Annotated in this window: 109 protein-coding genes, 3 tRNA genes, 1 pseudogene and 1 riboswitch (2 of these 114 only partly in view); of the genes and pseudogenes, 63 read left to right on the forward strand and 50 right to left on the reverse strand. The window is 70.2% G+C overall.

Going from position 1 to position 111,373, the window contains the following annotated elements:
* From E6A26_RS06475 to E6A26_RS06485, 4 genes are all read right to left on the reverse strand, one after another.
* Positions 1–285: the 5' portion of a methylated-DNA--[protein]-cysteine S-methyltransferase gene (locus E6A26_RS06475; protein WP_234865144.1), read on the reverse strand. It extends 216 nt beyond the left edge of the window; only the first 285 of its 501 coding nucleotides appear in the window; it begins with the start codon at positions 283–285; its stop codon lies off the left edge, out of view.
* Between the two features lie 88 nt (positions 286–373).
* Positions 374–856 carry a nucleoside deaminase gene (locus E6A26_RS06480; RefSeq protein ID WP_136610374.1) on the reverse strand — a complete coding sequence of 161 codons (483 nt, stop codon included), beginning with the start codon at positions 854–856 and terminating at the stop codon, positions 374–376.
* A gap of 62 nt (positions 857–918) precedes the next feature.
* Entirely contained in the window at positions 919–1,083 is a 165-nt protein-coding gene (locus E6A26_RS17565; protein ID WP_168928689.1) for a hypothetical protein, read from the reverse strand.
* A gap of 51 nt (positions 1,084–1,134) precedes the next feature.
* A complete protein-coding gene (locus tag E6A26_RS06485) occupies positions 1,135–3,711 on the reverse strand; it encodes a helix-turn-helix transcriptional regulator (RefSeq protein ID WP_136610375.1) in 2,577 nt (858 codons plus the stop codon).
* Between the two features lie 149 nt (positions 3,712–3,860).
* Between E6A26_RS06485 and upp the strand changes: the two genes are divergently transcribed.
* Positions 3,861–4,496, forward strand: a complete 636-nt coding sequence (gene upp, locus E6A26_RS06490; protein ID WP_136610376.1) for a uracil phosphoribosyltransferase — start codon at positions 3,861–3,863, stop codon at positions 4,494–4,496.
* Between the two features lie 109 nt (positions 4,497–4,605).
* On the opposite strand, the gene E6A26_RS06495 is transcribed toward upp, so the two are convergent.
* The 3 genes from E6A26_RS06495 to E6A26_RS06505 all read right to left on the reverse strand — a co-directional run bounded on the left by E6A26_RS06495 (position 4,606) and on the right by E6A26_RS06505 (position 6,678).
* Positions 4,606–5,337: a hypothetical protein gene (locus tag E6A26_RS06495; RefSeq protein ID WP_136610377.1), complete on the reverse strand. Its 732-nt coding sequence runs from the start codon at positions 5,335–5,337 to the stop codon at positions 4,606–4,608.
* Entirely contained in the window at positions 5,334–5,906 is a 573-nt protein-coding gene (locus E6A26_RS06500) for an RNA polymerase sigma factor (RefSeq protein ID WP_136610378.1), read from the reverse strand. Before E6A26_RS06500 ends, E6A26_RS06495 begins: the two co-directional genes overlap by 4 nt.
* A gap of 145 nt (positions 5,907–6,051) precedes the next feature.
* Positions 6,052–6,678, reverse strand: coding sequence for a hypothetical protein (locus E6A26_RS06505; protein ID WP_136610379.1), 627 nt, complete (start codon positions 6,676–6,678; stop codon positions 6,052–6,054).
* Positions 6,679–6,876: 198 nt separating this feature from the next.
* On the opposite strand from E6A26_RS06505, the gene E6A26_RS06510 reads away from it, so the two are divergent.
* Positions 6,877–7,299, forward strand: coding sequence for a glyoxalase superfamily protein (locus E6A26_RS06510; RefSeq protein WP_136610380.1), 423 nt, complete (start codon positions 6,877–6,879; stop codon positions 7,297–7,299).
* 66 nt (positions 7,300–7,365) lie between these two features.
* Here E6A26_RS06510 and E6A26_RS06515 read toward each other — a convergent pair whose 3' ends face one another.
* The 4 genes from E6A26_RS06515 to E6A26_RS06530 form a co-directional block, all read right to left on the reverse strand.
* A complete protein-coding gene (locus E6A26_RS06515) occupies positions 7,366–8,379 on the reverse strand; it encodes a YihY/virulence factor BrkB family protein (RefSeq protein ID WP_136610381.1) in 1,014 nt (337 codons plus the stop codon).
* A gap of 235 nt (positions 8,380–8,614) precedes the next feature.
* Entirely contained in the window at positions 8,615–10,846 is a 2,232-nt protein-coding gene (locus E6A26_RS06520; protein WP_136610509.1) for an ArnT family glycosyltransferase, read from the reverse strand.
* Positions 10,846–13,083, reverse strand: a complete 2,238-nt coding sequence (locus tag E6A26_RS18025) for an ArnT family glycosyltransferase (RefSeq protein ID WP_136610382.1) — start codon at positions 13,081–13,083, stop codon at positions 10,846–10,848. Before E6A26_RS18025 ends, E6A26_RS06520 begins: the two co-directional genes overlap by 1 nt.
* Positions 13,084–13,133: 50 nt before the next feature.
* A complete protein-coding gene (locus E6A26_RS06530) occupies positions 13,134–14,534 on the reverse strand; it encodes a bifunctional glycosyltransferase family 2/GtrA family protein (protein ID WP_136610383.1) in 1,401 nt (466 codons plus the stop codon).
* A 170-nt stretch (positions 14,535–14,704) separates the two neighbouring features.
* Here E6A26_RS06530 and E6A26_RS06535 point away from each other — a divergent pair, with 170 nt between their 5' ends.
* The 3 genes from E6A26_RS06535 (at position 14,705) to E6A26_RS06545 (ending at position 17,657) form a co-directional block, all read left to right on the forward strand.
* Positions 14,705–15,292, forward strand: coding sequence for a TetR/AcrR family transcriptional regulator (locus tag E6A26_RS06535; RefSeq protein ID WP_136610384.1), 588 nt, complete (start codon positions 14,705–14,707; stop codon positions 15,290–15,292).
* A 985-nt stretch (positions 15,293–16,277) separates the two neighbouring features.
* Positions 16,278–16,607, forward strand: coding sequence for a hypothetical protein (locus tag E6A26_RS06540; protein WP_136610385.1), 330 nt, complete (start codon positions 16,278–16,280; stop codon positions 16,605–16,607).
* A gap of 141 nt (positions 16,608–16,748) precedes the next feature.
* Positions 16,749–17,657, forward strand: a complete 909-nt coding sequence (locus E6A26_RS06545; protein ID WP_136610386.1) for a DMT family transporter — start codon at positions 16,749–16,751, stop codon at positions 17,655–17,657.
* Between the two features lie 80 nt (positions 17,658–17,737).
* On the opposite strand, the gene E6A26_RS17570 is transcribed toward E6A26_RS06545, so the two are convergent.
* Genes E6A26_RS17570 through E6A26_RS06580 form a run of 7 tightly spaced genes read right to left on the reverse strand, consistent with a single transcriptional unit; the run spans position 17,738 to position 26,621 of the window.
* Positions 17,738–18,091, reverse strand: coding sequence for a hypothetical protein (locus E6A26_RS17570; RefSeq protein ID WP_168928690.1), 354 nt, complete (start codon positions 18,089–18,091; stop codon positions 17,738–17,740).
* Positions 18,081–22,103: a type VII secretion protein EccCa gene (eccCa, locus tag E6A26_RS06555; RefSeq protein WP_136610387.1), complete on the reverse strand. Its 4,023-nt coding sequence runs from the start codon at positions 22,101–22,103 to the stop codon at positions 18,081–18,083. The genes E6A26_RS17570 and eccCa overlap by 11 nt, the downstream gene beginning before the upstream one ends.
* On the reverse strand, positions 22,100–22,999 hold the full coding sequence (locus tag E6A26_RS06560; protein WP_136610388.1) for a hypothetical protein: 900 nt from the start codon (positions 22,997–22,999) through the stop codon (positions 22,100–22,102). Before E6A26_RS06560 ends, eccCa begins: the two co-directional genes overlap by 4 nt.
* Entirely contained in the window at positions 22,999–24,318 is a 1,320-nt protein-coding gene (locus E6A26_RS06565; RefSeq protein ID WP_136610389.1) for an EsaB/YukD family protein, read from the reverse strand. The genes E6A26_RS06560 and E6A26_RS06565 overlap by 1 nt, the downstream gene beginning before the upstream one ends.
* Entirely contained in the window at positions 24,315–24,710 is a 396-nt protein-coding gene (locus E6A26_RS06570) for a hypothetical protein (RefSeq protein WP_136610390.1), read from the reverse strand. Before E6A26_RS06570 ends, E6A26_RS06565 begins: the two co-directional genes overlap by 4 nt.
* A complete protein-coding gene (locus E6A26_RS06575; RefSeq protein ID WP_136610391.1) occupies positions 24,694–25,809 on the reverse strand; it encodes a DUF6177 family protein in 1,116 nt (371 codons plus the stop codon). Before E6A26_RS06575 ends, E6A26_RS06570 begins: the two co-directional genes overlap by 17 nt.
* A complete protein-coding gene (locus E6A26_RS06580) occupies positions 25,806–26,621 on the reverse strand; it encodes an FHA domain-containing protein (protein ID WP_234865146.1) in 816 nt (271 codons plus the stop codon). Before E6A26_RS06580 ends, E6A26_RS06575 begins: the two co-directional genes overlap by 4 nt.
* A 121-nt stretch (positions 26,622–26,742) precedes the next feature.
* Here E6A26_RS06580 and E6A26_RS18090 point away from each other — a divergent pair, with 121 nt between their 5' ends.
* The 11 genes from E6A26_RS18090 to E6A26_RS06635 all read left to right on the forward strand — a co-directional run bounded on the left by E6A26_RS18090 (position 26,743) and on the right by E6A26_RS06635 (position 33,465).
* The gene (locus E6A26_RS18090) at positions 26,743–27,357 is read left to right on the forward strand and encodes a WXG100 family type VII secretion target (RefSeq protein WP_327407439.1); all 615 of its coding nucleotides are present in this window, start codon (positions 26,743–26,745) and stop codon (positions 27,355–27,357) included.
* 43 nt (positions 27,358–27,400) lie between these two features.
* The gene (locus E6A26_RS06590; RefSeq protein ID WP_136610394.1) at positions 27,401–27,721 is read left to right on the forward strand and encodes a pore-forming ESAT-6 family protein; all 321 of its coding nucleotides are present in this window, start codon (positions 27,401–27,403) and stop codon (positions 27,719–27,721) included.
* A 3-nt stretch (positions 27,722–27,724) separates the two neighbouring features.
* The gene (locus E6A26_RS06595; protein WP_136610395.1) at positions 27,725–28,093 is read left to right on the forward strand and encodes a DUF6507 family protein; all 369 of its coding nucleotides are present in this window, start codon (positions 27,725–27,727) and stop codon (positions 28,091–28,093) included.
* Position 28,094: 1 nt separating this feature from the next.
* A complete protein-coding gene (locus E6A26_RS06600) occupies positions 28,095–30,302 on the forward strand; it encodes a DNA/RNA non-specific endonuclease (protein WP_136610396.1) in 2,208 nt (735 codons plus the stop codon).
* Positions 30,295–30,756, forward strand: coding sequence for an immunity protein YezG family protein (locus tag E6A26_RS06605; RefSeq protein ID WP_136610397.1), 462 nt, complete (start codon positions 30,295–30,297; stop codon positions 30,754–30,756). Before E6A26_RS06600 ends, E6A26_RS06605 begins: the two co-directional genes overlap by 8 nt.
* Positions 30,753–31,214, forward strand: coding sequence for a hypothetical protein (locus tag E6A26_RS06610; protein ID WP_136610398.1), 462 nt, complete (start codon positions 30,753–30,755; stop codon positions 31,212–31,214). Before E6A26_RS06605 ends, E6A26_RS06610 begins: the two co-directional genes overlap by 4 nt.
* 44 nt (positions 31,215–31,258) lie before the next feature.
* The gene (locus tag E6A26_RS06615; protein WP_136610399.1) at positions 31,259–31,519 is read left to right on the forward strand and encodes a hypothetical protein; all 261 of its coding nucleotides are present in this window, start codon (positions 31,259–31,261) and stop codon (positions 31,517–31,519) included.
* A gap of 15 nt (positions 31,520–31,534) precedes the next feature.
* Positions 31,535–32,065 carry an Imm61 family immunity protein gene (locus E6A26_RS06620; RefSeq protein WP_136610400.1) on the forward strand — a complete coding sequence of 177 codons (531 nt, stop codon included), beginning with the start codon at positions 31,535–31,537 and terminating at the stop codon, positions 32,063–32,065.
* A gap of 64 nt (positions 32,066–32,129) precedes the next feature.
* Positions 32,130–32,579: a hypothetical protein gene (locus E6A26_RS06625; protein WP_136610401.1), complete on the forward strand. Its 450-nt coding sequence runs from the start codon at positions 32,130–32,132 to the stop codon at positions 32,577–32,579.
* Positions 32,557–33,021 (forward strand): antitoxin YezG family protein, encoded by a 465-nt coding sequence (locus tag E6A26_RS06630; protein ID WP_136610402.1) that lies wholly within the window; start codon positions 32,557–32,559, stop codon positions 33,019–33,021. The genes E6A26_RS06625 and E6A26_RS06630 overlap by 23 nt, the downstream gene beginning before the upstream one ends.
* 12 nt (positions 33,022–33,033) lie before the next feature.
* Positions 33,034–33,465, forward strand: coding sequence for a hypothetical protein (locus E6A26_RS06635; RefSeq protein WP_136610403.1), 432 nt, complete (start codon positions 33,034–33,036; stop codon positions 33,463–33,465).
* Between the two features lie 106 nt (positions 33,466–33,571).
* Here the strand turns inward: E6A26_RS06635 and E6A26_RS06640 are convergent, their stop codons facing one another.
* Both E6A26_RS06640 and E6A26_RS06645 read right to left on the reverse strand, forming a co-directional pair.
* Positions 33,572–35,131 (reverse strand): sensor histidine kinase, encoded by a 1,560-nt coding sequence (locus E6A26_RS06640; RefSeq protein WP_136610404.1) that lies wholly within the window; start codon positions 35,129–35,131, stop codon positions 33,572–33,574.
* On the reverse strand, positions 35,128–35,868 hold the full coding sequence (locus tag E6A26_RS06645) for a response regulator transcription factor (protein WP_136610405.1): 741 nt from the start codon (positions 35,866–35,868) through the stop codon (positions 35,128–35,130). The genes E6A26_RS06640 and E6A26_RS06645 overlap by 4 nt, the downstream gene beginning before the upstream one ends.
* Positions 35,869–36,071: 203 nt before the next feature.
* Here E6A26_RS06645 and E6A26_RS06650 point away from each other — a divergent pair, with 203 nt between their 5' ends.
* The gene (locus E6A26_RS06650; protein WP_136610406.1) at positions 36,072–37,163 is read left to right on the forward strand and encodes a hypothetical protein; all 1,092 of its coding nucleotides are present in this window, start codon (positions 36,072–36,074) and stop codon (positions 37,161–37,163) included.
* A gap of 162 nt (positions 37,164–37,325) precedes the next feature.
* Here the strand turns inward: E6A26_RS06650 and E6A26_RS06655 are convergent, their stop codons facing one another.
* The gene (locus tag E6A26_RS06655; protein ID WP_234865148.1) at positions 37,326–38,006 is read right to left on the reverse strand and encodes an aggregation-promoting factor C-terminal-like domain-containing protein; all 681 of its coding nucleotides are present in this window, start codon (positions 38,004–38,006) and stop codon (positions 37,326–37,328) included.
* 4 nt (positions 38,007–38,010) lie between these two features.
* Positions 38,011–38,199, reverse strand: a riboswitch (cyclic di-AMP (ydaO/yuaA leader).
* A 581-nt stretch (positions 38,200–38,780) separates the two neighbouring features.
* Between E6A26_RS06655 and E6A26_RS06660 the strand changes: the two genes are divergently transcribed.
* Together E6A26_RS06660 and E6A26_RS06665 are read left to right on the forward strand one after the other, a co-directional pair.
* Positions 38,781–39,590: a winged helix-turn-helix domain-containing protein gene (locus tag E6A26_RS06660; protein ID WP_136610407.1), complete on the forward strand. Its 810-nt coding sequence runs from the start codon at positions 38,781–38,783 to the stop codon at positions 39,588–39,590.
* A gap of 54 nt (positions 39,591–39,644) precedes the next feature.
* On the forward strand, positions 39,645–40,196 hold the full coding sequence (locus E6A26_RS06665; RefSeq protein WP_136610408.1) for a SixA phosphatase family protein: 552 nt from the start codon (positions 39,645–39,647) through the stop codon (positions 40,194–40,196).
* Here the strand turns inward: E6A26_RS06665 and E6A26_RS06670 are convergent.
* The 6 genes from E6A26_RS06670 to ykgO all read right to left on the reverse strand — a co-directional run bounded on the left by E6A26_RS06670 (position 40,141) and on the right by ykgO (position 45,983).
* On the reverse strand, positions 40,141–40,695 hold the full coding sequence (locus E6A26_RS06670) for a hypothetical protein (protein WP_136610409.1): 555 nt from the start codon (positions 40,693–40,695) through the stop codon (positions 40,141–40,143). The two genes, E6A26_RS06665 and E6A26_RS06670, sit on opposite strands and share 56 nt — an antisense overlap.
* Positions 40,696–40,749: 54 nt before the next feature.
* A complete protein-coding gene (locus tag E6A26_RS06675; protein ID WP_234865151.1) occupies positions 40,750–41,412 on the reverse strand; it encodes a TetR/AcrR family transcriptional regulator in 663 nt (220 codons plus the stop codon).
* A complete protein-coding gene (locus tag E6A26_RS06680; RefSeq protein WP_136610410.1) occupies positions 41,409–43,445 on the reverse strand; it encodes a YhgE/Pip domain-containing protein in 2,037 nt (678 codons plus the stop codon). Before E6A26_RS06680 ends, E6A26_RS06675 begins: the two co-directional genes overlap by 4 nt.
* The gene (locus E6A26_RS06685; protein WP_211128986.1) at positions 43,442–44,173 is read right to left on the reverse strand and encodes an ABC transporter ATP-binding protein; all 732 of its coding nucleotides are present in this window, start codon (positions 44,171–44,173) and stop codon (positions 43,442–43,444) included. Before E6A26_RS06685 ends, E6A26_RS06680 begins: the two co-directional genes overlap by 4 nt.
* Before the next feature lie 158 nt (positions 44,174–44,331).
* Complete coding sequence (locus E6A26_RS06690) at positions 44,332–45,744, reverse strand: dihydrolipoyl dehydrogenase family protein (RefSeq protein WP_234865153.1); 1,413 nt, start codon at positions 45,742–45,744, stop codon at positions 44,332–44,334.
* Between the two features lie 116 nt (positions 45,745–45,860).
* Complete coding sequence (gene ykgO, locus E6A26_RS06695) at positions 45,861–45,983, reverse strand: type B 50S ribosomal protein L36 (RefSeq protein ID WP_136610411.1); 123 nt, start codon at positions 45,981–45,983, stop codon at positions 45,861–45,863.
* 82 nt (positions 45,984–46,065) lie between these two features.
* Here ykgO and E6A26_RS06700 point away from each other — a divergent pair, with 82 nt between their 5' ends.
* Positions 46,066–47,091: a GTP-binding protein gene (locus tag E6A26_RS06700; protein WP_136610412.1), complete on the forward strand. Its 1,026-nt coding sequence runs from the start codon at positions 46,066–46,068 to the stop codon at positions 47,089–47,091.
* A gap of 117 nt (positions 47,092–47,208) precedes the next feature.
* Here E6A26_RS06700 and E6A26_RS06705 read toward each other — a convergent pair.
* Positions 47,209–47,282 (reverse strand) — tRNA-Arg (locus E6A26_RS06705).
* A gap of 290 nt (positions 47,283–47,572) precedes the next feature.
* On the opposite strand from E6A26_RS06705, the gene E6A26_RS06710 reads away from it, so the two are divergent.
* The 3 genes from E6A26_RS06710 (at position 47,573) to lhgO (ending at position 53,234) form a co-directional block, all read left to right on the forward strand.
* The gene (locus E6A26_RS06710) at positions 47,573–49,411 is read left to right on the forward strand and encodes a phosphoenolpyruvate carboxykinase (GTP) (RefSeq protein WP_136610413.1); all 1,839 of its coding nucleotides are present in this window, start codon (positions 47,573–47,575) and stop codon (positions 49,409–49,411) included.
* A 194-nt stretch (positions 49,412–49,605) separates the two neighbouring features.
* Complete coding sequence (locus E6A26_RS06715; RefSeq protein WP_234865155.1) at positions 49,606–52,014, forward strand: PEP/pyruvate-binding domain-containing protein; 2,409 nt, start codon at positions 49,606–49,608, stop codon at positions 52,012–52,014.
* Complete coding sequence (gene lhgO / locus E6A26_RS06720; RefSeq protein ID WP_136610415.1) at positions 52,011–53,234, forward strand: L-2-hydroxyglutarate oxidase; 1,224 nt, start codon at positions 52,011–52,013, stop codon at positions 53,232–53,234. Before E6A26_RS06715 ends, lhgO begins: the two co-directional genes overlap by 4 nt.
* 93 nt (positions 53,235–53,327) lie before the next feature.
* Here the strand turns inward: lhgO and E6A26_RS06725 are convergent, their stop codons facing one another.
* On the reverse strand, positions 53,328–55,970 hold the full coding sequence (locus E6A26_RS06725) for an ATP-dependent Clp protease ATP-binding subunit (protein WP_136610416.1): 2,643 nt from the start codon (positions 55,968–55,970) through the stop codon (positions 53,328–53,330).
* Positions 55,971–56,075: 105 nt separating this feature from the next.
* Here E6A26_RS06725 and poxB point away from each other — a divergent pair, with 105 nt between their 5' ends.
* Positions 56,076–57,800 carry a ubiquinone-dependent pyruvate dehydrogenase gene (gene poxB / locus E6A26_RS06730; RefSeq protein ID WP_136610417.1) on the forward strand — a complete coding sequence of 575 codons (1,725 nt, stop codon included), beginning with the start codon at positions 56,076–56,078 and terminating at the stop codon, positions 57,798–57,800.
* Between the two features lie 13 nt (positions 57,801–57,813).
* Here poxB and E6A26_RS06735 read toward each other — a convergent pair whose 3' ends face one another.
* Entirely contained in the window at positions 57,814–58,158 is a 345-nt protein-coding gene (locus E6A26_RS06735) for a winged helix-turn-helix transcriptional regulator (protein ID WP_234865178.1), read from the reverse strand.
* Positions 58,159–58,298: 140 nt separating this feature from the next.
* Here E6A26_RS06735 and E6A26_RS06740 point away from each other — a divergent pair, with 140 nt between their 5' ends.
* On the forward strand, positions 58,299–58,910 hold the full coding sequence (locus E6A26_RS06740; protein WP_136610418.1) for an NAD(P)-dependent oxidoreductase: 612 nt from the start codon (positions 58,299–58,301) through the stop codon (positions 58,908–58,910).
* Between the two features lie 20 nt (positions 58,911–58,930).
* Here E6A26_RS06740 and E6A26_RS06745 read toward each other — a convergent pair whose 3' ends face one another.
* The 3 genes from E6A26_RS06745 to E6A26_RS06755 all read right to left on the reverse strand — a co-directional run bounded on the left by E6A26_RS06745 (position 58,931) and on the right by E6A26_RS06755 (position 61,951).
* The gene (locus E6A26_RS06745) at positions 58,931–60,439 is read right to left on the reverse strand and encodes an alkaline phosphatase family protein (protein ID WP_234865157.1); all 1,509 of its coding nucleotides are present in this window, start codon (positions 60,437–60,439) and stop codon (positions 58,931–58,933) included.
* Positions 60,440–60,560: 121 nt separating this feature from the next.
* A complete protein-coding gene (locus tag E6A26_RS06750; RefSeq protein ID WP_136610419.1) occupies positions 60,561–61,019 on the reverse strand; it encodes an RrF2 family transcriptional regulator in 459 nt (152 codons plus the stop codon).
* 35 nt (positions 61,020–61,054) lie between these two features.
* Positions 61,055–61,951 carry a LysR family transcriptional regulator gene (locus E6A26_RS06755; RefSeq protein ID WP_136610420.1) on the reverse strand — a complete coding sequence of 299 codons (897 nt, stop codon included), beginning with the start codon at positions 61,949–61,951 and terminating at the stop codon, positions 61,055–61,057.
* A gap of 72 nt (positions 61,952–62,023) precedes the next feature.
* On the opposite strand from E6A26_RS06755, the gene E6A26_RS06760 reads away from it, so the two are divergent.
* A complete protein-coding gene (locus E6A26_RS06760; protein ID WP_136610421.1) occupies positions 62,024–62,932 on the forward strand; it encodes an EamA family transporter in 909 nt (302 codons plus the stop codon).
* On the opposite strand, the gene E6A26_RS06765 is transcribed toward E6A26_RS06760, so the two are convergent.
* The 3 genes from E6A26_RS06765 to E6A26_RS06775 are packed head-to-tail and all read right to left on the reverse strand — an operon-like array spanning position 62,922 to position 66,568.
* Complete coding sequence (locus tag E6A26_RS06765) at positions 62,922–63,404, reverse strand: hypothetical protein (RefSeq protein WP_211128988.1); 483 nt, start codon at positions 63,402–63,404, stop codon at positions 62,922–62,924. The genes E6A26_RS06760 and E6A26_RS06765 overlap by 11 nt on opposite strands.
* On the reverse strand, positions 63,401–64,837 hold the full coding sequence (locus tag E6A26_RS06770) for a phosphomannomutase/phosphoglucomutase (protein ID WP_234865159.1): 1,437 nt from the start codon (positions 64,835–64,837) through the stop codon (positions 63,401–63,403). The genes E6A26_RS06765 and E6A26_RS06770 overlap by 4 nt, the downstream gene beginning before the upstream one ends.
* 36 nt (positions 64,838–64,873) lie before the next feature.
* Entirely contained in the window at positions 64,874–66,568 is a 1,695-nt protein-coding gene (locus E6A26_RS06775) for a thiamine pyrophosphate-dependent enzyme (protein ID WP_136610422.1), read from the reverse strand.
* 160 nt (positions 66,569–66,728) lie between these two features.
* Between E6A26_RS06775 and E6A26_RS06780 the strand changes: the two genes are divergently transcribed.
* Together E6A26_RS06780 and E6A26_RS06785 are read left to right on the forward strand one after the other, a co-directional pair.
* Positions 66,729–68,891: a RecQ family ATP-dependent DNA helicase gene (locus E6A26_RS06780; RefSeq protein ID WP_136610423.1), complete on the forward strand. Its 2,163-nt coding sequence runs from the start codon at positions 66,729–66,731 to the stop codon at positions 68,889–68,891.
* 132 nt (positions 68,892–69,023) lie between these two features.
* Positions 69,024–69,112: transfer RNA gene (locus tag E6A26_RS06785), tRNA-Ser, on the forward strand.
* A gap of 142 nt (positions 69,113–69,254) precedes the next feature.
* Here E6A26_RS06785 and E6A26_RS06790 read toward each other — a convergent pair.
* The gene (locus E6A26_RS06790) at positions 69,255–69,668 is read right to left on the reverse strand and encodes a hypothetical protein (protein ID WP_136610424.1); all 414 of its coding nucleotides are present in this window, start codon (positions 69,666–69,668) and stop codon (positions 69,255–69,257) included.
* 227 nt (positions 69,669–69,895) lie between these two features.
* Between E6A26_RS06790 and E6A26_RS06795 the strand changes: the two genes are divergently transcribed.
* A complete protein-coding gene (locus E6A26_RS06795) occupies positions 69,896–70,330 on the forward strand; it encodes an MmcQ/YjbR family DNA-binding protein (protein WP_136610425.1) in 435 nt (144 codons plus the stop codon).
* 71 nt (positions 70,331–70,401) lie between these two features.
* Here the strand turns inward: E6A26_RS06795 and E6A26_RS06800 are convergent, their stop codons facing one another.
* A complete protein-coding gene (locus E6A26_RS06800; RefSeq protein ID WP_234865160.1) occupies positions 70,402–72,513 on the reverse strand; it encodes a prolyl oligopeptidase family serine peptidase in 2,112 nt (703 codons plus the stop codon).
* Between the two features lie 94 nt (positions 72,514–72,607).
* Here E6A26_RS06800 and E6A26_RS06805 point away from each other — a divergent pair, with 94 nt between their 5' ends.
* Positions 72,608–74,665 carry an FAD/NAD(P)-binding protein gene (locus tag E6A26_RS06805; protein ID WP_136610427.1) on the forward strand — a complete coding sequence of 686 codons (2,058 nt, stop codon included), beginning with the start codon at positions 72,608–72,610 and terminating at the stop codon, positions 74,663–74,665.
* Positions 74,666–74,867: 202 nt separating this feature from the next.
* Here E6A26_RS06805 and E6A26_RS06810 read toward each other — a convergent pair whose 3' ends face one another.
* Complete coding sequence (locus E6A26_RS06810) at positions 74,868–75,668, reverse strand: VOC family protein (protein WP_136610428.1); 801 nt, start codon at positions 75,666–75,668, stop codon at positions 74,868–74,870.
* A gap of 281 nt (positions 75,669–75,949) precedes the next feature.
* Here E6A26_RS06810 and E6A26_RS06815 point away from each other — a divergent pair, with 281 nt between their 5' ends.
* On the forward strand, positions 75,950–76,165 hold the full coding sequence (locus E6A26_RS06815) for a hypothetical protein (protein WP_136610429.1): 216 nt from the start codon (positions 75,950–75,952) through the stop codon (positions 76,163–76,165).
* Between the two features lie 97 nt (positions 76,166–76,262).
* On the opposite strand, the gene E6A26_RS06820 is transcribed toward E6A26_RS06815, so the two are convergent.
* Positions 76,263–76,350 (reverse strand) — tRNA-Ser (locus tag E6A26_RS06820).
* Positions 76,351–76,423: 73 nt separating this feature from the next.
* Here E6A26_RS06820 and E6A26_RS06825 point away from each other — a divergent pair.
* From E6A26_RS06825 to E6A26_RS06840, 4 genes are all read left to right on the forward strand, one after another.
* Complete coding sequence (locus tag E6A26_RS06825) at positions 76,424–77,407, forward strand: NAD(P)H-quinone oxidoreductase (protein ID WP_136610430.1); 984 nt, start codon at positions 76,424–76,426, stop codon at positions 77,405–77,407.
* A gap of 62 nt (positions 77,408–77,469) precedes the next feature.
* The gene (locus E6A26_RS06830; RefSeq protein ID WP_234865162.1) at positions 77,470–78,117 is read left to right on the forward strand and encodes a bacterial proteasome activator family protein; all 648 of its coding nucleotides are present in this window, start codon (positions 77,470–77,472) and stop codon (positions 78,115–78,117) included.
* An 8-nt stretch (positions 78,118–78,125) separates the two neighbouring features.
* Complete coding sequence (locus tag E6A26_RS06835; RefSeq protein ID WP_136610431.1) at positions 78,126–78,566, forward strand: hypothetical protein; 441 nt, start codon at positions 78,126–78,128, stop codon at positions 78,564–78,566.
* Positions 78,567–78,737: 171 nt separating this feature from the next.
* Positions 78,738–79,592, forward strand: coding sequence for an aldo/keto reductase (locus E6A26_RS06840; protein ID WP_136610432.1), 855 nt, complete (start codon positions 78,738–78,740; stop codon positions 79,590–79,592).
* A gap of 208 nt (positions 79,593–79,800) precedes the next feature.
* Here the strand turns inward: E6A26_RS06840 and E6A26_RS06845 are convergent, their stop codons facing one another.
* The gene (locus E6A26_RS06845; RefSeq protein ID WP_136610433.1) at positions 79,801–81,594 is read right to left on the reverse strand and encodes a glycoside hydrolase family 15 protein; all 1,794 of its coding nucleotides are present in this window, start codon (positions 81,592–81,594) and stop codon (positions 79,801–79,803) included.
* A 41-nt stretch (positions 81,595–81,635) separates the two neighbouring features.
* Between E6A26_RS06845 and E6A26_RS06850 the strand changes: the two genes are divergently transcribed.
* Positions 81,636–82,079 carry a very short patch repair endonuclease gene (locus tag E6A26_RS06850; protein ID WP_136610434.1) on the forward strand — a complete coding sequence of 148 codons (444 nt, stop codon included), beginning with the start codon at positions 81,636–81,638 and terminating at the stop codon, positions 82,077–82,079.
* Positions 82,080–82,183: 104 nt separating this feature from the next.
* Positions 82,184–82,852 carry an SDR family oxidoreductase gene (locus E6A26_RS06855; RefSeq protein ID WP_136610435.1) on the forward strand — a complete coding sequence of 223 codons (669 nt, stop codon included), beginning with the start codon at positions 82,184–82,186 and terminating at the stop codon, positions 82,850–82,852.
* Here E6A26_RS06855 and E6A26_RS06860 read toward each other — a convergent pair.
* From E6A26_RS06860 to E6A26_RS06870, 3 genes are read right to left on the reverse strand one after another with little or no spacing between them, the layout of a single operon-like run.
* Entirely contained in the window at positions 82,849–83,949 is a 1,101-nt protein-coding gene (locus E6A26_RS06860; RefSeq protein ID WP_234865164.1) for a glycosyltransferase family 4 protein, read from the reverse strand. The two genes, E6A26_RS06855 and E6A26_RS06860, sit on opposite strands and share 4 nt — an antisense overlap.
* Positions 83,946–84,335 (reverse strand): 6-pyruvoyl trahydropterin synthase family protein, encoded by a 390-nt coding sequence (locus tag E6A26_RS06865; RefSeq protein WP_136610436.1) that lies wholly within the window; start codon positions 84,333–84,335, stop codon positions 83,946–83,948. Before E6A26_RS06865 ends, E6A26_RS06860 begins: the two co-directional genes overlap by 4 nt.
* Positions 84,313–85,338, reverse strand: coding sequence for a zinc-dependent alcohol dehydrogenase (locus E6A26_RS06870; RefSeq protein ID WP_136610437.1), 1,026 nt, complete (start codon positions 85,336–85,338; stop codon positions 84,313–84,315). Before E6A26_RS06870 ends, E6A26_RS06865 begins: the two co-directional genes overlap by 23 nt.
* 415 nt (positions 85,339–85,753) lie before the next feature.
* Here E6A26_RS06870 and E6A26_RS06875 point away from each other — a divergent pair, with 415 nt between their 5' ends.
* The 4 genes from E6A26_RS06875 (at position 85,754) to E6A26_RS06890 (ending at position 88,400) form a co-directional block, all read left to right on the forward strand.
* Positions 85,754–86,584: a sigma-70 family RNA polymerase sigma factor gene (locus tag E6A26_RS06875; RefSeq protein ID WP_136610438.1), complete on the forward strand. Its 831-nt coding sequence runs from the start codon at positions 85,754–85,756 to the stop codon at positions 86,582–86,584.
* A gap of 385 nt (positions 86,585–86,969) precedes the next feature.
* Positions 86,970–87,239, forward strand: coding sequence for a Rho termination factor N-terminal domain-containing protein (locus E6A26_RS06880; protein WP_136610439.1), 270 nt, complete (start codon positions 86,970–86,972; stop codon positions 87,237–87,239).
* Positions 87,220–87,786 (forward strand): DUF6328 family protein, encoded by a 567-nt coding sequence (locus tag E6A26_RS06885; RefSeq protein WP_211128991.1) that lies wholly within the window; start codon positions 87,220–87,222, stop codon positions 87,784–87,786. The genes E6A26_RS06880 and E6A26_RS06885 overlap by 20 nt, the downstream gene beginning before the upstream one ends.
* A gap of 257 nt (positions 87,787–88,043) precedes the next feature.
* Positions 88,044–88,400: an SPW repeat protein gene (locus tag E6A26_RS06890; RefSeq protein ID WP_136610440.1), complete on the forward strand. Its 357-nt coding sequence runs from the start codon at positions 88,044–88,046 to the stop codon at positions 88,398–88,400.
* Between the two features lie 79 nt (positions 88,401–88,479).
* Here the strand turns inward: E6A26_RS06890 and E6A26_RS06895 are convergent, their stop codons facing one another.
* Positions 88,480–90,387, reverse strand: coding sequence for an amylosucrase (locus tag E6A26_RS06895; RefSeq protein ID WP_136610519.1), 1,908 nt, complete (start codon positions 90,385–90,387; stop codon positions 88,480–88,482).
* A 365-nt stretch (positions 90,388–90,752) separates the two neighbouring features.
* Between E6A26_RS06895 and E6A26_RS06900 the strand changes: the two genes are divergently transcribed.
* From E6A26_RS06900 to E6A26_RS06955, 12 genes are all read left to right on the forward strand, one after another.
* Positions 90,753–93,284: a M12 family metallo-peptidase gene (locus E6A26_RS06900; protein WP_168928692.1), complete on the forward strand. Its 2,532-nt coding sequence runs from the start codon at positions 90,753–90,755 to the stop codon at positions 93,282–93,284.
* A gap of 314 nt (positions 93,285–93,598) precedes the next feature.
* On the forward strand, positions 93,599–94,276 hold the full coding sequence (locus E6A26_RS06905) for a hypothetical protein (RefSeq protein WP_136610442.1): 678 nt from the start codon (positions 93,599–93,601) through the stop codon (positions 94,274–94,276).
* A 24-nt stretch (positions 94,277–94,300) separates the two neighbouring features.
* Positions 94,301–95,518, forward strand: coding sequence for an SRPBCC family protein (locus E6A26_RS06910; RefSeq protein ID WP_136610443.1), 1,218 nt, complete (start codon positions 94,301–94,303; stop codon positions 95,516–95,518).
* Complete coding sequence (gvpJ, locus tag E6A26_RS06915; protein WP_136610444.1) at positions 95,515–95,922, forward strand: gas vesicle protein GvpJ; 408 nt, start codon at positions 95,515–95,517, stop codon at positions 95,920–95,922. The genes E6A26_RS06910 and gvpJ (E6A26_RS06915) overlap by 4 nt, the downstream gene beginning before the upstream one ends.
* Before the next feature lie 15 nt (positions 95,923–95,937).
* The gene (locus E6A26_RS06920; protein WP_136610445.1) at positions 95,938–96,663 is read left to right on the forward strand and encodes a GvpL/GvpF family gas vesicle protein; all 726 of its coding nucleotides are present in this window, start codon (positions 95,938–95,940) and stop codon (positions 96,661–96,663) included.
* Positions 96,663–96,902, forward strand: coding sequence for a gas vesicle protein GvpG (locus tag E6A26_RS06925; protein ID WP_136610446.1), 240 nt, complete (start codon positions 96,663–96,665; stop codon positions 96,900–96,902). The genes E6A26_RS06920 and E6A26_RS06925 overlap by 1 nt, the downstream gene beginning before the upstream one ends.
* A 14-nt stretch (positions 96,903–96,916) precedes the next feature.
* A complete protein-coding gene (gene gvpO, locus E6A26_RS06930) occupies positions 96,917–97,411 on the forward strand; it encodes a gas vesicle protein GvpO (RefSeq protein ID WP_136610447.1) in 495 nt (164 codons plus the stop codon).
* The gene (gene gvpJ / locus E6A26_RS18095; RefSeq protein ID WP_327407440.1) at positions 97,408–97,947 is read left to right on the forward strand and encodes a gas vesicle protein GvpJ; all 540 of its coding nucleotides are present in this window, start codon (positions 97,408–97,410) and stop codon (positions 97,945–97,947) included. The genes gvpO and gvpJ (E6A26_RS18095) overlap by 4 nt, the downstream gene beginning before the upstream one ends.
* Positions 97,947–98,663 (forward strand): gas vesicle protein, encoded by a 717-nt coding sequence (locus tag E6A26_RS06940; protein WP_136610521.1) that lies wholly within the window; start codon positions 97,947–97,949, stop codon positions 98,661–98,663. The genes gvpJ (E6A26_RS18095) and E6A26_RS06940 overlap by 1 nt, the downstream gene beginning before the upstream one ends.
* Positions 98,644–98,970, forward strand: a complete 327-nt coding sequence (locus tag E6A26_RS06945; protein WP_136610448.1) for a gas vesicle protein K — start codon at positions 98,644–98,646, stop codon at positions 98,968–98,970. Before E6A26_RS06940 ends, E6A26_RS06945 begins: the two co-directional genes overlap by 20 nt.
* Positions 98,967–99,794 (forward strand): GvpL/GvpF family gas vesicle protein, encoded by an 828-nt coding sequence (locus tag E6A26_RS06950; protein WP_136610449.1) that lies wholly within the window; start codon positions 98,967–98,969, stop codon positions 99,792–99,794. Before E6A26_RS06945 ends, E6A26_RS06950 begins: the two co-directional genes overlap by 4 nt.
* A gap of 169 nt (positions 99,795–99,963) precedes the next feature.
* Positions 99,964–100,245, forward strand: coding sequence for a TM2 domain-containing protein (locus E6A26_RS06955; RefSeq protein ID WP_136610450.1), 282 nt, complete (start codon positions 99,964–99,966; stop codon positions 100,243–100,245).
* 141 nt (positions 100,246–100,386) lie between these two features.
* Here the strand turns inward: E6A26_RS06955 and E6A26_RS06960 are convergent, their stop codons facing one another.
* Positions 100,387–100,602 carry a hypothetical protein gene (locus E6A26_RS06960; RefSeq protein WP_136610451.1) on the reverse strand — a complete coding sequence of 72 codons (216 nt, stop codon included), beginning with the start codon at positions 100,600–100,602 and terminating at the stop codon, positions 100,387–100,389.
* 148 nt (positions 100,603–100,750) lie between these two features.
* A complete protein-coding gene (locus E6A26_RS06965; RefSeq protein WP_136610452.1) occupies positions 100,751–102,004 on the reverse strand; it encodes an MFS transporter in 1,254 nt (417 codons plus the stop codon).
* A 167-nt stretch (positions 102,005–102,171) separates the two neighbouring features.
* On the opposite strand from E6A26_RS06965, the gene E6A26_RS06970 reads away from it, so the two are divergent.
* On the forward strand, positions 102,172–102,462 hold the full coding sequence (locus tag E6A26_RS06970; RefSeq protein WP_136610453.1) for a DUF2795 domain-containing protein: 291 nt from the start codon (positions 102,172–102,174) through the stop codon (positions 102,460–102,462).
* Between the two features lie 160 nt (positions 102,463–102,622).
* On the opposite strand, the gene E6A26_RS06975 is transcribed toward E6A26_RS06970, so the two are convergent.
* On the reverse strand, positions 102,623–104,413 hold the full coding sequence (locus E6A26_RS06975; RefSeq protein ID WP_136610454.1) for a thiamine pyrophosphate-requiring protein: 1,791 nt from the start codon (positions 104,411–104,413) through the stop codon (positions 102,623–102,625).
* Between the two features lie 285 nt (positions 104,414–104,698).
* Between E6A26_RS06975 and E6A26_RS06980 the strand changes: the two genes are divergently transcribed.
* Positions 104,699–105,652 carry a DNA topoisomerase IB gene (locus E6A26_RS06980; RefSeq protein WP_136610455.1) on the forward strand — a complete coding sequence of 318 codons (954 nt, stop codon included), beginning with the start codon at positions 104,699–104,701 and terminating at the stop codon, positions 105,650–105,652.
* A gap of 46 nt (positions 105,653–105,698) precedes the next feature.
* Here E6A26_RS06980 and E6A26_RS06985 read toward each other — a convergent pair whose 3' ends face one another.
* Together E6A26_RS06985 and E6A26_RS06990 are read right to left on the reverse strand one after the other, a co-directional pair.
* A complete protein-coding gene (locus E6A26_RS06985; RefSeq protein ID WP_136610456.1) occupies positions 105,699–106,019 on the reverse strand; it encodes a hypothetical protein in 321 nt (106 codons plus the stop codon).
* Between the two features lie 172 nt (positions 106,020–106,191).
* A complete protein-coding gene (locus E6A26_RS06990) occupies positions 106,192–107,415 on the reverse strand; it encodes a cytochrome P450 (protein WP_136610457.1) in 1,224 nt (407 codons plus the stop codon).
* A gap of 160 nt (positions 107,416–107,575) precedes the next feature.
* On the opposite strand from E6A26_RS06990, the pseudogene E6A26_RS17880 reads away from it, so the two are divergent.
* From E6A26_RS17880 to E6A26_RS07025, 8 genes and pseudogenes are all read left to right on the forward strand, one after another.
* A pseudogene (locus tag E6A26_RS17880) lies at positions 107,576–108,499 on the forward strand (aminotransferase class I/II-fold pyridoxal phosphate-dependent enzyme); the annotation flags it as partial.
* A 300-nt stretch (positions 108,500–108,799) separates the two neighbouring features.
* Positions 108,800–109,066, forward strand: coding sequence for an Orn/Lys/Arg family decarboxylase (locus E6A26_RS18030; RefSeq protein ID WP_327407441.1), 267 nt, complete (start codon positions 108,800–108,802; stop codon positions 109,064–109,066).
* A 47-nt stretch (positions 109,067–109,113) separates the two neighbouring features.
* Positions 109,114–109,656 carry a hypothetical protein gene (locus E6A26_RS07000; protein WP_136610458.1) on the forward strand — a complete coding sequence of 181 codons (543 nt, stop codon included), beginning with the start codon at positions 109,114–109,116 and terminating at the stop codon, positions 109,654–109,656.
* 6 nt (positions 109,657–109,662) lie between these two features.
* Positions 109,663–109,959 (forward strand): monovalent cation/H+ antiporter complex subunit F, encoded by a 297-nt coding sequence (locus E6A26_RS07005; protein WP_136610459.1) that lies wholly within the window; start codon positions 109,663–109,665, stop codon positions 109,957–109,959.
* Positions 109,956–110,270: a monovalent cation/H(+) antiporter subunit G gene (locus E6A26_RS07010; RefSeq protein ID WP_136610460.1), complete on the forward strand. Its 315-nt coding sequence runs from the start codon at positions 109,956–109,958 to the stop codon at positions 110,268–110,270. The genes E6A26_RS07005 and E6A26_RS07010 overlap by 4 nt, the downstream gene beginning before the upstream one ends.
* On the forward strand, positions 110,267–110,572 hold the full coding sequence (locus tag E6A26_RS07015; protein ID WP_136610461.1) for a Na(+)/H(+) antiporter subunit B: 306 nt from the start codon (positions 110,267–110,269) through the stop codon (positions 110,570–110,572). The genes E6A26_RS07010 and E6A26_RS07015 overlap by 4 nt, the downstream gene beginning before the upstream one ends.
* Entirely contained in the window at positions 110,569–111,345 is a 777-nt protein-coding gene (locus tag E6A26_RS07020) for an MnhB domain-containing protein (RefSeq protein WP_136610462.1), read from the forward strand. The genes E6A26_RS07015 and E6A26_RS07020 overlap by 4 nt, the downstream gene beginning before the upstream one ends.
* Positions 111,342–111,373 carry the start of a sodium:proton antiporter gene (locus tag E6A26_RS07025; RefSeq protein ID WP_136610463.1) on the forward strand. The gene runs 316 nt beyond the window's last position, so 32 of the gene's 348 nt are visible here — the first part of the coding sequence; it begins with the start codon at positions 111,342–111,344; its stop codon lies off the right edge, out of view. Before E6A26_RS07020 ends, E6A26_RS07025 begins: the two co-directional genes overlap by 4 nt.

Raw genomic sequence — 111,373 nt, forward strand, 5'->3', positions numbered from 1 at the left:
CGTCGTTTCCCCATACGGGATCTCGGCGAGCATGCGCCAGACGGCGAGCTGGAAGTCGTTGCCGCGCGGCGCCGTCGTCAGCTCAAAGGCGCGGCGCTCGCCGGCGAGGTATTCGCGGAGTTGGCGAGCGGCGTCGTCGAACGTTGAATCGCTCTCGACGCGCTCGCCAAAGGACTCCTGCTTGGGGAGCGTCCAGTGGCCCGGGAAGTAGATCGCCGTGAGCGCATCGCCCTCCGCGACGAGCGTGAGCGGGCCCAGGACAGTGTCCGCCTCGGTGTGGCGCATGCCTACCATTCCATCACGCGGAAGCTTGCACGCGGGCCGGTTGTCACCACGCCCGTGGGGCCACGATTGCCCGGCCGACAACGCGAACTCAGCGGTGGGCGGCGAAGAATTCCCGCAGCAGTTCGCCGGATGCGTCCGCGAGGACCCCGCCGTACACCTCCGCGCGATGGTTGAGCCGCCGCTCCCGCAGGACGTCGAAGACGCTGCCGGCCGCGCCGGCCTTCTCATCCCACGCGCCGAACACCACACGCGGGATGCGCGCCAGCACGATGGCCCCGGCACACATCGCGCAGGGTTCGAGCGTCACCACGAGCGTGCAGTCCTCGAGCCGCCAACCGTCACCGCGTTCGTTCGCCTGCAGCGCCGCGGCAGCCGCGCGGATGGCGACCATCTCAGCGTGTGCAGTCGGGTCGCCCAGCGCCTCACGCTCGTTGCGGCCGACGGCGATGACCTCGCCACCGGGACCCGCGACAAGCGCTCCGATGGGGACGTCACCGGTGCCCAGGGCATCCCGTGCCTCCGCGAGAGCGCGGAGCATCCACGCCTCATGCTGCGGATCCGGGGCGGTCATGGCTCCATGATAGGTTCGCGGCCGGCCCAGCCCGGGCGCGAACCATCGACGGGTCACCCCTGTCAGATCACCTGTGCCCACACCGCTACGGTCGCCAGGATCACCCCCGACGACACGAGGAACGAACTCCACCGCGGGTTGGGCCATTTCGCGGCCAACCAGGTACCCAACAGCGCCCCAGTCGCTGCGGTGGAGTATGCGAGCAAGGAGACCATGAGCGTCTTCATGACGCGCCACCTCCTTACCGAGGATGCGGCTCAGTCTACGTCTCTAGGGGCTTACGTCTCTAGCCTTGCACGCGGAGGGGCCGCGGGCGGAGGAGCGCCGCCCGCGCGGCGGGCCATCTCGGCGAGCTGCTGGCGCGTGGAGGCCCCGGTCTTCCGGAGCCCGTTGGAGATGTGGCTTTCGACCGTCCGGACGCTGAGCCCGAGCTGGGCGGCGATGTCCTGATTGGAGCGCTGTTCGGCGAGGAGCGCGATCTCGGCCTCGCGGGCCGTGAGTATGGGCGCCGCGCCGCTCGGCCCGAAGGAGATGAACTGGCCCTCCGTGGGGAAGCGGACCACGAAGGATCTGATCGCGCGTTCGAGGGCCGCCACGGTGTGCCCGCCCTCTCCGCTCAGCCGGTATCGCTTCGCGGCGCCGTGGAGGAGCATCGTGATCTGGTACGTGTCGTCGTCCGGGAAGTAGCCCTCCAGAAGCTGCACGAGGTGCGGAAGGTCCACGCCGATCACGGCATCGGCGATCGCGAGGAGCTGGCGGTGCTGCGTCGAGCCGCGCTCGTCGAGGATGCCCTGAAGACGTGCCTTGACTCTGGGTCCGGGGAGCAGGCATAGGGTGAAGAGTCCCGTGTACGTCGCCTCGAGGACGTAGCCGTGGAGGAGCTGCTCGTCGATGAGCCGGCTCGCCTCGTCGTCGAACCTCGCCGCGCTCGCCGGCTGCTGCCGCACCAGGTCGTAGACGCCCTTGCCGGTGCCCGGCAGGGCGCCGACGTCCCGTGCGGGCGTCCCCAGCTGTGCCGCTGGCGACGACGGGTGCCGTACCGAGGAGAGGCGCACCATCGCGTTGTACAGCGACTCGACGAGGAAGCCCGGGCGGCCGAGCGCGAACGTGGTGGCCATGACATACTCGGCCTCGACGAACAGCCCGCGGGAGAAGAGGGCGACGGCGGCGACGTAGCTCTGGGTGACGAGGCTGAACTGGTCGACGGCGTGCTGGGCGTCGCGGCGCCGCTCGAGCGAGTACACGATCGCCTCGTCGATGCGGCCGGCCGCGAACAGCGCGAACGCGCGGATGAGGGAATCGAACCGGGGGAGGCCGTCGAAGCCCACCGCCTTGTCCGCCATGAGGAGCGCCTCCTCGGGGCGGAACCGGAACAGCTCGAGGAGACCCCGCACCGCGGGCACCACGCCGCTCGTCGGATTCCGGTGGGTCCAGCGGGCGAACGCCTCGTCGAGGTCCGCGGGAACGCGGTCGTAAGAGGCTTCCAGGAGGAGCGACCAGGCCTCGGCCTCCGCAGCCCAGCCCGGCTCGGCCTCGGCGAACCGGGCCATGAGGGCCGTCGCTTCCTCGAGATCTTCGCCGTTGAGGGCGACCCACAGCGAGTGGGTCATGGTGAAGAACAGGCGGTCCTCCGGGTTGCTGTTCGTGGGGTCAGTGTGCGCGAAGACCTCCTCCACGCGAGCGCGGTCGATCGGCGCGCCCCAGTACACGCGCAGGAAGGCGACGGCGTTGGACATGCTCCGGTCGGCGTCCCACGCGCTGTAGTAGAGGCGCCCCAGATCGTCGAGCCGATTGTGGAAGTACTGGGACGCAGAGTGGCTCCCGTTCATCTCCTCGCGGAGCGCCGCGATGGCCGCGGAAGCGTCCGCCGCGCTCGGCTGGGCGAGGTCAAGGTGCGAGGAGGCGAAAGCCTCGGTGATCGCGCTCCGGAGGATCTTCCGCGACGTGCCGATGTGGCCCTTGAGATAGTCCTCGACGACCGGCGGGAACACCGAGACGAAGAGCGCGCCGTCCTGGCCCGGCACCACGGAGACGAGGCCGCGGTGCTCGAGCCGGTCGAGCAGGTCGGGGCCGACCGTGGCGAGCAGCCGCTCGAGCGGGCCCGGGCCAACGAGCGCCATCGTGTTGAGAGCGCGGGACTCTTCGTCGCTGAGGCCGTGGAGCAGAGCCTCGACCGTGCTGTGGAGATGCACGTTCATGAGGGTGCCGCCGTTGAGGCACCACCGGCCGTCCCTGAGCACGAGGCGCTCGCCGAGCGCCGCCGTCTCGACGATGCGGACGGCGAGCCGCAGATTGCCGCCGGAGGAGGCGAGCACGCGCGCCGCGACGTCGACGTCCGCGGGGGCGCCCAGCATCTCCGCGATGAGGGCGTTGACCTGCTCGTAGCGCAGCGACGGGATGGCAACCGTGGCCTGCGGCCAGCGGCCCAGCGCCGCCGTGGCGGGGGTTGAGGTTCGGAAGGGCACGTCCCCGGTGGTCACGACCACCGGGACGCCGGTGCGGTTCTGCACGATGTCGATGACGGAGAGCGACTCGCGGTCCAGGTTGTCCACGTCGTCGAGCACGATCACGCGGCTGCCGGATCGCGAGAGGTGCTCGGCGAGGAGGTCGGCGACGCCGAGGACCCCCACCGCGCGGGAGCGGAGGTCGAGGCCGAGCGATAGGACGCCGGCGAACTGTACGGATTGCAGCGCGGGGCCCGCGAAGATGCAGTAGACCGCGGTTCCGCGTTGCTCGAGCTCCTCGACGAGGCGTTTGGCGACCGCGGTCCGCCCGCTTCCGGGCGCGCCGACGATCCGCACGCCGAGGCCGCGTGCGAGGTAGCGCAGGGCGCTGCTGAGTTCCTGTTCGAACAAGCCGGGGCCTTTCTCACGTGTGTGGCCCCCCGACACTGAGCAAGAGGCGATCGCGGCCCGGGCATGACGCGGGTTTCCCGAGGTTTTCGGAGTCCGGGCGGCTGCCCCGGACGGCCCTGCCGTCACCGCCGGATGATAATTTGGCAGCCATGCGCACTCTCGTCGTCGACCACCCGCTCGTCGCCCACAAACTGACGGTCCTGCGGGACAAGAACACGCCCAGCCCCGTGTTCCGGCAGCTGACGGAGGAGCTTGTGACGCTCCTCGCCTACGAGGCGACCCGGGAGGTCCGCACCCAGCCGGTCACGATCGAGACCCCCATCGCCACGACCATCGGGACGGCCTTCACGAAGCCGACTCCGCTCGTCGTCCCGATCCTGCGCGCCGGTCTCGGCATGCTCGAGGGCATGACGAAGCTCGTCCCGACGGCGGAGGTCGGCTTCCTGGGCATGGCGCGCGACGAGGAGACGCTCGACATCGTCACGTACGCCGAGCGGCTTCCCGAGGACCTCACCGGCCGGCAGGTGTTCGTGCTCGACCCCATGCTCGCGACCGGCGGGACGCTGAGCGAGGCCATCAAGTTCCTGTTCCGCCGCGGCGCGAGCGACGTGACGTGCATCTGCCTCCTCGCCGCGCCCGAGGGGCTCGCGCGGCTCGAGGCCGGTCTCGGCGACGCCAACGTCAAGATCGTGCTCGCCTCGATTGACGAGCGCCTCAACGAGAAGGCGTACATCGTCCCCGGCCTCGGGGACGCGGGCGATCGCCTCTACGGGCTCGCGAAGTAGCGCGCCCCAACCCACGACAACGGCGACGCTCCCCGGAAGGGGGGCGTCGCCGTCGTCGTTGATGTGGGGCGAACCGTCGATTCGTGGTGAACCGCCCGAAACGGCAGGCCTAGTGCAGCGGCGCGAGGGGATTGAGCGGCTCCTGCGGGAGGCTCGACGGGATCGGCGGAAGCGGCACGGGCAGCGACGGAGGGGCGAGGCTCGGCAGGCCGGGGAGGGCCTTCTGCGAGGGGCTCGGCTCCGGTGCGGCCGGGACGGGGGCCTGCTGGGTCGGAGCGGCCGGGCTAGGCGTCGCGGCGTGGCTGGGCTCCACGGGCGCTTGGACGTTCGACGGCGCCGCGGGCTGCGCGGGCTCGGTCGGGACATCGGAGGTGTGCTCGGCCGGTGCGGGGGCATGGCCCGTCAGGACACCCAGAACCGTCGAGACGCTCTGGTTGAGCGACGAACGGAAGCCCTCGTCCGCGGCCGCAGCGGCGGCCGTACCGCCGCCGATCGCGGCGGTGAGGGCCAGCGCGACGGCGAGCGGGCGCCGTCGTCCGCGCCGCTTGGGAGGCACTGCGGCGCGGCGGGCACCTTGGGAAGCGCGCGACGCGCGGAACGCATCGAGCGAGATCGTCTTCGTCTCGGGCTCCGCGGACTGGGTCGCGGAGATTTCGCGGACAGGAGCCGCGGAGTCGACAAGGAGGGCCGCGACGGCGGCGCTCGGCTCGACAGGACCGACGTGCGCGAGCGAGCGGAGGTCCTCGAGGAGAGGCCGCAGATCCTCGGCGCCCTCGGCCTCGGCGTCCGCGAGGAACTGCTCGATCACCAGGAGATCTTCAGGATCGGGTGTCGGGTTCATGAGTGGCTCTGTTCTGTGATGAGAGCTTGACTTCTGAGCGCGTCCAAGGCGCGCCGCTGAAGCTGTTTGATGGCGCCGGTGGTCCGGCCCATGACGGCGGCGGACTGTTCGATCGACAGATCCGCCACAACCCGCAGGAGCAGGACTTCGCGGTGGTCTTCTGTGAGCCCGTCGAGCAGGCTCATGACGCCGGTTCCAGCGAGGGCCGCCTCTTCCGCCGTGAGCGACGTGGTCCGGGGATCGTTCTCCGGATCGTGGGGGATGAGCGTGGGGGTGCGCTCGCGCCGGCGATAGTGATCGACCGTTCGGGAATGGGCGATCGTGAAGAGGAGGGCCTTCGCGCCGTCGAGGCCGCCTTTGAGGCCGGGCCCGGTGCCTTGGGGGTTGAGGCGCGAATAGAGCGAGAGGAAAACGTCCTGGGTGACGGCCTCGGGGTCGTCGACACCCCGGGCGCGCAGGTAGCCGAGCACGGAGGATGAGAACGCTCGGTAGGCGGCCGTGAAGAGTTCGGCCTGGTCGCCAGAATCCACCGAGGGGTTCTCGCGGCAGGTCTCCTCTTGCTGCTCCAAGCGGCTTACCTTTCTCCGTTCTGGCCGGCGCCGCTGCCCCCGTCGGGGCACGCGGACGCTGGTCTCTGGGCTGTCGGGTGGGGGCCCGGAACGGGCCGGGCCCCCGAAACGACTTGCCAGCCTACCTCAGTCGGCAGGGGAGGTGTTACGGCTGCACCGCGTTGGTGGCCTGGCTCGCGAGGCCCGAAGCCGCACCCGGGAGGGCCGGAGCTGAGGGGAGCGACGGGGTCGACGGCAGGGCCGGGACAGCCGGGACGGCGGGCGTCGACGGGAGCGTGACGGAGCCGTCCGCGTTGGCCGAGACGTTCGCGCCGCCCTGGGCCGAACCGGCAGCCGCGCCGGACTGCAGCTCGGTGGCGCAGTACGACGAGACGTTGGCGTCACCGTGCGCGAGGACCGAGAGGTTCTTGAGGTCCGTCGAGCCGGAGGTCAGGCCGCCGTGGACGAACGTCTGGCAGAGGTCCGTGATGTTGGCGGCGCTCAGGTTCGGCGTGCTCGGGAGACCGGCAGCCGGAGCCGAGGGGAGGGCCGGGGCGGACGGAGCCGCCGAGGCCGCCTGGCCCGCAGCCTTCTGAGCCGTTGCGGCGCCGTTGGCGGCCGTGGAGCTCACGTTGGGGGACGGCGCACCGATGAGGTCGTGCGCAGCCTGCTGGGCCGGGGTGGGAAGCGCGTTGGCGAAGGCCGCGGTGCCCGCACCGCCGAGGGTGATGGCGCTGACAGCGATGGCGCTGGCGGCAAGCTTGCTCGAAGCGATGACACTGAAGAAGGACATGAAAGGCTCCTCAGGAAGGGTTGAAGTGGATGGGAGGACCGCCGCGGTCGGTCCTACGCTCGGTTAACCGCCCGGTCTCCGAAGAAGGTCACGCGGGGAGAAGAATTTTTTTCGCGCTTCTTTCCTGCGGACGCGATCTGTCCGCAGCGGGTCCGCGAGACCTGTCCCCCGCGCCCCTCGGCGCCTAGCGTTGTGGGCATGGAATGGAAGCTTGAACTGGTGTTCGTGCCGGTCTCCGACGTGGACCGAGCCAAGGATTTCTACGTCAATAAGGTGGGCTTCAACGCCGACTACGACGAGCGCGTCAACGAGAACCTGCGCTTCGTCCAGCTCACCCCGCCGGGCTCCGGATGCTCGATCGCGATCGGGGAGGGGATCAACGACGCCCCTCCCGGCACCGCGCCCAGCCTCCAGCTCGTGGTGAGCGACATCCAGGCCGCCTACGACCAGCTCAAGGGCAACGGCGTGGACTGCAGCGAGATCGACGTCCAGGACTGGGGACACTTCGTGTACTTCCAGGACCCCGACGGGAACAAGTGGGCCGTCCAGTACATCCCCTGGAAGAACGCGCAGGCGGCCGTGGACGCTCAGGTGTCCGAGACCGCTCAGCTCGCCGAGTAGCCGGGGCCACCTCGTCGCGGGGAGCTCATCGTGCTCCTCGCGAGGGGGCGACCCGGTTCGCCAGCCTCACGCCATGTCCGGACCCTTCCCGTTGCCCCGCCGATCCCGGGACTTCCGGCTCGGGGGCTCGTCAAACGTCACGTCGATGTGCTCGAAGCCCTTGATCCGCTGAGCCTCGGCCTGACGCGAGTAGGCCTTCTGGTCCTCGGGGGTGAGCTCCGCCTTGTCGGTGAACGGCGTGAGCAGGGAGCGCGGATGGAGCCCGTCGACCCGGACCACGTTGATCTCGACGCACAGGACCACGGCGACGGCGGCCAGGTAGAGGAACGCGAGCAGGCCGAGGACCACCGCGAAGACGCCGTTGATCGCGCTGGCCCGCCGTACCACGTTCTGGATGTATTCCGGGCTGAGCGACTGCAGCAGCTGCCACGCCACGGCCGCGCCGAGCGCTCCCGGGAGGACTTGGCGGATGGTGAGCCTTCGCGAGGTGCCGATGCGGAAGGCGAGGATGAATGCGCCCGCGTTCACGGCGACTGAGGCGGCCAGGAGCGCCACGCGTCCGGCAAGGCCGAGGGTGTCCGCGAAGCCGCCAAGGCCGGAGAGCACCGTCGATCCCACGAGCGCCAGGCCGACCGTCCCCACGAGCAGCGCGCTCCGCCCGCGCGCCTTGAACGGGTCCGGGCGGCGATTGCGCGGCACGGCCCACGCCGTGTTCATCGCATGTTGAATCGCCTGGCCCACGCCGAGGCACCCGTAGACCGCGCCGAGGATGCCGATCACCACGCCCGCGGTCCCGCCGCCGAGCCCCTTCGGCTCCGCGAGCTGCGATCCGATGACCGGGAACTCGCCGAGCGCGGAGCGCATGACCTCCGCGCGCAGATCGGGGCTGCCGGAGAGCACGACGCTGAGGCCAGTCGAGAGGAGGAGCAGCAGCGGGAACAGCGAGACGAAGGCGTAGTAGGTGATGAGGGCGGCGAGGAAGGGCCCGTGGTCGTCCATGTACTTGTAGATCACCGCAAGCGGGTACCCGGCCCACGGGTGCTTTCGCTGGAGGGCGTCCCAGCGCTCCACTGATCCCATTGCACCCTCCGTCCGGCTCCCGTTCCGGATGCCGGAAGCCTGCTCGCGCAATCCATCCTGCCCTCTTCAGCAGGGTCTGCGACACGTGGCGGCGGTGCGTCGGCGCTTTTCTGAGGCTTCGCTACTCTTTTCGGCCTCCTGGCGCAGGGCCCCACACGCACGAAGGCCCTGGCCCTCTCCGGCTCGGAGAGGGCCACGGCTTTTGCTGACGGCGCGTTATCGGAGCCCGGGGCGGTCAGCTCCCGAGCGCGTAGACCGTCGTGTTGCCGATGGTCTGCGCCTGGAAGTTGGCCTGGACCCACTGCCCGATCAGCTGCGCATCGTTCGATCCGGTGCCTCCCTGCATGAGGCTGGCTGCGATGAAGTAGTGGATCTTGCCTTCGTTGACGAGCTGCTGGAACTGGGCGAGCGTCGGGGCCGGGTCTGTGCCGTTGAACCCGCCGATAGCCATGACGGGGAGCTGCGAGGCGAGCTGATACCCCGCGGCATTGTTCGAACCGACGACGGCGGCCGCCCACGTGTACTTCGACGCGTTCGTCTGCAGGGCGGTCACCAGGGCGGACGACGGCGTGGGGGCACCCAGGAGGCCACCCGCGCCTCCGCGCCCGCCGCCGAAGCCGCCGGGCTGTCCGCCCGCGCCGCCGGCGCCACTCGCGAACGGGGTGCCAGTGCCGCCCTGTGTGCCTGTGCCGTTCTGTGTGCCTGTGCCGCCCTGAGTGCCCGTGCCGCCCTGAGTTCCGGTGCCGCCTTGGCCGAAGCCGGGGGACGTGCCCTGGGCGCCGTTCTGCGAGAATCCGAGGAAGCCCTGGCCGTTGCGCTGGCCGCCGAATCCGCCACGGCCGCCGAAGCCACCGAAGCCGGACGATGGCCCGGCCGTGACGATCGCGCCCGAGTGGGCGGTTGAAACCGTGTCGAGCGTGAACGCGAACGGGCCGGCGAGGGCCGCGACGAGGGCGAGCGCCGCCGTCGTCGGTCCTGCGGGCTTCGGGAGCCGCGCGCCGAAGCCGCCTGCGGCGATCGCCGCGGCCGCCACGAGCGCAGCAAGCGCCACGGCCCACGCGAGCCACGGGACGAACCCGGACGCGCGGTTGAGCAGGACCACGCCCATGATGCCCGCGGCGGCGACGCCCGCGGCGAGCGCGGAGGCCTCGACCGGGTACCTTCGCCGATGCCACAGGATCCCGCCGCCAAGCCCGGCGAGGGCCGAGATGCCGGGAGCGAGCGCCACGGAGTAGTACTCGTGGATGATGCCGTGCATGAGGCTGAAGGTCAGCCCCGTGACGAGCACCCACCCGCCCCACGCCACCACGGAGGCCCGCACGGCGTCCGTGCGCGGCGCGCGCCGCCCCACCCAGAGAAGGGCGGCGCCGAGGATGAGCGAGGCGGGCAGGAGCCACGCGATCTGGCCCCCGAACGTCGACGAGAACAGCCGGAGAAGCCCCGGCTGGCCCCAGCCGTTGCCGCCGCCCACGGAGCCGACCTCGTCCCCGCTCAGCCGGCCGAAGCCGTTGTAGCCGAACGTGAGCTCGAGGATCGAGTTGGTCTGCGAGCCGCCGATGAACGGCCGGGCGCTCGCGGGGATGAGCATGACGGCCACGATCCACCAGCCCGCGGAGACGACCATCGCGCCGAGGGCGCCCAAGAGGTGCAGGAGCCGCCGGACCATGCGGTGCGGCGCGGCCCAGAGGTACGCCGCCGCGAAGCCCGGTACGACGAGGAAGACCTGGAGCTGCTTCGTGAGGAAGCCGAAGCCGAGGAGCACGCCCGCGATGACGATCCAGCGCGCCCGGCCGCTCTGGACCGAGCGGATGGTCGCGTAGCCCGCAGCCGTCATGAGGAGCACGAGCAGTGCGTCAGGGTTGTTGAAGCGGAACATGAGCGCCGCGACGGGCGTGAGCGCGAGCGCCGCGGCCGCGACAAGGCCCGCGCCGTGGGCGGCGCGGTCGTTCCCGGTCGCGGGGCGGGCGGCGCGCCGGACCGCGAGGTACAGGATCCACGCCGTGCCGACGCCCATGAGGGCCTCGGGGACGAGGACCGACCACGAGCTGAGGCGGAAGATCCGGACGGAGAGGTCCATGACCCAGAGCGACGCCGGGGGCTTGTCCACCGTGATGGCGTTCGCGGCGTCGGACGAGCCGAAGAAGAACGCCTCCCAGTTCTGGCTGCCGGCCTGGGCTGCGGCGCTGTAGAACGCGTTGGCCCAGCCGCTCGCGGCGAGGTTCCAGAGATACAGAACCCCCACGCCCAGCAGAAGCAGGGCCAGCTCAACCCGGTGACGGAGTGACCCCACCGTCGCACCGATGCCGCGGCCCGTGAGACGGCGGAGCAGCGGACGGTGGGGAGCCGCGTCGGAGGGCGATGAGGGAACCCAGCGACCGGGGTCGCTCGCGGTGGAGCCGCCGGTGGTGGCCCCGGCCCCCGAGGGGGAGCCGGGGACCACTACCGGGTGAGACTCGGTCTGCGTCATCACTTGACCAGCTTGTAGACGGTCGTGTTGCCGACCGTGGTGGCCTGGAAGTTCTGCTGGACCCACGTGGCGATCGACGAGGTGTCGCTCGCTCCGCCGCGGCCGCCGAAGCCACCGCCGCCGCCCATGCCGCCGCCGGCGATGTAGTACGTGATCTGGCCGCTGGACACGAGCGCCTTGAACTCGTCGAGGCTCGGGTACGGGTCGCTGCCAGTGAAGCCGCCCATCGCGATGACGTTCGTGTTCGAGGCGAGCTCGAGGCTTGCCGCGGAATTGGATCCGTTGGTCGCCGCGGACCACTTGGTGGTGGTCTGCTTGAGGAGCGCGACGAGCTCGCTTGAGGCGCTCGCTTCGCCGCCGGGGCCGCCGAAGCCGCCGGCCTGGGCGCCCTGACTGGTGCTGCCCTGACCCGTGCCGCTCTGGGCGCCCTGTGAGGACCCCGAAGTGCCGTTGCCGGTCGCGCCGCCGTCGGCAGCGCCGCCGAAGCCCTCGGCCGAGGAGCCCGTGCGGTCACGGAACCCGCTGAAGCCGGCACGGTTGCCGGACGCGCCGAAGCCGTCCTGGCCGTTCGGCCCCGAGGTCGGGATCGCGCCGGTGTGGCCCTGGGCCGCAGTGGCGATGGTGAACGCCGTCGTGCCGAGCCCGCCGGCGAGCAGCGCCGTGACGGCCACCGCGACGGCCCCGAAGCGCAGCCGGTCGAAGCGGACCACGAGGCCCAGCGCGGCCAGCACACCCAGGATCACGATGACGACCTTGAGCCACGGGAGCCATGAGGCGTCCCGGCCCAGAAGGACGGCCGACCAGATGCTCGCCGCGAGGACGGTGACCGCGAGCACGATGCGCGACGGCCAGTACGCCCGGCCGCGCCACAGCTCGGCGCCGCCGATGCCGATCACGCCGGCGATCCCCGGGGCGAGGGCGATCGTGTAGTACGGATGAACGGTGCCGGTCATGAAGCTGAGGACCGCCGCCGTGACGAGCGTCCAGCCGCCCCACACGATGAGGGAGGCCCGGACGCGATCCGTGCGGATGGCGCGGCGCGTGAACCAGAAGCCGGCCACGAGGAGGATGAGCGCCGCGGGGAGCAGCCACGAGACCTCGGTGCCGAAGCTCGAGCCGAACATGCGGAGGATGCCGGCCTGCCCGCCGAACATCGTCCCGCCGGGGCCGCCGTTGCCGCCGCCTCCCGGGAATCCGCCGAGTCCATTAGACCCGCCCAGCCCAGCCGCGCCCGCGGCAGCACCGACGTCGGCCGCGCCGCCGGGGGCGCCGCCCAGGCGATCGCCGCCGGCGCCCCCGCCACGGTTGCCGAAGATGCGGGCGAAGCCGTTGTAGCCGAATGTGAGCTCGAGGAAGCTGTTGGTCTGCGAACCCGCCATGTAGGGGCGGACGCTCGTGGGCGTGAGCGTGAACGCGAGGAGGTACGCGCCGGCCACCACGACGATGCCGCCCAGCGCGCCGAGCAGGTGCATGAGGCGCCGGCGCAGCGTGGTCGGCGCCGCCCACAGGTAGGCCAGGCCGAGAGCAGGGACGATGATGACGCCCTGGAGCATCTTGGTGAGGAACGCGAGGCCGATCACGGCGCCCGCCGCGGCGAGCCACTTCCAGCCCGCCTTCTCGATCGCGCGAACCGTGAGGTAGGCCGCGAGGACTAGGCAGAACGTGAGCATCGCGTCCGGGTTGTTGAACCGGAACATGAGCGCGGCAACCGGCGTCGCGGCAAGCGCGGCGCCCGCAAGGAGGCCTGCGACCGGTCCGCTCACGCGCTTGACCGCGGCGTACATGAGCGCGACGGCCGCGACGCCCATGAGCGCCTCGGGCAGGAGCATCGTGAACGAGTTGAAGCCGAAGATCCGGCCCAGGAGGCCCGGGATCCAGAACGCGGCCGGCGGCTTGTCCACCGTGATGGCGTTGCCCGCGTCGAGCGAGCCGAAGAACCATGCGACCCAGTTCTTGCTGCCTGCCTGGATCGCCGCGGCATAGAACGAGTTCGCGTACCCCGAGTTCGTGAGGTTCCAGAGGTACAGGAACGCGCTTGCGACGACGAGCCCGAGCGCTGACGGGCGGACCCAGCGGGGCTGGTCCGTGCCGAACGCGAGGCGCCCCCAGCGGCTTCCGGAGGAATCACGGCCGGAGAGCGGACGACGGCGGGAGGCGCGGTCGGCGCCGGGCTCGCCGGCGACGGCGGGCGAGGACGATGGGTCGTCCGTGAGATCTGGGGCGAGGGACGTGGTCATGGGAGTGGTGGCCTTTCGGTCGGGAGTCTACGGGTCGACGCGCGGGGGAGTCACGCCCTGCGGCGGAACACCCACAGGCGGAATAGGAGGAACTTGAGGGCGGTCGCCGCGAGGTTCGCGATGGTCAGAACGCTCAGTTCGATCCACTGGCCCGGGTTCGGGATCGAATTCATCCACAGGAGCGCACCGGCCGTGAGGGCCCAGCCGATCCCGAAGACGATGAGCCCTTCGAGGTGGTGCCTCGTGAGGCGCTCGCGGCCCAGGACGCCGAACGTGAAGCGTCGGTTCGCGGCGGTGTTGGCGATCGCCGTGATGAGGAGCGCCACGAAGTTGGACGTCTGGGCGTCCATGAACGTGCGGCCCAGGATGAACAGGGCGGCGTACGCGAGCGTGGACGCCACGCCGATCGCGCCGAAACGCACGAGCTGGCCGAACAGGCTCTGTTTCCGGCCGGCCTCCTCGGCACGCAGGCCTGCGGGGAGCGGGCCGCGCGCGAGCGCCGCCTGGAGCTGCACGAGGGGGATCCGGCCGCGGGCCATGTCCGTGGTCAGGCGGTACATGCCGCGCAGGTCCTCGAGTGCGGTCCGCGCGACGTCGACCTTCGAGTTCGGATCGTCCGTCCAGTCCACGGGAATCTCGGCGCAGCGCAGGCCGCAGCGCTCGGCGAGCACGAGGAGTTCGGTGTCGAAGAACCACGCCTTGTCGATCGTGTGGGGGAGGAGCTGCTGGGCCACGTCGGAGCGGATGGCCTTGAAGCCGCACTGGGCGTCGCTGAACCGCGCCCCCATGAGCGACTGGAGGAGGAAATTGTAGGAGCGGGACACGAACTCCCGCTTGGGCCCGCGCACCACGCGGGAGGAGCGGGAGAGCCGCGTTCCGATCGCAAGGTCCGAATGGCCCGAGACGAGCGGCGCGACGAGCGGGGCCAGGGCGTTGAGATCGGTCGAGAGGTCCACGTCCATGTACGCGAGGACGGGCGAATCGGACGCGAGCCACACGCGGCGCAGTGCATTGCCGCGGCCCTTCTCCTCGAGGTGGACGGCGCGCACGGTCTCGAGCTCACGTGCGAGGCGCTCGGCGACGCGCAGGGTCGAATCGGTCGAGGCGTTGTCCGCGATGGTGATCCGGTACGAGTGCGGGAACTGGGTCTCGAGGTAGGCGTAGAGCCGGCGAACGCAGGGCTCGAGGTCCTTCTCCTCGTTGTACACGGGGACCGTGACATCGAGGACGGGGATCCCGGCCTTGCGGAACGCCGCCAGGTCGAGGGCGATTCCGGGGCGGTGGACGGGGGCTGGGTCGGCGGAGGAGGGATGCTCAGGGGCGTGAGTCGGGCTGGGGCCGGCCGAAAGGACGACGGCGCCAACCGCCTGAGCGGACGGCTCGCCGGGTTCGAGAGTGTCGGCCTCGAAGGCTGGGTCCGGGTAGGTGCCGGTGCGGTCGGTGAGCGTCATGGGTACGACTTTCCCGGCCCGGCTTGTGCTCGGCGTAGAGCCAACCTGTGCTGCCCCTGTGACGTGGGGTGATGCCTGCCCCCATGCGCGCCTCACGGCCGCGGGCCCTTCAGCGGTGTACATGTTCGATAGGTCGGATTCAGCTTCGGGAGATCGGGTAGTGGGGCGGTATGAGGTCATCGCAGGCGAATCCGGCGCCCACTGCACGCGAACGCATCCTCGACACCTCGTTCGAGTTGTTCGCCCAACGGGGGATCCGTGATGTCGGCGTCGATGAGCTCATCGAGAAATCTGGCGTGGCGAAGGCGACCTTCTACAAGCACTTCCGCACCAAGGACGAGCTCGCGCTCGCATACCTCCAACGGTGGTACGAGGAGCGGAGCGCAGCGATCGACGCCGCCGTCAAGCGCCACGAGGACAGTGAAACTCCGGCCCTCCTCGCCGTGTTCGACGTCTTCGACGAGTGGTTCCGCCAAGGCACGGCCGAGGTGAGCTCGTTCCTGCACGTCATGATGGAGATGGGACCAAACCATCCGCTCGGCCGGGCGAGCATGGATTACCTCGCCCGGACCCGAGCTCAGCTGGCCGATCTGGCCCGGGCCGCCGACCTGGACGATCCGGAGAGCTTCGCTTGGTCGGTCCATATCCTGCTGAAGGGGTCGATTGTGGCCGCAGCCGAGGGCGATCCGCATGCGGCAGAGCGCGCCCGCCGGATGGCCACACTCCTCATCGAAGACGGCCGCGACGGCCAGAGGTGACCTGTCTCGGGTACAGATAATCGGCGGCTGGGTCGTTTCGGGTACAGATAATCGGCGGCTGGGTCGTTTCGGGTACAGATAATCGGCGGCTGGGTTGTGTGACTCTCAGGACGTTGTGGGCACTTCGGTTTCTGGGCTCGGGCGGCGGAGGCCGCTGCGAGGGACGAAGCTGGTGGGTTCGCGGCGACCGGAGTGCGTGCCCATGCCTGGGCCGGGGGCAGCCCGAGGCTTCCGTGCCTCTGGTGGACGCGCTCGGTGTTGTAGTACCCGTCGAAGGCATCCACCATCACCGCGAGCTCGGCGATCTCGGCCGGGGTCTGGGACGGGCTGGTGCGCGGGCGGCTCGAGCCGACCTCCGTCGCGGCCAGGCTGCCCTCTGCCAGCGCCTTGGCCCGGACTCTGTAGAACCACGCCCGCGAGACCCCGTGCCGGCGGCAGAACTCGGCCACCGCCCCACGGGGTGCGTTCTCCGGCCACGTGGCGACCTTCAGTCGGACCCGCAGATCAGGTTTGCGAACACTCATGCACCCGATCAGACGGCTCGTAAGTGTCTACAACGTCCTGAGACACACCGTCTACGAGGTCCCGAGACAGAAGAGTCAATTAGAGGTCCCGTCCCGAGACTTCACACCGCGGCTGGGTTGTCTCGGGTACAGATCATCTGTACCCGAAACGGATTTAAACCGGGATATCTGTACCCGAAACGGGTTTAAGCCGGGATATCTGTACCCGAAACGCCCATGAGTCAGGGCGTGGACTCCCGCAGCACGAGCTGCATCGGGAGGACTTCAGTTAGGGGCAGACGCGGCTCCCGGCGGAGACCTGCAGATAGGGCCGTCTGGCGGTCCCCGTTGCGGGGTAATAAGCGTCTGGTAGGGCTACGACGCCGAAGTTCCGCGTCCGATGCGCCCGTTGCGGCGGCCACGGGCGCATGATGGTTCCGACGTTGACAAATACACAGGCCCGGGCGCGAGCTGGAGGTTCGATGGCGATCCGCAGGTACCACCCGCGGTGGCATTCGTGGGTGGGGTTCGGTCTCGTGGCGGCCGGCGTGGCGCTCGGCTTCGCCCTTCCGCTGGGCCGCGGCTGCGGTTCGGCCTTCCTCACGCTCTACGGCCCTGTGGCGGCGGGCCAGGTGAGCCCGCCGGCCTCTGACGTGGCGGCTGCGTGCCACTCCGTGGCGCTGGACACTTCCCGTCTCTTCGGCGGCATGATCGCGCTCGGCATCGCGTTCATTGTGCTTGGCGCGATCCTCCGGCTCTTCGGGACTCTGTTGAGCGGCCGGCGGGGCAGGGGCGGCGCCAAAGCCGAATGATCTGGCCGCGGGCAATCTGACTTCCCGGATTCGGGCGCGACGATTCGGGCACCGCCGAATGGTTAGGACTGTCGGCCCCCGGCCCTACAGTGAGTGGGTGAACGATCTCACCCTGCTTTCGGAACACCGCGGAGCGCGCTCATGACGCGCCGCAAGTGGGTCCTCTTCGCCGCGATGTGCCTCATCTGGGGCGTCCCGTACCTGCTCATCAGCGCGTCCGTCGCCGAGGTGAGTCCCGCGATGGTCGTGTTCTCACGCACGGCGATCGGCGCCGTCGTCCTTCTGCCGTTCGCGTGGCGCCAGTTGCGCGCGGTGTGGGCCCATCGCTGGCCCGTGCTCGCGTTCGCCCTCCTCGAGATGGTGGGCCCGTGGTTCCTGCTGAGCGACGCCGAGCGGCACTTGTCGAGCTCGCTCGCAGGCCTCCTCATCGCCTTCGCGCCGGTGCTCGCGCTCGTCGTGGCACGCGTCATCGGGCTCGAGCGCCGCATCGGCCGTCTCCGCGTGCTCGGCCTCGTCGTCGCCGTGGGCGGCGTGGCCGCCCTGGGTGGCGGCGGCATGGAGGCCTCCGGCGCGTGGCCCGTGATCGAGATGCTCCTCGTGGCCGTCGGCTATGCGATCGCGCCGCAGGTCGCCGCCGTCAAGCTGCGGGAGGTGCCGGCCCTGCCGATGACGGCGGTGTGCCTCACCATTGCGGCCCTCATCTCGGCACCGTTCGCGGCCGCGACGTGGCCTACCACGACACCCTCCGCCACGGCGCTGGGATCGCTCGTCCTCCTCGGCCTCCTGTGCACGGCACTCGCGTTCCTGCTGTTCTTCCGGCTCATCGCGGAGGCGGGTCCCGCCCGGGCCACCGCCATCGCGTACGTGAACCCCGTCGTCGCCCTCGCGCTCGGCGTGAGCCTCCGCGGCGATCCGCTCACTCCGCTCATCGTCGCGGGTGCGATCCTAGTCCTCGCCGGCACGTTCCTCGCGACGCGTCGCACGCGGAACGAGTCCCCGACGCCGAGTGCGCCCACGCCCGCGGAGCACGAGGGCGCTCCGGCGGCCTGACTGTTTCCCGGGACGCCGCGGTTCCCGGGACGCCGCGTTTACTACGCGGCGGTTACGGCGCCGTGGTTAAGACACCGCCGTTAAGAGGCGTCCTCGACGACGCAGAAGCCGCCGAGCTCGGCCGCGAGGTCTAGCGCGATCGCGACCCCGGGATCGCCCGGCGCTCCCCATGGCGCCCACGCCTCGATCCACCACACGGGAACGCCTACGCGACCCACTGCGCTCGGCACGAGCCGCTCGATCTCCGAGGCGTTCTCCATCCACTCGGGCCGGCCGATGCTGAGCACAGCGTTGCCGTCGTCGTCGCACACTTCGGTGACGGCGCCGTCGTCGATGGTCCGCACGCGGAGCTCGCCGTTGACGCGGTTCCCCGCATGCACGAGCGCTGCGATGTCCGGCTCGTTGTTCGTCAGGATGAGAATGTCACGGGGCATGGACGGCTCCTCTCGTCGAGGTGAAGTTCGCGACTTGGACGATGCGCGGCGGCGCCCCACGGCGGACCAGCCGCCCGCGCCCTGGCGGGAACTGCTCGGCGTAGACGCGGGGGAAGATCTGCCCCTCCGACCGCTCGCCGCTCATCACGAACCCGGTCCCGCCACTGTCCCGGAGCGACTGCAGCGAGAGGTCGTAGAGCGCGCGCGAGGCGCCGCCCACCGGGCGCGTCACCACGACGTTGAGGCCGAGGTCGCGGGCCGACGGCAGGTACGGCAGGAGCGGGCTGAGGGGCTCGGTCCCGGACGAGGCAAGGATGTCGAAGTCGTCCACGAGGACCACGATGCGGGGGCGCGAGCCCTCGTTCGTCGCGGCACTGCGCTTCTCAAGCTCGACGGCGATGGCCTCGGCAAGGCCGCGGGCGTCGCGCCCGTTCGTCGCGTGGCCGCCGAGGTAGTCCTCGGGGATTTCCGATGCGGTTCCGCCGCGGACGTCCATGACGGCGATCGCGAGCTCGTCGGGGCTCGACCGGTCGATGAGGCCCGCCGCGATGCCGCGCAGGAGGGTCGTCTTGCCGGAGCCGGCGTCGCCGAACACGATGAGGTGCTGATCGAGCAGCGGGTCGAACGCGACGTACTCCATCGTGTCCTGCCTGAGCCCGAACGGGACCCGCTCGGGCACCTGGAGGGGGTCGGGCAGTTCGGCGGGCTCGAACGATTCGGGCAGGAGCCGGATCGGCGCGGCAGCGGGGCCGGACCAGTCGGCCGTGAGCCGCGCCGCGAGTGCCTCGAGCTCGTCGCCGAGCTGGGCGTCGTCGACGTCGTCCAGCACTGGGAGCGCGACCTGGCCGTAGAGCGACGCGCCCGTGAGGACGCGGCCGGGCTCGGCGCCGAGCAGCACGGCCGCGGCCGCGCGGCTCACGTTTGAATCCGCGGGATCGTTGAGCCGCAGCTCGAAGCGCTGGCCGATGAGCGGTTGGCTCGCCATGCGGAGCTCGTTCCAGCGGGTGAGGGCCACAATCACGTGGATCCCGAAGCTCCCGCCGCGCTGCACGAGCTCCGTGAACGGGTCCTCGAGCTCCTCGAATTCCGTGCGGATCGCGCCGAAGCCGTCCACGAGCAGCACGACGTCGGGAGAGACCAGCTCGGGGACCTCGCCGGCCGCGTGCCGCGCGCGGAGCATCGCGACCGAATCGATGTCGTGGTCGCGGAACACCGTTTCGCGGTGCCGGCTCATCGCCTGGAGCTCCTCGATGAGCCGGAGGAGCTTCGTGCGGTCGGAGCGCGTGGCCACGCCGCCCACGTGCGGGAAGCCCTCGATCCTCGAGAGCCCGCCGCCCGCGAGGTCCATGCCGTAGACGCTCACCTCGCGTGGCGTGTGGGTGAGCGCGAGCGAGGCCGCGATGGTCCGCAGGACGGTCGTGCGGCCGGAGCCTGGGGCGCCGATCACCGCGATGTGGCCGCCGCCGATCGTGAAGTCGAGAAGCCACGGTGCCTGGCGCTGGCGCGCGGGGTCGTCGAGGAGTCCGATCGGCGTCCGCAACCCGGCCTCCGCCCCGGCGGTTCCCGCGTCGACGACGCTCCCGAGCGCCACGCGCGTGGGCAGCGGCGGGAGCCACACGGGTTCCGTCTGGCGGCCGGACGCCGCGAGGTGCCCCACCGCGACGTCGACGAGAGAGGGCCCGGTGTCCGGCCGGACGAGCCGCGCCTCAGGCTGCCGCCGCGTTTCCGAGCCGATCCCGTCCGAGCCTGCCTCCGATCCGATGCCGTTGTGCACGGGAAGCACGAACACGTCCCGAGCGGCACCGTCGGCCGGGGCGGGCTCGGGCTCATCGAGAGGGCCCGAGACGTACCCGGCGCGGAACTCGCTGTAGATGCTCGTGTCGACCTTGAGGAAGCCGAAACCCGGCACAGCCGGCAGGTGGAACGCGTCCGGTGTGCCGAGGATCGTCTGGCTCTCGGCCTCGGAGAACGTGCGCAGGCCGATCCGATACGAGAGGTACGTGTCGAGGCCGCGCAGCTTGCCGCTTTCGATCCGCTGGCTCGAGAGCAGGAGGTGCACGCCGATCGAGCGGCCGATCCGTCCGATCGTCAGGAGCAGGTCCACGAAGTCGGGCTCCGCCGTGAGCAGCTCGCCGAATTCGTCGATGACGAGGAGCAGGTGCGGCATGGGCGGCAGCTCGGGCCGCGCCCGCCGCAGCTCGCGGTAATGCGTGATGCTCGGCGATGCGCCGGCGTCGCGGAGCAGCTTCTGCCGCCGGAGCACCTCGCCCGCGATGCTCTCCCGCGCGCGCCGCGTGAGCTGCGGATCGTCCTGGAGGTTGTCCATGAGGCCCGCGACGTGCCCGAGCCGCGCGAACGGTGCAAACGCCGCGCCGCCCTTGTAGTCCACGAGGATCATCGAGAGGTCGTCGGGGGAGTGCGAGGCCGCGAGCGCGAGCACGAGCGTGCGCAGGAGCTCGCTCTTGCCCGATCCGGTCGCGCCGATGCAGATCCCGTGTGGCCCCATGCCGAGCTGCGCCGACTCCTTGAGATCGAGGTGCAGGGGCATGCCGTGCCGATCCACGCCGATGGCCACACGCAGGAAATCGCGCGGCGCGCGGGCGCGCCAGGCTTCCTCGGGGTCGAGGGCGGACGGGTCCTCGAGACCCAGCAGCTCGGGCATGCTGATCGGCTCGCCCCCATCCGCGCGCTCCGCGGCGTCGAGCGAGAGGCGCAGCGGCGCGAGGAGGCGGGCGACGGCGGTGAGCAGCGGCGCGGATACGGCATCGATGCTTCCGCGCAGCTCGGCGACGGGCCCAGCGTCGGCCGTGCCCCGCGCGTCGTCCGGCTGGCGAGCGTCTCCCAGCCCCCGCGCGTCGCCCGCGATCCTCGCATCCGTCACGGTGAGCTCGCCGCCGGACACCGTCACACGGAGTGATACCTCGGACGGCTCGTCGAGCCTGTCCTCGACGAGGTGCACGAGCGTGATGCCGAGTTCACCGAGATCGCCCCGGCCCTCGAGGAACGGGAACGACTGCGCGAGCCCGCCGTGTTCGTCGAGGAAGACGACGAGGCGCGGCTGCTCGGCCCGGCCCGCCGAGACCATGGAGCGGCGGCGCTGCTCCGCCGCGGCCACCCGCTCGGAGAGCTCGTCCGCGAGGATCTGCGCGAGCGTCGCGAGGTCGGGGGCCACGCGGCGCGCCCTGACAGGCCCGTCGAACGTGCGGCTTATCACGAGGTGGGGAAGCAGGTCGAGGCCCGCCCAATCGGCGGCCCGGTCCGGGGCGAACACCGCGGCGAGCTGGACGTCGTCGGGCGCGTGGAGGGCCGCGAGCTGGGCCGCCATGGCCCGCGCGACGCCGAGCACCTCCTCGCGCTCGCCGACCACGGCGACGTCGCCCGCGCCGTCGAGCCGCACAGTCACCGGCATGCCGGGCACGGTCGCGGTCCTCGCGGCGAAGAGGCCGAGCTCCTCGGCCATGAGGGAATCGGACGGCTGGAGCGGGTTCGACGCCGCGGGCACGGCGAGCCGGAACCACGGAACATCCCCGAGCCCCACCCGCACGCGGAGGAACTCCACGTGGCTTCGGCGCCGCTCCCACACGCGGGAGGGGTCGCTGACCAGCAGCGGAAGCGCCGCGGGCGCGGGGTCCAGCACGAGCGCGTCGCGCCGCACGTCCTCGGACCGCTCCCGCATGGTGGAGCGCAGCTCCTCGAGGTAGTCGAGGTACCGCTCGCGCTGTGTCCGGCGCGTGCGGGCGGCCTGCGCCCGGTGCGTGAACGCGAGCCCGAGGCCGCTCACGATCGCGACCACGAAGACGAGCGCCGCCACGACCATGAACACCGGATTGGTGCCGCGCAGCACGATCATCATGACCACGGAGGAGACCGCGCCGAGCACGGGCAGGAGCGACTGCAGCGGGAGCCCGCCCGAGCTCCCCTCGGGGAGCTGCGGCGGCGGGGAAAGCTCCTCCGGCTCTGGCGGGACCAGCGGCTCGGTGATGCGGCCCGGGCGGTGGATCACGGTGATCATGCGGGGGCCTCGGCCTTCTCCGCGGGGGCCACCGACGACGGCGGGAGCGACGCCTCGATGAGGGCGGCGGCCAGGCGGATGTGGGCTTCGCGGACGGCCTGGGCCGCCGGCCGCCCGGCCCCGGCTCCCGCCCCGGTCCCGTATCGCGAGTCGAACGGGACGAAGTGGATGGGCGCGAGTCCCCACGAGCCGGCGGCGCGGCTCGCCGCCGGACCCACGTCGTCGACGTCGACTGCCACGACAAGCGGGGCCCGCCCCGAGCGGGCGTGGATCGCCCCGACGTGCGCAAGCGCCTCCTCGAGCGCGAACCGGTCCGCGCGCGCCACGAGCGCGAGCGCGTGGGCGTCGTCGACGGCGGCGCTGAGGTCCACGGACGGGGCTCGCCGGCCCCAATCGCCCACGGCGACGTCGAAGAAGCGGGTGATCGGCTCAACAGCCGTTCGCCACTCGGCGGGTGAGGCCTGCCGCGCCGCCCCCGTCGGCTCGGGCGCGACGACGCGCAGCCCGATGGGCGAGGCGGGCAGGGCGCTCGTCGCCTCCCATGACGTCGCCGCCGCCGGTCGTCGCTCGGGCAGCGTCCTGCGGCGCGACGGGGCGGCCTCCTCCAGCGGTTGGGGCACGGCGTCCGCGCCCGTGAGGAGGGTCACCGCTCGGGAGGCCCCGCCGTCGACCGCCAACACCCGCCTCGGGCGGCGCTGGGCGAGGATCGTCGCGACGGACGCCGCCGTGGTGGACACGCCTACCCCTCCGCGCAGTCCCACGAAGTTGACCCGCCGACAGGTCGGGACGCCCCGCCGGATCGCGGCGTCGGCGTCGGCGAGCTCGCGGGTGCCCCGGACGATGCTGCCGAGGAGCGCGCGCCGCGCCGCCGTGGCGAGCTCGTTGGCCGCCAGCATCAGAACGTCCCCAAGAGGTGCTCGTACAGGTCGAAGCTCCCGAGCAAGAGCGGCAGCATCGCGACGACCGCCACGGCCTCGACCGCGTTCCCGAAGGCGCGGAGGCGCGCCCGCTGGTGCGGCGCGGGCCGCACCCCCACGAGCAGCGCGATGACGAGCGCGAGCCCGGAAAGTGCCGCCGCGCCCCATCCCTGAGCTGCGTGCGCGCCGATCCCCACGATCGCTGGGACGCCGGCGGCGCCCCAGAGGAGCACGCCTTGGGTCGCGCCGGGGAACGCGCGCGTGCGGAGCGCGCAGACGACGACGGCGGCCGCTCCGAGCGCGGCCGACCAACCGTCCGCGCCCGCGAGCAGGACGGTCGCGCAGGCCGCGAGCGTGAGCGCAATCGCGCCGACGGTCCAGTCGAGCGTTGCGTACGTCTCGCCGAGTGTGGCCCGGACGCGGGTCCTCGGCGCCGAGGTGCCGCGCGCCACGGCGTCGTCGAGGCCCGTGAGGCCGGACGCTGACATCGCCCAGGCGGGGAGCACGCCGCACGATACGGTCGCGAGGACTGCCACGACGCCGCACGTTCCGAGCAGCGGGGCGCCGATCGCCAGGAGGGCGGCGGCGATGAGTGCGTGTGCGCCCCCGACCGCCGCGGCCGTAAGGAGCGGCCGGTGGCGGAGGCCGATCCCGACGCCTACCCCGGCCGCAATCCATGCCCACAGCACCGCAAGGGCTACGGCGAGCGGCGCGGAGGGTGCCGCATGCGGCGAGAACAGGGCCGAAGCGGCCGCCCCCACGTCGGCCGAGAGGCCGAGCGCGGCTGCCGTGACGGCCAGCGCCGGCCAGCGCCACCTGCGGCCGAGCGCCGCCCCGAGCGCCGCGAGGACTGCAGCGGCTACGAGAGGCACCGCGACCGCGGCCGCTGGCGGGAGCCGCAGCTCTCCGAGCAGCAGGCCTGCCGCGAGGGTCGCGCCGGCGATGCCGGCCATGCCGACGCCCTGCCGCGCCACCGCGTTCCACGGCCTGGCGGAGGTCGCGAACTCGTCCGCGACGGCGTCGGTGACATCGGAGACCTCGGGTGGCGGCGGCGCGTCCGCGCGGCGAAGCAGGCGCAGCACCTCTCCGTCGAGCACGGACTGGGCCCGTGAGTCCGCTGCGAGGTCGATCTCCTGGCCAGTAGCGCGCACGAGCGCGGGCGCTCGGCTTGCGTCCGGCTCCTCGCCGAGGAGGTCGAGGAAGCGGGGCACGAGGCCCGCGAACGGCTCGTCCGAGGCCACGACGATCTCAGCTCGGCGGCGCTCGCCGACCACTGTCACTCGGGTGAAGTCCGTCATGGCGCCCCCTTGGTCGAGTGCGGTGCGGGATTGGATGGTGCCGGGCTCTGCGGGGCCGGGCTCTGCGGGGCCACGCTGGGAGGTCCTGTCGACGCGGTCGTGCCGGCCGCCGTCGTGCGTTGCGGCGGCGCGCTGCTCTGCGCCGTGTCGGTGCTCTGGGGCACCGAGGTGCCAAGCATGCCCGTGCCGTGGGCCGTGGCGGCCGTGACGAACGAGAAGCCCAGGCAGCCCACGCCGACGACGGCGGCGAGGATGATCCCGCCGATGAAGCGCCGCACGTTGTCGGTCACCTGACGGCGGTCGTCGAGCCTGCCGAACAGGAGGGCCTGCCTGAGCCGTTTCCGATGGGTGCCCACGCTCTCCAGGAGCAGCGCGTCATTGTTGCGTGGCACGCTCGACCTCCTCGACCTGCGCCCGGGTGGCCCCCGTGGCGGCGCGGATACGGTCGATCCCGATGTCCTCGACGATCGCCGCGAGCCGCTCGACGCCGCGTCCGTCGTGGTCCGGGTCGAGGGGGAACACGAGCGCGGGGATGCGCGGTCGCCCCGCGATCTGCGCCCGGTGGCGGCGCCGCATCTCCTCTGGATCGAGGCCCAGCTCCCTGACTCCGGGCGCGCCGATGAGCATCGCGAGCGGTGCGGGCGGCGCCTCGAGGACGGGTGGATGTGTGAGGTTGGCGCTCCCGGGCCGCGCGAGCACGAGGCCGAATAGCGGGAGCTGGCGCGCGGCGAGCGTGGCGAGGACCTCGGGCACGAGCCGGACCCGATCGGAAGTGTGCGGATCACCCAGAAGTCCAGCGCCGACCAGTCCGGTGACGAGCTCCTCGACGCCATGATGCGTGCGCTGAACCGTGAGCGTCGCAGAGACGGGAACCTCGCGGGTCCCGCTTACCACGATCCGGCTCGGCTCCGGCATGCGCGACCGGGCGAAGTCGGTCAGCGCGTGGCGGTCCCACGGCTGGCCGGCGGGTTCGTGCGTTCCCCAGCCAGACGGGGTCTCGTGCCCGAGCGCGGCGGTGAACAGCTCGATCCCGCCGCCGAGCAGGGTCTCCTCGGCGGCGCGGTGCCGGATCGAGAGCGAGACCACAAGCTGCATCGCCTCGGGAGGTCTGGGCTGGAGGAATGCGAGCGCGATCTCGTCGACGCTCTGCGGCGGCGGGACGTGGATCGCGTCCTGGAAGCGCTCGAGCCGGCGCCCATTGCGTCCGTCGCGCAGCACGCCGTCGCCGCCGCGCACCACCCACTTTCCACCGAATTCTTCGAGCAGGTCGCGCATCGGCTCGGTCAGGGAGGAGAGCCCGTCGGTCACGAGGATCGACCGGCCACCCGCCGCCGCAACCTTGCGGAGCAAGTCGAGGCGGCCGAAGTTGAGCGAGACGATGGGCAGTCGCGACTCGGTGCGGACCGATCCCTCGCCCTCGCTGTCGGCGAGCGGGTGTTTGACGGAGATCGTTTCGCGTTCGAGGGCCGCTTGGTCTTCGCTGTCGGTCATGCGCCGTCCTTGCCGATCGAGTCGAGTCGGAACGAGTGGTCGCCCATGCGCACGGTCGTGCCGACCGCTAGCCGGACGTCCGTCTGGGGGGTCAGGGCCACGGGGCGCTGGCCGGGGGCCTCAATCACGGTCCCGTTGGCCGAGTTGAGGTCCCGGGCGTAGACGGCGCCGTCACGCCGCTCGAGCCACAGGTGGGTCTGGGACAGGGTGCGGGAGAGGTCCGGCACCGCGATCGAGGTCACGCCTGGCTGGCGCGCGGGGTTCCGCCCGATCGCGCACGCGTCGATGAACCAGTGGGCGGAGTTCGCGGCGCTGAACGAGATGACGACCGCTTGGGGCGGCGCGTCCGTGAGCGCCGCACGAGGTGTCGCTCCCTCGCCAGGCGCGGCTGAGGCGGGGTCCGTCCAAGCGGGCGCGGTGAGCGGGCGGGCGTCTGCAGCGAACGACGGCGAGAGCGGGTCGCGTCCTCGGCTCAGGTCAGCGTTCACTCGCCCGGTGGCGCGCTGCCAGGGGCCAGGCTCGCCGGGGAACATCGCCTTCGGCGGACGCTTCGCGGGCCGGGCAACCCGCGTGATCGCCGTCGCCCAAGGGACAGGGAGTCCTGTTATCGCGTCGACTGTCCGGGTCTTGGTGAGCAGACCGCCGAGCGAGCGGCCCCGCCGGGCCTGCACCGCCCCGTGGGCGATAGCCGCGGCGGCCAGGCCGAGTGCGGCACCCACGAGCGCCGCGAACCAAGGAAAGCCGGTCCGGATCCCCGTCGGTGCCGACGCCGCCGCGAGCGCAGCCACCGCGGAGGCCGCGACGAGAGTCACCAGCGTGTCGATCGCCCGCGCAGCGGTGGTGCGCCACGCGGAAGCGAGATGAACTCTTGCGAACGGCGAGGTGACGTCGCGCTGGTGGCCTGGCGTCGCCGTCGTCAGCGGGGCACCGCAGGTGGAGCAGTTGGGCTGCGCCGATGAGACTTCGCTGCTGCAGTTTCCGCAGGTGGGCGAAGGAATGGGCGCGGCGGCCAATGGTGACACGGTCTACCTCCCCTCCGGTGACCATTATGACCGTCCAGTTGTCGGGCCACAGTCCCAGTGTCACGCGTTGTACAGGTATTTTGTCATTTCGACGGATTTAGTTACTCTGGTGGGGCTTACGGCTCGTTCGGAGCGGACCACAGTTCACCGGCGGCATGGTGCCGCGGAAGAAGAGGAACCGAGGAACAGCATGAAGTTTGCCATGGGGGCGCAGACCCTCTCCACGCTGACCAAGCAGACGTCTTCGTCGTCGAGCGATCTGGGGGCTTTGGTCCGTCAGCTCGCCGCATCGGCCGAGCCGCTGCAGGGCAAGTTCAATGGGGCGGGGCGCGCAGCGTTCGACGCCTTCCACTCTCACACGGATGAGATCGCCACTGAGCTGAACCAGGCGCTGGCCTCAGTGCTGCGCGGCATCTCGGGGATGGATCATTCCTTCCAGACCGGCGATTCGGAGATGGCCGAGAGCACGCGTTCGCTCACGAGCAGCTCGAACTTCGACGCGGCGCGCTTCAGCGGCCGCGGCTGACGGATTCTACGGACCAGGATTCAGGACCAGGCGGGGAGTGAACATGGGAACGGGAGCAAACCAGGCCGATCGTCGTGACTTCGACACGGCCGCGTCGCAGAACGCGCAGGAGAACTTCAACCGGGTGGCTGCACAGCTCGAGGCGCTCATCACGCAGCGCGACGGTGATGTGAAGGCCGCGATGGCGGACTACCAGGCGGACGGCGTCTCCGAGGAGTATGCGGCCAAGGAGCGCCGCTGGAACGCGGTGGCCGGCGAGGTCCGCACCATCATCAGCACGCTGCGTTCGTCGCTGCAGCAGAACGACGAGACGGCGACCAGCACGATGAGCCGGGCGAAGAGCGCGGTCGACAACATCGGATAGCCCATGTCCGGGTGGAACGTAGACCCGGCAGGGGTCGAAAAGGTGCTCACCGACGTAGCGCACCAGGGCACGGTGATCTCGGACGCGTTGGGCGGTTCGGCGGACGGGCGAAGCCAGGGGATCGACAAGATCTCATCGGCGGCGGTCACGGCCGCGCAATCCCAGGTCATCGGGGACGCGATCGTGGCGTTCTTCGACCACGAGAAGCCCGTGTTGGCGGGCATCACCAACCGAATCAAGGCCTCGCTCATGGGGGCGTCGCAGGCCACGCAGGAGATCGTGGCCGGCGACGAGGCCATGGCGGCCAGTACCCAGGCAAAGGCAGTCTCGGCCGCGACGTCCGGGGACTTCTCCGGGCTCGGGGGTCGGTGACGTGGGCACTTTGGTCGATGCGGGGGCGATCCCGTATACGAGCGTCGATGTGGAGGCGATCCGTTCGGGTGCTTCGTCGCTGCAGTCTGCGGCGGGTGAGGTGCGCTCGGGTGGGGCCGCGGTGGTCTCGGCGTGGCGGCCGATCTCGGGGGTGTACCGGGGGCCGGGGGATGCGCAGCTGTTCGCGGCGATGGACCCGGTGGGTTCGTCTTCGACGGCGTTCGGGGACGATCTGGACAAGGTCGCCGGGGCGCTGCGTTCGTTCGCGGATCAGGTCGAGCCGATCGTGGCGAAGCTGAAGGCCCTGCACGCGGATGCGCTGGCCCTCGGGGGCAGGGTCGCCGCGTTCAAGCCGCACCAGACGTGGAGCTGGATGGCGCTGGGCGATGTCTCGGTGGACAGCTGGGACCAGGACGAGTCGCTCAACAATGAGAACAACAGGATCATCAACGGTGTGGCCGATCAGATGGTGGAGTATGAGGCGGCGGAGCGGGCGTGCGCGAACGCGATCCGCTCCATCGCGGGGTTGCCGCCGCTGCATGCTCTGACCGGGGCGAAGGACGATCCGCTGGGGTATGGGTACTCGGCGATCCCGGCGGGGACGAAGCTGCCGTGGGGCCAGTCCGCGGACCGGGAGGAGTCCTGCTCGGAGAAGACCGCCACGTTCGTGCCGAGCCTGTTCAAGGGCATTGTGGTCGACGGCGTGGGCGGGACGCTCGCGGGGCTGGGCCAGATGGTCGGGATCACGGTGCACGACTGGAACTTCTCGTGGTCGTGGGACACCGTCACCACCACGTGGGGTGCCATGGGCTCGCTCATTTCGTACAACCCGCAGACCGGTCAGTGGGGCGACTGGTCCGGGGCTGGGGACGCGTGGACCAATCTGTTCAAGGGCACGATCGCGTGGGACGAGTGGGCCAAGGACCCTGGAGCTGCAGCGGGGGCGACGATCTTCAACGTCGGCTCGCTCCTGATCCCGGTCGTCGGTGAGGTCGGCAAGGTCGGCGCGGTTGGCCGTGTGGGTGAGGCCGCGGGCGACGCCTCCAAGCTGTCCAAGCTTGCGGCGATCGGGGATCTGACGGACCCCGTCTCGCTCGTGGCCAAGGGTGTGCACCTTGCCCTGCCGAAGCTCTCGGACCTTGCCTCGGCCCTGGGCAGCAAGTTCGACGATCTCAAGGGTCTCGTCTCAGATCACATGCCGAACTTCAAGGACGGCACGTTCCACTTCGGGGGCGCCCACGCGGAACCCGAGATCCCGGCCGGGCGCCCCGAGCCCGCGGCGCCGCACGTCCACCAGCAGGTCGCAGAGCCGGTTTCGGCTGGGGGCGTGCACGGAGAGACGGTTCATGTCGGCGAAGGATCCGGTGCCCACTCTGGTGGCTCGGGGGGCCACGGCGGCGGCGAACTCGGCTCGGGCGGCGGGCGCGGCGCTGGCTCGGGCGGTGCGGACAGCCACGCTCCCCACCCCGGTGACACGCCCGGTGAGCCCGCTCGCGCCCCGGACCAACGGCCAGCCCTCCCGCAGGACTACCCGCGGCCAGCGGCCCATCACGAAGTGACGGTGACCGGTCGTGATGTGCCTGGGTCGCGCACGCCGTTCGCCCAGCGGACCGACCTCGAGCCGAACACCATGTACCACGTCGAGGGACGCGGCGACTTCTACACAGACGCGCACGGACATGTGACGTACGTGGAGACCACGTACGGCGGCAAGGGCAACCTCAACGCGGACCTCATGAAGCCGCAGCCCGATACGACGTACGTGGTGCATCCCGATGTGACGAACCCAGTTGACGGCGCGAGCCACGCGCACGTCTTCCACACGGACTCCGAAGGGCGCACCGATCTGGCCCACACGGATCGGCTCGCCCTCGGCGAGGCAGATCGGTCGGAATCCGTTCAATCGCGCGTCGGTGACGAGGGCGGCACGGGGTACGACGGCGGCCATCTCTTCGGCAACGACTACGGTGGCGGCGGGGAGTACGCCAACATGACCGCGATGCTTCGAGACCTTAACCGCGGCGCCGGGGACAGCTTCTACAACCTCGAGAACAGCTGGCGGACCATCCTCAGGGACGACCCGGCGGCTAGGATCGACGTCGACATCAGACCCCACTACGTTGGGGACAGCAAGGTGCCGGACAAGTTCTTCATCGATTACAGCGTCAATGACGGCGACATAGTGAGCAAGGAATTCAGTAATGTCTGATCACGGTCTCATCGAACAAAAGGAAGCTCAGGAGGCTGCCGGCCGGGAGCTGTTTCGGATGCTGCCCGATGGGGCTGAGAGCGTTGTCCTCCGGATGGGCGTTCTGGCAGTGGCGAAGAGCGGCTCTACCAAGGCGTACTTCCCGGATGGCAGTTCCAAGGGACTGAAGATGGGCGGGCGATTCGACACGGCGCTGTTGGATCGCATGCGCGAAACGATGTATCGAGACGATTCTGGCACCTGGTTTTCCTTCGAAATGACAGTGACGGCAAAAGGTGAGATGACTGTTCGTTTCAACTACGACGACGAACCGGACTTCGGTCCCGAGGGCCTTGACCCGGTGGCCTACGTGAATGACGCGAAGAAGTTCCCGCGAGACGAGGCCCATCAGCCCGAGTGGCTCAAGCAGCGTCTGGCTGAGGGGCGCGCACGCCTATCGGCTCGTGGCGAATGATGTCTGAGCAGGGCGATTTTGAATCACTCAGGGTTGCGCTGCTCGCCATGATTGAACGCGGAGACGAGCGCATCGAATATTGCGCAAGTCTCCTGGCTCCGGTGACGCACGAGCGGGTTCGCGCGTTCAACGCTTCAGGAACGCTAGAGGCGCCCGAAGGCAGGTTCAATTCAGTTGATTTTCCTTATGAGCTTTCGGTGGCGCTGCGGAAGCTGAGGGCAGCCTCGTACCGTGATGGAAAGGGCACGTGGTTCAGCGCGCGCATTGTCGCGACGCCGAATGGCGGGGCGACCGCGGAGTACAACTACGATGATGAGCCCGATTTCGGGCCCGAGGGCGTCGATCCGGTGGCCTATGTGAATGACGCGAAGAATTTCCCGCGAGACGAGAAGCACCAGCCGGAGTGGCTCAAGCAGCGTCTCGCTGAGGGACAGGATCGGATTTCGGGCCAGGGCTAACGCTCCGTCGGCTTCGCCGTCGCACCTTAATTGGGGGGGAATGAATGGGATCGTTGGTCGATGCGGGGGCGATCCCGTATACGAGCGTCGATGTGGAGGCGATCCGTTCGGGTGCTTCGTCGCTGCAGTCTGCGGCGGGCGAGGTGCGCTCGGGTGGGGCCGCGGTGGTCTCGGCGTGGCGGCCGATCTCGGGGGTGTACCGGGGGCCGGGGGATGCGCAGCTGTTCGCGGCGATGGACCCGGTGGGTTCGTCTTCGACGGCGTTCGGGGACGATCTGGACAAGGTCGCCGGGGTTGATCGATGAAGGGTGGCTTGACTAATGGGCCCGGATGTTTTTGAACCAGATGTTGCCGCATGGGTGGGTCGCGACGGATTGTCCGTGGACCGTGATGCAAGCTCCGGACGTGTAGTAGTCCAAGACTCGGGAGGGGAGATACGCTTCTTCCTTAATTCGCTGCCGGGCGGGTCGATCACGGTGACTAAATCCGAACGATCGGGAACTGAGCAATGGGAATGTGACTTGGCCTCGACCGATGCGCTGAATCACTACTTCGTGGAGCTGTGCGGAAACTCGGTCCGCTTGCGCGAGGGGCTCCCCGGGCGCCTAACATTTTCGATTCGGATGGCAGATATTGCCCCTCATGCGTCATTAAGAGTTGTTCCGGGCTTTGAAAATGAAGAATTGCGTCGTGAGGAATTGACGCTGAATGGGAGTGTGGTGGGGGTCTTCAAAGCGTGGGGTTCGGACTCTCATTGGGGCGTGAAGGCGTCACAGTATTGCTCGGTGTCGGTAAAAGTGCTAATGGATGCGTATCTTTCAGGGGATGGAGCCCCCTTCGGCCTTCGCTGATCGGAAACCAACAAAATAAGACTCGCCGAGAGCAAGGATTTCAGGGAAGGGTTGACGTATCTTCGTGAACGAGAAGTCGGGCTTCGAGGATGTTCTTTCCGACGCCCAGTCCGAGATGATAGCGGCTTCGTTGGAGTACGCAGGTGATGGAGTCAGTGACGTTTACGTGTACGCGTCCACGGAGAACGGGGCTATGTTCTTCGATCCGTTCTTCGTTGTGGGAGGGGAAGTCGTTGGAAGGGGGGAGTTATTGAATGCTGATACTTCAATCCCACGCCAGCGTTCTTTGGTGAAGTTTGGAAACGCCCAACTTTTGAGACTCTGGGAGGCGGGGGCTGAGTATGGCCGGCCGGTGCCAAGTCAGCTCAAGTTGCACTATGTCGTCGCGAGTGGATCTCTCGATGCCGAATATGAGTACGGTCCGCAGTATTCCAATCACCGAACTCTGGCAGTTCATGATATTTCTGGTCGCTGGCAGGACGAGATTCGAGGTGAAGCTGACGGCCGGGTATAGCTTCCGTTGCGCTGATGTGAAAGAGGCTCAGGATGCCGTCGGTCGCGCGCTTTTAGGCGTTCTGCCCCACGGCGCCGAAAGTGTTGTGCTCCGGATGGGCGTTCTGACAGTGGCGAAGAGCGGCTCTACCAAGGCGTACTTCCCGGATGGCAGTTCCAAGGGACTGAAGATGGGCGGGCGATTCGACACGGCGCTGTTGGATCGCATGCGCGAAACGATGTATCGAGACGATTCTGGCACCTGGTTTTCCTTCGAAATGACAGTGACGGCCACGGGTGGGATGACTGTTCGTTTCAACTACGACGACGAACCGGACTTCGGTCCCGAGGGCCTTGACCCGGTGGCCTACGTGAATGACGCGAAGAATTTTCCGCGAGACGAGGCCCATCAGCCCGAGTGGCTCAAGCAGCGCCTGGCCGAGGGCCCGGCTCGACTCACGTAAAAGGAGGATTCTGTGGCGCACCTTGAGACCGGCGTTCCCGGCACGAACTGGAGCAACCCCGAAAATCGTCGCAACAGCATTTGGAACGGCCGCGACGTGACCGCGCTCCAGAACGAATACAGCGACTGGCACGCCATGCACGTTTCGCAGGAACACGTGGCCGAGGCGATGGGCCACCAGATCGGCCAGGCCGACGCCGAGCGCCGGAGCGAGCTGGAGCGCGCCCAAGAACTGGTCACCGACGCACTCAACGCCCTCATCGCCGAATGCGAGTCCGAGATCAAGAGGCTGCTCGCAGAGGCCTTGGGAGCAAGCCTTGACGACGTCGGGGAGCTGGCCATCTCACTCGACCGCTGCTCCGAATCACCGATGTTGGGGTGCGTCTACCCGGAGCGGGTCGAGTCCGGCGCGAAGTGCCTCTTCTGCCACCTCACCCGCAGATAGCCTGAGCCGCTAGGCGACGGCAGGACGATCGAAGCGCTGCCCGCCCGGGCTTGGAGGCAGGAGCGGCGACGCGCAATAGCGCATGGGCGGCCGCCGCGCCTGTCAATTACGCCGGCAGGTAGACCGCGAACTCTGTCCGGCCCGGGCGCGAGCTCAGCTCCACCGACCCGCCGTGCGCCTCGACGATCGCCTGGACGATTGAGAGCCCCAGCCCGGTCGAGCCCTCGGTCCCGGTGCGCGCCTTGTCCGCGCGCGTGAAGCGGGAGAAGACCTTGGTCTGCAGTTCGGCAGGAACGCCGGGGCCGTCATCGGTGACCGTGATGACGGCGTCACCCGTCGCCGAGCGCGCCACGCCCGCGGTGACCACAGTCCCCGCCTCGGTGTGCTTCCGCGCATTGGAGAGCAGGTTGACCATGACCTGGTGGAGCCGCGCGCCGTCGGCCTTGACCTCGATCGGCTCGTCCGGGAGATCGAGGCGCCACCGATGATCGGGCGCGATGACCTTCTGATCCGTCACCGTCTCCACGACGAGCTGGGTCAGGTCGACGGGCCCCAGCTTGAGCGGCTGGCCCTCATCGAGCCGGGCGAGCGTCAGCAGGTCCTCGACGAGGCGGCTCATGCGCAGCGACTGGCTCTCGACGCGCCCGAGCGACTCGGTGCCCTGCGGCGAGAGCGACTCGGTCATCTTGAGCATGTCCGTGTACCCGCGGATCGCGGCGAGCGGCGTGCGGAGCTCGTGCGACGCGTCGGCCACGAACTGCCGCACCTTCATCTCGGACTCCTGCCGCGCCTGGAGCGCGCCGGAGACGTTGTCGAGCATGCGGTTGAGCGCGTGCCCCACGTTGCCCACCTCGGTGCCCGGATGAGCGGCCGACGGCGGCACCCGGACCGCGAGGGCGACCTCACCGGCGTCGAGGGGCAGCTGGGCGACCCGCGCGGCGACCGCCGAAACCTGGCCCAGGGGCTTGAGGGTCTTGCGGATGATGTAGGTGCCGAGAAGTCCGATGAGGACGAGCCCGCCAAGGGAGACGATCACCGTAGTGAGCACAAGCGAGGCGAGCGTGCTGTCCTGGGCCGCGAGCGGAAGACCGGTGACGATCGTGTCCCCAGCGGCAGTCTGAATGGCGACCAAGCGGTAATGGCCAGCGCTCAGCGACTTGTCGACGGGAACCGGGTGGTCGCCGCTCCCGGCGGGCTGGGCCGTCCGGGCGACGGCCGCTAGGACCGCGGTGTCCGACGGGCTGACAGCCAGACGCTGGCCGTCCGGGCCGATGAAGCCGCCCGTCATGAGGGCGCCGCCCCCGTAGAGGCGGATGTTGAGCGTCCCCGCACCCTGCCCGCGCGTGTCTCGGGGGTCCGGCGGGTTCTGGGTGGTCCCGTTCCCCGACTGGCCGGTTCCCGGACTCGGGGCGGGCGCGGATCCCTGCGGCGACAGCGAGTTCGCACCGCCGAATCGGGCAGCGCGGTCGCTCGCCTGGAAGAGCTGGGTGTCGAGCTGCTGGGTCAGGAAGCGGTCCATCGACGCGTACAGGACAGAGCCGACGATAGAGCAGATCGCCACCAGGAGGAGCGTCATCGCTAGGACGATCTTGGTGCGGAGCTGCCACGAGTTCGGATCAGTCCAGCGCCGGCGTGGACGCGGAGCGGCACCGGACAAGGTGCTCATCCGTCAGCGGGCTTGATCACGTAGCCCGCGCCGCGGACGGTGTGGATCATCGGCGTCCGGTTGGCGTCGATCTTCTTGCGCAGATAGGAGATGTAGAGCTCCACGATGTTGGCCTGGCCCCCGAAGTCGTACTGCCACACGCGGTCAAGGATCTGCGACTTGCTGATCACACGCTTCGGGTTCTCCATGAGGTAGCGGAGAAGCTCGAACTGGGTCGCCGTGAGCTGGATGTCCTCGCCGTTCCGGGTCACCTCACGCGTGTCCGTGTTGAGCACGAGGTCGCCGACCACGAGCTCGGCGTCGTCCTGCGCCGCGACGCCCGAACGCTGCACGAGGCGGTGCAGGCGGAGCATGACCTCCTCCATGCTGAACGGCTTTGTGACGTAGTCGTCCCCGCCCGCGGCGAGACCCACAATCCGGTCTTCGATTGCGTCCTTTGCCGTGAGGAAGAGCACCGGGACCTCGGGGAGGAACTGGCGGACGCGCTTGAGCACCTCGACGCCGTCGAACCCGGGGATCATGACATCGAGGACCAGCACGTCGGGACGGAAGTCGCGGGCGGCCTTGACCGCGGCGGGACCGTCAGCAGCGACCTGAACGCTCCACCCCGTCATGCGCAGCCCCATGCTCATGAGCTCGGAGAGGCTCGGCTCGTCATCGACGACGAGCGCGCGGATGGGAGAGCCATCCGGATGGGTCAGCGCAGGGAGGTTGTTGGTCGTATAAGGGCTTGCCATGTCTCCAGCCTCCTGTGGATCGGTAATCCAAGCCTGAGTTCGCCCTGTGAGGAGCCTGTGGAGCCCAGCCTAGACCCGGGCTTCTGTTCCGAGGCGGATCGAGGCCCCGAAGCACAGCCAGTCCAGCCGGTGGGCACAGCGACGGCACAGGATCTCTCCGGAGTCTGGTGTGCAGGACAAGGACCACTTTGGAGGAGAACACCATGTCGCTCGGACCGCAGACCCCGAACCCGCAGAACCGCGACCAGCAGCAGGCCCCGACCCAGCAGACCCCGACCCAGCAGGGGCCGGATTCCCAGGCGCCCGTCAACCCCCACGCGCAGCCGACCGAGACCCTCTACCCGAACCGGCCGCAGCCCACCGAGACCCTCTATCCGAACCAAGCGCAGACGGCTCAGGCTCCCGCTCAGGCCGCGCAGGGCTGGGGCGCCCCGGCCCAGGGCCAGTACGCGCCGGGCTCCTACGGCCAGAGCCCCGCGCAGGGTTCCTACGGTCAGGACGCAACGGGGGTACGCGCTCCCGGTGCACCGACTCAGGGAGCCCCCGCGCAGGGGTGGGGCGCGCCGTCGAACGCCCCAACGCCGGGTCAGGGCTGGGGTGCTCCCGGAGCCCCCGCGTCGGGCCAGGGGTGGGGCCAGGCCCCGGGCGCTCCGGCGAAGGGCCGGATCGCACGCCTCACGCCGGTGCAGAAGGGTCTCGCCGCGGCGGGCATCGTGGTTATCGCGGCGGGCGGCACTGGCGCGGCCGTCTACGCGGCGAACAATGCCAACTCGACCACTTCGAACGCCTCAGGGCAGGGTCTTGGCAACGGCGGTCCGGGCCAGGGCGGCACCGGCCAGAACGGCACGGGCCAGAACGGGACCGGCCAGAACGGGACGGGCCAGAACGGGACGGGCCAGGGCGGCTTCGGCGGCCCGGGCAACCTCGGCGCGGGCGCGGTAGGCCAGGCGGTGCACGGCGAGTACGTGGTGCAGCGCAACGGCCAGTACGTCACGGAGCTCGAGCAGACGGGCACCGTCACGGCCGTCACGAGCAGCCAGATCACGGTCAAGAGCGCCGACGGCTACAGCCAGACGTACGCGATCTCCTCGGACACGACCGTTGCGAGCTTCTCCGGCCGCGGGAGCCGCTCGCAGGGAGGCTCGCAGAGCCAGGGCGGTTCAGGCTCGTCATCGTCCTCGTCGACGACCCTTGCGACCGGCCAGACCGTCCGCGTCACCGCCCTCAAGGACGGCAATGCCGCCCTGAGCATCCTCGTCACGCCGACGTCGGGTACTTCGGGTCAGAGCAACTGACGCGGATCTGCTGGCCAACGCGGCTTCCCCGCGGCGCATCACGGGACATTCGTAGCCTACCCACAACGAACGACGGCGCCGCTCCCCACTGCGGGGAGCGGCGCCTTCGTCAGTCGTCGCCGGGAGCCGGGAAGCGGCACGTGCCGATCAGTACGAGCCCGATCAGTACCAGCCCACCGAGTAGTGGAAGGCGAGGGCGTTCGAGGGGGAGCCGTAGCGGTCCTTGATGTAGCCCAGACCCCAGTCGATCTGCGTCCGGTAGTTGGTCTGCCAGTCGTCGCCGGCGGAATTCATCTTGTTCCCGGGCAGGGCCTGGGCGATGCCGTACGCGCCGCTGCTCGAGTTGGTGGCCGTGGTGGTCCAGTCGGACTCGAGGTTCCAGAGCTTGACGAGGGCCTGCATCTGGTCCTGGCCCCAGCCGAACTTCGCGAGCTGGCTCGAGGCATACGCCTGCGCGCCGGACGGGTCGTTGACGGGCTGCGTCTTGAGGAGCTCTGCCTTGGCGGCGGCCGCCGCGTCCTTGGCCTGCTGGTCGAGCTGGGCCTTGGAGATCGAGGTGACGCTCGGCCGAACGAAGTCGACCGTCGCATCGCTCGTGGCGCTGATCTGCGGCCCCGAGGCGGAGACCGGGTCGGAGGACACCGCAGGCGCCACGCCGCCCGCACTTGCAGCGGCGCCGCTGCTCAAGGCTGCGACGATCCCGAGGGAGGCGGCGACGACCGCGTTGCGGTAGCGGCCGCCGGACGTGGTTCCGGCATTGATGCGGGCAAGTCGGCGGGGGGTTTCCGCACGATGGCGGCCGCGCACACGCACAGGCGTGCCCGAGGGCATGGTTCTGCTCACGCAAAAGACCTCTCGCTAGCGCCTGCGAAGTTAGCTGCCGGGTTCGGATGCGAGCCATCCGGCCCCGCCTCATGGCGTGGGCTTCACCCCGGGCCGCGGCCCGCGTCGCGCGGGCCACAGGGCGGCCGATTGGGTCCTCCGTCTCTGCCTTCAAGTCCCTCTGGGCGCTGGCAGAGCTCGGCGAGCGGCACCAAAGGGCGCGCGGGGTGTCCCGCGCACTCGACCAACCGTACGGGACTCTCGGTTAGTTGTCACATTTGGGTAACGGCCGATCGCGCCCGGCGGGGCCCAAAGCTCGGTAGGGTGCGACGTGGGTTCCCGTCGCCGGAGGCTGATGCGAGCGCTCGCGAGCGTTCGGCCGTCCACATCGTGAGACGCGTGGTAGGACAGTTGATCGGACCCCGGGCTTGTGCCTTCCTCCGAACAATGTTCGGCGGGGTGCCCCGAATGGCTCGAATATGTGAAAAAAGCGATTCACATCTGCCGTGTGTCGAATCGTGAGATCTATCACATTCCGAGCTGTTTTCTCACGATGTGAGACGCGGAGACCTTTGTTACTTGCCTGTAGCCATTGTTACGGGGGACACTCCCAGTGTGAACAAGAACTCAACGGTTCCTGCAGTGGCAGACTTCCGATCCGGCTCACCTGCCGGCCGGACCATGTGCCGTTGTCGAATGCATAGCTGACTGCGCCACCCCCAGCACTTAGCTCTTCGCTCAACCTGTCCAGCATTCGAAGCCTCCGCGGCTAGTCACACTCGAGGTCAGCACTCCATGTCGGTTGCATCCGGTTACGTCCACATCTCAGTCCGAAACGCCCAGCGAGCCCAGGCCGCTGCCGTCCGTCAGCCCTTCGGGGGCCGCCCCGCCGCGCAGCCCGAGCCCTACGGAGCGCGCCCGCTGCGCCCTGTCACGGACGACTACTCACCGATGACCGCGCCGACCCCCGTCGTCGCACCGAGCGCCGAGCCCGTCCGTGCCGTCGCCTCGGACACCGTGGCCCACGGCTTCGTCCTCTACGTCGGCATCTCCGAGGAGCAGGCTGCGGCGGCCGGATCGTCGATCGCGCGCATCGCCCAGGAGATTCGCGCCTACGCCCAGAACCTCGTGCCCGGCGTCGAAAGCTACGCCGCAGTCGCCGTCGCCCCTTCGGCGGCCCCGGGGAGCCCGCTCGACGTGGTCCGCTCCACGTTCGGCGACCCGACCATCGGCAGCCGGCCCCGGCCCGAGCCGCGGCCCGCGCAGTCGAGTGACAGCCGCCCGAGCGGCGTCCTGATCGACCTGGCGCGGCGCGAGGTGCACCTCGACGGCGCGACCCTGAACCTCACGTTCAAGGAGTTCGAGCTCCTCAATTACCTCGTCGAGAACGGAACGCGGACCGTGAGCCGCGAGGAACTCCTCGAGAACCTCTGGAAGAACGCCGAGGAAGTCCCGAACGAGCGGACGATCGACGTGCACATCCGCCGCCTCCGCTCGAAGCTTGGCCGCCTCGCCAACACCGTCCGCACGGTGCGCGGCCAGGGCTACCGCTTCTACGAGCACCCCGAGGTCGTCGTGTGGGCGGCGCCGGAGTACTCCATCTAGCCACTGGCCCGTCGAGGCTCAGGCCCATCTGAGGCCCTGGCCTACGCTTGCTCCATGAGCAAGCACCACGTCAAACGGCTGGCCGTTCTGCGGCATTCGAAGGCGGCGTGGCCCGTCGGCGTCCCGGACGTTGACCGGCCGCTCGCCGAGCGGGGCCACGCCGATGCGCCCGAGGCCGGGAAGTGGCTGCTCGCCAACAAGGTGGTGCCGGACTTCATCCTGTGCTCCCTCGCGCTGCGCACTCGCCAGACGTGCACGTGGGTGTGCGGCGAACTCGGCGACCTCGCGCCCACGCCCAAGCTCGAATCCGGCCTCTACGCCGCGGGCGCGCGGCGGATGCTCTCGGTCATCAACCACGTCCCGGACACCGTGCGGACGCTCCTCGTGATCGCACATATGCCGGGGGTCCAGGACCTAGTGCTCGACTTGGCGTCCCGCGAGTCAGACCAGGACGCCTACATGGACGCCGCGAGCCACTTCCCGACCACGGGGCTCGCCGTGCTCGAGGTCGACAAGCCGTGGGCGGAGCTCGACGGGCAGGACGCCCGGCTCACCCATTTCGCCGTGCCGCGGGCCGAGGGGCGGAAGCACGGGCGCGGCCACTGAGGCTCGGCGAGGACGGCCGCGGCGACGCTGGCCGGGCCCGGGACGGGGTCCCCGGCTTGGACCGTCCCGCCTGAGGGGCCGGACGCCGCGTGCGGCGCCGACGCTGCGGCCAGACCGCGCCCGCGAACAGGATGGCGAGCGTGGCGACGAGTGCCCCGATGGCGCCCAGGAAGTAGGGATCGGCGTCGCGGCTTGAGACGGTCGTGACCCGGTCGGGGGCGTCGTCCCACGCGAGGCCGAGCACCCGGAGGAACGCGAGCACGCAGCCGACCGTGAGTGCGGTGGTCGCGAGGGCCCCGGCAGCAATCCAGTAGCGGTTCATGCCGAAGATCGCGTAGAGGGCGCACAGCAGGAAGCCCACGAGTGCCGCGAGCGCTGCGGCAGCGATCCATCCCTCGAGCGTCCACGCGGTGAGCGCTGAAAGCGCCGCCGCTGCCGCCGCGCACACGAGGGTCGCGCGGGCGCTACGGCGCAGGGGCAGGAAACGCGAGGGGGTCACGGGGTCAGTTTGTCACCCGCGAGGTGCGGATTTTGCGGGTCCAGCCGTGTCGCGTCAGGGTTGCGACTCGATGGCGCCGAGGACGAGCGAAAAGACCGCCTCCGTGGCCTCCTCGAGGGTGCGCTCGGGATGGAACGCGGCGCGGTCCATGCCGGTTACAAACGATGCGCCGAAGAGCGCCACGGCCAGTCCCTCCGGCGTCAGGCCCCGGCGCAGGGGCCGCTCGACGGCGACGCGCCGGACGGCCTGCCCGATCACGGCGAGCACCTCGGCGCGCATGCCCGCGAGGAGTTCCTGCCACGCGCCGTCGGCCCTCCACTGTTCGCCCAGCCACAGCCGTACGAACGCCGGATACTCGGCGATGAACCCGAGCGCGCGCTCGATCCGTCCGCGCATGTCGGCGAGGGGGGCGGACGACGGCGGGTGCGCGCCGCCGTCGTTCGTCGCCCCCGGGTCGAGCCGCTCCATGAGCAGGCCCATGCCGTAGCGCAGGAGCTGCTCGACGAGCTCGTTCTTGCTGCCGAAGTTGTAGTAGACGGTGCCCTTCGCCACGCCCGCGGCCGCCGCGATCTCGTCCACCGTGACGCCGTCCGCGCCGCGCTGCCCGATGAGCTCCATCGCCGCGCGGAAGAGCCGCTGCTTCGTGGCCTCGGAGCGCGCCGATCCGCGCGTGGCGGCCGCGGACCGCGGCGCGGCGCCGTCTTGGGTCGCCGTCACAGCGCGATCTCGGGCTGCAGGGTCTTGAGCCGCCACGTCTTGTTCTTCCACGTCCCGAGGATATTCAACGCGGCGCCCAAGATCGTGTACCCGACGAGGCCGAGCACGAGCGGGAGGATCCCCGAGAGGTCGCCGCCGTAGATGAGGTGGCGCATGCCCGTCACGACGTAGCCCATCGGCAGGATCGCGTGCGCCACTTGGAACGGCCCGGGGGCCATCTCCCACGGGAACGTCCCGCCCGAAGAGACGAGCTGCAGGATCAGCAGGACGAGCACCACGAACTTCCCGACCGAGCCCAGCAGGGACACGATGCCCTGGATGAGCGCGCTGAACGCGATGCCGCCGAGCATGATGAACAGCCACATGAGCCACGGATGCGCCGGGTTGAGTCCGATCGCGAAGTCGACGACCGCGGTCAGGACCGTGGCCTGCGCCGCCGCGACCACGGAGAACGGCAGCCAGCCGCCCATCGCGATCTTCCACGCCGGGGCGTTCGAGGCAAGCGCGCGGCGCGTCACGGGGCGCATGGCCTGGGTGAGCATGAAGATGCCGACCCACATCGCGAGCGAGAGGAAGAACGGCGCCAGGCCCGCGCCGTAGGTCGCAGCCTTCGCCTGCGAGACGCTGCTGACCGCGACCGGGTCGGCCATGACCTGCGAGAGGTTGCCCTTCTGGGCGTCATCCGGGTTCGGGACCTTGCCCGAGCCTGTGGAGAGGGCGTCCGCAAGCTGAGACGCGCCGTCGTGCGCCTGCGCGGCTCCCACCTTGAGGGCCTGGGCTCCGCTGTCCGCGCTCGCCGCGCCGTCTGCGAGCTGGCGCGAACCGGCCGCGGCGGACTGTTCGCCGTCCGCGAGCCGCGCGGCCCCTGCGTCGAGCTGATTCGCGCCGTTCGCGGCTTGGGCGATGCCCTGCGTCAGGGCCGGCGTTCCGTCTGCGAGCTGCCTCGCGCCGTCGGCCACCTGCTGCGAACCCGCCGCGAGCTGGGCGATCTGGCCCGCCGCCGCGTGAAGCTGCGTCCCGGCGGCCTGCGCGGGCGAGGCCTGCGTCGCCGAGGCGAGGCTCGCGCCGATCTGCTGGGCCTGCAGCGGCGTGATCGTGCCGTTCGCGACGAGCTTCGTGAGGGTGTCAGTGACCTGCTGCTGGGTCTGCGACTGCGCGGCGTCGGCCGCCGCCACCGCGCCCTGGACCTTCTGGTTGAGTTGGGCGTTGCCTGCCGCGACCTGCGCGGCCCCGTCGGCGAGGCGCTGGGTCTCTGCCGGGAGCGGCGCCGTCTTCTGTTGGAGCGTCCCGAGGCCGCCGGCGAGCTGGCCCGCGCCGTCGCGAAGCTGGCCCGCGCCGTCGAGCAGCTGCTGCTGGCCATCGGCGAGCTGGGCCGCACCCGTGCGCAGCTGGGCCGTGCCGTCAGCGAGCTGGCTCGCGCCGTCGGCCACCCGGCCCACGCCATCGCGCAGCTTGCCGCCGGCATCCGCGGCCTGGACCATCTGCGTGTGGATGGTGCCGTAGCCGGTGAGGAGCTTGTTCGCGGTGTCAGTGCCTACCTGCTTCGCGACTGAGTCGTGGACGGCCTTCGTTGCCTTGTCCACGATCGTCGAGAGGAGGTAGTTGTTCGCGTCGTTGGTCGTGACGTCGAGCATGGCCTGCTTCGCCGAGTCGAAGCTTGCGGGCGAGGCCAGATTGGCGGAGAAGTCCGCCGGGATGCGGAGCGCGAACGAGTATGTCCCGTTGCGCACGCCGGCCTCCGCCGTCTGGGCGTCCGGGACCCGCTGCCAGTCGAAGACATGGCCCTCGACCAGGCCGTCCGCGACCTTCGGCCCCGCTTCGAGGCGCGAGCCGTCCGGGGTCGTGGCGCCCCGGTCCTCGACTACGAGGGCGGCCTTGATGTGACCCATGTTCGAGTACGGGTCCCAGTTCGCGTAGAGGTACACGGCCCCGTAGAGGAGCGGAACCATGGTGAGGGCCAAAATGACGAGCTTGGGGAGGAGCCCGGCGGTCATGCGCTGGAGCTCGGAGCGCGCGAGCCTGATGACGGTCATGCGCGGGCCTCCTCGCGGTCGCGCTCGCCAGTGGCGGGGGCGGGTTCAGTGGGTGGTGGGGCGGCGCCGTCGTCCGTTTCGGTGTCCGCGGGGCGGCCCGCATTGCCGACGACGGCGGCCTCCGCCTCCCAGCCCGCCGGCACCTCGGCGACGACGGCGACGACCGCGAGCCCGCGACCCGGATTCGCGGCGAGCGCCATGAGGCGCGGAAGCCAGTCTTCGGCACGGTCGGAGTGGCGGTCGGGGGAGTCCACCACGAGGAGGCGGACGGCGGGATCAGCGAGGGCGAGCTCGGTGAGGAGCTCGACGCGCCGGTGGGCAGGGAGCTCGTGCGCCCAGGCGCCCGCAACGTCCTCGAACGCGTGGACCGTGAGCCACGCGTCGGGGCCCTCGCCGCGATGGCGGCTGGGGAGCAGCGCGAGGTCCTCGGCCACGAGTCCGCGGACGCTCAGGTGGCGTTCGGCCTCGTTGATGCCGGGGGAGTCGACGATCGCGCTCGCCCGGCGGAGCGTCCTGAGCGTCTTCTTGGTCGAGCGCTCGGGGGCACCCCACGATGCAGCGCCCGCGTCAGGGGCGTAGCGGCCGCTCGCGGCGAGGGCGAGCGCGGTGCGGGCGTCCTGGCCGTTCGCCTGGACCAGGGTGAGGGCGCCGGTGGGCGCCTCGAAGGAGGTCGATGGCACGAGGTCGCCACGCCGGCCGGCAATGCGGAGCTCACGAATTGAAAGCATGCTCCCAGTTTAGTCAAACTGACCAGTCAGTACAAATTAAAGGTCGCGAAGTCGGGCGGCGGGTTGTGGGGTCTCTGGCGGACCGTTGTGGGGTCTCTGCCCGACTGTTGTGGGGTCTCGGTCCACCCCGCAAATGCGTGGGACGGGGCCCCGCAGCGTCAGAGGCCGTAGGCCTCGAGGAAGCGGAGCCAGACCTCGCTCACGGTGGGGAACGAGGGGATTGCGTGCCAGAGCCGCTCGAGCGTCACCTCGCCGACGATCGCTATGGTCGCGGCCTGCAGGAGCTCCGACACGTCAGGCCCGGCGAAGCACGCGCCCACGATCGTCCGGCGCCCCTCGTCGACGAGGAAGCGTGCCCACCCCTCGTAGTCCTCGGCGTGCTGCCACGCGCCTGCCACCGAGATGGGCAGGTCGACCGCACGCACACGAATTCCGTGCTCCCAGGCCTCCTCCTCGGAGAGCCCGACCATCGCGGCCTCCGGATCGGTGAAGACGACGCGCGGCACCGTGAGATCGTCGGCCGTGCGGGCATGGCGGCTCCATGGCGCGGGGCGCCCGTCGAGTTCGCCCCGGATGCGGGCCACGATCGCGTCGCCGGTGATGCGTGCCTGGTACTTGCCCTGGTGCGTGAGCATGGCGCGGCCCGAGCAGTCGCCCACGGCGTAGAGCCACGAGTTGCCCACCACAAGGCCGGTCTCGTCGACGCGCAAGGTCCCGGGCTCGATGCCGAAGGCCGGAAGGCCGAGGCCGTCGAGCGCGGGGCGTCGCCCGGTCGCGACGAGCAGCTTGGCCGCCTCGAGCGTGCGGCCGCCGGGAAGCGTGAGCCGGGCGCCGCCGTCGTCCGTCGGCTCCACAAGCTCTGGGCTCACGCCCTCGAGCACTTCGACGCCGTCCTCCCGGAGGCCAGCGACGACGAGGGCGCGCGCCTCCTCGGGGAACCCGCTCAGGAGCGAGCCGCGGGCGAGCACCGTGACGCGCGAGCCGAGCCGCGCGAACGCCTGGGCGAGCTCGCTCCCGGCGACGCCGGCACCGATGATCGCGAGGCTCTCGGGCACCTCGCGCGTGCTCGTCGCGTCCGCTGTGGTCCAGAACGGCGTGCCCTGCAGGCCCGGCACCCTGGGCGACGACGGCTTCGAGCCCGTCGCGAGGATGACCGCGTGGCGGGCCGCGAGCGGGAAGTGGTTCCCCGATGCGTCCGTGACGGTGAGGCGCTTGGCGCCGGTGAGCCGGGCGGTCCCGCGGACCAGGGTGATGCCGGCGCTGTGGACCCACTCGACCTGGGATTCGTCGTCCCAGTTGTTGACCGCGTCGTCGCGGTGTTTGAGGACGGCGGCGACGTCGAGCTGGCCCGTCACTGCCTCGCGCGAGCCGGGGACCCGCCGGGCGGCGTGCAGGGCGGTGCCCGGGCGAAGAAGGGCTTTGGAGGGCTCGCAGGCCCAGTAGGAGCACGCGCCGCCCACCAGGTCGTTCTCCACGAGGGCCACCGAGAGGCCCCCCTTCGCCACGCGGTCCGCGGCGTTCTCGCCGGCAGCGCCGGCGCCGATCACGATGACGTCGTACTCGCTATCCACCCCACAGATGCTACGGGACGGGCGGGCGGCCTGACCGGCGCGCGACCGCTGAACCGGTGCTGGCCAACACCGGTTCAGCAGCTACGGGCCGGTAAAGCGCTCGCCTGGTGGAGCCTTCAGCCTTGCCGGGCCTTCAGCCGCGGGTTCTTCTTGTTGATGACGAACACCTTGCCGCGCCGCTTCACCACTTGGGAGCCGGGCTGAGACTTGAGGGATCTGATGGACGCGCGAACCTTCACGCATGCCTCCTTACTTAGTAGGAACAATTCTCATTAATGTACAGTGGCTCGAGAATATTCCCGAACGGAGAAGGAGCGGGCCGTGGTCAGCGTGGTGGCGATCGTCGGAGTGTGCGAGCCCGAGGGGCGCCGATACGCCCGCCGACTTGCGACGGCGCACCACTGGCCGCTCGTCGAGGCCCTCCGTTCCGTGCCGTCGGCGCGCCTCGCCGCGAGTGTCGAGGCGGCGGTGGGAGGCCGGGGCGGGACGGTTGCGGTCTTCGACGCGGCGGGACGCTGGGGGTCGGCCGAGCTGATCGGTGCGCTGGGTCGCGCGGGCGGCGCGGAAGGGTGTGCGGCGGACGACGGCGAGGCTCGCCTCGCGCAGCTCGTCGCGGTCGTCGATGTGGCCCACTTCTTCGACGACCTCGCGGACGACGCCGGTGCGGCCGAGGGCGCGACGACCCTCACCGAGCGGCTCGTCGAGTCGATCGAGCTCGCGACGACCGTGGTGCTGGTCAACTGGGAGCCGCTGTCGACCCCGGATCTTTCGATGCACCTCGCGCTCGTCAACCACCTCAACCCCCGGGCGCGGCTCCGCGTCGACCAGCCGGCTGCGAGCCTCGACCTCGAACTCGGCGAGATCGCCCGCGACCAGGACGGCGCCGGGTGGATGGCGCTCATCAACCGCGACTTTGCGCCGTACATGACGGACCGGCGGGTGAGTGGCTTCGTCTACGAGCAGGTGCGTCCGTTCCATGCGGGCCGGCTCGCGGCGGCGCTCGAGGGCGACATCGGGTCCGGCCGGTATGGGCGGCTCGTGCGCTCGGCGGGGTTCTGCACGCTCGCTTCGCGGCCCGGGATCCTGGCCCAGTGGCATCAGGTCGGCGGGGTGGTGGGCCTCGAGCCGCTTGCCGCACCTGTAGGCGGGGGCATGCTCGCGATTGGGCAGGAGCTCGGCGTGGTCGGCCTCGATCTGGACCGCGAGGGGCTCGTGGGCGCCCTCGATGCGTGCGCCCTCACCGACGCCGAGCTGGCCGAAGGCCCGTTCGCGTGGATGGCGTACGAGGATCCGCTTCCGGCCTGGGAGTCTGTGGGTCCGAACGGCCAGGGCGGCGTGGCCAACTAGGCCGGACGGGCCTGCCTGGCCGCCGATCGCCGGTAACGGGCCGGAACGGGGCAATTGCACCTGGCCGCAACGAAAAACACCTCCCGGTCTTTCGACCGAGAGGTGTTCCATGATCCGTGCGCCCAGAGGGATTCGAACCCCCGACCTTCTGTTCCGTAGACAGACGCTCTATCCAGCTGAGCTATGGGCGCATTTCCGAAGCTCGGGCGTGGATCCGCGGTTTGCACCGCATTCCTCGCGCTTCGGCCTGAATAACTTTACGCGAAGACCAACGCGGTTCCAAATCCACGAGATGAGACCTCCGTGACTGTACCGGTCTATGTGACCTTCATCACTTAAATTGAGCACAAAAAGGGCAAGATCCCCAGAATCTTGCCCTTTTGAGTGTTTCACTCTCATTTCATGCATGTAAACGAGCCCGGTGGTACAGACCACCTTCCCTACCATTGAGGAACACGCCAACCCAGCGAAGGAGGAAGACATGGGCGCAACTCGCGTTCGGCTTCTTGAAGGAGCCCCCACCACCTACGAGCCCCTGCTGTCCTGGGTTGAGGAAGTCGCGGAACTGACTCAGCCCGAACGGATCCACTGGGTGGACGGTTCCGAGGCGGAGTTCCGCCAGCTGACCGACGAGCTCGTCGCCGCGGGCACCCTCACGCGGCTCAACCCGGAGATCTTCCCGAACTCCTTCGCTGCCTTCTCGGACCCCGCAGACGTGGCCCGAGTGGAGGAGCAGACGTTCATCTGCTCGCGCAACGAGCGCGACGCCGGCTTCACGAACAACTGGATGGACCCGGCCGAGATGAAGGTCAAGCTCAAGGGCCTCTTCGACGGCGCCATGCGCGGCCGCACCATGTACGTGATCCCGTTCGTCATGGGCCACCTCGACGCCGAGGACCCCAAGTTCGGCGTCGAGATCACGGACTCGGCGTACGTCGTCGCCTCGATGCGCATCATGGCGCGCATCGGAACCGACGTGCTCAAGAAGATCGAGCAGACGGGCGCGTTCTTCGTTCCGGCCCTGCACTCGGTCGGCGCGCCGCTGCAGCCCGGCCAGGAGGACGTCTCGTGGCCGTGCAATCCGGAGAAGTGGATCGTGCACTTCCCGGAGGAGCGCTCGATCTGGTCCTACGGCTCGGGCTACGGCGGCAACGCGCTGCTCGGGAAGAAGTGCTACGCCCTGCGCATCGCGTCCGTCATGGCTCGCGACGAAGGCTGGCTCGCCGAGCACATGCTCATCCTCAAGCTCACGAGCCCCCAGAAGAAGGCCTACCACGTGGCCGCCGCGTTCCCGTCCGCCTGCGGCAAGACGAACCTCGCGCTCCTCGACCCGACGATCGAGGGCTGGAAGGTCGAGACGCTCGGCGACGACATCACGTGGATGCGCTTCGGCAAGGAGGGCGAGCTCCGCGCGGTCAACCCCGAGGCCGGCCTCTTCGGCGTGGCCCCCGGCACCGGCTGGGGAACCAACCCGAACGCGATGCGCGCCATCGCGAAGGGCAACAGCATCTTCACCAACGTCGCCCTCACGGACGACGGCGGCGTGTGGTGGGAGGGCATGACCGAGGAGGTCCCGGCCCACCTGACCGACTGGCAGGGCAACGAGTGGACGCCGCAGATCTCTGCAGAGAACGGCGGCCGCCCCGCCGCCCACCCGAACTCGCGCTTCTGCACGCCGATCGACCAGATCGACATGCTCGCGGACGACTACTTCGCCCCGGACGGCGTCGAGGTCAACGCGATCCTGTTCGGCGGCCGCCGCAAGACGACCGTCCCGCTCGTGACGCAGTCCCGCGACTGGGCCCAAGGCATCTTCTACGGCGCCACCCTCTCCTCGGAGACGACCGCGGCCGCGGCTGGCGCGGTCGGCGTCGTGCGTCGCGACCCCATGGCCATGCTCCCGTTCATCGGCTACGACGCGGGCGACTACCTGAGCCACTGGGTGAATCTCTCCGCGAAGGCGAACCCGGCCAGGCTCCCGAAGATCTTCCTCGTGAACTGGTTCCGCCGCACTCGCGAGGGCGGGTTCGCGTGGCCCGGCTTCGGCGACAACTCGCGCGTGCTCAAGTGGGCGATCGAGCGCATCGAAGGCAAGGCGGACGCCGTTGAGACGCCGATCGGCTTCGTGCCGACGCCCGAGAGCCTCGACGTCAGGGGCCTCGACATGAGCGCTGAGGAGGTCAACGAGGCCGTGCGCTTCGACGCCGACGAGTGGCGCGCAGAGCTTCCCAGCCTTGAGGAGTGGTTCGACCGCTTCGGCGGCTCGCTGCCCGAAAGCATCACGGCACAGCTCGAAGGCCTCAAGGAGCGCCTCGGCTGACCGCACCGAGGCCGTAGGCCGACACAGACTCCGGCGAACTGAACGGCGCCGGACACCCTAGGAGGGCCGCCCCGCTGCACACGGGGCGGCCCTTCTGCACGCCTCCGCGCCCGGGTAGCGTGTGCCCCATGGACGACGGCGCCTCCCCCTTGGTCAGCCCGCTCAGCCCGGCTTCGCCCCACCACTCTGGGGCCGTGAGGCCCCTGGCCTCGCTCCGCGCGGAAGATCTGCCCGACGCCGGTGGCAAGGGTGCCAACCTCGGCGAGCTCTTGGCTGCCGGCCTCCCGGTCCCGCCCGGTTTCGTCGTCACGACGTCGGCCTACCGCGCCCACGCCGAGGCGGCCGGGTTCGACCCCGACCGCGCGGCCACGGACCCGTCGAAGGCCCGCGCGGCGCTCGAGGCGGCCCCGCTTTCCCGGGACCTTGAGCTCGAGATCGCGGCCGCCCTCGCGGAGCTCGGTCCCGCGGGCACACGGGTCGCCGTCCGCTCGAGCGCGACGGCGGAGGACCTCCCCGGCGCGGCCTTCGCGGGCCAGCAGGACACGTTCCTCGACGTCGTCGGCCCCGCCGCGGTGGCCGCCGCGGTCCGCCGCTGCTGGGCCTCCCTCTGGACCGACCGCGCCGTCCAGTACCGCGAGCGGCACGGGATCGCGCCCGCGGACGTGGCGATCGCCGTCGTCGTCCAGCGGATGGCGGACGCCGAGGCCGCCGGGGTCCTCTTCACCGCCAACCCGCTCACGGGCAGGCGCGCCGAGCTCGTCGTGGACGCTGCGCCGGGGCTCGGCGAGGCAGTCGTCTCGGGCGAGGTCACGCCCGAGCATCTCGTGCTGGACCGTGACGTCACCGTCCGCGAATGGACCCCCGCGCCCGGTCGCGCCGCCCGCGTTCTGCCCGACCGCGCCGCACGCGAGCTGGCCGAGCTCGCCGTCCGGGCCGAACGGCACTTCGGGGTGCCGCAGGACATCGAATGGGCGCTCGCTGGGAGCCGGATCGTGCTCCTCCAGGCCCGGCCCATGACGGCGCTCCCGCTTGAGCCGCCGCAGCTCGGCCGGATCCAGCGGATGGTCGCGCCGTTCTTCCTCGAGATGTTCACCGCTCGGCCGTATCCGCTCGACGTCACGGCGTGGCTCGGACCGGGCGTGGTCCGGATGCTCGACGTCATGGCAGGGAGCGTCGGGGTTCGGTTCCCGCCGCTCGGCACGCTCATCCAGGAGCGCGACGGGGTGGCATTGCAGCTCGTCCCGCCTCGGCCCCGCCCGAGCCTCCTCACGCTGGGCGCGCCCCTTTCGGTGGCCCGGCGAGTACGCCGCTTCCGGCCCGAACGCTGGACCGAGGATCCGCTCGTGGCGGAGTTCAATGCCGCCGTCAGCGCGCTCGACGCCGAGCAGCTCTCCGAACTGCCCTGGCCGGACCTCACCGCCCGGATCGACCGGTGCCACGAGGCGATGCGGCCGCTCGCGGTGGTCCGCGCGCGGTACCTCCCGGGATCGTTCGTGCCGTTCGTGCCGCTGCGGCTCGGGCTGGCCGTGCTCGGGCTCGGCCGGCTCGCCTCGCCGCTCGTGGCGGGGGCACGCACCCGCACACGCGACGGAAACGACGCGCTCGAGCGGCTCGCCGACGCGGTCCGTGCCGACCCCGGGCTCGCGGCCGCGGCCCGCGAGCTCGACGCCCGCGGGTTCCTCGACGCCGTCCGCACTCGCCCCGAGTTCGCCGACTTCGACGACAGGCTGACCGGGTTCCTCGCGGAGTATGGCCATCGTGAGTCCGTCAGCATCGTCCTCGCGACGGCACCCGCGTGGCGCGACGACCCCGTGCCGGTTGCCGCGCTCATCCAGGCGGCGGCCGCCGAACCGCCTGCCGAGCGGGGACCCGCCCCCGGCGCCGAGGCGCTCGAGACGCTCCTTGCCCACCCGCTGCTGCGCTCGGCGCGCGCGGCGCGGGCGGCCCGCGGCCTCGTCGACGCGGCCCGGCGTGGCCTGGCGTTCCGGGAGGACACGCACTTCCTCATCACCCGCGTCATGCCCCCGCTGCGGGCCACGTTCCTCGAGCTGGGCGGGCGGCTCGCGTCCGCCGGGGCGCTCGCCGTGCCGGAGGACGTCTTCCACCTGCGCCTCGAGGAGCTGAAGGCGCTGGGCGCGCCCGAGTCGATGGACGACGTCGACCGTTCCCGTGTGCGTGCCCTCGCCGCGCGCCGCGCCGCCCTGAGGCGCGAGTACGCGGGCGTCCCGCTGCTCGACCTCGCTGTGGTCCTTCCGCGCGAGTCCCCCGCGGACGACGGCGCGGGCGCACTCGTCGCGGGGACGCCGGCGAGCGGCGGCGTCGCCGAAGGGCCGGTCCGGATTGTGCACGGGCCGGAGGAGTTCGGGGCGTTGCGGGCCGGCGAGGTGCTTGTGTGCCCGAACACCAATCCCTCGTGGACGCCGCTGTTCGCGCGGGCGGCCGCTGTCGTCGTGGATACCGGCGGGCTCGGTTCGCACGCGGCGATCGTCGCGCGCGAGTACGGCGTCCCGGCGGTCATGGGGACGCGGCGGGGCACGTCGGTGCTCCGCGACGGGCACCGCGTGCGTGTCGACGGGACCAGAGGACGCGTGGAGGCGGCATGACTGTGCCACCGGGGACAGAGCGCGTCGGGATCGTGGGCGGCGGGATCATCGGGCTCGCGATCGCGCGGGCCCTCGCGCTGACCGGCGGGTTCGACGTCACGGTGCTCGAAAAGGAGCGCCGGGTCGCGGCACATCAGACGGGGCACAACTCCGGCGTCGTGCACGCGGGGCTGTACTACCAGCCCGGCTCGCTCAAGGCCATCCTCTGTGCGCGGGGCCGGGAGCTCACGCGCGACTATTGCCGCGACCGCGCCCTGCCGTACCGCGAACTCGGCAAGCTCGTGGTCGCCGTGACGCCGGAGGAGGTTCCGCGGCTCGACGAGATCGAGCGGCGCGCACGGGCCAATGGCGTCCCGGACCTCGCACGGATCGGTCCCGAGCGCATGCTGGAGCTTGAGCGGCACGTCGCGGGGGTGGGCGCCGTGCATTCGCCGCACACCGCCGTCGTCGATTTCGCCGCGATCGCCGAGGCGATGGCGAGCGACGTGCGGGGCGCCGGCGGGCGGGTGCTGCTTGGCGCCGAGGTCGTCGGGGTGAGCGCGGGGGAGCGGACGACGGCGGTCGCCACCACCGCGGGCAGCCACACCTTCGATCGACTCATCGTGTGCGCCGGCCTGCAGTCCGATCTCGTGGCGCGCCTCGTTGGGGCGTCGCCGTCGCCGCGGATCCTGCCGTTCCGCGGGGAGTACTGGACGCTCGAGCCGTCGAGGGCCGAGCTGGTGCGGGGGATGATCTATCCCGTGCCGGACCCCCGGTTCCCGTTCCTCGGCGTGCATTTCACGCGCGGCGTGTACGACGACGTTCACGTGGGCCCCAACGCCGTGCCCGCGCTCGCGCGCGAGGGATACGGGTGGGGAAACGTGTCGCTGCGGGACACGTTCGGCTCGCTCATGTGGCCGGGCGCGCCCGCGCTGTTCCGGCGGCACTGGCGCATGGGGGCGCGGGAGATCTTGGCCTCGCTGCTGAAGCCCCTGTACTACCGGCAGGCGCGCGAGTTCGTGCCCGAGCTGCGGCCCTCTGACCTCGTGGAGAAGGCCCACGCTGGGGTGCGAGCGCAGGCGTGGAGCGCGGACGGTTCGCTGCTCGACGATTTCGCCGTGGACCAGGTCGGCTCGGTGACGCTCCTGCGCAACGCGCCCTCGCCCGCCGCGACGTCCTCGATGGCGATCGCCGAGTACGTGCTGCGCGAGCACCTGGGAGTGCCGGTGCGGGAGGGGTAGTTTGAGGGCCTGCCACGAGACCGGAGTTAAGGCGACGAGACCGCAGGTTTTACCCTGCGGTCTCGTCCTTTTGGTCCGGTCTCGCGGTGGCCGTCAGGCGGCAGCCGGCTCCTCGGCGGGCGCCTCTGCGCGGACGGCGAGCTCGCCGCCGTCGTCCGTGCCGGGGCCGCCCGCACCGCCGCCGTCCGTCGGCTGGACGGTCACGCTCACACGCCCGCCCTCGGCCACGGCACCCGCGACGAGCAGGTCCGCGACCTGGTCCTCGAGCTCGCGCTGGATCACCCGCCGCAGCGGCCGGGCCCCGAACTCGGGCTCGTAGCCGCGCTCGGCGATCCAGTCCACGCCGGCGTCGTCGACGTCGAGGGCGATGCCCTGCGCCGCGAGCCGCGCCTCGGTGCTGCGGAGCTGGAGCCGCACGATCTCGTGCAGCTGCTCGCGCGTGAGCTTGCGGAACAGCACGATCTCGTCGATGCGGTTGAGGAACTCGGGGCGCATCGTCTCGCGGAGCCGGCCCATGATCCGGGCGCGGAGCTCAGTGTCGGAGGGCCCGCCCTCAGCCCCGCCCGCTGCGAAGCCGAGCGAGGCCCCGCGCGTCGCGAGGAATTCGGAGCCGAGGTTCGAGGTCATGATCACCACGGTGTTGCGGAAGTCCACGGTGTGGCCCTGGCCGTCGGTCAGCCGCCCGTCGTCGAGCACCTGCAGGAGCAGGTTGAACACGTCCGGGTGCGCCTTCTCGACCTCGTCGAGCAGCACCACGGAGTACGGGTGCCGCCGCACGCGCTCGGTGAGCTGTCCGGCCTCCGAGTAGCCGACGTACCCCGGAGGGGCACCGACCAGCCGGCTGACCGTGTGGCGCTCGCCGAACTCGCTCATGTCGAAGCGGACCATCGCAGACTCGTCACCGAACAGCGAGGCCGCGAGGGCCTTCGCGAGCTCGGTCTTGCCCACGCCGGTCGGGCCGAGGAACAGGAAGCTGCCCACGGGGCGGCCCGCGTCGCCGAGGCCCGTCCGGTTGCGCCGCACGGCCTTCGCGATCGCACTGACCGCGTCCGCCTGGCCCACGACCCGGCCGTGGAGCTCGTCCTCGAGGCGCGCGAGCCGCTCGCGCTCGCCTTCCGTGACGCGCGCCGCCGGGATGCCCGTGGCCCGGGCGATGACGGCAGCAATGTCCGGCTCATCGACCACGTCGGACGGGCTCGTCTGGGCAGACGCCTCCACGGCGTCTGCGATCTTGAGCGCCACCTGCTCGATGGCGTCGCGGAGCCTCGAAGCCTCTTCGTAGTCCTCGTGCGCCACGGCTGCGGCCTTCTGCTCCTCGAGCCGGGTTGCCTCGGCGTTCAGGGCCTCGAGATCGTTCCGGGGTCCGCGTGCGAGGCTCTTGCGGGCGCCCGCCTGGTCGATGAGGTCGATGGCCTTGTCGGGCAGGAACCTGTCCGTGATGTAGCGGTGCGAGAGCTGGACCGCGGAGCGGATCGCCTCGTCCGAGTACGTCACGCCGTGGTGCTCCTCGTAGCGCGACTTGAGCCCGTCGAGGATCGCGACCGCGTCCTCGACGCTCGGCTCGCCGACCGTGACCGGCTGGAACCGCCGCTCGAGGGCGGGGTCTTTCTCGATCTTCCGGTACTCGTCGAGCGTCGTGGCGCCGATGAGGTGCAGTTCGCCGCGGGCCAGCCTCGGCTTGAGGATGTTGCCCGCGTCCATGCCGCCCTCGCCGCCACCGCCCGCGCCGACTACGCCGTGCAGCTCGTCGACGAACGCGATGACGTTTCCGCTCGCCGCGATCTCGTCCATGGTCTTCGTGAGGCGCTCCTCGAAGTCGCCCCGATACCGGGTGCCAGCGAGCATGGCGGGGAGGTCAAGCGAGACGACCCTGCGCCCGTGCAGCTGCGCGGGGACCTCGCCGGCCGCGACGGCCTGCGCGAGCCCCTCGACGATCGCGGTCTTGCCCACACCGGCCTCGCCGATGAGCACGGGGTTGTTCTTCGTGCGGCGGGCCAGGATCTCGATGGCCTGCTCGATCTCCTCGGCGCGGCCGATCACCGGGTCGAGCTTCCCCTCGCGGGCGAGGGCCGTGAGGTCGGTGCCGAACTTCTCGAGCATCGGAGTCTTTCCTTGGCCGCCCTGCGTCCGAGAACCCCGGCGCTTGGCGCGCGGACCCGCGGCAGGTGCGGAGTCGCCGTCGTCCGCTGTTTCCTCCGGCACGGCGCCGTCGCGCGCCTCGAGCCCCTGCGGCGTGATGCCGAACGCGCCCAGGATCTGGCCGGCGGGCGCGTCCGTGCCGAGGACGAGCGCGAGGAAGAGGTGCTCGGGGTCGATGTACGTCGAGCCCATCGAGCGGGCCACCTTGTACGCGTCGAGGAACGCGTGCTGCGCGGACTGCGTGAGCGACGGCACGGCCGCCTCGGCCTCGCCAGGCTGCGCGGGTGTGCCTACGGGCAGCCGCTCCTCGGCGGCTGCGATGATCTCGGCGGGGTCCGCGCCCGCGTAGCCAATGAGGCCCGCGACGGATTCGGTCTCCGCGAGGGCCCGGAGAAGGTGGAGGGCGTCGACCTCGCGGTGACCGTGCTCGATCGCGAAGCGCCCCGCGGCGTTCAGGATCTGCTGGGTTCCGCGGCTCACGAGCCGCGTGATGTCGACGGGCCGGTTCGGACGGCGTGCTCCCTGGCCCTGCAGGTAGCGGGCAAGGAAGTCATCGAACGAGCCATTCCCAGCGGTGGGGCCGAAGTAGATCGGCATGCATCCTCCTAGACTTGAGTGAGCTTCGCTCATGTTCAACCATGTGTCCGACGAGATATTCCCCAGGGCTTTCAGGGCCGGTGCGCGCCGGACTAGCGTGGCGTCATGACGACCATCGCGAAGAACATCGTCGACACCCTCGCCGCGAACGGGGTCCGCCGCGTCTACGGCCTCCCCGGAGACTCGCTCAACGGCTTCACCGATGCCCTCCGGGAGACCCCGAGCATCGAATGGGTCCACGTCCGCCACGAGGAGGCCGCCGCGTTCGCCGCGGCCGGCGAGGCGGCTCTCACCGGTGAGGTCGCCGTGTGCGCGGGCTCCGCCGGCCCCGGAAACCTCCACCTCATCAACGGCCTCTACGACGCCAACCGGTCGCGCGTGCCCGTCCTCGCGATCGCCGCGCACATCCCCAGCACGGAGATCGGCTCGAACTACTTCCAGGAGACGCACCCGCAGGAGGTCTTCCGCGAGTGCAGCGTGTACGCCGAGCAGGTCACGGACCCGGCGCAGATGCCGCGCATCCTCGAGATCGCGCTGCGCACCGCCGTCGAGAAGCGAGGGGTCGCCGTCGTCGTCCTCTCGGGGGACGTCGCGCTCACGCCGGTCGAGTCGGAGCGGGTCGCGGTGGTGCGGCGCGCGAGGCCGCGCATCGTCCCGAGCGATGCGGAGCTGCGCGAGGCCGCCGGGCTGCTCAACGCGTCGGACAAGGTCACGATCCTTGCCGGTGCCGGGGTCGAGGGTGCGCACGACGAGGTGGTCGCGCTCGCCGACGCGCTCGGGGCGCCGATCGTGCACGCGTTCCGGGGCAAGGAGTTCATCGAGTACGAGAACCCGTTCGACGTCGGCATGACGGGCCTGCTCGGCTTCAGCTCCGGGTACCGCGCCATGGACGCGTGCGACGTGCTGCTCATGCTCGGCACCGACTTCCCGTACCAGCAGTTCTATCCGGACCACGCGAAGATCATCCAGGTGGACATCCGCGGCGAGCAGCTCGGCCGGCGCGCGAAGCTCGACCTCGGGCTCGTGGGCGACGTCAAGGCCACGGCCGAGGCCCTTCTTCCGCTGCTGGACCGCAAGCAGCGGCGCGCCCACCTCGACGCCTCGCTCAAGCACTACGCGAAGGCCCGCGCCAAGCTCGACGACCTCGCGACGCCCACCAAGAAGGGCCAGGCCCTGCACCCGCAGTACATCACGCGGGTCCTCGACCAGCTCGCCGACGACGACGCGGTCTTCACCGCCGACGTCGGCACGCCGGTCATCTGGGCGGCGCGCTACCTCACGATGAACGGACGACGGCGGCTGGTCGGCTCATTCACGCACGGCTCCATGGCGAACGCCCTGCCCCACGCGATGGGCGCACAGGCCGCCTACCCCGGGCGGCAGATCGTCGCGCTCGCGGGCGACGGCGGGCTGTCGATGCTCATGGGCGAGCTCATCACGATCGTGCAGAACAAGCTCCCGGTCAAGCTCGTGGTGTTCAACAACTCCTCGCTCAACTTCATCGAGCTCGAGATGAAGTCCGCCGGCTTCGTGAACTATGGGACGGGCCTCGACAACCCGAATTTCGCGGCGGTCGCCGGGTCGCTCGGCATGAAGGGTGTCCGGGTCGACGAATCCTCGGAGCTCGAGCGCGGGCTCAAGGAGGCCTTCGCCTATGACGGCCCGGCCCTCGTGGACGTGTCGACGATCCGGCAGGAGCTCGCGATGCCCCCGACCATCACGGCCCAGCAGGCGAGCGGCTTCACGCTCTACGCCCTCCGGACCGTGCTCTCCGGCCGCGGCGACGAGGTGCTCGACCTCGCGAAGACGAACTGGCGGCGGGTGTTCTAGGGGCGCGGGTCGGTCAGGCCGTGGCGGCGTCGAAGGCGTCGCGGGCGTCGAGGATCTTGCGCGAGTGGGTCTCGGCCCAGTCGCGGATCGCGTCGAGGGGGCCGAGCAGGCTCTCGCCGAGCGGCGTGAGCCGATACTCGACGCGCACGGGGACCTCGGCATACACGGCGCGGGCCACGAGGCCGTCGCGCTCGAGCGTGCGCAGGGTCTGGGTCAGCACCTTCGGCGTGATGCCGCCCACGGCCACGCGCAGGGCGCTGAACCGGAGCGCGCCGTCCTTGAGGGCCTGGACGATGAGCGGCGTCCATTTGTCGCCGATCCGCTGCAGGACGACGCGCGAGGGGCACTCGGGGTCCATGACGTCGAAGGCGAGGCCATTAGTGCTTTCCACAAGGTAACCATAGCACTTTGAAGTACTTGGTATCTTCCGGATACTGTGTCGAATGCTGGAGCCAAGCATCGCGGCCGCACGCGTCGCACTCAACGGAAGGACCGCTCATGAAGATCGCCGTCTACGGAGCCACCGGCATGGTGGGAAGCCAGATCGTCGCCGAGGCCGCGCGCCGCGGGCACGAGGTGACCGCGCTGAGCCGCAAGGGGACCGCGGTGGAGGGCGCCGCCGTCGTCCGCGCTGCTGACCTCGCCGACCTCGAGACGTTCCGGTCGGCCGCTTCGGCGAACGACGTCGTCGTCCTGGCAACGGCGCCCGACCGCACCGGCGGCCCGCTCGAGCCCTACCTCGAGGCGCACCGCGCGATCGCGGAGGTCCCGACCGAGGCGCGGCTGTACCTCGTGGGCGGCTTCGGCGGGCTTCAGACCCCCGACGGGACCCGCATCAAGGACCTCCCGGACTTCCCGGCCGAATACAAGGCCGAATCCGACACCGTGTTCGCAGCGTACGAGGTGCTGCGCGACTCCGCCGCCGGCCTCGACGTGACGGTCCAGGCCCCCGCCGCAGTGATCGCGCCGGGCGAGCGCACCGGCCAGTACCGCACGGCCGTTGGGGTCCCCGCGGGCGACTTCATCTCCGCCCAGGACTACGCCGTCGCGACGCTCGACGAGCTCGAGAAGCCGCAGTTCCGCGGAGAGATCTTCACGGCCGCCAACTAGGAGCCCTCCCGGGCGCCGCGTCAGTACGTCGCGGCGTTCGGGAGCAGGACGGGCTTGGACGGCTGCTGGCTGAAGTCGAAGTCGTTCGCGAGGTCGCCGAGCTGGGGGCTGTCCTCCCGGACGTCGGGGCGCGGATCGGGCCGCCCGTCGGTCGCGGGGTCGAGGCGCTGGCCGTGGAGGAACGCGTCCTCGATGAACTTCACATACGCGTCCTGGCTCAGCGTCTGGTGGTCGATGTACCCCTTCTTCGCGTACGGGCTGATCACGATCCCGGGCACGCGCAGGCCGTAGCCGTTCTGGTCCACGGAGGGCGGCGTGACGTGATCGTAGAACCCGCCCCAGTCATCCCAGGAGAGGAAGATGGCGGTGCTGTCCCAGTCGGGCCCGGACATGATCGCGTTGACGAGCCCGGTCACGTACGCCTGCCCCGTGCTGACGAGCGCGGGCGGATGCTCGCTCACGGCGCCCGTGGGGTCGATCCAGCTCACGGCCGGGAGCGTGCCGCCCTTCGCGGCCGCGTAGAAGTTCGTGAGCGACTGGACGTTGCCGAGCTGGCCGTCCTGCTTGACCGTGTCGAAGTAGGGGAGCGGGTTCCAGATGCCGGGCGTCTTCGCGTTCTGGGCCACCGGGGCGCACGTCACGGCGGAAGAGTCGCGGCAGTCGGGCTCGGTGCCGTTGAACACGTAGTACGCCCAGGGCACGTTCTGCGCGTGAAGGAGATACGTCAGGTCGGTCCAGGCATAGTCAGGCGCTTGCGCGGGCTTCGCGGTGCGCTTCCCGAAGTCCGGCGGCAGCCCGGGATTCTGCAGCGCATTGACGCACGACTGCGGGTCCCCCGCCGAGCTGCACTTCGCCGACCACTCCGAGACCATGTACAGGTGCTCGGGCAGGCTCCACGACGCGTTGGGCTCGAACATGTGGTCCTGGAGCGTGTAGTCCTTCGCGTAGGCCCAGTAGTTCGGGATGTCCCGCGCGTCGTGGTAGCCCATGACGTCCGTTGTGGCCGCACCGGCGCACGCGGGGTCGTTCGGCGCGCAGTTCGCGGCCGCGTGCTCGGCCTGGGCTACGAAGCCGTCCATCTTCCCGCCGTCGATGTCGGCCGTCGCGTTGGTCTGGCCGTGCGGGCCGCCTGAGTTCTTGTCCGTCGGGTCGTAGTACGGCTTGACGCACGTCCCGCGGGCCGGGTCCGGGACGCACACGGTCGGCACGCCGTTCTGCATCGGGATCCCGTCGGCGCCGGGGAACGTGCCGAAGTAGCTGTCGAACGAGCGGTTCTCCTGCATGATCACCACGATGTGCTTGATCTTCGCGAGGCCGGGTGTGGCTCCGGTGCTCGGGGCCTGGCGGCTCGCGAGGGTGAAGACCCCGCCCACCGCGATGAGGAGAAGGACGACGGCGCCCGCGGACACCGCGGTCATCGTCCGGTGGGCGCGGACCCACCTCCCGAACCGGCCGCGTGGGAGCGGACCGCGCGGCGGTCTGCTGCCCGCGAGCTGTTGCGGCGGGCGCTCGGGTGCTGGCTCGACCACTGTGCTCCTCCTGTCACCTGAGCCTCACAGGGGCTGAAGCGGCCGGATGGACACAACATACGCCTCCGCGGGGTCCAGAGGCAGGGGTCCAGAGGCAGGGGTCTGGAAAAGACAGCCCGGTCTACGCTGTGCCCGCGTACGGGCGGACGCCGAGCTGAAGGAGCACAGGGCCCATCTGGCGGGCGTGCGGCAGCGAGCTCACGAGCACGTCGTCGAGGGCCGCATAGAACGCCTCGCGGGCGTGGCGGAAGGCCAAGCGGAGGTTGCACTGGAACATGAGCGGGCAGTCGCCGGTGGGCGATTCGCACTCTGTGAGGTCCATGCGAGTGTCGAGCGCGCGCAGAACGCTTCCGACCGTGGCCCGGCGGCCGAGGTCGCTCAGCTGCACCCCTCCGGCCCGCCCGCGGGTGGACTCGACGAGGCCGAGCTCACGCAGGCGCAGTACGGCCTTGCTCACGTGGTTGTAGGGCGTCCCGACCCCCTCGGCGATGGCCCGAGTGGCAAGCGGCTGGGTGCTGTCCGCCGCACTGAGCAACATGAGTGCCCGCAGGCTCACATCCTCGAAGGCAGTCATGCGCATGCCCAGAAGTCTACCGCGACGATGCAAACATTTGTTCAGATAACTCGGGTGTGCCGTAGCAGATGCACGATCAGTCGGACGCCTGGGCTCTCCGACATCGTGCGTCGATACGCTGCCGACACGAGGCGTTTGGGGGTTTCGCCCGCGAGGGGGAGCGCCACGACCCCCTCCGGGAGTGGGGGCCGGCCGAGCCTCGGCACCAAAGCCAGCGCGGCGCCGTCGTTCGCGAGGGCCACATGCGTCGCGAAGTCCGGATCCGTGAAGCCGATCCGCGGAATCGTGCCCTCTGCAGAGAAGAGGCGCATGAGGGCCTCGTGGCAGATGGCGCCCTTGGGGGTCGCGCACCAGGTTTCGTCGAGGAGGTCGCGGCGGTCCAGCACGGTGCGGTCCGCGAGCCGGTGCGAGGTGGGCAGGATGACGTCCGCGACGTCCTCGCACAGCGGCTCGAGGCTCACATGTGCCGGCACCTCGAGCGGCACGGAGTTCCAGTTGTGGACGACCGCGAGCTCCGCGTCCCCGTGGGCCACGAGCTCCACCGCCTCGACCGGGTCGACGCTCGAGACCTCGAGGCGCATGCCCGGTGCCTCTTCGGCGAGGCGGCGGGCCACGTGCCCGAAGAACGCGCGCGTCGCCGTGGAGAAGGAGGCGACGGCGAACGTCCCCTGGGGTGCGTCCTCCGCCGCGAGCATCGACTCGACTCGCTCGATGTCTGCGAGCAGACGCACCCCGTGCTCGACGAGCGCGCGGCCGCGCTCCGTGAGCAGCACGCCCCGCCCCTGGCGCTCGAGGAGGGCTGCCCGGGACTGCCGCTCCAGCTTCTTGATCTGCTGCGAGACGGCGGACGGGCTGAAGCCCAGCGCGTCGGCCGCCGCGACGACCGAGCCGTGCCGCTCAACCGCAGCGAGCGAGCGCAGGGCCTGAAGATCGATCATGAAGCAATCGTAGATGGTTGGTCGCACAAATCACCGCTGGTGCTGAAAGGTTGCTGCGGCGACGATGGAGGGGTGAAACCCCGCCATGCCGCCCTCGCCGCACTCGTCGCCGTCATCTGGGGCGTGAACTTCGTCGCGATCGAGCTGGGTCTCCGGGACGTTCCACCGCTCGTGTTTGTGGCCCTCCGCTTCGCGCTCGTGGCCGTGCCTGCGGTCTTCTTCGTGCCGAAGCCGGCCGTCTCGTGGCGCGTCATCGCGGGCTTGGGGCTGTTCATGAGCGCGGGGCAGTTCGGGCTCGTCTACCTCGCGATGCATTGGGGGATGCCCGCGGGGCTCGCCCCGCTCGTGCTGCAGAGCCAGATGTTCTTCACCATCCTGATCGCCGCGGCAGCCCTCAAGGAACGGCCGACGGCGGCCCAGCTCGCCGGGGTGGGTGCCGGCGCGGTCGGCCTCGTGCTCGTCGCGGTGGGCCGCGGGGCGGTCGCGCCGCTCGGGCCGCTCCTGCTCGTGGTCCTCGCGGGGCTTTCGTGGGGCGTGGGCAACACGATCTCGCGCTCCGCGAAGGGCGTCTCAGGCCTCGGCCTCGTGGTGTGGTCGGCCGCGGTGGTCCCGGTGCCCATGCTCGCGCTCGCCGCGGCGGTCGAGGGGCCGGATGCAGTGGTGGGCTCGCTCGCGCACCTGTCGCTGCCAGCGTGGGTGAGCACGCTGTTCACCGTGCTGCTCGCTTCGCTCGTGGGCTACTCGGCCTGGAACTCGCTGCTCGGGAAGTACCCCGCCGCGGCCGTGGTTCCGTACACCCTGCTCGTGCCGCCCGTGGGGCTCGCCGCCGCGTGGATCGCGTTCGGCGAGGTGCCCCAGCCGCTCGAAGCGCTCGGCGGTCTCGTCCTGCTCGCGGGGGTGGGCACCACGCTCGTCCGGCCCCGCGGCGCGCGTCCGGTGTCCCGCCCGCGGGCCGAGCGCGAGGTCCGCGTCAGTCCGTGAACACCTGGGCGTCGTGCCCATCCGGTTCGACGGGGGCGTAGACGTAGCCGCTCGCGGTCATCTCGTACGGGAGGATGGCGGCGAGCAGACCGCCGTCGCGGTGCTCAGCTGCGGCGTGGATCCCGTCGCTGCCGTGCTCGGGCAGCGTGACGTCGCTCGCGAACGCGATCGCCCGGCAGCCCTCGCGGCCCTGCCTGAGCAGCTCGATGACGTCGGCGAGCATGGCCTCGGCGTCCAGATCGCCTTCGTGCTCGGTGGCTTCCGCGCCCTCGCCGTCCTCCGCCTCGGGTGGGGCGACGAGCACGAGCCGTAGCTCGCCGTCGTCCGCCAGCGTGACGCCGAACGGCAGGAAGCCGCCGTTCTTCTCGAGCTGCTCCTGCGCCATCGCGAGCGCCGTGCCGAGGACGTCGTGCAGCTCGCGCAGCATCGTGTCCTCGTGCGGGTTGCCGGCCACGCCGTCCTCCGTGCTCATGCGCGCACGATCGCGAGGACGCTGTCGCGGAGCGAGTCGAGGGTCTCGCGGTCCTTGGCCTCGCCGTTGAAGCGCAGGTACGGCTCGGTGTTGGACGGGCGCAGGTTGAACCACCACGAGCCATCGGCGGCGGAGAACGTGGTCCCGTCGAGCTCGTCGATCGCGACCTCGGGACCCTCGTACGCCTCGCGCACGCGGGCCACGGCGCCGGCCTTGTCCTCGATTTCCGAGTTGATCTCACCCGAGGAGACGTACGGTTCGTACTCGGCGCCCAGCTCGGACAGCGGTCGGTCCTGGCTGCCGAGCGCGGCGAGCACGTGCATCGCCGCGAGCATGCCGGTGTCCGCGTTCCAGAAGTCGCGGAAGTAGTAGTGGGCCGAGTGCTCGCCGCCGAACACCGCGCCCTCCTCAGCCATGACCGCCTTGATGAACGAGTGGCCCACGCGCGTGCGGACGGGCCGGCCGCCGTCGTGCTGGACGAGCTCTGGCACCGCGCGGGACGTGATGAGGTTGTGGATGATGATCGGCTCGGGCTCGCCGCCAGCCTGCGCGCGGGCAATCTCGCGCCGGGCCACCAGGCCCGTGATGGCTGACGGGGAGACCGGATCGCCGTTCTCGTCGATCACGAAGCAGCGGTCCGCGTCGCCGTCGAACGCGAGGCCCAGGTCCGCGCCGTGCTCGACCACCGCCTTCTGGAGGTCGACCAGGTTCGCCGGCTCGAGCGGGTTGGCGGGGTGGTTCGGGAACGTGCCGTCGAGCTCGAAGTACAGCGGGACGATGTCGAGCGGCAGCGCTGGGAGCAGCGTGTCGCCGAGGACGGCCGGGGTCGTGAGGCCCGCCATGCCGTTGCCGGCGTCGACCACGACCTTGAGCGGACGGATGCCGGAGAGGTCCACAAGCTTGCGGAGGTGTGCCGCGTAGTCCGCGAGGACGTCCCGCTCGGAGATGGTGCCCGGGCGTTCGACGGCGGCCACCTCGCCTGCTGCGAGGTAGGCCTCCGTCGCCGCCTGGATCTCCTTGAGGCCGGTCTCCGACGAGACCGGGAGGGCGCCCGCCTTCGAGAGCTTGATGCCGTTGTACTGGGCCGGGTTGTGGCTCGCCGTGAACGTCGCGCCCGCGGCACCGAGGGAGCCGCACGCGTAGTAGAGCTCGTCCGTGGAGATGAGGCCGATCGTCTCGACGAGGCCGCCGCGCGCGGCCGCACCACGGGCGAACGCGGCGATGAACTCGGGGGAGGAGGGCCGCATGTCACCGCCCACCAGCACGGGCTGGCCGGCGAGGCCGAGGACGTCGACGAACGCCGCGCCCACCGCCTCGACGATCCGCGCGTCGATCGTTTCGCCCACGATCCCGCGCACGTCGTACGCCTTGAAGGATGCGGAGAGGTCGGGCTGCGGCGCCTGGCCGGAGGGAGTGCTCACGTTGCTCGTCACCCGCCTGAGTTTACTCAGTGCCGCGGCCGGGTCGTGTCAGTACGCCTTGACGCGCTGCTCGACGATGAGGTGGACGAGCGCGAAGGTGCCGTCCTCGTCGATCGCGCGGAGCGCGGCGGAGAGGGCCGCCGGGACGTCGGCGTCGCGCTCGACTCGCACACCGAAGCCGCCGAAGGCTTGGGCCATGAGCGCGAAGTCGGGGTTCCTGAGCTGCGTGCCCGAGATGCGGCGCGGGTACTGGCGCTCCTGATGGGAGCGGATCGTGCCGTACTCCTGGTTGTCCATGACGATCACCAGCGGGGTCGCGCCGTACTGGGCCGCGGTCGCGAGCTCCTGCCCGTTCATGAGGAACTCGCCGTCGCCCGCGATGGTCACGACGCGGCGGCCCGGGTAGGCGAGCGAGGCCGCGATCGCGGACGGGATCGAGTAGCCCATGGAGCCGTTGCGCGCGCTGATCATCGAAGCGTAGCGCTGGGTCGGGAAGTAGCGGTGGGCCCAGTTGGTGTGCTCGCCCGCGCCGAGCGTGACCATCGCATCCTCCGGAAGAGTCGGGACGAGATGGGCCATGAGGGTGTCCATGCGGGCCTGCCCGTCCGTCGGCGTGGCCGAGGGCAGCGTGGCGAACTTCTCCTGCTCGGAACGCATGCGCCGCGTCCACTCCGCCCACTCCTCGCGGGCCGGCAGCTCCATGCGGACCAGGTCGCGCACGAACACATCCGGCTTGGCGACGATCTGGTACGAGACAGGGCCGGACCGCCCGCGCAACGACGGATCGATCGTGACGAGGAAGTTCTTCTTGGCCCAGTCCTGGCGGACCAGGAAGCCGTCCGTGATGACGTCGCCGGGGACGGTGCCGACGAAGACGAGGAGGTCCGTCTCCTCGAGCAGGTTGTAGGTCGGCTTGGGGCGGCCGTAGCCGATCGGGCCGACGTACGACGGCGAGCCGAACGGTATGGTCCCCTCGCAGCGCCACTCGGCCGCCGCGGGGATGTTGTGCTCCTCGAGCCACTTCGTGAGGGCGACAGTGCCCTCCTGCGTCCAGTCGTTCCCGCCGACCACAAAGAGCGGCTTCTCGGCCTCGAGCAGCGCGCCCTTGAGCGCCTTCCAGTCGTTGACGGTCATGCCGCCGTTGGCCACGGGGATCTTCGGGTGGATCGCCGCGTCGATCTCCTGCTGGATGATGTCTTCGGGGAGGCCGACGACGACCGGCCCGGGCCGACCGCTCGTCGCCGCGAACATCGCTTCGGCAACGAGCTCGGAGGCCCGCTCAGCGTGGTCGAGCACCATGACGCGCTTGGCGCCCGTGTCGAACCAGGACTTGATGTCGAACTCCTGGAACGCCTCGCGGTCGCGGTGGGCGAACGGGATGAGGCCCACGAACAGGACCATCGGCGTGGAATCCTGCCACGCGGTGTGCAGGCCAACGTGCGCGTTCGCCGCGCCCGGCCCGCGGGTGACCATCGCGATTCCGGGGACCTGGTTCATCTTGCCGTCGGCCTCGGCCATGTACGCGGCGCCGCCCTCGTGCCGGCACACGACCGTCTCGATCGGCGAGCCGTGGAGCCCGTCGAGGACATCGAGGAACGATTCACCCGGGACTACGTAAGAGCGCGTGACTCCATGGGCCACGAGCGAGTCCACGATCACGTGGCCGGCCGACTTCCGGGCCGGCTGCGCCTCGGGTTCCGCAGGGAGGGTGGATTCGGACAGGGGCGGCACCGTTGCCGTCATGAAGACATCCTTTGTAGGGCGCTGAAGTGGTCAGATATCCCAAAGGTAATAGGCGCCGATGTTTCCGCGCAGCGAGAAGTGTCAGACGTCACGGCCATACTGGGAGGGACAGTCCGGAGTGCCAGATCAAGCACTGCTTACCAGCCAGTAGGGGCGATTCATGACGTTTTCTGACACCGGCTCGCCGATCTCGGACGCGCTGCGGGAGGACGCGCTCGGCGTCCTCCGGCGCCTCGTGGGGCGCGACGACGCTGCGTTCCATCCCGGGCAATTCGAGGCGATCGAAGCGCTCGTGGCGCACCGCCGTCGTACGCTCGTGGTGCAGCGCACGGGGTGGGGGAAGTCCGCTGTCTACTTCGTCGCCTCGCTGCTCCTGCGCGCACAGGGCGCGGGGCCCACACTCATCGTCTCCCCGCTCCTGGCCCTCATGCGCGACCAGGTCGAGGCGGCCGCGCGGGCGGGCGTGCGCGCCGTCGCCATCAATTCCGCCAATCGCCTCGAATGGGACGAGGTGCATGCGGCGCTCGCCGCTGATACGGCGGATGTCGTGCTCATCTCGCCGGAGCGGCTCACGAACCCCTCGTTCCGCGAGGAGCACCTGCCCGAGCTGCTCGCACGGACCGGCCTGCTCGTGGTCGACGAGGCGCACTGCATCTCCGACTGGGGCCACGACTTCCGGCCCGACTACCGGCGGATCGCCGCGCTCATCGACGAGCTCCCGCTATCGGTGCCCGTGCTCGCGACGACGGCGACCGCCAATGCCCGCGTCGTGGCCGACGTCGAGGAGCAGCTCGGCGACGGCGTGCTCACGCTGCGCGGTCCGCTCGGGCGCGATTCGCTGCGGCTCGGGGTCCTCCGGCTGCCCGATTCGCGCCACCGGCTCGCGTGGCTGCTCGCGCATCTCGGCGACCTGCCGGGGAGCGGCATCATCTACACCCTCACGGTCTCCGCTGCCGAGGACACCGCGCGGCTCCTCGCCGACGCCGGATACCGCGTGCTCGCGTACACCGGGAAGACCGACACGGCCGAGCGTGAGGAGGCCGAGCGGATGCTCAAGGGCAACGAGGTCAAGGCGCTCGTCGCGACTTCGGCGCTCGGGATGGGCTTCGACAAGCCGGACCTCGGCTTCGTGGTTCACCTCGGCGCGCCGTCCTCGCCCGTTGCGTACTACCAGCAGGTGGGGCGCGCCGGCCGCGGGGCCGCGCACGCTGACGTTCTCCTGCTCCCGGGGCCCGAGGACCGCGACATCTGGCGGTACTTCGCGACCGCGTCCATGCCGGACCGCGACAAGGCACAGGCCGTCATCGACGCGCTCGCGGGCGCGGGGCGGGCTCTCTCCACCGTGGCGCTCGAGGCCCAAGTCGAGCTGCGGCGCACCCAGCTCGATCTCCTCCTCAAGGTCCTCGCCGTGGACGGCGCCGTGGAGCGCGTGGGCGGCGGCTGGCGCGCCACCGGGATGCCGTGGACGTACGACGCCGAGCGGTACCAACGCATTGCGGCCGCCCGAAGCGCGGAGCAGGCCGCGATGGTCCAGTACGAGGAGACCGACGGCTGCCGCATGGAGTTCGTCACGGCGCAGCTCGACGACGAGACCGCCGCCCCGTGCGGCCGGTGCGACAACTGCGCTGGCCGGTGGTTTCGGGCGGAGGTTGACGCCGGGCTGCTCGAGCGCGCGGGCGAGCAACTGCGGCACGCGGGCGTCCCGATCGAGCCGCGGGCGCAGTGGCCGAGCGGCATGGACCGGCTCGGGGTGCCGGCCAAGGGCCGCATCCCGGCCGAGGAGCACCCCGCCGAGGGGCGCGTCCTCGCCCGATTGACTGACCTCGGCTACGGGGGAGCGCTGCGCGAGCTCTTTGCGGCGTCCGCGCCCGACGGCGAGGTCCCGCCCGGGCTGCGCCCCGCCGTCGTCCAGCTGCTTGCCGGGTGGGCGCGGGGCGATTCGGCGGCCGGGCCGTGGGGCGGCGTCGGCCGGCCCGCCGGGGTCGTGGCGATGCCGTCAGCGGCGCGGCCGCGGCTCGTCGATTCGCTCGCGCGCGGGATCGCATCCGCGGGGCAGCTTCCGTTTTTGGGGACGCTCGCGCGGACGGATGCGGCGCGGTCTGGTCAGGCAGGCGGCAACAGCGCTTTCCGGCTCGCCGGCGTGTGGTCCGCGTTCGACGTCGGCGCCGACCTCCGCGCCTCCCTCGCCGGGATCGGGGGCGGGCCTGTGCTCCTCGTGGACGATCTCGTGGACAGCCGATGGTCGCTCACCGTCGCGGGGCGCATGCTGCGCCTGGCCGGCGCCGGTCCGGTCCTCCCGCTCGCGCTCGCCCAGGCGGGGTAGGGAGCGCGGCCCTTCCGTCGGGGGTCACCTTTGGGCCGGCCAGCGCGTTGTAGGGAGGCCTCCGGCGGGTGGTGGGGCTCGCTTTGCGTCCGTCCCGCCGTTCTGGGTAACCTTGGGGAGCTAGCAATAGCTGGAGACGTGCCAGAGTGGCCGAATGGACTTCACTGCTAATGAAGGGTCCGGGGAAACTTGGACCGGGGGTTCAAATCCCCCCGTCTCCGCTAATCTGAGGCCCGGGATCGTTGAGATTCCGGGCCTCAGCTTTTGCCACGCACCTGCTCGGCCCCAAGCCCACTTCCGACCAGCCCACACCGACCCGCGCAAAGGTCGGTGGGAGCAAGATGTCGCAAAGGATCTCGGCCCTTAGGCGGGGGATAGCGGCTTGTCTTCGGTCTCGTCCCTGGGTGGACGGAGCTCGAGCACCCACTCGCGCACGAAGTACACGATCAGTGCCACGGGGACTATGGAGGTGAGGACGACCACGAGGAGCCAGACGAACTGCTTCCTCACCAGCATCCGCAGTGCTCCAGTGATGAATCCCAAGGCGCCGGCGTAGCGCATCCAGTTCACGGATTCGGGGAGATTGAGGGCGGTTCCGCGCATCGTGACTGGGCTGTCCCTCAGAGTTCCGAGCAGGTCGGGGATCGCTACCGCCCACATCACGAGGAATGCTGCGCTGATGGCGGTCGCCAAGACGAGGAACCATCTGCGGTGCGCCATCGAGAAGACCCGTTGAAAGAGCAGCCCCAGACGGGACTGCAGCATGACGAAGAACATTGGGCGAACCTACCTGTACTGAGAATAGGACACCTCTGACATTGAGCGGTTGCGCTTCGCAGGGGAGAGCGAGGCCGCATCTGACCTTGTTGCCATCTGACCTTGTTGCCGCCGCACCCTGAGCGAGCACGGCCAAGCTATCGGCACCTCGCACCACGGAGATTCCGCAAGGGGCTGTCCTCAGTGGCGGCATGTGGTATCTCGGGACATCGGCTATCGTTTGGGCCATGGCACGCAGGGCCACGCCAGAGGACGTCGACGCGATCTGCAGCTCGTTGCCGGAGGTCGAGTTCGGCGTCTCGTGGGGCGACAGGCCGACCTACAAGGTGCCGCGTGGGCCGAAAGGGCGGGGCTTCGTGCTGTACAGGGCACCCCACAAGTCCGCCGTCGATCCGGCCACTGGCGAGCTGTATGAGGATCTGCTCGTGATCGTCGTACCCGACGCCCATGCGAAGGCCGCTCTCGTCGAGGACACATCGATACCGTTCTTCACCATCCCGCACTTCGATGGGTACAACGGCGTCCTCGTTCAGCGGTCACGCCTGGGGGAGATCGACCGGGACCAGCTCGAGGAGATCCTCATCGAGGCGTGGGCGGCCCGCGCGCCGAAGAAGCTGGTCGAGGCGTTCTTCGACGCTCGCCGGGGCGATAGCCGGAGTTGAGGGCTTCGGGGCGATGTCTGGGGGGTCACCCTCCCGCTGGCATGGCTGTCGTGGCAGCTTGAGAAAGGCCGCTACCGCCCCAGCGACCTCCACAGGAACGCCGCGCTGCGGGCTTGGAGCGCCGCGGCTTGGCGGTTGTCGGATGCTCCGGCGTGGCCACCCTCAAGCGCCTCGTGGTACCAGACGTTAGGGATGCCCATGGCCTCCATGCGGGCGGCCATCTTGCGCGCCTGCACCGGCCCGACCCGGTCGTCCGACGTCGCGGTCCAGATAAACGTGTCGGGGTAGTCCACGCCGTCGCGCAGCAGGTGGTACGGCGAGAACGTCCGGATGTACTCCCACTGCTCGGGAACGTCGGGGTCGCCGTACTCGGCGATCCAGGACGTGCCGGCCGAGAGCTTCGTGTACCGGCGCATGTCCAGGAGCGGCACGCCGCACGAGATCGCGCCGAACAGCCGCGGGTAGTTGACCAGCATGTTGCCCACGAGGAGTCCGCCATTCGAGCCGCCCGTGCACCCGAGATGCTCGGGGGAGGTCACGTCGCGCCGGATGAGGTCCTGCGCGACGGCCGCGAAATCCTGGTACGCGCGGTGTCGATTCTCCTTGAGCGCGGCTTGATGCCAGCCCGGACCGTACTCGCCTCCGCCGCGGATGTTCGCTACCACGTACACGCCACCGCGCTCGAGCCACGCGCGCCCCACGACTCCGCTGTATGCGGGCGTCCGTGAGATCTCGAAGCCGCCGTAGCCGCTCAGCTGCGTGGGCGCCGTGCCGTCGAGCACCAAGTCCTTCGGCCCGACCTGGAAATACGGCACGCGCGTGCCGTCCGCGGACACCGCGAAGTGCTGCTCGACGGTGAAGCGGCTTTCGTCGAAGAACGACGGCGCGCGCTTGACCTCGGCGTGGCCCCCGCCTACGGTGCCGCGCAGCAGCGTGGTCGGCGTGAGGAAGCCCGTCGCGACGAGCCAGTAGTCGTCGCCCGAGTCCGGGTCTTCGTCGTCGACCGCGTAGCTCTCAACAAGGTGAAGCGGCGGGCACGCGTCGAGCTCCTCGGCGGCCCACTCGCCTCGGTCCGCTGAGCCGGCGACGCCGGAAGGCGGCGTCAGCACGCGGATCTCGGAGGACACGTCCCGCAGGAGGTTCACGAGGAGGTGGTTCTTGGTCCAGCTCCACGACTGCAACGACGTGTGCTCGTCCGGCGCGAAAAGCACCGTGAGCTCGGTCGATCCGCCGAGGAACGCCTCGAAGTCCGCCGCGAGGAGCGAGCCGCCCGCGTACAGGGAACCCCCGGCCTCCCAGTCGCGCTGCGGCCGGAAAAGGATCCACTCGCGGTGGACGTCGATGTCCACGTCCGTCGGGACCGGGATCTCGAGCCACTCGTCGTTCCACCAGATCGAGTGGCGGACGTCGAAGAAGCTGATCCGATCGCTCGCCAGGAGCCGTTCGAACCCTGGGGTGTCGTCGAATCCTCCGCTCGCCATGAGATGGTCGGCGGGGACCTCGAAGATGACCTCGGCCTCGCTGAGCGCGCCGCCCCGGCGGAGCCGGCGCACGATCCGCGGATACGACGACGTGGTCATGGCGCCCTCGCCGAGCGTCGAGGAGACGATGAGGGTGTCCTCGTCGAACCAGTCGACGCCGCCCTTGGCCGCGGGCAGCGCGAAGCCGCCCGCCTCGGGCGCGACAAAGGCGCGGTCCTCGACGTCGTACTCGCGAACCGCCACGGCGTCGCCGCCGTCGGGGGAGAGGCGGACCATGCAACGGCGCCACGACGTGCCGTCGGCCGGCCGCAGGAAGCCGGCGCCACCCCAGACCCACTCGATGCACTCTTCGGCTGCGAGTGCGTCGACGTCGAGCAGGACCTCCCACTCGATGGCGTCGCTCGTGTAGCTCTCCCAGCGCGTGCGCCGCCACAGGCCCTTGGGATTGGTGGCGTCTCGCCAGAAGTTGTAATACCAGTCGCCGCGCTTCGTGACCATCGGGATGCGGTCCTGCGAGTCCATGACCTCGAGGATCTGGGCCTCGAGCTCGGGATAGTCGCCGGTCTCGAGCAGTTCCTCGGTCCGGGCGTTCTGCTCGCCGACCCACGCGAGCTGGGCCTCGCCGCGGACCTCCTCCAGCCAGATGTTCTCGTCCACGGGCTCGCCGTGGGCGTGGGTCAGGGTCTGCGCCGGATCCGTCATGCGACTCATCCTCGCATGCCCCTCCGACAGCACAAGGGGCTCCGGCTACGCGGTGCCTGTGAGGGCTCCACGGGGCTCGCGTTAAGCTCGGAAGATGACTTCAGGAGGCAGGGACGCTGTGCTGCGCGTCGCCGTCGTGGGCGGTGGGCCCCGCGGCGCGTCCGCCGTCGAACGCCTCCTCGCGAACTGGGCCGTGCGCGGCGAGGCTCGGACGACGGCAGCGCGCGCCCACGGCGCGGACCGCACGACGGCGCCACTCGCCCCGCGCGTGAGCCGCGCCGAGAGACTCGAAATCACCGTATTCGACCCGTTCACCCCTGGTCCCGGCCGCGTCTGGAGGCCCGAGCAGCCGCGCGAGTTCCTCATGAACACGCCGTGCCTCTTCCCCACGATGATCCCCTCGGAACCCGACCTCGCCCCGCCGCTCGCGGGCGGGAGCTTCCTCGAGTGGCTCCGGGCGCGGCAGGCGGACGGCGCCGGGGACGGCGATGCCGACGCGCCGGCCGCGGAAGCCGAGCTCGCCACCGACGGGCTCACCGCCGTCGAGCGCGACGAGACGGCGACGCTCGGGGCCACCGACTACCCGCCGCGCGCCCTGTACGGCCGCTACCTCGCGGACACGTACCAGGCGGCGGTGGGCGCGGAGCCGGAAGGCGCGAGCGTGCGGCACATCCGGGCTGAGGTCGCACGCGTGGGGCGAACCCTGCACGGCTGGGCCGTCACGACCGCGGACGGGCGCGCGCGGGAGGCCGACGCGGTGATCCTCGCGCTCGGGCACGTCCCGTCCAAGCCCACGCGGGCGCAGCACGAGCTCGTGGACGCCGCCGCGCGGCTCGGACTCACCTACCTCCCGCCCTCCGCCCCCGCCGACGTCGACTGGGACGTGCTCCCGGCGGGGCGTCCCGTGCTCGTGCGGGGGATGGGCCTCAACTTCTTCGACGTGATGATCCGGCTCACCGAGGGCCGGGGCGGCCGGTTCAAGGAGGGAGCCGGCGGGCTCGAATACTTCCCCTCCGGCAACGAGCCGCGCCTCATCGCGGGGTCCCGCCGGGGAGTCCCCTATCGCGGCAAAGCGGATCTCGACTCCTACTACGCCCCCGACGTGAGGCTCCGCTGGCTCACCCGGGCTGCCGCCCTCGCTCCCCGCAAGGCGGGCCTCACGCCGTCGTTCGATGCGGACCTCTGGCCTCTCCTGCATCGCGACACGCTCTGGGCCTACTATTCGACGCTCGCCCGCACGGAGCCTGAGGCCGTCCCGCCGGGGTTCCTCGCCGAGCTCGAGGAGGCGCTCAACGTCCAAGACCCTTCGTGGGAGCCAAGTGCGGAGCGCGTCGTCGAGGCCCTGCCGGAGGGTCGGCGTCTGGACCTCCGGGGCCTCGGGGCCCCGTTCGTGGGCCGGCACTTCGACCGCCGCGCCGATCTCGACGAGCAGGTCCTCGCCTACCTCGACGCGGACGCGGCAGGTTCGGCGCGCGGACAGGACGACCCCCTCAAGATGGCCATCGCGGCGCTCCACCGCGGCCGCGCGGTGCTCAAGGAGGCCGTGGCCGACGGCGGCATCACCGAGGAGTCCTGGGTCGCCGGGCTGCGCGGCTGGTTCGAGGGCCTTGTTGAGGGCCTCGCGAGTGGGCCGCCATCAGTGCGCATCCGCCAGCTCGCCGCACTCCTCCGCGCTGGCGTGGTGAGCACGGTCGGGCCCGGGCCGCGCTTCAGTGTGGACCGCGGCGCGGGCTGCTTCGTGGCCGATTCGCCGTGGGTCGGCGGCCCGCCCGTCTACGCGGCGGCGATGGTCGAGGCGCTGGCGCCGGCCAACGTGGTGGGCGCCGCCGATTCGCCGCTCATCGAGAGTCTCCTCGCCGACGGGCTGGTGCGTCCCAAGTTCGTGGCCGGCGCGGATGGCGTCCCGCGCCCCGCGAGCGGCCTGGACGTGACGGCGCCGCCGTACCGGCCTCTCGACGTCAACGGCCACGCGGTCCGCGGGCTCCACGTGCTCGGGCTGCAGCTTTCCGCGGTGCAGTGGGGCACCGCGATCGCCGCCGAGGCCCACCCTTTCGGCGCGCCCGGGGAAGCGGACGACGGCGCGCCTTACCCGAGCGGGCAGCGCACCCTCCGCGACGCGGACCTCGCGGCGCGCGACATTCTGGGCCTGTAGGCGGCTGGGCTTTAGACGCTCAGGCATCAGGCCCACGCGGGGACGCGGCGCGCCGATCGCCGGCGGAAGGCTGGGGCTCGCGGCTCGCGGCTCGCCGGCCGCATGGCTCGCCGGACGCATCGCTCGACAGACGGAACGGGGCGGCGCCTCTCGGACGCCGCCCCGGACTGACTACCGCCGAGCGATTGCTGCTGGATCCCGACTACTCGGCGGGCTGCTCGCCGCCCTGGCCGAGGTCTTGGTTGATCAGGAAGACCGCGCCGAGCGGGTCCGCGAGGGTCGCCATGCGGCCGAACGGCGTGTCCTCCGCGCCGCGGATCACTTGGCCGCCGAGCTTCGCGGCGGCCTCGATCGCGGAGTCAGCGTTCTCGACGCCCCAGTAGATGTGCCAGTTGGACGGCACGCCCTCGGGCAGTTCGTTCGCCGCGTCCATGACCCCGGCCTTGGCGTCCATCCCTGCGCCGAGCGTCGTGTAGCGGAACTCGGGCGTATCGCTCATGACGTCCGTTTCCCAGCCGAGGGCGTCCTGGTAGAACTTGATGGTCGGCTCATACGCACGCGTGAAGTTCTCGAACCAGACCGGCGATCCGGGCTCCATGACCTTGCCGAAGCCGGTGTGGCCGAGGCTCTCCCACACGCCGAACGCGGCGCCGCCGGCGTCCCCGTACATTGCCATCCTGCCCTGATCTGGGACCTCCATCGGCGGGACGAAGACCTGGCCGCCGGCCGCTTCGATCTTCTGGGCCGTCGCGGCGATGTCGTCGGTGCTCAGGTACACGGTCCAGACGTCCGGCATCGACGCCTGCTCGGGCATCTTGCTCATGAGCCCGGCCACCTGCTCGCCGTCCTTCCACGCGGTGACGTAGCCGCCGTACGTTTCCTGGTCTGCCACTTCGTAGGTCCAGCCGAAGAGCTCGCCGTAGAAGGTCTTCGCCTTCTCGATATCGCTCGTCATGAGGTCGGCCCAGCAAGGGGCTCCTGAGGTGATCTCGGGCTTGGGCATGGCTGCTCCTTGGGTGGTGGTGCCTCGGTTGGCGGTGACTCATAGTGCTTCCAACGCTGCCGACGCTATTAGGCCCCACCGACAGTTTCAAGATGTGCCGCGACGCGCCGTCGTCAGCGCTCGCGGCGCGCCGGGAAGCCTGCCTTCGCGTCTCGCCCGCTGGGGCGCCAACGCGGTGAGTGAGCAGCAAACGTGGGTACTTTTCCGGTGCACCAACACCAACTGCTCGCTCACGCCAGCCTGTGGATAACTCGGCGGGCTCGAGGCGCAGAGATGGCTCAATGGAGAAGTACCGGATCGCGGTGCAGTACGACGGCGGCCATCACCTCACGCCGGAGCAGCAGCGGCTCGATGCGCTTCGGGCCCAGCGGTTGGCCGATGCCGGCTGGCGGCAGGTGATCATCACCAAACTGGACATGCGGCAGGGGGATGCCTTCGTCGTCGGCCGTATCGCGGAGGCGCTGCGACGGCAGGGGTGGGAGGATCCGCGGGGGTGAAACGGTGCCCGTTAAAGCGAGCGAGCAGCAGGCGTCGGTGTCATCGAGGGACACCCGCACCTGCTGCTCGCTCAGGCCCACCAAACGGGCCGTGAAGCGGAAGGTAAGGGATTTGAACCCTTGGTGCGGGGTTACCGCACACTGGTTTTCAAGACCAGCTCCATAGGCCGCTCGGACAACCTTCCCTGTGCCTTGTAGTGTTTCATAGGCATCAGACCTGACGAAACCGGCACCGGCGCGCCCGGGGAGGAAGCACGAATGAAGGCCGTCTACATCGCGGAACCCGGCGGGCCCGAGGGCCTCGAAGTCCGGGACGTCTCCGATCCCGTACCCGGCTCGGGAGAGGTGCTCATCGACGTCGTCGCCGCGGGCATCAACCGTGCCGACGTCCAGCAGCGCCGCGGCTTCTACCCGCCCCCGCCGGGCGTCTCCGAGGTTCCCGGGCTGGAAGTATCGGGTCGCATCGCGGCGTTCGGCCCCGACGTCGTCCGTCCCTTTTCGGTGGGGGACCGCGTCGTCGCGCTGCTCGCGGGAGGCGGGTATGCGGAGAAGGTCGCGGTGCCTGCCGAGCAGGTGCTGCGGGTGCCGGAGGGCGTGGACCTCGTCACGGCCGCGAGCCTCCCCGAGACGGCCGCGACCGTCTATTCGAACCTCGTCATGACGGCCCAGCTCCAGGCGGGGGAGCTCCTGCTCATCCACGGCGCGACCGGTGGCATCGGCACGATGGCGGTCCAGATGGCGAAGGCCTTCGGAGCCCGGGTCGCGGCGACGGCGGGCAGCGAGGAGAAGGTGAGCACCGCTCGTGCGTTCCTCGGCGTCGACGTGGCCATCAACTACAACGAGCAGGACTTCGTCGACGTGGTGCGCAACGCGACCGGCGGGCGGGGAGCGGACGTGATCCTTGACGTCGTGGGGGCGAAGTACCTTGAGCGCAATGTCGAGGCCCTCGCCCCGTACGGCCGGCTCATCGTCATCGGCCTGCAGGGCGGCGCGAAGGCCGAGCTCAACATCGGCACTCTCCTGACCAAGCGCGCGGCGATCATCGCCACCTCGCTCCGGCCCCGCCCCGTCGAGGAGAAGGGGATCATCATGGCGGCCGTCCGCGACCACGTGTGGCCCCTCATCGCGGACGGTCGGATCAAGCCGCTCGTGGACCGCACCTTCAGGCTCGCCGACGTCCAGCGGGCGCACGAATACTTCGATTCGGGCGAGCATGTGGGCAAGGTTCTGCTGACCACCTGAGCCACGGTCCGGCATTCGGCCCGCGCGGACCGGCGCGGCGTGCATGTGCGAGGATGGGCCACATGAGCGAAGCGCCCGGGAGCACTGCGCCAGACGGCGGCCAGAACGGCGAGCCCGTGGAGGGCATGACGATCGACGGCGCGCGGGCCGGCGCGGCGGGCGAGGGTCAGGCCGCGCACGGCCAGGAGCCCACGAACCGCCGCAAACCGAGTCTTCAGGAGCTCGTCGACGAGCCCGCGAAGGTCATGCGGATCGGCACGATGATCCGCCAGCTCCTCGAGGAAGTGAAGGGTGCACCGCTCGACGAGGCCGCCCGGAACCGACTCGCGGCGATCCACGAGCGTTCGATCGTCGAGCTCGAGGACGGCCTGGCGCCAGAGCTCGTCGCGGAGCTCCACCGCATCTCGCTCCCGTTCACGGACGACGTCGTCCCGTCCGAATCCGAGCTCCGCGTCGCGCAGGCGCAGCTCGTGGGCTGGCTCGAGGGTCTCTTCCATGGGATCCAGACCGCCATCGCCGCGCAGCAGGCGGCCCATCAGCTCGCGGCCGCGCAGGTCCAGCTCCGCCAGCTCCCGCCCGGGACCGTCGTGGCGCCCGGCGTTGTCATCGGCGAGAATGGCGAACCGCAGCGCGCTCCCCTGGGCGCCGACCAGCCTGGCCTCCGCCGCAACCACCCGGACGCGGACCACGGTCCGGGCCAGTATCTCTGAGCCTGCGAGTGGGGATTCTCGACAACGTCCTGCGCGGGCGGCGGGACGACGCCGAGCTGGGCAAGGGGCTGTGGCGGCGCGCGCACGATCGCTTCCAGCGCGGACTGGACCGCTACCACCAGGTCCTCGAGGGCGTGCAGGACGACGACGTCTACGCCGAGCTCCTCGTCATCGCGGACCGTCTCGCTGGCCTGCTGCCGCGCGTCCGGGCCGTGTGCATGACGTGCCAGCGCCTCGCGCCGAGCGATGGCTACGACGTGCCGGGCGGCTACGCAGACGTGCACCGCTCGCTGTCCAAGGCCGGGAACGCGCTCGCGACCACGGCGGAGGCGGCCGCGATGCTGAGCCTTGGGGCGGGGCCGGTGCCCATGGGGGCCCTTTCGGTCCAGCGGCGAGCCGCGACGGTGCTCGAGCAGGTCGAGGCGGCCGAGCGCTCGGTCGGCCTCTGACCTGGGGCTCGGCCGAGCCACGCCCCGCGCCGCGACCTCTCCCGGCGGAAGCCCCCGAACCTGCGCCATTCCCGCGGCCCGCGATATTCCGTGTTTCGCGCTCCGCGAAGCGCCAAGGAAACATCTGACAACTCGTCGGAAATCGGTACCGCGGATGGCAGGATAAGGCCCATGGCAACCACCGATTCTCTGACATCCCCTGTGCTCACCTTCCACGACGGCCGCACCATCCCGCAGCTCGGCTACGGAGTGTGGCAGGTCGAGGACTCCGTCGCTGAGCGCGTTGTCGGCGAGGCCTTCGAGGCTGGCTACCGCCACATCGACACCGCCGCGATCTATGGCAACGAGTCCGGCGTGGGCCGCGCCATCGCGTCCTCGGGGCTCGCCCGCGAGGACATGTTCATCACGACGAAGCTCTGGAACGCGGACCAGGGCGCCGGCAAGGTCGGGCCCGCGTTCGAGGCGTCGCTCGACAAGCTCGGCGTCGAGTACGTCGACCTCTACCTCATCCACTGGCTCCAGCCGAAGCGCGGCCTCTACGTCGAGACGTGGCAGGAACTCGTCAAGCTGCAGGCCTCGGGCCGGGCGCGCTCGATCGGCGTCTCCAACTTCACCGTCGAGACGATCCAGGAGATCGAGCGTGAGACGGGCGTCCTCCCCGTCATCAACCAGGTCGAGACCCACCCGTACTTCCCGCAGGCCGAGCTCCGCGCCTTCGAGACCTCCAGCGGCATCCTGCACGAGTCGTGGTCGCCGCTGGGCCAGGGCAAGGGCCTCCTCGAGGACCCGGTCCTCCAGGCCATCGCCGAGAAGCACGGCGCGACGCCTTCGCAGGTCGTCATCGCGTGGCACCTCGCGCTCGGCAACGTCGTGATCCCGAAGTCGGTCACGAGCGAGCGCATCGTCGAGAACTGGAGCTCGCTCGGCGTCGTCCTCGACTCCGAGGACCTCGCGGCGATCGCGCAGCTCGACAAGGGCGCCGCCGGCCGCATCGGCGCCGACCCCGCGCAGGCCGACTTCGCCTGAGCGGCTAGCGCGTAGAACACAACAGACGACGGCGGCGCCGTCCCTGACTCCGAAGGTCGCCTTGAGTGGGTGGGAACCCCGCAAGGTGACTCCAGGACGGAGGGGCGGCGCCGCCGTCGTCCGTCTGGCGGGATGACTCGCGGGAGGCGCCTTCCGCCTGCCCGCGCCCTGCGGCCCTCAGCCGGCCCCGCTCGTCAGGCCCCGTTCGTCAGGCCTCGGCGGCGTCGTCCGGTTCGGCCGCCCGCTCAGCCTCCCGCAGCGCGAGGGCGGCCCCGACCAGGCCCAGATGGCTGAACGCCTGCGGCATGTTCCCGAGCTGGCGCTCCGCGTGCGGATCCCACTCCTCGCTCAAGAGGCCCACGTCGTTGCGCAGCGTGAGCAGCCGCTCGAAGAGGTCGCGCGCCTCGTCGAGACGGCCGATCCCGGCGAGCGCCGTCACGAGCCAGAACGAGCACGCGATGAAGACGCCCTCGCCGCCCGGAAGGCCGTCGTTGCTCGCCTCGGGGCGGTAGCGCATCACGAAGCCGTCCGCGTGGAGCTCCCGCTGGACCGCTTCGATGGTCGCGATGACCCGCGGATCCGAGTACGGCAGGAAGCCGACGCGCGGGATGAGGAGCAGGCTCGCATCGAGCTCGTCCCAGCCGTATGCCTGCACGAAGTAGCCATGGTCGGGGTGGACGCCGTGCTTGAGGACGTCCGCGTGGATCTCGTCGCGCAGCGCGGCCCAGCGCTCTCGCGGGCCGTCGAAGCCGAACTCGTCGATGGCCTTGACCATGCGATCGGCCGCGACCCACGCCATGACCTTCGAGTACACGAAGTGCCGCTTGGGTCCGCGCATCTCCCAGAGCCCGTTGTCCTTGTGGCGCCAGATCTTCTCGAGGTGCTTCATGAGGGCGACCTGGACGTCCCACGCGGCGTCCGTGTGCTTCCCGAGGTTTGCGCGGGTGAGCGCGAGGCCGTCGATGACCTCGCCCCAGACGTCGAGCTGAAGCTGGTCCGCCGCGGCATTTCCGTCGCGCACCGGGCGCGAGGACTCGTAGCCCGGGAGCCACTCGAGCTCGAACTCGGGGAGGCGGCGCTTCCCGGTGATGGAGTACATGATCTGGAGGTCCGCGGGATCGCCGGCCACGGCGCGCAGGAGCCAATCGCGCCACGCCTTCGCCTCCTCGGTGTAGCCGGCCTCGAGGAGGGATTCGAGCGTGAGGGAGGCGTCGCGCAGCCAGCAGAAGCGGTAGTCCCAGTTTCGGGGGCCGCCCACCCATTCGGGGAGCGACGTGGTGGGCGCGGCGACGATGGCCCCGGTGGGCTCGTAGATCATCGCCTTGAGGGCCACCAGCGAGCCGCGCACCGCGTCTTCGTACGGGCCGTCGATGCAGCATCGCTGGGACCACTTGGTCCAGAAGTCGGTGGTCTTCTCGAGCGAGACCTCGGCGTCGGTCTGCGGCTTGTAGGGGACGTGGCTCGGCATCCACGTGAGCACGAACGGAATCCGTTCGCCCTCGCTGACCTCGAACTCGCTCACGGTGCGAAAGTGCTTGCCCTCGAGCGGCGCGGTCGTGCTGAGGTAGGCCGAATCGGGCCCCGCAACGGCGTGGAGCACGCCCTTGTGGCGGCGGACCCACGGGATGACGTGCCCGTAGTCGAAGCGGAGCGCGAGCTCCCCGCGCATGGACACCTTGCCGCTCACGCCTTCGACGATCCGCACGACGTCGATCACGTCCTCCCGCGGCGGCATGAAGTCGAGGATCCGCACGGTTCCGGTCTCGGTCTCCCACAGGGTCTCGAGCACGAGGGTGTCGGGCAGGTACCGCCGCGACGTGCATTCGCCGCCGCCCGCAGGAGCCAGGAGCCACCGGCCGTTGTCCGGCGTCCCGAGGAGCGAGGCGAAGCACGAGGGCGAGTCGAAATGGGGTAGGCAGAGCCAATCGATGGACCCGTCTCGCGCGACGAGGGCGGCCGTGTGAAGGTCGCCGAGGAGCGCATAGTCTTCTATCCGCGACATGTGCGCACCCTACCAACTTCGGCTCGGCGTACGCTGGCTGCATGAGCCGGGAGCCAGACGTCGTCTCCTCGTGGGCCTCGACGCCGGCCATCCGCAAGACGATGCTCGGGAACCGGTCCCGCGACACCGCGCCCGAGCTCTTGGTCCGCCAGGCCGTCCACGCGATGGGACTGCGCTACCGGGTCGCGTACCGGCCGGAGCCGGCGCTGCGGCGCACGGCGGACCTCGTGTTCACGCGGGCGCGGGTCGCCGTGTTCATCGACGGCTGCTACTGGCACGGATGCCCCGAGCACTACATCGAACCGAAGCGCAACGTGGACTACTGGCGGCCCAAGATTGCGCGCAACCGCGCGCGCGACGAAGAGACGACGGAGGCCCTCACCGAGCGCGGCTGGCGTGTGCTGCGCTTCTGGAGCCACGAGGACCCGGCGGCCGTCGCGCTGCAGATCCGACACGCCGTGATTGGGAACGGGCTGGACGGGTAGGGGTCCTGTACCCGAATCAGGAGGTCTCAGTTCTGTCCGCAGTTTCAGCTGCCGTTCACGATCGCGCGGCCTTTCACTGGCCGCGAACCAAGGGAGATGGTGCCATGGCTCTCGGGGGCCGGCTGGCACTCCGACGGATTCTCGTCACGGGCGAGGACCCGGAACTGGCAGGACGCCTGGGCACCGTCTTCGAACGGTGCGGGGCGTTGCTCGAGGTCGAGCCAGCAGGCTCGGCGGACGGGACCCGCATCGCGCGCTCTGCGGCGAGGAGCCTCGGCGGGCTCGACGTGCTCGTCAATACGGGGCCGGTGGTCATCCCCGAAGTCGGGACGCGGCCGTCCGACATCCGCAGCGGCGTGGAGCGCGCGCTCGAGCGCTCGATGGCCCTCCTCGTGACCACGACCGAGGCGGCGCTCCCGGCCATGGGTGCCGGCGCGAGCATCATCAACACCGCCGGATTCTCGGCGCAGGGCCCCGTGCTGAGCCGTAGCCAGGAGGCGCTCAAGACGGCGGTCGTCGAGACCACTCGCGGGTGGGCGCACGCGCTCGGACCCCGGGGCGTGCGCGTCAACGCCGTGGTGGGCGGCCCCCGGTGGGATCCCCTCCTCGAGGCGGGGCTCGATCACGGCCAGCGACCAGAAACCCTCACGGACGAGGAAGAGCTCGACGCGTTTGTGTACCTCGCGTCCACGGAGTCGAGCCTCCTGTCCGGCTCGGTTCTGGCCGTGGCCCGCGCGCTGAGGCCGGAAGAGCTCGCGCCCTCCCGCCGCTAAGCGGGTTCTTGGACTCCCGCCCTACCGTTCAGTACGGCGTCGAGGACCGCTCGCGCCGTGGCGTCCCAGCCCGGAAGGACGGGCCGCGCCGCGCGCGCGGCGGCGCGCCACGCGTCGCACAGGGCGCGATCCGTGAGCCACGCGCGCAGGGCCTGCTCGAGCACGTCGGCGGACCGGAGGGCGGCGGCCGCGCCGGCCAGCCCCTCTCCGCCGGCGATCGAGAGTCCGAGCGCCTCCTCCGCACCGGTGCCCGCCGCGACGAGCGCGGGGACGCCGTGCGAGAGCGAGTCCACGACCGTGAGCCCGAAGGTCTCGCTCGCGCTCGGCAGGACGCTCAGGTCCGCGGCGAGCCACTGGTCTTCCAGCTCGGCACCGGAGAGCTCTCCCGTGATCGTGACCCGCGGGGCCAGCGGCGGCAGCGACGCTGCCTGCCGAACCTGCCGTGCGTACGAGGCGTCGGCGCGGTCGGAACCGATGAGGACCGCGTTCCACGGGACGTCGACGAGCCGCTCGAGCGCTTCGAGGAGGATGAGCTGGCCCTTGCCCGGCAGGAGCGCGGCGACGCACACGATGCGCGCGGGACGGGACCCATGCGCCTCCGCGGCGGTCTCGGCCCCGGGACGGGCGACGGCGGCGCTCACCCCATACCGCTGGGTGAGGCGGCGCGCGGAGAACTCGCTCGGCGCGAGGACGCCCGTGGCGATCGTGAGGGCCGCGCGTTCGAGGCCCCCGAGGCGCGCCGCGTCAGGGGTGCCCGACGGCGCCAGGTCCACGAGGGACGAGTGGACGAGGACCCACACGGCGACCCCAGCGCGCTCCGCCTCGCGGAGCTCGTCGGGGCAGCCGAGACCGACCAGGCCGTCGACGATGGCTGCGCCGCCGCCGTCGGCCGCAATGCCCCTGAGGAGAGCCGAAAGCGCCGCCCGATCCGCGGCGCTGCCCTCCGGCCACGCGCCGGGTGCGACGTGCTCGCGCACGTCGACGCCGAGTTCACGCAGCCCCGCCATGAGCCGCTGGTTGTAGGTGGTCCCGCCCGACCGCCAGCCGAACGCGCCCGGTCCGACGACGTCGATCCTCGTGGCCGGGCGGGGAGTCACGGCAGATCCAGGCTGTAGCCGGCCCACGCGTCCGGGTTCTCCCGGAGCACGACCGAGACGCCAACAATCCGAGTCCCGCGCGAGGCCGCGAGCCGCTCGGCGACCCCTTCCGCGATGTGGCGCGCCAGAGCCTCCGTGGTCGTGAGGCGCCCCTCGAAGTCGGGGTGCTCATCGAGATTGCGATACCGGAGGCCGTCGAGGACCTCGCCCAGCATCCCCGACAGGAGCCCGATGTCCAGGACGGTCGCGTTCTCGTCGAGTTCGCGGGCGCGGACGGTGAGCTCGGCTACGAACGTGGCCCCGTGGAGCCCCTGCGCGGGCCCGAAGGCCGGGCGCGGCAGGCTGTGCGCGACCATGACGTGGTCACGGACGGTCAGCGTGTACATGGTCCTCCTCGGCACCGGGGTAGCGGATCACGTGGCAGGGCCCGTCGAGCACGCCCGAGGCGAGGGCTTCGGCGTCGCGCGGCAGGTCGGCGAAGTCGGTGGGTCCGCTCAAGAACTGGTCGAAGACGGGGTCGGTGAGCAGCTGGAGCGCGAGGCCGAGCCGCTCGGAGCGCGTGCGGCGGTGACGGCGTGCCAGCGCAATATTGCCGACTTGGCTCGAGCGCAGCGCGAGGCGCCGGGCGTGGAAGTCGGCACCCAAGGGGATCGAGACGGGCTGCTCGCCGTACCAGGACAGCTCGAGGACCTCGCCGTCGTCGCCGGCGAGCTCGAGGCTCCGGGCCAAGCCCTCCGCGTGCGCGGAGCAGTGCACCACGAGATCGCAGTCGTCGAGCGCCTCGTCGGGCAGCGCGAAGTCGACGCCGAGGGCGTCGGCGAGCGACGCCTTGCCGGGTTCGCGGTCCACCGCTTGCAGGCGCTCGAGCGGGAAGCGCCTCAGGAGCGCGAGCACCGCACCGCCCACGAGCCCACAGCCGACGACGGCGATGCGGTCGCCGAGGCGGGGCGCCGCGTCCCACAGGGCGTTGACCGCGGTCTCGACGGCGCCGGCGAGGACCGCGCGCTGCGCGGGGACGCCGTCGGGGATGACCGCAAGCTCGGCGACCGGGACGACGTACCTGTCCTGGTGCGGGTACAGGCAGAAGACCGTGCGCCCGCGCAGCTCGTCGGGCCCGTCCTCGACGACCCCCACCGAGAGGTAGCCATACTTCACCGGGCACGGGAAGGAACCCTCCTGATGCGGCGCCTGCATGAGCCCGGCAACCCGCGGTGGAACGTGATTGGCAAGCACCACGCTCTCGGTCCCGCGGCTGTACCCCGAATAGAGCGAACGCACGAGCGCCGCGCCCTCGCCGGGCTCGGGGAGCGACTCAGTCCGTAGCTCGCCCTCGCGGGGACCGGTAACCCAGTAGGCCGTTGCGAATCGGCCGCCGTCCGTCTGATTCATGGCTTCACCGCCAGATCGATCGCCGGGCCGGGAGGTCCTGTCGACTCCCTGCTGCGAACATTGTCCTCGCCGCCCTCGGGGCAGTGGAACCGCTCACGGTCTCCCGGTGATTCCGTCCGTGAGCCGTTCGTTGATTCACCTTCCGTGGCGCCCAGTCCCCCCGGTCTCGCATGCAGCCTCCGTTTCGCCGCGACCCTTGTCTGCGTGGGGGGTACCCAGCCCGAGGCCGCGTAAACGCCGGGCTGTACGTTTCTACCCCCGCCGGGTATAGACAGAACGGTCTGTCTAGCCGTAGCGTCCAGAGAGTCAGAATATATAGACAGAACGGTCTGTCTATTCGGAGCGGTGAATTCGCGGATTCCACGCAGTTGAACGGCCAGTCCCACATCGACGCAGGCGAGAAGGAGACCCGTACATGACGAGCGTTGAAGAAGAGCGGCGCGTGGCTCAGCCACGGACAGCCGCCCATGACGCGAACCCCGTTCTCGAGGCGCGCGCAGCTGGAGGCACCACCTTTGAAGATCTGGCCAGCGATGTGGCCTCTCCGGAGACGGCGGCCCGAGCCCAGGAGGCCGGCGATCTGGCGATCGAGTATCTGGGAGTCGCCGATGCGCTCGCGAAGCGCTTCCGTTGCCCCGGTCACGATCCGGACGATCTTCGCCAGGTGGCCCGCCTGGGCCTGATCAAGGCGGCCAATCGGTACCGCCAGGACCAGGGCCACGGATTCGTCCCCTATGCCGTGCCCACCATCACGGGCGAGCTCAAGCGCTATCTGCGGGACCAGTCGTGGGTCGTTCGGCCGCCGCGCGGGATCCAGGAGCTCCGGCTCAAGGTCAACGCTCTGCGTCCCCGGCTCGCGCAGCACCTCGGGCACGAGCCCTCAACGAGGGAGCTCAGCGCGGAGCTCGCGCTTCCCGTTGAGGATGTCGCGGAGGCCCAGATCGCGGATGCCTCGATGGTGGCGGATCCGATCGAGCACGCCGATGCGTCCGAGGATCCTGTGGAGCGGCGGCTCAATGTCGTCGTGGCCGAGGAGGAGCCCGGCTATGAGCGCGTCGAGTCGATGCAGGCTCTCGCCGATGCGCTCGTGGGAGCGTCGGCGGAGGACTACGAGCTCCTCCACCTTCGCTTCGTGAAGGAACTCACGCAGGATGAGATCGCGCGCGAGCTCGGCGTGAGCCAGATGCAGGTCTCGCGCCTGCTGCGCCGGCTCCTCGGGAGGCTCCGCCGTCGTATGGCGGCGTGAGCCCGCCGGGTCCATCGCTCCTCCGCGGCCTCTCGGGGTCGCGTCCGCTCGGGACTCGCCCCGCCGAGCCGCGATGTGTGTGAAGACTTCCCCAGCGGGAAACACTCCTGTACGCGAAGAAGGCGGCGCCGCGGCGCGGTGCTGCCCCGATCATCGCTAGGAGGATCATGTCCGAGCCAAAGACTGGAATCTCTGCAACTACGCTCCCGCCGGAGGAGCGGCCCGAGCCGTCGCCTGATCCGATCCCGGGTCTCCCGCCGGAACAGCCTGAACCCGGCCGCGGTCCCGACAGCCCGCCGCGCGACCCCTCGACGCCGCCGCTACCGCCGGACCCGTCGGTTCCGCCCGGTCCGCCCATTCCGCCGCTCTGAGATGAGGAGGAGTCATGCCGGAACGAGACGTGCCACCGAGCATCAAGGACCCCGAACTGTACGAGGAGCTCCGTGATGACGGAGCGTCCAAGGAGAAGGCCGCGCGGATTTCGAACGCAGCGGCGAAGCAGGGCCGCGACAAGGTAGGCCGCCGCGGCGGCCACGCCGAGGACTACGAGGAGCGGACCGTGGGGGAACTGCGGGATCGCGCCAAGGAGCTGGGGATCAAGGGGTATTCGTCCCTTCGGAAGTCCGAGCTCATCGATGCCCTCAGGAATCACTGAGAATCCGCCGGAGGGCCGGCGGCGCGGAATCTACCGCCGCCGCGAGACCTACGCCGAGAAGCTGGACCGGAACTGGTCGGAGATCCTCCAGGAGCTCCGAATCCTCCAGACCGGCCTCCAGCTCATCGCGGGCTTCCTCATGACCCTGCCGTTCCAGGCCCGATTCACCGTGCTCGACGCCTACGCGACGTGGCTCTACGTCGCGATGGTCGTCACGGCCGCGACCGCGCTCACGGTCGTCCTCATGCCGCTGGGGGTCCACCGCCGACTGTTCAGGCATCAGGTGAAGAACCGGCTCGTCGCGAGCGGGACCTGGGCCGCCAAAGTCGGTTTGGGCCTCGCCGCAGTCCTGATCGTCGGCACCTCGGCGCTCATCTTCGATGTCGTCCTGGGCCGTTGGCAGGCGTGGGCCATCGGGGGCACGCTCGCGGTGCTGTGCCTCGTCATGTTCCTCGGGGTGCCAGCCGCTGTGGCTCGCACCCCCGAAAATGGGCTCCCCGCCGAGCCCGAAACCACGCATGGCGACACCGACAGCGAGAATCAGTGACGTCGCGCTCACCAGCCGGTGGTGCCCCTCGCTGAGGCCGTCCCGCGACCGGGTCCTGTGGACCGATAGAACGTGAGCTTCCGGTTGATTTTGACCCCCAGTCTGTGACCTTATGTGCCCTTTACAGCATGGGTTTGGTGGCGTCTACTGGAAGAGGCCAGCGGCTTCGGGCGCCGGCGCGAAAGCACCGACCACCACCCCACTGACCGGCTCCTCCGGGAGTCCGGGGGAGCGGATTGATGGGAGGGAGTAACTCAATGAAGAAGTGGATGCGCTGGGAAGACTACGTCGCAGGAGTCTGCGGTCTGGTCGCCGCGTTGTCGGTGATCGTGACCATGCCCTCGGCGGCCGCGACGTCTCTCATGCTCGTCTTCGGCATCCTGCTAATCGCAACGGCCGTCCTCAACCTGTCCATGCCGGGCACACCGTGGCTCGAGTACGCACAGGCGGCCGTCGGCGTCCTGCTGTTCATCTCCCCGTGGATCGGTAACTACACCGGATCCGCCGGAGCGGCTTGGACGTCCTGGATTGCTGGGCTGATCGCCGCGGTCGTGACAGCGGCGGCCATCCGGCCGAGCATCGACACGCATCGCAAGATGATGCCCTCGCACTAGAAAAAGAGTTAGTCCACAACGGCCGCGGCGTCCTGAGGCGTCGCGGCCGTTTCGTGCTCACGGGGCAGGCGGAGCCGCCTCAGGCCGGGCGCACCGCGAGCCAGCGGAACTCCTGCGGCGGGACGGTCAGGCCGTCTGCGATCCGCACCGTTTCCTGCGTGAGGAGGTCGACGGCGTCGCCCTCGAGGCCCGAAAGCGTCGTCGCGTCGACGTGCTCGGGTGAGTCCGCGAAATTCGCGAGGGCGAGGACGGCGCCGTCGTCCGCTGGGCGCTGGTAGCCGAGCACGTGCGGACTGTTCGTCTCGAAGTCGATGAGGCGATTGCCGGCGAAGGCGGGCGTCTTCGCCCGCACCGCGAGCATCGCGGTGAGGCCCGCGAAGATCGCGCCGGCGGGCGTGCCCGGATCGTCGCGGTCGGCATAGCACTCGGCGGGATAGCGCGGGCGGTGGACCCACCGGCTGTCCTGCTCATGCCCCGGCTCGTCCGCGTAGCTGTAGTCGTTGAGCTGCCCCACCTCGTCGCCCAGATAGATGAGCGGGATGCCGCCCGTGCTGATGGCGATCGAGTGCGCGAGCAGCACACGGCGGATCGAGTCCGGCGAGCCGGACTCGAGGCCGCAGAGCGAGGCCGTGGTGCCGGAGATACGACAGTCGCCGGTACGCGGGTTGTCCTGGAACGCGACGCCGCGCGCGAAGCTTCCGGGGAAGCGGTTCACGTAGAAGCTGTTGAGGAACCGGCGGTGGTCGTAGCCGTTGATCCCGAGCTCGGCGGCCTCTTCGTCGGCGAAGGTCCACCCGATGTCGTCATGGCTGCGAACATAGTTGACCCACGCCGTTCCGTCGGGGAGGTTGTGGCGGCGCTTGAGCGCCTGCGCGAGGAGGGAGGCGTCCCGCGTCGCGAGGGCCTCCCACGTGAGGGCCATCTCAAGGGGGTTGTAGGAGAGCTGGCATTCGGCGGGGTCGATGTACTGGACCACCTCATCCGGATGCACGATCGCCTCCGACTTGAAGAGGAGCGACGGCGCCGCGAGGCGGCACACTGCGTTGAACGCGCGCAAGAGCTCGTGCGCCTCGGGCAGACTCTCGCACGCCGTGCCGAGCTGCTTCCAGATGAAGGCGACCGCGTCCATGCGCAGGATCTCGACGCCCTGGTTCGCGAGGAAGAGCATCTCTGCGGCCATCGCGCGGAAGACGGCGGGGTTCGAGTAGTTGAGGTCCCACTGGAACGTGTGGAACGTGGCCCAGACCCAGCGCCCGTCGGCAAGCTGCACGAACGAGCCCGGGTGGTTGTCGGGGAAGATCTCGCGGACCGTGCGCTCGTAGGCGTCCGGCATGGTGCGGTCCGGGAAGATCCAGTAGTAGTCCTCGAACTCGGGGTCGCCGGCCGCGGCCCGCTGGGCCCACGCGTGCTCGTCCGACGTGTGGTTGAAGATGAAGTCCACCACGAGGCTGATGCCGTTCTCCCGCAGCTCGCTCGCGATCTCGCGAAGCTCAGCCATGGTGCCGAGCTTCGGGTCGACGTCCCGGTAGCTCGAGACCGCGTAGCCGCCGTCCGAGTTCGGCTCCGGCGCGAGGAAGAGCGGCATGACGTGCAGGTACGTGAGGCCGAGCTCGCGGAAGTACGGGATGCGGTCTCGGAGGCCCGCGAGGCTTCCCGCGTAGCGGTCCACGTAGCAGACGCCGCCGAGCATCTCCCGCGACTGGTACCAGTCGGGCTCCGCCTCGCGCCGCGCGTCGAGCGACTTGAGTTCCGCCGGTCGGACCCGCCACGACTTCGCGCACTCGACGACGAGGGCAGCGAGCTGCTCGAGCCAGTCCTCCCGACCGCCGTACAAGGATCGGAACAGCCTCTCGAGGTCCGGGAAATGGCGGTCGAAGCGGGCGCCGAAGTCGGCCCACTCCGCTCCGCGCGTCAGCCCGGGATCCGCGTCCAGGGCGGCCAAGACGCGATGACGGGGTTCCTGCTCGGTACTCGCGCTCTCCCGCACGTGACCCTCCTCGGCGTTGGCTCCCGCGATCGGTGTGATGCGTGCCACATACGTTACTTGCGTGCCGTCGAGACCGCGACCTCAAGAGGTGCGCGTAACTGGGAGCGGGCGCGGTGTCAGGTTAACGCAAAAGGTGTTTTGCCATAACGATGGGTGCCACAGGCTTAAACCGACTTCGGCGCGGTTTTATTGGCCTGTCATATTCGATAAAATTCGTGACGATTGTGCCAAGCGCATGACGAGTGCCGAACGAAGGGACCGAAATGTTTGATCGGGCACGTGACAGCAGGCGTGCAGCCGGGGCGCCGCGCCTGCGGAGCGCTTGGCGAGCAGCGGCGTCTTTCGCCGTCGCCCTCGTTGCCGTCGTGGCACCTCCGGCGACGTCGGCGCTCGCGGCGCCCGGCGTCGTCGTCCCTGCTGCGGCACCCGCGGCGGTGCAGCCGGCTCTGAGCTACCCCCAGCGCACGGCGCAGATCGGGATCACGCTCGTGACGCTCAGGACGCGAGACCAGCCGAACGCGACGTATGACACGACGGCCCTTCAGAACGCGTTCAACACGGCCAACACCTACTGGCAGACCATGTCCGCGGGACACATTTCCCTGCACCTGGATTCGCTCTCGAGCCTCTCGACGAACCAGGTCGCGTCCAACGATGAGTTCTCGACGATCATCAACGCGGTCGCGACCCAGCTGAACTGGACCGATGCGCCCAACAAGGTGCTCATGCTCGTGGACCCGAACCAGAACGTCACGGTCAACGGTTCGCCGACGGCCCTCGGCGTGACGTGGTCCATCGGCAACGAGAGCGGGCGCGTGATGCTCGCGCAGCCCTCGCAGTTCACGCCGCCGGTCATGACCCACGAGCTGGGCCACATCCAGGGCCTCGGCCATGCCAACACGCTCGAGTGCACGGACGGGCGTCCCGACTCGAGGATCGTCAACGGCGCGTTCGCCGACGCCTCCTGCAGGTCGAAGGAATACGGCAACAACACGGACGTCATGGGGATCTCGCAGTACAACGAGCCCTACCTCGATTCCGTGCTGTACCAATTCGGCGGCTACGGGAACGGAAACGAGATCGCCGACGTCGGCACGGCCGGGCAGCCCGCGACCTACACGCTCACGCCGTGGGCCGGGACCGGCGCCAATCGCGCCGTCAAGTTCCAGGATCCGGTGACCGGGGAGGAGTACTACCTCCAGTACAAGGCGCCCGTGGGCTACGACGCCCCGACCGCCGTGAACGGCAATCAGGGCATCCAGATCATCAAGACGAGCATCGACCCCACAGAGTCCGTCCTCATCCCGCCGAACACGTTGCCGGACAGCAACTACTACAGGTACAACCTGTCGTGGCAGGCCGGCCAGACCTTCACGACGGACGGCGGCACCCAGGTCCAGATCACGGCTGTGAACGCGAACTCCGCGACGGTCCAGCTCACGGCGGTGGGCGCGGTCCTCGGCCCGCAGATGGACGCCAAGGCGGCGCAATGGGGGCTCGGCAGCGCGACCGGTCCCGTGACGGCTATCCGCAACGGCGGCTATTACCGCAACTACCAGAACGGCGCGGTCATCTCGACGCCCGCGAACGGCCTCATGGTCTCCCGCGGCGCCATCCGGAGCGTCTGGGGAGGGCTCGGCTACGAGAACGGGCCGCTCGGCTACCCCACGACCGATGAGGTCAGTGGGCTGCGCAACAGCGGCGTCTACCAGAACTACGAGGGCGGGGCCATTGTCTTCACCCCCAGCACCGGGGCGCACTCCTCGATGGGGGTGATCCGCCAGCGTTGGCAGCAGCTCGGCTTCGAGACCGGCGTGCTCGGCTACCCGACCACGGAAACGATCGGGGGGCTGCGCAACGGCGGTTCGTACCAGAACTACGAGAACGGTGCCATCATCGCGGCGCCCTCGGGCGCCTACGAATCGTATGGGCCCATCCGTCAGGTGTGGCAGCAGTTCGGCTTCGAGGCCGGTGCGCTCGGCTATCCGACCAGCTACGTCACGTCCGGCCTCGTGAATGGAGGCTCGTACCAGAACTACGAGGGCGGAGCCATTGTCTCCGCTCCCGCGGCGGGCACACACGAGTCGATGGGGCCAATCCGGCAGACCTGGCTGCAGCTCGGCTCCGAGGCGGGTGCGCTCGGGTATCCGACGAGCGGGATCGTTGGCGGGCTCCGCAACGGCGGCTCGTACCAGTCGTACCAGAACGGGGCGGTCGTCTCCTCGCCCACCGCAGGGACTCATGAGTCCCTCGGCGCGATGCGCCAGGTCTGGCAGCAGCTCGGCTTCGAGTCCGGCGTCTTGGGCTACCCGACGAGCGGGATCGTGGCGGGCCTCGTGAACGGCGGCTCGTACCAGAACTACGAGGGCGGCGCGACGATCACCTCGCCGGCCACCGGGGCCCACGAGTCCTACGGTCCGATCCGGGCGCTGTGGCAGAAGCTCGGCTTCGAGACCGGTGAGCTCGGGTATCCGACCAGCGGGATCGTGGCGGGCCTCGTGAACGGCGGCTCGTACCAGAACTTCCAGAACGGGGCGATCGTCTCCTCGCCGACCGCGGGGACGCATGAGTCCCTCGGCGCGATGCGCCAGGTCTGGCAGAAGCTCGGCTTCGAGACCGGGGTCTTGGGCTATCCGACGACCGGGATCGTGACCGGACTCAAGAACGGCGGCTCGTACCAGAACTACGAGGGCGGCGCGACGATCACCTCGCCGACCACGGGCGCTCACGAGTCGTACGGCCCGATCCGCACCGCGTGGTCCTCGACGGGCTTCGAGGCCGGCCGTCTCGGGTACCCGACCTCGGGCATCTACTCGATCCCCGGCGGCACCGAGCAGGACTTCCAGGGCGGCCACATCACGCTCGTCAACGGGACCACGACGATCATCTACTCGTAGCCTGCGAGGCTGCGCGCGGCGGGGTCCGCCGGTCGCACGCAACCTCTGCCACAGCCGCCTCTCCGTGCTGATTTTGCACGGAGAGGCGGCTGTCGGCTTTAAAGGCTCCAATATTCCCCGAGTTTGGGACCTTCGGCGCTGGGTAACGGTTCGAAGTCGGAATGCGCGGTATAGCCCGCGCATCAGTCCGTTTGCTGTGATTCCGCACGAGGGATCACCTCGCGCCGCCGGAGGTTTCGCACGCTTTCCGGTGGCGCCTCACAATATCGAGCAAAATTCGCTCAATACCCGCCCCAACACGGATGGAGGTTCCCGTGGACGGCAAAGCAAAACTCGCAACTGTTCTCATTGCCGGATATCTGCTCGGCAGGACCAAGAAGATGAAGCTCGCCCTGACAGTGGCCAGCGCCATCGGCGGCAGGCAGCTATTCCAACACAGGGATGACTTGATTGGCCGGGCCACCAAGCTGCTCGACTCCTCTCCCGGTGCGCAGAAGATCGCCAGCCAGCTCACCACGACGCTTGTCGACGCAGCCACCGGTGCCGCCGTTGCCGCTGCATCGAAGGGCATCAGCTCGCTCAGCGACAATCTGCTCGACCGGGCAGAGAAGCTGCGCGAGCCGAAGGCCGTCGAGTCGGGCGCGGACGAGGAGCCGCGCGACGCGGACGAGCCGGACGTGCCCGAGGACGAGGACGACGAGACCCAGACGGAGCCCGAGGATTCCGCGGATGAGGCCGAAGAGGAGCCTGAGGATTCCGCGGACGAGACCGAAGAGGAGCCCGAGGACTCCGCAGAGGAGCCCGAGGAAGAGCCTGAGGAGGAGCCCGAGAAGCCGGCGCGCCGCCAGTCTTCTCGCAGCACCTCAAGCTCCCGGACGGCTTCGGGGTCGGGATCGCGCGGAGGCTCGCGCAGCACGACGTCGACTCGGCGCAGCACGAGCCGGGCCCAGGGCTCGTCCTCAAAGTCGACCAAGAAATCGTCGTCCGCCTGAGTCGCCAGCAGAAGGAGGCACGCCATGGAGGCAAAGAAGAGCTCCGGTTCCGTGCTGGAGAAGCTCGGTCTGGACGACCTGAAGGACGCCGCAGGCGACTACGGCATGTCCTTGGTCAACAACGGCATCGGCAAGGTCAGCGAAGGGATCGAGGGCCTGACCGATCGGCTTACTGACTACGCCGACGGCAAATCGCCCAGCATCAAAGGGAAGGCCGCCGGCGAGGGCCTGAAGGCGAAGCTCAAGGGCAAGAGCCCGGCGCTCGCGTCCGTGGGCGGGGCATTGTCCGGCGTCAAGGACAAGATCAAGGACACCGTTTCCGCAGGCGCGGAGGCGATCACGGGAGGTGGAAAGGGAAGCCGCCAGCAGAAGCTCGTGAATCTCGTCGAATGGGTCGATGTGGGGGTTCCCGTGAGGGTCGCCTACAACCAGTGGACCGAATTCGAAGAGTGGTCCGACTTCATGAAGAAGGTCCACAACGTCGACAGCGATCTGGACGACGCGAAGGTCGAGTTCAAGGGCCAGGTCTTCCTTTCGCACCGCACGTGGGAGTCGACCATCAAGGAGATGGTCCCCGACGAGCGGATTGTCTGGAAGTCGAAAGGCCAGAAGGGCCATCTGGACGGCTCGGTGACTTTTCACGAGGTCGCCCCGAGGCTGACCCGGATCTGCGTGGTGGTCGAGTACTACCCGCAGGGATTCTTCGAGAAGACCGCCCAGATCTGGCGTGCCGTGGGCCGCCGGGTCCGCGTCGAGCTCAAGCGGTACGTGCGGCACGTCATGACGTCCACGATCCTCAACCCGGACGACGTCGAAGGCTGGCGCGGCGAAATCCGCGACGGCGAGGTGGTCCGCACCCATGACAAGGTCGTGGACGAGGAAGCGCAACAGTCGTCTGAGGACGAGTACGACGACGAGGGCGCCGACGACGAAGACCGTGGCGACGAAGACCGTGACGACCAGTACGACGACGGCGAGGACGACGAGTACGAGGACGAGCCCGCCGAAGACGAGTACGACGACGAGGAGGCCGAGGACGAGTACGACGACGAGGCCCCCGAAGACGAAGAAGAAGACGAAGACGACGAGGCCCAGGACGACGAGGACGACGAGGAAGACGAGGACGAGGACGACCGCGACGACGGCACTGACGATCGCGGCTCTGACTCCGAGGACGGGCGTCCCGCTAAGTCCCGGCCCAAGCCCCGGGCACGGGCCCGGGCAGGGAGGAGCAAGGCATGAGCAGCACCTCGACGCAGGCCCGCGGGGGCTATCTGGATCGGCCCCATTCGAGCTCGCTGGCTGACGTTCTCAACGTCATCCTCGACAAAGGGCTCGTCATCGACGCTTACGTCAGGGTCTCCCTGGTGGGGATCGAGGTGCTCACGATCGATGCCCGCATCGTGATTGCCAGCGTCGACACCTATCTTCGTTTTGCCGAGGCGACCAACCGCTTGGACCTCACGAGGCAGGGCGGCAAGGGGCTACCGGACATGATCGGTGACATGCAGGAGGACGGCGCCAGCAAGAAGACCAAGGGCATGCTGACCGGCGCGAAGGAAGCGCTGATCGGCAAGAAGGACGACGAGGACGACGACGAGGAGCAAGCCTCGCGTCCCCGTCGCCGCCGGAACGACAGCGGATAGCGACAAGGAGTCCCCATGAGCCTTTACGTCTACGGCGTTATGCCGAATTCTGCCACCGTTCCGACGGTCGCCGGCGTGCAGGGAGAGACGCTGACAACGTTCGCCTCTGACGGCCATACGGCACTCATCTCGTCCCTCGACGGGGCGCAGGAGATCGGCACTCCGGACAATCTTCTGGCCCACAGCGCTGTCCTGGATCGCGTCGCGGCCGAGGGTGCGGTGCTGCCGATGGTCTTCGGAACCGTCGTCCCGGACGAGGACGCTCTCGTGGAACAGGTCCTCGCCCCGCGCGCTGACCTCTTCGAAGAGCACTTCGCGAGGGTAGGAGACGCCGCGCAGTTCACGCTGCAGGGCCGGTTCGTCCGTGAGCAGGTTCTGGCCGAGCTCGTCGACGAGGAACCAGAGATCGCGGCGCTCAGCCGGACGATCTCCGGGACGTCGGAGGACGAGACCCGAGAGGAGAGGATCCGCCTCGGTGAACTCGTGGTCAACGGGCTCGAGCGCAAGGCCGCGGGCGAGGCGGACCCCATCCGTGCCGCCGTTGCCCCGTTCGCTCTCGAGGTGGTCGAGCACGAGCCCGGCCAGGCGGACGACGTGATCGAGCTCGCCCTGCTCGTGGAGCGGAGGAGGCAGGCGGAGTTCGAGCGGGCTGCCGAAGACCTGGCTCGGCAACTCGCGGGCCGCGTGACGCTTCGCCTGCTCGGCCCCCAGGCCCCGTACGACTTCGTCAGCGGGGCGTGATGGGACTCATCTCAGGGATCCTCGGCCTCCCGCTCGCACCCGTCAAGGGTGTGGCGTGGGTGGCCGAGCGTCTCGCTGAGGAGGCGGAGCGCCGGTACTACGATCCGGCGGCCATCCGGCGGCAGCTCGAGGACGTGGCCGAGGCAAGGCGCCGCGGAGACCTTCCGGAGGAGGAAGCGGCGGCCCTCGAGCGTGAACTCGTGGCTCGCCTCCTCGAAGGCAAGAACCGCAGGGGCTGAAAGGAGTACTGACCATGGCGTCCCGAAATGAAGAGGAAGCTCCTCGACGCACCGCGGCGAGGAGAGGAACAAGCTCCCGCTCGGACGAATCACGTGAGGCCCCGCGCCGCGACCGCGAGGCGCCGCGGCGAGGCAGCTCCGGTTCGGATGAGGCGCGCGAGGCGCGCGAGGAGTCGCGCGAGCGCCCTCCACGCAAGAAGACCAGCGAGGAGAGCGGGTCCCGCGACTCCGGCGGGTCCCGCGACTCCGAGATCAGCTCGGTTCGCGCGGCTCAGGCTGCGGTGGTCCAGCTCCATGAACTGACTACGCGGGATATCGAAGCCGTCGTCGGGATGTCCAAGAAGGACGACGGCAACTGGAACGTCATCATCGAGGTCGTCGAGGCCCACCACTTTCCCGACACCTCGGACGTCATGGCCGAATATTCGGTCGACGTCGATACCCAGGGCGAGCTCGTGGGCTATTCGCGGGGACAGCGATACCTGCGGGGCCGGCCCGGAGGGCAATGATCCAGGAATCTGACAGCACCCGTGCGGGGCCGCGCGAAGCAGGAGGCGCGGGACGCGACGTCGTTCCTTCGCCGCCGCGAAGCCCGGCCGCGCGCGGTGCTGCCCCGATGCAGCCGCAGCGCGACCGCGACGGCACGCTCAGCCAGATCATCGAGACCCTGCTCGACAAGGGCCTCGTGATCAATGCTGACATCACGGTCTCGTTGGCCGGCGTCGAGCTGCTCGGGGTCCGCATCCGGGCGGCCCTTGCCTCCTTCGAGACGGCCGCCCGGTACGGCCTCGACTTCCCGTCGGGCACTAATCGCGACACCGCCGCGTGGAACGACTCGCTCGAGCGGAAGGATTCGTGCCCCCAGTGTGGCAAGCGGGCTCCCGCCGAGCAGCTGCTGCACGAGTTCTGCCCCTGGTGCGGCTGGAGAAGCGCCCTCGCGCTGAGCGAGAGCGACGGACACGGCCAGCAAAGCGATCCGGACTCGCGCGATCGCGCCCATAAGGGCGGTCGCGGCAGACCCGATGAAACGGAGGCGGGGGAGTGATGGAACCCGTCCGGGAATCCGAGTCGGCGGTGTCCGCGCTCGTGGACACGCTGCTGACGAAGGGCGTCTACCTCGACGTCGACGCGATCATCACGGTGGCCGAAATCCCGCTCATCGGCGTGAGCCTGCGCGCCGCGATTGCCGGCATGGAGACGCTTCTCGAGTACGGCATGATGCGCGAGTGGGACGAGCGCGCACGGGCGGGGTCGCTGCAGCCCGCGTCAGCAGACGACGGCGGCCTCCCGCGCCTGAGCGGCGCACGTCCAGGCCTGCAGCGCCCGAGCCTGCAGCACCCGAGCCTGCAACACCCGAGTCCGCAGCGTTCCGGCTCCCAGCAGTCAGACGCTCCTGCCGCCGCGCCGGAAGGCGGGGCCTCGGATGGCGAGGCCTTGGAAGGCGAGGCCCTCTACCTCGAGACGCGCTCGCAGGGCGAGGTGTGGCGCCGCGGAACGGCTCGGTGGGACGCGTCGACCGGATTCGCGTGGCGCGGCGAGGGCGATCGGCGCCCCGCGGTGCAGATCGCTCCCGCCGAGCTCGAGGGCGTCCGCGCCATTGCGGGCGAGGATTGGCCCGAAGCTGCCCCGGAATTGAGCGGGCGGCGCGTGCTGGCCTTGGCGACGGCGGGCTGGGAGGCCGTGGTCGCCGTCGACCGTTCCGGGAGATGGGAAGCTGCGCTGCGCCGCGAGGAGGTGCCGAATGAGCACGCTGCGGATTGACGAGGACAACCTCAAGAACGGGATCCTGACCCTCGTCGTGACCCTCGTGGAGATCATCCAGGAAGCGCTCGAGGCGCAGGCGATGCGACGGCTTGAGGGCGGCTCGCTCACGGTGGAGGAGCAGGATCGGTTGGGAAACGCCCTGCTCGAGCTGGACGAGGCGATGGCTCAGCTCAAGCGGGAGCACGGCATTGACGACTCCGTGGAAGAGCTTCGGCGCGGTCTCGACGACGCAGTGGCCGAACTCGTCGAACTGGCCACGCATCCCGGGGAACGGGCCGGCGAGGCTCGGGGAGGACTCGAGTGAGCGGCCAGCGGTCGTCTCCGGAGGAAGCCGCGGGACTCTACGTTTACGCCATCGTCCCCGCGGACCTCGATCCGGCGACCTTGGGCGCGGGCATCGATGCGCAGCCCCTCGAACTGGTGACCGTCGCCGAGGGGGTCGCCGCGGTGGTCCATCGGCACGACGCGCCGCCCTATGCGGGTTCGGACCGCGATGCCGAGCGGCGGGTCCTCGAGCACGGCAACGTCGCCGAGCGGTGCTGGGCCCACGCTGGCACGGTCCTGCCCATGGGCTTCAACGTCATCGTGACGCGGGGCGAGGAAGACTCCGCGCGCGAGCGGCTGGCGGAGTGGCTGCGGCACTCGGCCCCGGCCCTGGTCGAGCGGCTCGCCGCGCTCCACGGCGGCGTCGAACTCCGTGTCGAGATCTCCCTCGACGAGCAGGCCGCCGCACGCGAAAGCCCTGAGGCGCGGCAGCTCGAGGAGGACCTCCGCACGCGGCCGCCCGGGGTGCAGCGGCTCCTGCGGAAGAAGCTCGCAACGCTCGTGCGGCAGGAGGCCGAGGCGCGTGCGGACCACCTGTATCCGGGGTATCGCCGCCGGCTTGCCGGACTGAGCCGGGACGTCGCGGAGAACCTGCGCGGACACCCGCCGGAGGGTTACGTGACCGTCCTGAACGTCTCGCTGCTCGCGAGCCGGGAGGAGGTCCCGCGGATCGGCGGGGAGCTCACGGACATCCAGGCCGAAGATCCGGCGGTGCGCGTCCAGTTCCTCGGGCCGTGGCCGCCGTTCTCCTTCGCGAGCATGCCGAACACCCCTCGGGCACAGTCGGAGCCCGGCACGCCGTAACCGCCGCGGCGCGTGCCCGGTGCTTCATTGCTAGCTTTTTACATGTCCAATTGACATGATCGTCCTGCCGCTCTCGAGGCGGGGCGTCCGCGCCCTGCCTTGCTCCACCTCTCGATGCGGCGGCGCTACCCCTTGAAGCTCCATTCGCCTTCCCCCAGAAAGGTCCACCATGACCCAGCCCCATCTCGAGCAGCCCGCCGCCGACGGCCAGCCCGTCCCCGCTGCTCAGCCCAAGTCCCGCATTGCCGCCGGCCTGCTCGGGATCTTCCTCGGCAGCCTCGGCATCCACCGCTTCTACCTCGGCTACACCAAGATCGCCATCATCCAGATCATCGTCACGTTGGTGACCTTTGGGTTCGGTGCCCTGTGGGGCTTCGTCGAAGGCATCATGATCCTCGCGCGCGCGGAGGCCTTCCGCGCGGACGCCAACGGAACTCCGCTGGCCGACTAGCAGCACACGGCTGCCGCCATCACCAGGCTGCAGTCACCACGAGGCGGGCGGCGGAATCCTTCGCCGCCCGCTTTGTGGTCGCGAGGAAGGCGAACCTCAGGTCGACCGCTCGCTCAGCGTTGGTCGCTGAGGAGCGGCCCCTCAGCCGAGCGCTTCGCGGATCTCCCACATGATGAGGCGCCGCGCGCGGTCGTCGACGTCGAGATTGAGGATCGCGTTGAGGGCGCGGGCCATCCTCGGGGCCGCGGCCAGGAGCTCGGCGAGCTCCGGATCGCTCGCGAGATCGAGAGCCGCCACCTCGGGGGCCGAGAGACGATCCGCAACGTGCGGGTTGGCCAGGACGGTTGAGACGGCCATGGTGGATTCCTCCGGTCGAGCCTGTGCTTGGACCCCATGCTGTCCCGGGCACGGCCCGCCCCGATAACCGACCCGCCGCCGTTTCACCGATGTTCATGCCAGCTCTCCGAACTGTTCCATCACCGGCGGGCCGCACGAGGGCGGGGGCCTACGCCGCGGGGTCGGGCGCCCGGTCGAGCTGCCGCCACATCGGGAAGACGAGCGGCGCCGCGGTGACGAGCAGCATGAGTGTCCCGGCCAGCGAAACGGCCCAGGCGAGTCCCACAGCCTGGGTCAGCGCCCCGCCGAGAAGCGCCCCGAACGGGACCCCGACCCATGCGCTCGCCTTGATGGCCCCCAGCACCCTCGTCTGGAGGTGTTCGGGGATGCGCTCGAACTGCACCGCCCCGATGATGGGGTTGGGCATCCCGCCGAACACGCCGCAGGCAGCGAACACGATCCCCACGGGCACGAGGGCGTCCCATCCGGCGAGCGCGAAGAACGGCGGCGCCGCCGAGAGCAAGTTGCCGAGCGCGAACGTGAGCCAGCGGGGGAGCCGCGGGCCGAGCCACGCCGCGATCGAGACCCCGACGAGCATCCCGACGCCAGAAAGCCCGCCGACGAGCCCGAGAGCCTCCGGCTGGTGGACTCGGTCATGGGCCCATACCGGGAGGAAGACGGACGTGAGCGCTTCGTCGAGCAGGTTCGTCACGACGACGAGGGCCACGACGCCGAGCAGCAGGCGGTCCGAGCGGAGGAATCGCAGGCCCTCGCCCAGCTCCCCGAAGAAGCCGCGGAGCCGCATCGGCGCGGCCCGCGCTGCGGACCTCGGGAAGGCAGGGACCGCCGCCGCGACGACCGCGACCCCCGCAAGGAAAGACACGCCGTCGGCCAGGACCGCGGTGGCCGGGCCCGCAACGGCAACGACGACGCCGGCGAGCGGCATGCCGACGAGCATCGCCGTCCGATTCGCGGCCGAATACAGCCCGATGGCTCGCTCGGTGGCTGTCTGCGCGAGCGTGGTGAGCGGCGGGATCATGGGGGTCGTCGCCGAGTCGGCCACGCCTCGCGCGGCGCCTGCGATCGCGCCGAGGCCGGCGAGCAGCCCGAGCGGGAGGGCGCCGGACGTGTAGAGCGCTGGAATCGCGCACACGGCGCATCCGGCGAGTGCGTTGCCGGCCAGGAACGCCCGCCGGAGCCCGATGCGGTCGATGAGCGGCCCGCTCGCCGCTTGGAACACGACGTACGGGGCCATCTGCGCGAAGCCGACCAGTCCGGTGGCCGCGGCGCTGCCGGTCGTCACGAGGACGAGCCACGGGATCGCCACGGCGGACATCGCTGTGCCGATGCCGGAGACGAGGTACGCGCCCACGAGCGCGAACAGCGGCAAGCGGCGCGGCCGGGCCGGCTCGGACGATGCCACGGAATCCTCCTGCCCCGCCTGACGCGGCGTACCACCCGAAGTGTATAGCCGTGCCGTCCTGGCGGGCGCGGAGCCGTGGTTGGCGGGAGGCCCAGCGGGTAAGGGCCCCAGAGCGGGAGACTCAGCCCGCGCGAGACTCGCCGAGAGAACCGAAGGGGAGGAAGACCATGACCGACTCACTGAATCCCATCCAGGTCCAGGAGTTCCTGAGGGGGCTGGACTACCCCGTGGGCAAGCCGGACCTCGTCGCCGCGGCCCGAGACCAGGCCGTCGCGGAGAACGTCGCCCGGGCCGTCGAGGCCATCCCGAACCGCAGCTACGACGCGCCCACCGACGTCAGCGAGGCGATCGTCCACGCCGGGCAGCATCCGGAGGACACCTCCGGGCGCGGCGCGGCCCCCGAGAAGGAAACGGACGACGACGATGAGCGCAGCGGTGAGCGCTTCGACGCCGGATAGTTCGGCAATGCGCCGGATGGACCGCCACTGACCTTAAAGTGGTGCTCAGGTGGCCGCGTGCCGTGGGTTCCCCCAGCTCCACGGGACGCGGCCACCGGTCGCTGTCGCGGCGGGCTGGGAGCATCATGGGCCGTTGCCCCGCGGCCGCCGTGACCGGCCATCAGTGCCGATGCCCCGGGAGGAGCTCCTGCGCCTTCGTCTTGACGCCTTCCTTGATGAACTGCCATGCGTTCTCGTCACCGCGTGCTGCGCTCTTGGCCGTGTTGAAGGCCTGTTCGAACGTCGCGTGCGGCGGGATCGGCGGGACGTTCGGGTCGGTGCGGACGTCGAGGACCACGGGCCGTGTGGCCGTGAGCGCCTCGTCCCACGCTGCGCCGAGCGCCTCTGGATTGTCGACAGAGATCGCGCCGAGGCCCAGTCCCGCGGCGAACGACGCGTAGTCGACGTCCGGCAGCTCCTGGGTCATCGGCACAGTCGGCGAGCCGCTGAACGCGCGCAGTTCCCACGTGACCTGATTGAGGTCGTTGTTGTGGAGGATCACGACCACGAGGCGCGGATCGTCCCATTCCTGCCAGTAGCGGGAGATCGTGATGAGCTCCGCGAGGCCGTTCATCTGCATCGCGCCGTCGCCCTCGAACGCGATGACTGGGCGCCCAGGGTTGCCGAACTTCGCGCCGATGGCGTACGGCACGGCCGGGCCCATCGTCGCGAGGTTGCCGGACAGGCTCCCGCGCACTCCGGCCGGGAACCGGAGCTGGCGGGCGTACCAGTTGGCGGAGCTTCCGGAGTCTGCCGTGATGATGGCGCTCGCGGGCAGACGATCCGAACACTCTGAGAACACGCGCAGCGGATTGACCGGATCGGCCTCCACGAGGGCCTCGTCCCGCATGGTGGCCCACCACTCGGACACCTTGTGTTCGATATCCTCGCGCCAGCCGCGGTCCTCCTTGCGCACGAGCAGCGGGATGAGCGCCCGCAGAGCCTCGCCCGCGTCGGCCACGACGTTGACCTCGTACGGATAGCGGAGGCCGATCATCGTCGGGTCGAGGTCGATCTGCACGCCACGGGCCTGATCCGGCTCTGGCATGAACTGGGCGTAGGGGAAGCTCGAGCCGACGGTCAGGAGCGTGTCGCAGTCCCGCATCATCTCGTAGCTGGGCCGCGTTCCGAGCAGGCCGATCGAGCCGGTGACGAACGGGAGGGTGTCGGGCAGCGAGTCCTTTCCGAGGAGCGCCTTCGCGACGCCAGCGCCGAGGAGGTCGGCCACCTGCTCGACCTCGGCGGCCGCGTGGCGGGCGCCGTGCCCGATGAGCATCGCGACCTTCTTGCCGTGGTTGAGCACCTCGGCCGCCTTGCGGATCGCGTCCATGCCAGGGTGGACCGCGGGCCATTCGATGCCGACGCTCGAGGGGACCATCTTCATCTCGTGCGTCGGCGCGGAGTACTCGAGCTCCTGGACGTCCGCGGGGATGATGACGGCGGTCGGCGCGCGCCGCGCCTGCGCGATGCGGATCGCGCGGTCGAGCACGTTCGGCAGCTGCTCGGGCACCGTGACCTGCTGGACGTAGTCGGACGCGACGTCCTTGAACAGCGACGGCAAGTCGACCTCCTGCTGGAACGAACCGCCCAGCGAGGTGCGCGCCGCCTGGCCCACGATCGCGACGACCGGCACGTGGTCGAGCTTTGCGTCGTAGAGCCCGTTGAGCAGGTGGACGGCGCCCGGGCCCGAGGTCGCTAGGCACACGCCCACGCGGCCAGTGAACTTGGCGTAGCCCACGGCCTCGAACGCGCTCATCTCCTCGTGCCGGGACTGGACGAACCTAGGTCCATCGCCTCGTCCGAGCGCGGTCACGATCCCGTTGATGCCGTCGCCCGGGTAGCCGAAGACGGTGTCGACTTCCCAGGCCTTGAGCCGTTCGAGCAGGAACTCCGCGACGTTCTGTGCAGCCATGTCAGCTCTTCTCCTTTGCTGGTTGGCGGACTTCAGCAGGTCAGGTGCTTCCCTCGCGTTCAGGGGTGCGGGCGCCGCTTCGGGCCCCGGCGGCCTCGGGGTGCGGGCTTGCGATGAGGCCTGCAGCGCCGCGCGAGGTCATGAGCTTCACTGGGTCACTCCTTCCGAAAGGGCTCCCCGTAGGGCAATCCGTTAAGGGGTTTCCCCGTATTCGCCTCTCCAAAAGGCTTCTGCCCGCGGGCGCCAAACTGATTGCCGGGGCGTGCCCCGGGTAATACGCGCGCTGTGCCGCACACGCCCCGCAGCCTTCGCCACGCGTGGACTCGCCGCCGGGCCGGGCGGGGGTTCACCTACTCCGATGAGGACGGCCGCACGTTGCGTTCGGCCGAGCATCTCGAGCGCATCCGTGCGCTGGCCATCCCGCCAGCCTGGCGCGACGTCAGGATCGCCTCGTCACCGCTCGCGAAGGTCCAGGCCACCGGAGTCGACGACGCCGGCCGCACGCAGTACCTCTACCACCCCCGTTGGCGCGAGCGGCGCGATGCGCGGAAGTTCGCGAGGGCCTTGGCGCTCGCTGCTCGCCTGCCCGCGATCCGGCGCGCGGTGACCCGGGACCTGCGTGGAGGGCGTGGGCCAAGGGCCCAGGCCCTTGCCGCCGCGGTGAGGCTCGTGGACCGCGCAGGGGTGCGGGTCGGCGGCCGCCGCTATGCCCAGACGAATGGGACCTTCGGCGTCACGACGCTGCAGCGCCGGCACATTCGGCTTGAGGGGAGCGAGGCTGCCTTCGAGTTCCCCGGAAAGTCGGGGGCGGCATGGGAGTTTCGGCTCAGGGATGCAGACTTGGCCCACTATTTCGAGGCCCTCCCGAAGCGCGGCGCGCGGCAGCCGGCGCTGGGGTACGACGACGGCGCGGGCTTCCAGCCGCTCGGCCCCGCGGCGGTCAACGGCTACTTCCGCGAGATCGCCGGCCTGAGCGCGAGCGTCAAGGATCTGCGGACGTGGGGCGGAACGATGGTCGCGGCCGCGTCGCTCGACTCGAGCTACGGGAAGGGCCTCGACACCGACACGGCGTGGAAGCGGGCCGTGGCCCAAGCCGCCGAGTGGCTGCACAACACCGAGGCGGTCGCACGGTCGTCCTACGTGGACCCCCGCCTCCGAGACGCGTACGAGGGAGGCAGGACGGCCGCCACGGACAGTGCGGTCGCGAGGTTGCTCGCAGAGTCCGGCGGCGGCGGGTGAGCCAAGGGTGGCCGCGTCTCGGGCGCCGGGCGCGGCGGGAAGTCAGTTAGCCGAGCGGATGGTCGGGGTAGTCGTCGTTGGTCGGCTGTTCCGAGCCGCCGTCGCGAGGAGTCAGGTAGTGCTCGCCCTCCTCGGTGTGGACCATCTCGTATTCCTCCGCAACCGCCTCCATCGCGGCCTGGTCAACCGGGCCGGGCTCCTTGACCGGTGTCGGCTTCGGCGTCCGGTCGGCATCGCCGAAGACGGCGCCGAGGCCCCGGGAGGTCCGAGTCGTCTCATCGGGATCATGGTCGTGGTGGTCGTCGGGCGGGCGGGAGATCGGGGTTCCAGGAGCATTTTCGGCGTCCTCGGACTTGTCGTGACGCATCGCTCGTCTCCTCTCTGTACTGGCCGGCAGGAGTTGCGGCCTCGGTCCGGGTTCCCTACCCGACCTCAAGTCCGTCAAACCCCACGCCGAGCGCGTGGGACTCCCTTCGTGACGTGTTCCGCACAAGCGATACCCGACGGTGCGAGCGGCAGACGCTCGCGGACGGTCGCGGCTACCTGGTGGTCAGGATGACTCGGCTCCTCGGCACGGCCGGAATGTGGGCGAGATCGACCGTGAGGTCCTGAGCCGGGAGACTGAACCCGGACGGCTCCGCGAGCAGGTGGGCGGCGGCCTTCAGGAGCTCGAGCGTTGTCGATTCGCCCGGGCATCGGTGGCCCCGGTGCACATCTCCGCCGCCTTGGGGGACGAGGCTCTGTGCGTCTGGCGTCCAGCCGCGGAAGCGCTCGGGGTCGAAGCTTTCGGGATTCTCCCAGAGACGGGGATCGTGGTTGGTCCCATACAGGTCGAGGAGCGCCCACTCGCCTTCTTCGAAGCGGTGTCCCTCCCAGTCGAACGGCTTCCTGACGGTCCCGCCGACGAAGGGGAAGAACGGGAAGTACCGTCGCACCTCCTGGGCGAAGGCGAGCCGGTCGTCCTCGCTGCCCTCGGCGACCTGGGCTCGCCACTCGGGGTGCTGGGCGAGCGCGACGGCGGCGAAGGTGATGAATCGGCCCACGGCGACGATGGGGCGGAGAAAGTTGAGCAGTTCGACGGCGGCGACGGCATCCGGAAGCAGCTCCCCGTCCTCGTCCCGGTGGAGCGCGACGGCGGCCGCGACGCTGCGATCAGGCGCTCCGCCAGCGGAACGCAGCTCGCGGAGCGCCTGAGCTGCCCATCTCTCGGTTTCCTGCCGCCGCCGTCGGGCGTACCAGTTGCTGGGGCCGAACGACGCCGATTCGTCGACCATGAGGCCGAACTCGGCGCTCCGCCGCCCGGCGGTGGCCTCGTCGAGGGGGAGCCCTGCCCAGCGGCACGCGGCCTTGGTGAGCACGAGGCGCACCTCGTCGTCGAGGACGATTCTCCGCTGGCGGGCCCACCCCGGAAGCGCCGCACGCCACTCTTCGGCGAAGATCTCGGCCAGTCGTTTCACCGAGGCATCGGTGAGCTGGGTGAGGAAAAGCGCCTTCCTGCCGTGGTGCGCCGCGCCGGTGAGGGACTGCACGCTTCCTTCGTCCTGGAGCAGATGCTGTGCCGAGTGCGGCACGCTGCCCGCCCGCCCGAAGCGCTCTTCGTCATAGAACACTGAAACGGCCTCGGCCCCGCGCATGCAGTAGACCGGGCGGAGGAGCAGCCGCGTGCGGAAGACGTCAGCTCCGAGCTCGTCGCAGCGAGCTGAGACGAAGGTGTATCCCTCTTTCCACAGGGCGAGCGTGCTGTTGCCGAGTCGGGGAATCATCGAGGCGTTCCTTCCGGACGGGTGCTGGCAGTCGGCGGACGTGGAGCCTGCGGGGGCGAGCTGTGTTTACCCGGAGCGAGCTCCGGGAAACCCTCGAATGCGTGCCCGGAGCCTCCGAGGAGCGACCCGCCGGAGGCGACCAGCCCAACGGGAGGGACAGATGGACCAGAACGAAGCGCCCCTGCTCGATGCGCTCGAAGGCTACAAGAGCTCAGGCCACTATGGCTTCACGCCGCCGGGCCACAGGTCCGGCCGGGGAGCAGACGAACGGACGCTCGCGACGATCGGCCGCGATGCCTTCAGGTCCGACGTTCTGCTCAACGGCGGCCTCGATGATCGAAAGTCGAGCAGAGGGCTGCTCCAGCGGGCGCAGGAGCTCATGGCTGAGGCCGTTTCGGCCGATCAAGCCTTCTTCTCGACCGGCGGCAGTTCCCTCTCGGTGAAGGCGGCCATGCTCGCAGTCGCCGGGGGCAAGGGGCAGCTGCTCGTAGCGCGCGATGCGCACAAATCCGTGGTGGCCGGGATCGTCTTCGCGGGCCTCATGCCGCGATGGGTCCAGCCCAGGTAGGATCCTGAGCGGCACATCGCGCACCCGCCGTCGCCACGCGCCGTCGAGGAGGCCTTCGCACGCTTTCCGCGCGCAGCAGGGTGCCTCATCGTCAGTCCGACGCCGTACGGGACGTGTGCGGACATCGCCGGAATCGCCGAGGTATGCCACCGGCTCGGCAAGCCGCTCATCGTTGATGAGGCCTGGGGTGCGCACCTTCCGTTCCACGAGGATCTTCCGGAGTGGGCCATGTCCTGCGGCGCCGACGTCTGTGTGGTGAGCGTGCACAAGATGGGCGCTGGCTTCGAGCAGGGGTCGGTCTTCCACGTTCAGGGTGATCTGGTTGATCGAACCCGCCTGGCCAAGTGCGCTGACCTGCTCGGGACCACGAGCCCGAACGTTCTGGTGCTCGCGGCGATCGACGGCTGGCGCCGGAACATGGTCCAGGAAGGCCACGCGGTGCTGGAGCGGGCGCTTGACCTGTCCACGCACGTCCGCCGCGAGATCGACGCCCTCCCCGGCTTCCGCGTCCTTGGGGAGGAACTCGTCGCGGCCGAGGCATCGCACGATCTCGATCGCCTCCAGATCCTCGCCGACGTCTCCGAGCTGGGCATCTCCGGGTACGACGGCGGTGATTGGCTGCGCGAGCACGAGCGGCTCGATCTGGGCCTCTTCGACCACAGCCACATCTTGGCTTCGCTCTCGCTCGCCGATGACGCCACGACGGCGCAGCGCCTCCTCGATTCGCTGGCCCGTCTGGGGCGCTCGGCGGGGGAGCTGCCCGGGCCGAAGCCCATTTCGTTCCCGGAGCCCGAGGACCTCGAGCTCGAGCCAGTCATGCCCCCGCGAGAGGCGTTCTTCGCCGACGTCGAGCTCGTCGACGCCCGCGAAGCCGTGGGCCGCATCGCCGCCGAACAACTCACCCCCTACCCGCCCGGCATCCCCGTCGTGGTGCCCGGCGAGACGCTCAACGAACCCGTGGTCGAGTATCTGCGCAGCGGCGTGGCTGCGGGCATGGTCGTGCCGGACGCAACCGACAGGACGCTCGGCAAGATCCGGGTCGTCGGGCCGACCCGAGGACCGTGGGCCGACCAGCGGTCCTGAAGGCGGCTGCCTGCTTGGGAACCCGCGGATGCGGGTAGTTGCCGTCCATGCGCGAACCCACGAGCTCTCGCGGCGGGCAGCTCCAGGCCGGCGGCCGTCGGCGCGAACGCAGATTCGCCACCGCGCTCGCTGAGATCGCCCTGTGGTGGGCGGCGGGCACGGTCTTCTGGCTCGCCACCGCCTCGACGATCACGGCCGTCGAGGCAGCCGTCGCTGCACTCGTCTCCCTCGTCGGCGCGGTGCTGGCGCGGATGGCCCGGCGGGCCATGCCGTTCAAGCTCGCCGCGCGCCGCGTGTGGCTCCGCTGGGCTGCGACGGTTCCCGTCGCCGCCGTCGCCGACGCCCTGCGGCTGGCCCGCTGGCTACCCGGCGAGCAGCCCGCGGAGGTCCGCGAGGGGCATTTTCCCGCGGACCAGGGGCCCGCGGGCGTGGGATGGCGCGCCGGGGGAGTGGTGGCGCTCTCGGCGACGCCGGGCTCCGTCGTCGTCGATTCCAATCCCGCCACAGGCAGGGTCCTCGTGCACTCGCTCGCCGACGGCTGGCCGGGGCTCGGCCAGGAAGTGCTTCGCGTTCCCCAGACGGGGGAATGAGGGTGCATGGAGTCGCTGTGGTCGATCGTCGTCGTCGCCCTCCTGGCCGGCGGAGCGGTGCCCGGGGTGGTGCTGAGCTGCCGCGGCAGCGGGCTGCGCCGGCTCATCGGGCTGCAGCTGATCAGCGGGACCAGCGTCATGATCCTCATCGCGTTGTCCGCGATCGCGAACCAGTCCTCGTATCTCGTCGTCCCCCTAGTCCTCGCGGTGCTCGCCTCGACCGGGACGCTGGTCTACACGCGGCTGCTGAGGCCCGAGAGCATCACGCCCCCAGCGGGCCGGACCGGGGCGGCCGAGCAATGACCACCGCAGCGCAGATCACCGTCGAGGCCGTGCTCGCGGGAGCCGCCACCCTCATCGTCGCCTACGCCGGGGTCGGCGCCCTCTGGGCGCGCGCCCCGCTCGCGAAGCTCCACTTCCTGGCTCCGGTCACCACCCTCGCGGTGCCGCTCTTCTGCATCGCCGCCGTGGTGCACTTCGGCATCTCGCTCGGCAGCGCGACGGTGGTCCTCATCGCGATTGTCGTGGCCGCGAGCGGTTCACCGGTCACCACGGCGATCGGCCGCACACTCGCCGAGGAGAACGGCGTCGACGTCGGGAGGTCGCCCGAATGAACGAAACCGTCCTCACCAACCTCGTGGTCGCTGCCGCGCTGACCCTCGTCCTCGTGGGGGCAGGCGCGGTCGTCTTCACCCGGAATCCGGCGAAGCAGGCCGTGGTCCTCTCGGTCTACGGCATCCTGCTGACTGTCCTCTTCGTCGCGCTGGGGGCCCCGGACGTCGCCCTGAGCCAGGTGGCCATCGGCACCGCCGTCGTCCCTCTCATCGTCGTGCTCTCGATCCGCAAGGTCGGCAGCATCGGCTCGGAGCGGGCCCGCGCCCGCTCGGAGGCCAAGGCCTCGGACGGCGACCCATGACCCGGCGTCTCCGGCTCATCCTCCTCGGCGTGGGGCTTGCGGTGCTCGGCACGCTGCTGGTCGTCGCGCTGCCCCAGCTTCCACGCTTCGGCGGGGACGCCCATCCGTACCGCGACCTGGCGGTCGTCGCGACCTTCCAGCACGCCACGGCCAACGCCGTCTCGAGCATCAACTTCGACCAGCGCGGCTTCGACACGTTCGGCGAGGAGACCATCCTGTTCTGTGCCGTGGTGGGCGTCGCCGCGCTGCTGCGGCCGGTTCACCGCGAACGACGGCGGGAGGTCGCCAGCGGCGGTCGGGTCCTGGAGTCGACGAGCCTCCTCGTGTACGTGCTGTTCCCGGTGACGCTCGTCCTCGGCGCCGATGTCGTGGCCCACGGCGCCATCACGCCGGGCGGCGGGTTCCAGGGAGGCGTGGTGCTCTCGACGGGGATCCACCTGCTGTACGTGGGCGGCCGCTATCGGCTCCTGCAGCGGCTGCGGCCGCTCGCGTGGTTCGAGCAGGGGGAGGCGCTCGGCGTCGTGCTGTTCGGGGCGCTCGGGCTCGCGGCCGCCGCGTTCGGCGCGGCGCTCTTCGCGAACGTTGTCCCGCAGGGGACGCTGAGCGATTTCGTCTCGGCCGGAACGGTGCCGCTCTTCAACATGGCAGTGGGCCTCACGGTCGGGAGCAGCATCGTGGTGCTCCTGGCCAGCTTCCTCGACCAGACGCTCGCGATCCGGGCCGATCAGGGCGGCGCGGGTCCGTCGGACGGCGTGCGCGAGGGGGCAGCATGACCGTCTACGCGTACTTCGTGGCCGCGGC

Source organism: Sinomonas albida, assembly GCF_004919045.1.
Taxonomy (GTDB): domain Bacteria; phylum Actinomycetota; class Actinomycetes; order Actinomycetales; family Micrococcaceae; genus Sinomonas; species Sinomonas albida.

Coding starts and splice junctions, on each gene's coding strand:
- E6A26_RS06480 (WP_136610374.1), bottom strand. CDS start 856: ATGACCGCCCCGGATCCGCAGCATGAGGCGTGGATGCTCCGCGCTCTC.
- E6A26_RS17565 (WP_168928689.1), bottom strand. CDS start 1,083: ATGAAGACGCTCATGGTCTCCTTGCTCGCATACTCCACCGCAGCGACT.
- upp (WP_136610376.1), top strand. CDS start 3,861: ATGCGCACTCTCGTCGTCGACCACCCGCTCGTCGCCCACAAACTGACG.
- E6A26_RS06495 (WP_136610377.1), bottom strand. CDS start 5,337: ATGAACCCGACACCCGATCCTGAAGATCTCCTGGTGATCGAGCAGTTC.
- E6A26_RS06505 (WP_136610379.1), bottom strand. CDS start 6,678: ATGTCCTTCTTCAGTGTCATCGCTTCGAGCAAGCTTGCCGCCAGCGCC.
- E6A26_RS06510 (WP_136610380.1), top strand. CDS start 6,877: ATGGAATGGAAGCTTGAACTGGTGTTCGTGCCGGTCTCCGACGTGGAC.
- E6A26_RS06515 (WP_136610381.1), bottom strand. CDS start 8,379: ATGGGATCAGTGGAGCGCTGGGACGCCCTCCAGCGAAAGCACCCGTGG.
- E6A26_RS06520 (WP_136610509.1), bottom strand. CDS start 10,846: ATGACGCAGACCGAGTCTCACCCGGTAGTGGTCCCCGGCTCCCCCTCG.
- E6A26_RS18025 (WP_136610382.1), bottom strand. CDS start 13,083: ATGACCACGTCCCTCGCCCCAGATCTCACGGACGACCCATCGTCCTCG.
- E6A26_RS06530 (WP_136610383.1), bottom strand. CDS start 14,534: ATGACGCTCACCGACCGCACCGGCACCTACCCGGACCCAGCCTTCGAG.
- E6A26_RS06535 (WP_136610384.1), top strand. CDS start 14,705: ATGAGGTCATCGCAGGCGAATCCGGCGCCCACTGCACGCGAACGCATC.
- E6A26_RS06540 (WP_136610385.1), top strand. CDS start 16,278: ATGGCGATCCGCAGGTACCACCCGCGGTGGCATTCGTGGGTGGGGTTC.
- E6A26_RS06545 (WP_136610386.1), top strand. CDS start 16,749: ATGACGCGCCGCAAGTGGGTCCTCTTCGCCGCGATGTGCCTCATCTGG.
- E6A26_RS17570 (WP_168928690.1), bottom strand. CDS start 18,091: ATGCCCCGTGACATTCTCATCCTGACGAACAACGAGCCGGACATCGCA.
- eccCa (WP_136610387.1), bottom strand. CDS start 22,103: ATGATCACCGTGATCCACCGCCCGGGCCGCATCACCGAGCCGCTGGTC.
- E6A26_RS06560 (WP_136610388.1), bottom strand. CDS start 22,999: ATGCTGGCGGCCAACGAGCTCGCCACGGCGGCGCGGCGCGCGCTCCTC.
- E6A26_RS06565 (WP_136610389.1), bottom strand. CDS start 24,318: ATGACGGACTTCACCCGAGTGACAGTGGTCGGCGAGCGCCGCCGAGCT.
- E6A26_RS06575 (WP_136610391.1), bottom strand. CDS start 25,809: ATGACCGACAGCGAAGACCAAGCGGCCCTCGAACGCGAAACGATCTCC.
- E6A26_RS06590 (WP_136610394.1), top strand. CDS start 27,401: ATGGGAACGGGAGCAAACCAGGCCGATCGTCGTGACTTCGACACGGCC.
- E6A26_RS06595 (WP_136610395.1), top strand. CDS start 27,725: ATGTCCGGGTGGAACGTAGACCCGGCAGGGGTCGAAAAGGTGCTCACC.
- E6A26_RS06605 (WP_136610397.1), top strand. CDS start 30,295: ATGTCTGATCACGGTCTCATCGAACAAAAGGAAGCTCAGGAGGCTGCC.
- E6A26_RS06610 (WP_136610398.1), top strand. CDS start 30,753: ATGATGTCTGAGCAGGGCGATTTTGAATCACTCAGGGTTGCGCTGCTC.
- E6A26_RS06615 (WP_136610399.1), top strand. CDS start 31,259: ATGGGATCGTTGGTCGATGCGGGGGCGATCCCGTATACGAGCGTCGAT.
- E6A26_RS06620 (WP_136610400.1), top strand. CDS start 31,535: ATGGGCCCGGATGTTTTTGAACCAGATGTTGCCGCATGGGTGGGTCGC.
- E6A26_RS06640 (WP_136610404.1), bottom strand. CDS start 35,131: ATGAGCACCTTGTCCGGTGCCGCTCCGCGTCCACGCCGGCGCTGGACT.
- E6A26_RS06645 (WP_136610405.1), bottom strand. CDS start 35,868: ATGGCAAGCCCTTATACGACCAACAACCTCCCTGCGCTGACCCATCCG.
- E6A26_RS06650 (WP_136610406.1), top strand. CDS start 36,072: ATGTCGCTCGGACCGCAGACCCCGAACCCGCAGAACCGCGACCAGCAG.
- E6A26_RS06660 (WP_136610407.1), top strand. CDS start 38,781: ATGTCGGTTGCATCCGGTTACGTCCACATCTCAGTCCGAAACGCCCAG.
- E6A26_RS06665 (WP_136610408.1), top strand. CDS start 39,645: ATGAGCAAGCACCACGTCAAACGGCTGGCCGTTCTGCGGCATTCGAAG.
- E6A26_RS06680 (WP_136610410.1), bottom strand. CDS start 43,445: ATGACCGTCATCAGGCTCGCGCGCTCCGAGCTCCAGCGCATGACCGCC.
- E6A26_RS06685 (WP_211128986.1), bottom strand. CDS start 44,173: ATGCTTTCAATTCGTGAGCTCCGCATTGCCGGCCGGCGTGGCGACCTC.
- E6A26_RS06710 (WP_136610413.1), top strand. CDS start 47,573: ATGGGCGCAACTCGCGTTCGGCTTCTTGAAGGAGCCCCCACCACCTAC.
- lhgO (WP_136610415.1), top strand. CDS start 52,011: ATGACTGTGCCACCGGGGACAGAGCGCGTCGGGATCGTGGGCGGCGGG.
- E6A26_RS06725 (WP_136610416.1), bottom strand. CDS start 55,970: ATGCCGATCTACTTCGGCCCCACCGCTGGGAATGGCTCGTTCGATGAC.
- poxB (WP_136610417.1), top strand. CDS start 56,076: ATGACGACCATCGCGAAGAACATCGTCGACACCCTCGCCGCGAACGGG.
- E6A26_RS06735 (WP_234865178.1), bottom strand. CDS start 58,158: ATGGACCCCGAGTGCCCCTCGCGCGTCGTCCTGCAGCGGATCGGCGAC.
- E6A26_RS06740 (WP_136610418.1), top strand. CDS start 58,299: ATGAAGATCGCCGTCTACGGAGCCACCGGCATGGTGGGAAGCCAGATC.
- E6A26_RS06750 (WP_136610419.1), bottom strand. CDS start 61,019: ATGCGCATGACTGCCTTCGAGGATGTGAGCCTGCGGGCACTCATGTTG.
- E6A26_RS06755 (WP_136610420.1), bottom strand. CDS start 61,951: ATGATCGATCTTCAGGCCCTGCGCTCGCTCGCTGCGGTTGAGCGGCAC.
- E6A26_RS06765 (WP_211128988.1), bottom strand. CDS start 63,404: ATGAGCACGGAGGACGGCGTGGCCGGCAACCCGCACGAGGACACGATG.
- E6A26_RS06775 (WP_136610422.1), bottom strand. CDS start 66,568: ATGACGGCAACGGTGCCGCCCCTGTCCGAATCCACCCTCCCTGCGGAA.
- E6A26_RS06780 (WP_136610423.1), top strand. CDS start 66,729: ATGACGTTTTCTGACACCGGCTCGCCGATCTCGGACGCGCTGCGGGAG.
- E6A26_RS06790 (WP_136610424.1), bottom strand. CDS start 69,668: ATGTTCTTCGTCATGCTGCAGTCCCGTCTGGGGCTGCTCTTTCAACGG.
- E6A26_RS06795 (WP_136610425.1), top strand. CDS start 69,896: ATGGCACGCAGGGCCACGCCAGAGGACGTCGACGCGATCTGCAGCTCG.
- E6A26_RS06800 (WP_234865160.1), bottom strand. CDS start 72,513: ATGACGGATCCGGCGCAGACCCTGACCCACGCCCACGGCGAGCCCGTG.
- E6A26_RS06805 (WP_136610427.1), top strand. CDS start 72,608: ATGACTTCAGGAGGCAGGGACGCTGTGCTGCGCGTCGCCGTCGTGGGC.
- E6A26_RS06810 (WP_136610428.1), bottom strand. CDS start 75,668: ATGCCCAAGCCCGAGATCACCTCAGGAGCCCCTTGCTGGGCCGACCTC.
- E6A26_RS06815 (WP_136610429.1), top strand. CDS start 75,950: ATGGAGAAGTACCGGATCGCGGTGCAGTACGACGGCGGCCATCACCTC.
- E6A26_RS06825 (WP_136610430.1), top strand. CDS start 76,424: ATGAAGGCCGTCTACATCGCGGAACCCGGCGGGCCCGAGGGCCTCGAA.
- E6A26_RS06830 (WP_234865162.1), top strand. CDS start 77,470: ATGAGCGAAGCGCCCGGGAGCACTGCGCCAGACGGCGGCCAGAACGGC.
- E6A26_RS06840 (WP_136610432.1), top strand. CDS start 78,738: ATGGCAACCACCGATTCTCTGACATCCCCTGTGCTCACCTTCCACGAC.
- E6A26_RS06845 (WP_136610433.1), bottom strand. CDS start 81,594: ATGTCGCGGATAGAAGACTATGCGCTCCTCGGCGACCTTCACACGGCC.
- E6A26_RS06850 (WP_136610434.1), top strand. CDS start 81,636: ATGAGCCGGGAGCCAGACGTCGTCTCCTCGTGGGCCTCGACGCCGGCC.
- E6A26_RS06855 (WP_136610435.1), top strand. CDS start 82,184: ATGGCTCTCGGGGGCCGGCTGGCACTCCGACGGATTCTCGTCACGGGC.
- E6A26_RS06865 (WP_136610436.1), bottom strand. CDS start 84,335: ATGTACACGCTGACCGTCCGTGACCACGTCATGGTCGCGCACAGCCTG.
- E6A26_RS06870 (WP_136610437.1), bottom strand. CDS start 85,338: ATGAATCAGACGGACGGCGGCCGATTCGCAACGGCCTACTGGGTTACC.
- E6A26_RS06875 (WP_136610438.1), top strand. CDS start 85,754: ATGACGAGCGTTGAAGAAGAGCGGCGCGTGGCTCAGCCACGGACAGCC.
- E6A26_RS06880 (WP_136610439.1), top strand. CDS start 86,970: ATGCCGGAACGAGACGTGCCACCGAGCATCAAGGACCCCGAACTGTAC.
- E6A26_RS06885 (WP_211128991.1), top strand. CDS start 87,220: ATGCCCTCAGGAATCACTGAGAATCCGCCGGAGGGCCGGCGGCGCGGA.
- E6A26_RS06890 (WP_136610440.1), top strand. CDS start 88,044: ATGAAGAAGTGGATGCGCTGGGAAGACTACGTCGCAGGAGTCTGCGGT.
- E6A26_RS06910 (WP_136610443.1), top strand. CDS start 94,301: ATGGAGGCAAAGAAGAGCTCCGGTTCCGTGCTGGAGAAGCTCGGTCTG.
- gvpJ (WP_136610444.1), top strand. CDS start 95,515: ATGAGCAGCACCTCGACGCAGGCCCGCGGGGGCTATCTGGATCGGCCC.
- E6A26_RS06920 (WP_136610445.1), top strand. CDS start 95,938: ATGAGCCTTTACGTCTACGGCGTTATGCCGAATTCTGCCACCGTTCCG.
- E6A26_RS06925 (WP_136610446.1), top strand. CDS start 96,663: ATGGGACTCATCTCAGGGATCCTCGGCCTCCCGCTCGCACCCGTCAAG.
- gvpO (WP_136610447.1), top strand. CDS start 96,917: ATGGCGTCCCGAAATGAAGAGGAAGCTCCTCGACGCACCGCGGCGAGG.
- gvpJ (WP_327407440.1), top strand. CDS start 97,408: ATGATCCAGGAATCTGACAGCACCCGTGCGGGGCCGCGCGAAGCAGGA.
- E6A26_RS06940 (WP_136610521.1), top strand. CDS start 97,947: ATGGAACCCGTCCGGGAATCCGAGTCGGCGGTGTCCGCGCTCGTGGAC.
- E6A26_RS06945 (WP_136610448.1), top strand. CDS start 98,644: ATGAGCACGCTGCGGATTGACGAGGACAACCTCAAGAACGGGATCCTG.
- E6A26_RS06955 (WP_136610450.1), top strand. CDS start 99,964: ATGACCCAGCCCCATCTCGAGCAGCCCGCCGCCGACGGCCAGCCCGTC.
- E6A26_RS06960 (WP_136610451.1), bottom strand. CDS start 100,602: ATGGCCGTCTCAACCGTCCTGGCCAACCCGCACGTTGCGGATCGTCTC.
- E6A26_RS06970 (WP_136610453.1), top strand. CDS start 102,172: ATGACCGACTCACTGAATCCCATCCAGGTCCAGGAGTTCCTGAGGGGG.
- E6A26_RS06975 (WP_136610454.1), bottom strand. CDS start 104,413: ATGGCTGCACAGAACGTCGCGGAGTTCCTGCTCGAACGGCTCAAGGCC.
- E6A26_RS06985 (WP_136610456.1), bottom strand. CDS start 106,019: ATGCGTCACGACAAGTCCGAGGACGCCGAAAATGCTCCTGGAACCCCG.
- E6A26_RS06990 (WP_136610457.1), bottom strand. CDS start 107,415: ATGATTCCCCGACTCGGCAACAGCACGCTCGCCCTGTGGAAAGAGGGA.
- E6A26_RS18030 (WP_327407441.1), top strand. CDS start 108,800: ATGCCCCCGCGAGAGGCGTTCTTCGCCGACGTCGAGCTCGTCGACGCC.
- E6A26_RS07000 (WP_136610458.1), top strand. CDS start 109,114: ATGCGCGAACCCACGAGCTCTCGCGGCGGGCAGCTCCAGGCCGGCGGC.
- E6A26_RS07005 (WP_136610459.1), top strand. CDS start 109,663: ATGGAGTCGCTGTGGTCGATCGTCGTCGTCGCCCTCCTGGCCGGCGGA.
- E6A26_RS07010 (WP_136610460.1), top strand. CDS start 109,956: ATGACCACCGCAGCGCAGATCACCGTCGAGGCCGTGCTCGCGGGAGCC.
- E6A26_RS07015 (WP_136610461.1), top strand. CDS start 110,267: ATGAACGAAACCGTCCTCACCAACCTCGTGGTCGCTGCCGCGCTGACC.
- E6A26_RS07020 (WP_136610462.1), top strand. CDS start 110,569: ATGACCCGGCGTCTCCGGCTCATCCTCCTCGGCGTGGGGCTTGCGGTG.